General features: G+C 42.2%; 104 protein-coding genes, 1 tRNA gene and 1 riboswitch (2 of these 106 running past the window's edge). Of the genes, 54 read left to right on the top strand and 51 right to left on the bottom strand.

All coding sequences use genetic code 11. The features are described from left to right. The 3 genes in view from ACST14_RS05100 to ACST14_RS05090 are tightly spaced (at most 1 nt apart) and all read right to left on the bottom strand, a layout consistent with a single transcriptional unit that may run on beyond the window. A protein-coding gene (locus tag ACST14_RS05100; RefSeq protein WP_459461222.1) for an ABC transporter ATP-binding protein crosses the window boundary here: on the bottom strand, positions 1-374 show its beginning. It extends 1,435 nt beyond the left edge of the window; only the first 374 of its 1,809 coding nucleotides appear in the window; the start codon lies at positions 372-374; its stop codon lies beyond the left edge, outside the window. Between the two features lies 1 nt (position 375). Then, positions 376-1,380, bottom strand: a complete 1,005-nt coding sequence (locus tag ACST14_RS05095; protein ID WP_459461220.1) for a gliding motility protein GldB-related protein — start codon at positions 1,378-1,380, stop codon at positions 376-378. Further along, positions 1,380-4,004: a valine--tRNA ligase gene (locus tag ACST14_RS05090; RefSeq protein ID WP_459461218.1), complete on the bottom strand. Its 2,625-nt coding sequence runs from the start codon at positions 4,002-4,004 to the stop codon at positions 1,380-1,382. Before ACST14_RS05090 ends, ACST14_RS05095 begins: the two co-directional genes overlap by 1 nt. 103 nt (positions 4,005-4,107) lie before the next feature. On the opposite strand from ACST14_RS05090, the gene ACST14_RS05085 reads away from it, so the two are divergent. Then, positions 4,108-4,539 (top strand): sterol desaturase family protein, encoded by a 432-nt coding sequence (locus ACST14_RS05085; protein ID WP_459461216.1) that lies wholly within the window; start codon positions 4,108-4,110, stop codon positions 4,537-4,539. A 2-nt stretch (positions 4,540-4,541) separates the two neighbouring features. Here ACST14_RS05085 and ACST14_RS05080 read toward each other — a convergent pair whose 3' ends face one another. From ACST14_RS05080 to ACST14_RS05070, 3 genes are read right to left on the bottom strand one after another with little or no spacing between them, the layout of a single operon-like run. Then, positions 4,542-5,792 (bottom strand): sulfate adenylyltransferase subunit 1, encoded by a 1,251-nt coding sequence (locus ACST14_RS05080; RefSeq protein ID WP_459461214.1) that lies wholly within the window; start codon positions 5,790-5,792, stop codon positions 4,542-4,544. Between the two features lie 21 nt (positions 5,793-5,813). Beyond that, positions 5,814-6,728 carry a sulfate adenylyltransferase subunit CysD gene (cysD, locus tag ACST14_RS05075; protein WP_459461212.1) on the bottom strand — a complete coding sequence of 305 codons (915 nt, stop codon included), beginning with the start codon at positions 6,726-6,728 and terminating at the stop codon, positions 5,814-5,816. A 3-nt stretch (positions 6,729-6,731) separates the two neighbouring features. Then, entirely contained in the window at positions 6,732-7,424 is a 693-nt protein-coding gene (locus ACST14_RS05070) for a phosphoadenylyl-sulfate reductase (protein WP_459461211.1), read from the bottom strand. 137 nt (positions 7,425-7,561) lie between these two features. On the opposite strand from ACST14_RS05070, the gene ACST14_RS05065 reads away from it, so the two are divergent. From ACST14_RS05065 to ACST14_RS05050, 4 genes are all read left to right on the top strand, one after another. Further along, positions 7,562-8,236 carry an AlbA family DNA-binding domain-containing protein gene (locus ACST14_RS05065; protein ID WP_459461209.1) on the top strand — a complete coding sequence of 225 codons (675 nt, stop codon included), beginning with the start codon at positions 7,562-7,564 and terminating at the stop codon, positions 8,234-8,236. Next, complete coding sequence (locus ACST14_RS05060) at positions 8,233-9,597, top strand: hypothetical protein (RefSeq protein WP_459461207.1); 1,365 nt, start codon at positions 8,233-8,235, stop codon at positions 9,595-9,597. Before ACST14_RS05065 ends, ACST14_RS05060 begins: the two co-directional genes overlap by 4 nt. A gap of 196 nt (positions 9,598-9,793) precedes the next feature. Further along, on the top strand, positions 9,794-11,755 hold the full coding sequence (locus tag ACST14_RS05055) for a KUP/HAK/KT family potassium transporter (RefSeq protein WP_459461205.1): 1,962 nt from the start codon (positions 9,794-9,796) through the stop codon (positions 11,753-11,755). A 1-nt stretch (position 11,756) separates the two neighbouring features. After that, positions 11,757-12,152 carry an HIT family protein gene (locus ACST14_RS05050; protein ID WP_459461202.1) on the top strand — a complete coding sequence of 132 codons (396 nt, stop codon included), beginning with the start codon at positions 11,757-11,759 and terminating at the stop codon, positions 12,150-12,152. On the opposite strand, the gene ACST14_RS05045 is transcribed toward ACST14_RS05050, so the two are convergent. Further along, positions 12,144-13,169, bottom strand: coding sequence for an NAD(P)H-dependent glycerol-3-phosphate dehydrogenase (locus ACST14_RS05045; RefSeq protein WP_459461200.1), 1,026 nt, complete (start codon positions 13,167-13,169; stop codon positions 12,144-12,146). The genes ACST14_RS05050 and ACST14_RS05045 overlap by 9 nt on opposite strands. Before the next feature lie 86 nt (positions 13,170-13,255). On the opposite strand from ACST14_RS05045, the gene ACST14_RS05040 reads away from it, so the two are divergent. Continuing rightward, entirely contained in the window at positions 13,256-15,946 is a 2,691-nt protein-coding gene (locus ACST14_RS05040) for a glycoside hydrolase family 2 protein (RefSeq protein ID WP_459461198.1), read from the top strand. Here the strand turns inward: ACST14_RS05040 and ACST14_RS05035 are convergent. From ACST14_RS05035 to ettA, 3 genes are read right to left on the bottom strand one after another with little or no spacing between them, the layout of a single operon-like run. Continuing rightward, complete coding sequence (locus ACST14_RS05035) at positions 15,933-18,116, bottom strand: glycosyl hydrolase family 28 protein (protein ID WP_459461196.1); 2,184 nt, start codon at positions 18,114-18,116, stop codon at positions 15,933-15,935. The genes ACST14_RS05040 and ACST14_RS05035 overlap by 14 nt on opposite strands. 50 nt (positions 18,117-18,166) lie before the next feature. Next, positions 18,167-19,126 (bottom strand): AAA family ATPase, encoded by a 960-nt coding sequence (locus ACST14_RS05030; protein WP_459461194.1) that lies wholly within the window; start codon positions 19,124-19,126, stop codon positions 18,167-18,169. A gap of 1 nt (position 19,127) precedes the next feature. Beyond that, positions 19,128-20,792 carry an energy-dependent translational throttle protein EttA gene (ettA, locus tag ACST14_RS05025; protein ID WP_459461192.1) on the bottom strand — a complete coding sequence of 555 codons (1,665 nt, stop codon included), beginning with the start codon at positions 20,790-20,792 and terminating at the stop codon, positions 19,128-19,130. Positions 20,793-20,912: 120 nt separating this feature from the next. On the opposite strand from ettA, the gene ACST14_RS05020 reads away from it, so the two are divergent. After that, a complete protein-coding gene (locus ACST14_RS05020; protein WP_459461190.1) occupies positions 20,913-22,187 on the top strand; it encodes a DUF349 domain-containing protein in 1,275 nt (424 codons plus the stop codon). Here ACST14_RS05020 and ACST14_RS05015 read toward each other — a convergent pair. Beyond that, on the bottom strand, positions 22,173-23,543 hold the full coding sequence (locus ACST14_RS05015) for a UDP-N-acetylmuramate--L-alanine ligase (protein WP_459461188.1): 1,371 nt from the start codon (positions 23,541-23,543) through the stop codon (positions 22,173-22,175). The two genes, ACST14_RS05020 and ACST14_RS05015, sit on opposite strands and share 15 nt — an antisense overlap. Before the next feature lie 103 nt (positions 23,544-23,646). Here ACST14_RS05015 and ACST14_RS05010 point away from each other — a divergent pair, with 103 nt between their 5' ends. Then, positions 23,647-25,104, top strand: a complete 1,458-nt coding sequence (locus ACST14_RS05010; protein WP_459461186.1) for a type III PLP-dependent enzyme domain-containing protein — start codon at positions 23,647-23,649, stop codon at positions 25,102-25,104. Positions 25,105-25,202: 98 nt separating this feature from the next. On the opposite strand, the gene glpK is transcribed toward ACST14_RS05010, so the two are convergent. Both glpK and ACST14_RS05000 read right to left on the bottom strand, forming a co-directional pair. Beyond that, on the bottom strand, positions 25,203-26,693 hold the full coding sequence (gene glpK / locus ACST14_RS05005) for a glycerol kinase GlpK (protein ID WP_459461184.1): 1,491 nt from the start codon (positions 26,691-26,693) through the stop codon (positions 25,203-25,205). A 6-nt stretch (positions 26,694-26,699) separates the two neighbouring features. After that, positions 26,700-27,401, bottom strand: coding sequence for an MIP/aquaporin family protein (locus tag ACST14_RS05000; RefSeq protein WP_459461182.1), 702 nt, complete (start codon positions 27,399-27,401; stop codon positions 26,700-26,702). 87 nt (positions 27,402-27,488) lie between these two features. Here ACST14_RS05000 and ruvB point away from each other — a divergent pair, with 87 nt between their 5' ends. Together ruvB and ACST14_RS04990 are read left to right on the top strand one after the other, a co-directional pair. Beyond that, positions 27,489-28,514, top strand: a complete 1,026-nt coding sequence (gene ruvB / locus ACST14_RS04995) for a Holliday junction branch migration DNA helicase RuvB (RefSeq protein ID WP_459461180.1) — start codon at positions 27,489-27,491, stop codon at positions 28,512-28,514. Between the two features lie 8 nt (positions 28,515-28,522). Continuing rightward, positions 28,523-30,625 (top strand): prolyl oligopeptidase family serine peptidase, encoded by a 2,103-nt coding sequence (locus ACST14_RS04990; RefSeq protein WP_459461178.1) that lies wholly within the window; start codon positions 28,523-28,525, stop codon positions 30,623-30,625. A gap of 72 nt (positions 30,626-30,697) precedes the next feature. Here ACST14_RS04990 and ACST14_RS04985 read toward each other — a convergent pair whose 3' ends face one another. After that, on the bottom strand, positions 30,698-31,486 hold the full coding sequence (locus ACST14_RS04985) for a T9SS type A sorting domain-containing protein (protein ID WP_459461176.1): 789 nt from the start codon (positions 31,484-31,486) through the stop codon (positions 30,698-30,700). Positions 31,487-31,608: 122 nt separating this feature from the next. Between ACST14_RS04985 and ACST14_RS04980 the strand changes: the two genes are divergently transcribed. Further along, positions 31,609-33,294: a sensor histidine kinase gene (locus ACST14_RS04980; RefSeq protein ID WP_459461174.1), complete on the top strand. Its 1,686-nt coding sequence runs from the start codon at positions 31,609-31,611 to the stop codon at positions 33,292-33,294. Next, the gene (locus ACST14_RS04975) at positions 33,278-33,979 is read left to right on the top strand and encodes a response regulator transcription factor (RefSeq protein ID WP_459461172.1); all 702 of its coding nucleotides are present in this window, start codon (positions 33,278-33,280) and stop codon (positions 33,977-33,979) included. The genes ACST14_RS04980 and ACST14_RS04975 overlap by 17 nt, the downstream gene beginning before the upstream one ends. On the opposite strand, the gene serS is transcribed toward ACST14_RS04975, so the two are convergent. From serS to ACST14_RS04955, 4 genes are all read right to left on the bottom strand, one after another. Beyond that, positions 33,976-35,247 (bottom strand): serine--tRNA ligase, encoded by a 1,272-nt coding sequence (serS, locus tag ACST14_RS04970; protein ID WP_459461170.1) that lies wholly within the window; start codon positions 35,245-35,247, stop codon positions 33,976-33,978. The two genes, ACST14_RS04975 and serS, sit on opposite strands and share 4 nt — an antisense overlap. A gap of 9 nt (positions 35,248-35,256) precedes the next feature. Then, entirely contained in the window at positions 35,257-36,576 is a 1,320-nt protein-coding gene (locus ACST14_RS04965) for an aspartate kinase (protein ID WP_459461168.1), read from the bottom strand. A gap of 11 nt (positions 36,577-36,587) precedes the next feature. Then, the gene (ribH, locus tag ACST14_RS04960) at positions 36,588-37,064 is read right to left on the bottom strand and encodes a 6,7-dimethyl-8-ribityllumazine synthase (protein WP_459461166.1); all 477 of its coding nucleotides are present in this window, start codon (positions 37,062-37,064) and stop codon (positions 36,588-36,590) included. Positions 37,065-37,136: 72 nt separating this feature from the next. Beyond that, on the bottom strand, positions 37,137-37,814 hold the full coding sequence (locus ACST14_RS04955; RefSeq protein WP_459461164.1) for a tetratricopeptide repeat protein: 678 nt from the start codon (positions 37,812-37,814) through the stop codon (positions 37,137-37,139). Between the two features lie 134 nt (positions 37,815-37,948). Here ACST14_RS04955 and ACST14_RS04950 point away from each other — a divergent pair, with 134 nt between their 5' ends. Further along, positions 37,949-39,475 (top strand): glycerol-3-phosphate dehydrogenase/oxidase, encoded by a 1,527-nt coding sequence (locus ACST14_RS04950; protein WP_459461162.1) that lies wholly within the window; start codon positions 37,949-37,951, stop codon positions 39,473-39,475. Between the two features lie 16 nt (positions 39,476-39,491). Here the strand turns inward: ACST14_RS04950 and ACST14_RS04945 are convergent, their stop codons facing one another. Beyond that, on the bottom strand, positions 39,492-39,713 hold the full coding sequence (locus ACST14_RS04945; RefSeq protein WP_130895915.1) for a DUF2795 domain-containing protein: 222 nt from the start codon (positions 39,711-39,713) through the stop codon (positions 39,492-39,494). A 153-nt stretch (positions 39,714-39,866) separates the two neighbouring features. On the opposite strand from ACST14_RS04945, the gene ACST14_RS04940 reads away from it, so the two are divergent. Then, entirely contained in the window at positions 39,867-40,631 is a 765-nt protein-coding gene (locus ACST14_RS04940) for a copper homeostasis protein CutC (protein WP_459461160.1), read from the top strand. On the opposite strand, the gene ftsZ is transcribed toward ACST14_RS04940, so the two are convergent. Genes ftsZ through ACST14_RS04920 form a run of 4 tightly spaced genes read right to left on the bottom strand, consistent with a single transcriptional unit; the run spans position 40,617 to position 45,955 of the window. Continuing rightward, positions 40,617-41,894, bottom strand: a complete 1,278-nt coding sequence (ftsZ, locus tag ACST14_RS04935; protein ID WP_459461158.1) for a cell division protein FtsZ — start codon at positions 41,892-41,894, stop codon at positions 40,617-40,619. The genes ACST14_RS04940 and ftsZ overlap by 15 nt on opposite strands. Before the next feature lie 52 nt (positions 41,895-41,946). Then, the gene (locus ACST14_RS04930) at positions 41,947-43,428 is read right to left on the bottom strand and encodes a M20/M25/M40 family metallo-hydrolase (protein ID WP_459461156.1); all 1,482 of its coding nucleotides are present in this window, start codon (positions 43,426-43,428) and stop codon (positions 41,947-41,949) included. Between the two features lie 53 nt (positions 43,429-43,481). Continuing rightward, positions 43,482-45,008, bottom strand: a complete 1,527-nt coding sequence (locus tag ACST14_RS04925; protein ID WP_459461154.1) for a YifB family Mg chelatase-like AAA ATPase — start codon at positions 45,006-45,008, stop codon at positions 43,482-43,484. 41 nt (positions 45,009-45,049) lie between these two features. Next, a complete protein-coding gene (locus ACST14_RS04920) occupies positions 45,050-45,955 on the bottom strand; it encodes a S66 peptidase family protein (protein ID WP_459461152.1) in 906 nt (301 codons plus the stop codon). Between the two features lie 137 nt (positions 45,956-46,092). On the opposite strand from ACST14_RS04920, the gene ACST14_RS04915 reads away from it, so the two are divergent. Genes ACST14_RS04915 through ACST14_RS04905 form a run of 3 tightly spaced genes read left to right on the top strand, consistent with a single transcriptional unit; the run spans position 46,093 to position 48,651 of the window. Further along, entirely contained in the window at positions 46,093-46,752 is a 660-nt protein-coding gene (locus ACST14_RS04915; protein WP_459461150.1) for a glycosyltransferase, read from the top strand. After that, positions 46,749-47,519 (top strand): polysaccharide deacetylase family protein, encoded by a 771-nt coding sequence (locus ACST14_RS04910; protein WP_459461148.1) that lies wholly within the window; start codon positions 46,749-46,751, stop codon positions 47,517-47,519. The genes ACST14_RS04915 and ACST14_RS04910 overlap by 4 nt, the downstream gene beginning before the upstream one ends. Further along, positions 47,512-48,651: a glycosyltransferase family 87 protein gene (locus tag ACST14_RS04905; protein WP_459461146.1), complete on the top strand. Its 1,140-nt coding sequence runs from the start codon at positions 47,512-47,514 to the stop codon at positions 48,649-48,651. The genes ACST14_RS04910 and ACST14_RS04905 overlap by 8 nt, the downstream gene beginning before the upstream one ends. Here ACST14_RS04905 and ACST14_RS04900 read toward each other — a convergent pair. Then, positions 48,626-48,958, bottom strand: a complete 333-nt coding sequence (locus ACST14_RS04900; RefSeq protein ID WP_459461144.1) for a DciA family protein — start codon at positions 48,956-48,958, stop codon at positions 48,626-48,628. The genes ACST14_RS04905 and ACST14_RS04900 overlap by 26 nt on opposite strands. A gap of 348 nt (positions 48,959-49,306) precedes the next feature. On the opposite strand from ACST14_RS04900, the gene ACST14_RS04895 reads away from it, so the two are divergent. The 8 genes from ACST14_RS04895 (at position 49,307) to ACST14_RS04860 (ending at position 56,075) form a co-directional block, all read left to right on the top strand. After that, positions 49,307-50,143, top strand: coding sequence for a MotA/TolQ/ExbB proton channel family protein (locus ACST14_RS04895; RefSeq protein WP_459461142.1), 837 nt, complete (start codon positions 49,307-49,309; stop codon positions 50,141-50,143). A gap of 68 nt (positions 50,144-50,211) precedes the next feature. After that, positions 50,212-50,811 carry an ExbD/TolR family protein gene (locus ACST14_RS04890; protein WP_459461140.1) on the top strand — a complete coding sequence of 200 codons (600 nt, stop codon included), beginning with the start codon at positions 50,212-50,214 and terminating at the stop codon, positions 50,809-50,811. Between the two features lie 26 nt (positions 50,812-50,837). Further along, complete coding sequence (locus ACST14_RS04885) at positions 50,838-51,353, top strand: ExbD/TolR family protein (RefSeq protein WP_459461138.1); 516 nt, start codon at positions 50,838-50,840, stop codon at positions 51,351-51,353. A 33-nt stretch (positions 51,354-51,386) separates the two neighbouring features. Then, positions 51,387-52,205, top strand: coding sequence for an energy transducer TonB (locus ACST14_RS04880; RefSeq protein WP_459461136.1), 819 nt, complete (start codon positions 51,387-51,389; stop codon positions 52,203-52,205). Positions 52,206-52,273: 68 nt separating this feature from the next. Continuing rightward, positions 52,274-52,513 (top strand): hypothetical protein, encoded by a 240-nt coding sequence (locus ACST14_RS04875; RefSeq protein WP_459461134.1) that lies wholly within the window; start codon positions 52,274-52,276, stop codon positions 52,511-52,513. Next, entirely contained in the window at positions 52,494-53,393 is a 900-nt protein-coding gene (locus ACST14_RS04870) for a PstS family phosphate ABC transporter substrate-binding protein (RefSeq protein ID WP_459461132.1), read from the top strand. The genes ACST14_RS04875 and ACST14_RS04870 overlap by 20 nt, the downstream gene beginning before the upstream one ends. Positions 53,394-53,550: 157 nt before the next feature. After that, positions 53,551-55,239, top strand: coding sequence for a tetratricopeptide repeat protein (locus ACST14_RS04865; RefSeq protein ID WP_459461130.1), 1,689 nt, complete (start codon positions 53,551-53,553; stop codon positions 55,237-55,239). Between the two features lie 62 nt (positions 55,240-55,301). Then, a complete protein-coding gene (locus ACST14_RS04860) occupies positions 55,302-56,075 on the top strand; it encodes an SDR family NAD(P)-dependent oxidoreductase (protein ID WP_459461128.1) in 774 nt (257 codons plus the stop codon). Here ACST14_RS04860 and ACST14_RS04855 read toward each other — a convergent pair. From ACST14_RS04855 to ACST14_RS04835, 5 genes are all read right to left on the bottom strand, one after another. Beyond that, positions 56,056-58,242, bottom strand: a complete 2,187-nt coding sequence (locus ACST14_RS04855) for a T9SS type A sorting domain-containing protein (protein ID WP_459461126.1) — start codon at positions 58,240-58,242, stop codon at positions 56,056-56,058. The two genes, ACST14_RS04860 and ACST14_RS04855, sit on opposite strands and share 20 nt — an antisense overlap. Before the next feature lie 127 nt (positions 58,243-58,369). Continuing rightward, a complete protein-coding gene (locus ACST14_RS04850) occupies positions 58,370-59,254 on the bottom strand; it encodes a hydroxypyruvate isomerase family protein (RefSeq protein ID WP_459461124.1) in 885 nt (294 codons plus the stop codon). 20 nt (positions 59,255-59,274) lie between these two features. Then, on the bottom strand, positions 59,275-60,927 hold the full coding sequence (locus ACST14_RS04845) for a complex I subunit 4 family protein (protein ID WP_459461122.1): 1,653 nt from the start codon (positions 60,925-60,927) through the stop codon (positions 59,275-59,277). After that, positions 60,924-62,711, bottom strand: coding sequence for an NADH-quinone oxidoreductase subunit 5 family protein (locus ACST14_RS04840; RefSeq protein ID WP_459461120.1), 1,788 nt, complete (start codon positions 62,709-62,711; stop codon positions 60,924-60,926). Before ACST14_RS04840 ends, ACST14_RS04845 begins: the two co-directional genes overlap by 4 nt. A 34-nt stretch (positions 62,712-62,745) precedes the next feature. Further along, positions 62,746-62,991, bottom strand: coding sequence for a MoaD/ThiS family protein (locus ACST14_RS04835; RefSeq protein WP_459461118.1), 246 nt, complete (start codon positions 62,989-62,991; stop codon positions 62,746-62,748). A 37-nt stretch (positions 62,992-63,028) separates the two neighbouring features. On the opposite strand from ACST14_RS04835, the gene moaA reads away from it, so the two are divergent. Together moaA and ACST14_RS04825 are read left to right on the top strand one after the other, a co-directional pair. Continuing rightward, positions 63,029-64,021, top strand: coding sequence for a GTP 3',8-cyclase MoaA (gene moaA / locus ACST14_RS04830; protein ID WP_459461116.1), 993 nt, complete (start codon positions 63,029-63,031; stop codon positions 64,019-64,021). 15 nt (positions 64,022-64,036) lie between these two features. Further along, entirely contained in the window at positions 64,037-65,014 is a 978-nt protein-coding gene (locus ACST14_RS04825; RefSeq protein WP_459461114.1) for a bifunctional heptose 7-phosphate kinase/heptose 1-phosphate adenyltransferase, read from the top strand. 1 nt (position 65,015) lies between these two features. On the opposite strand, the gene ACST14_RS04820 is transcribed toward ACST14_RS04825, so the two are convergent. From ACST14_RS04820 to ACST14_RS04810, 3 genes are read right to left on the bottom strand one after another with little or no spacing between them, the layout of a single operon-like run. After that, on the bottom strand, positions 65,016-65,402 hold the full coding sequence (locus ACST14_RS04820) for a RidA family protein (protein ID WP_459461112.1): 387 nt from the start codon (positions 65,400-65,402) through the stop codon (positions 65,016-65,018). Further along, positions 65,392-66,186 carry a uroporphyrinogen-III C-methyltransferase gene (cobA, locus tag ACST14_RS04815; protein WP_459461110.1) on the bottom strand — a complete coding sequence of 265 codons (795 nt, stop codon included), beginning with the start codon at positions 66,184-66,186 and terminating at the stop codon, positions 65,392-65,394. The genes ACST14_RS04820 and cobA overlap by 11 nt, the downstream gene beginning before the upstream one ends. A gap of 4 nt (positions 66,187-66,190) precedes the next feature. After that, positions 66,191-68,266: a nitrite reductase gene (locus ACST14_RS04810; protein ID WP_459461108.1), complete on the bottom strand. Its 2,076-nt coding sequence runs from the start codon at positions 68,264-68,266 to the stop codon at positions 66,191-66,193. A gap of 116 nt (positions 68,267-68,382) precedes the next feature. Between ACST14_RS04810 and ACST14_RS04805 the strand changes: the two genes are divergently transcribed. The 9 genes from ACST14_RS04805 to ACST14_RS04765 all read left to right on the top strand — a co-directional run bounded on the left by ACST14_RS04805 (position 68,383) and on the right by ACST14_RS04765 (position 74,151). Continuing rightward, positions 68,383-69,852, top strand: a complete 1,470-nt coding sequence (locus tag ACST14_RS04805; RefSeq protein WP_459461106.1) for a S10 family peptidase — start codon at positions 68,383-68,385, stop codon at positions 69,850-69,852. A 24-nt stretch (positions 69,853-69,876) separates the two neighbouring features. Beyond that, a tRNA-Ser gene (locus tag ACST14_RS04800) sits at positions 69,877-69,964 on the top strand. Between the two features lie 567 nt (positions 69,965-70,531). Continuing rightward, complete coding sequence (locus ACST14_RS04795; protein WP_459461105.1) at positions 70,532-70,870, top strand: TM2 domain-containing protein; 339 nt, start codon at positions 70,532-70,534, stop codon at positions 70,868-70,870. Next, a complete protein-coding gene (locus tag ACST14_RS04790) occupies positions 70,870-71,280 on the top strand; it encodes a DUF2752 domain-containing protein (protein WP_459461103.1) in 411 nt (136 codons plus the stop codon). The genes ACST14_RS04795 and ACST14_RS04790 overlap by 1 nt, the downstream gene beginning before the upstream one ends. Continuing rightward, complete coding sequence (locus tag ACST14_RS04785; RefSeq protein ID WP_459461101.1) at positions 71,277-71,714, top strand: hypothetical protein; 438 nt, start codon at positions 71,277-71,279, stop codon at positions 71,712-71,714. Before ACST14_RS04790 ends, ACST14_RS04785 begins: the two co-directional genes overlap by 4 nt. Further along, complete coding sequence (locus ACST14_RS04780) at positions 71,711-72,508, top strand: M48 family metallopeptidase (RefSeq protein ID WP_459461099.1); 798 nt, start codon at positions 71,711-71,713, stop codon at positions 72,506-72,508. The genes ACST14_RS04785 and ACST14_RS04780 overlap by 4 nt, the downstream gene beginning before the upstream one ends. A gap of 326 nt (positions 72,509-72,834) precedes the next feature. Further along, complete coding sequence (locus ACST14_RS04775) at positions 72,835-73,161, top strand: DUF805 domain-containing protein (RefSeq protein WP_459461097.1); 327 nt, start codon at positions 72,835-72,837, stop codon at positions 73,159-73,161. A gap of 11 nt (positions 73,162-73,172) precedes the next feature. Further along, entirely contained in the window at positions 73,173-73,454 is a 282-nt protein-coding gene (locus ACST14_RS04770) for an SHOCT domain-containing protein (protein ID WP_459461095.1), read from the top strand. A 103-nt stretch (positions 73,455-73,557) separates the two neighbouring features. Beyond that, positions 73,558-74,151, top strand: coding sequence for a 3-keto-disaccharide hydrolase (locus ACST14_RS04765; protein ID WP_459461092.1), 594 nt, complete (start codon positions 73,558-73,560; stop codon positions 74,149-74,151). Between the two features lie 48 nt (positions 74,152-74,199). On the opposite strand, the gene lpdA is transcribed toward ACST14_RS04765, so the two are convergent. Beyond that, a complete protein-coding gene (lpdA, locus tag ACST14_RS04760; protein ID WP_459461090.1) occupies positions 74,200-75,594 on the bottom strand; it encodes a dihydrolipoyl dehydrogenase in 1,395 nt (464 codons plus the stop codon). A gap of 81 nt (positions 75,595-75,675) precedes the next feature. Between lpdA and prfB the strand changes: the two genes are divergently transcribed. After that, positions 75,676-76,750 (top strand): peptide chain release factor 2 gene (prfB, locus tag ACST14_RS04755; RefSeq protein ID WP_459461088.1). Its coding sequence is split into 2 segments (ribosomal slippage): positions 75,676-75,726 and positions 75,728-76,750, totalling 1,074 coding nucleotides; the frame shifts between segments, so codons are not numbered across the junction. A gap of 50 nt (positions 76,751-76,800) precedes the next feature. On the opposite strand, the gene ACST14_RS04750 is transcribed toward prfB, so the two are convergent. The 6 genes from ACST14_RS04750 to ACST14_RS04725 all read right to left on the bottom strand — a co-directional run bounded on the left by ACST14_RS04750 (position 76,801) and on the right by ACST14_RS04725 (position 79,933). Next, the gene (locus ACST14_RS04750) at positions 76,801-77,124 is read right to left on the bottom strand and encodes a hypothetical protein (RefSeq protein WP_459461086.1); all 324 of its coding nucleotides are present in this window, start codon (positions 77,122-77,124) and stop codon (positions 76,801-76,803) included. Then, complete coding sequence (locus tag ACST14_RS04745; protein ID WP_459461084.1) at positions 77,111-77,416, bottom strand: hypothetical protein; 306 nt, start codon at positions 77,414-77,416, stop codon at positions 77,111-77,113. The genes ACST14_RS04750 and ACST14_RS04745 overlap by 14 nt, the downstream gene beginning before the upstream one ends. A gap of 3 nt (positions 77,417-77,419) precedes the next feature. Continuing rightward, a complete protein-coding gene (locus tag ACST14_RS04740) occupies positions 77,420-77,803 on the bottom strand; it encodes a TraR/DksA family transcriptional regulator (protein WP_459461082.1) in 384 nt (127 codons plus the stop codon). 96 nt (positions 77,804-77,899) lie between these two features. Next, the gene (pnuC, locus tag ACST14_RS04735; RefSeq protein ID WP_459461080.1) at positions 77,900-78,457 is read right to left on the bottom strand and encodes a nicotinamide riboside transporter PnuC; all 558 of its coding nucleotides are present in this window, start codon (positions 78,455-78,457) and stop codon (positions 77,900-77,902) included. Continuing rightward, on the bottom strand, positions 78,454-79,101 hold the full coding sequence (nth, locus tag ACST14_RS04730; protein ID WP_459461078.1) for an endonuclease III: 648 nt from the start codon (positions 79,099-79,101) through the stop codon (positions 78,454-78,456). The genes pnuC and nth overlap by 4 nt, the downstream gene beginning before the upstream one ends. A 232-nt stretch (positions 79,102-79,333) precedes the next feature. After that, positions 79,334-79,933 (bottom strand): RNA polymerase sigma factor, encoded by a 600-nt coding sequence (locus tag ACST14_RS04725; RefSeq protein WP_459461076.1) that lies wholly within the window; start codon positions 79,931-79,933, stop codon positions 79,334-79,336. Between the two features lie 196 nt (positions 79,934-80,129). Between ACST14_RS04725 and ACST14_RS04720 the strand changes: the two genes are divergently transcribed. Beyond that, on the top strand, positions 80,130-80,747 hold the full coding sequence (locus tag ACST14_RS04720) for a hypothetical protein (protein ID WP_459461074.1): 618 nt from the start codon (positions 80,130-80,132) through the stop codon (positions 80,745-80,747). Between the two features lie 61 nt (positions 80,748-80,808). Here the strand turns inward: ACST14_RS04720 and ACST14_RS04715 are convergent, their stop codons facing one another. From ACST14_RS04715 to ACST14_RS04700, 4 genes are read right to left on the bottom strand one after another with little or no spacing between them, the layout of a single operon-like run. Next, entirely contained in the window at positions 80,809-81,525 is a 717-nt protein-coding gene (locus tag ACST14_RS04715; RefSeq protein WP_459461072.1) for a pyridoxine 5'-phosphate synthase, read from the bottom strand. After that, positions 81,525-82,517, bottom strand: a complete 993-nt coding sequence (locus ACST14_RS04710) for an aspartate-semialdehyde dehydrogenase (protein ID WP_459461070.1) — start codon at positions 82,515-82,517, stop codon at positions 81,525-81,527. Before ACST14_RS04710 ends, ACST14_RS04715 begins: the two co-directional genes overlap by 1 nt. Before the next feature lie 13 nt (positions 82,518-82,530). Next, positions 82,531-83,007, bottom strand: a complete 477-nt coding sequence (locus tag ACST14_RS04705) for a hypothetical protein (RefSeq protein ID WP_459461068.1) — start codon at positions 83,005-83,007, stop codon at positions 82,531-82,533. A 60-nt stretch (positions 83,008-83,067) separates the two neighbouring features. Further along, positions 83,068-83,682 (bottom strand): 5-formyltetrahydrofolate cyclo-ligase, encoded by a 615-nt coding sequence (locus tag ACST14_RS04700; protein ID WP_459461066.1) that lies wholly within the window; start codon positions 83,680-83,682, stop codon positions 83,068-83,070. A gap of 35 nt (positions 83,683-83,717) precedes the next feature. Here ACST14_RS04700 and ileS point away from each other — a divergent pair, with 35 nt between their 5' ends. The 4 genes from ileS to ACST14_RS04680 are packed head-to-tail and all read left to right on the top strand — an operon-like array spanning position 83,718 to position 90,438. Beyond that, positions 83,718-87,104 carry an isoleucine--tRNA ligase gene (ileS, locus tag ACST14_RS04695; RefSeq protein WP_459461064.1) on the top strand — a complete coding sequence of 1,129 codons (3,387 nt, stop codon included), beginning with the start codon at positions 83,718-83,720 and terminating at the stop codon, positions 87,102-87,104. Positions 87,105-87,109: 5 nt separating this feature from the next. After that, the gene (locus ACST14_RS04690; protein WP_459461062.1) at positions 87,110-88,207 is read left to right on the top strand and encodes a tetratricopeptide repeat protein; all 1,098 of its coding nucleotides are present in this window, start codon (positions 87,110-87,112) and stop codon (positions 88,205-88,207) included. Between the two features lie 28 nt (positions 88,208-88,235). Next, positions 88,236-89,042, top strand: a complete 807-nt coding sequence (locus tag ACST14_RS04685) for a DUF4292 domain-containing protein (protein ID WP_459461060.1) — start codon at positions 88,236-88,238, stop codon at positions 89,040-89,042. A gap of 4 nt (positions 89,043-89,046) precedes the next feature. Then, positions 89,047-90,438 (top strand): murein hydrolase activator EnvC family protein, encoded by a 1,392-nt coding sequence (locus tag ACST14_RS04680; protein WP_459461058.1) that lies wholly within the window; start codon positions 89,047-89,049, stop codon positions 90,436-90,438. On the opposite strand, the gene ACST14_RS04675 is transcribed toward ACST14_RS04680, so the two are convergent. After that, positions 90,435-92,759 carry a TonB-dependent receptor gene (locus tag ACST14_RS04675; protein ID WP_459461056.1) on the bottom strand — a complete coding sequence of 775 codons (2,325 nt, stop codon included), beginning with the start codon at positions 92,757-92,759 and terminating at the stop codon, positions 90,435-90,437. The genes ACST14_RS04680 and ACST14_RS04675 overlap by 4 nt on opposite strands. 197 nt (positions 92,760-92,956) lie before the next feature. Between ACST14_RS04675 and ACST14_RS04670 the strand changes: the two genes are divergently transcribed. From ACST14_RS04670 to ACST14_RS04655, 4 genes are all read left to right on the top strand, one after another. After that, positions 92,957-93,460, top strand: a complete 504-nt coding sequence (locus tag ACST14_RS04670) for an RNA polymerase sigma factor (RefSeq protein ID WP_459461054.1) — start codon at positions 92,957-92,959, stop codon at positions 93,458-93,460. A 128-nt stretch (positions 93,461-93,588) separates the two neighbouring features. Then, complete coding sequence (locus ACST14_RS04665; RefSeq protein ID WP_459461052.1) at positions 93,589-95,058, top strand: phytoene desaturase family protein; 1,470 nt, start codon at positions 93,589-93,591, stop codon at positions 95,056-95,058. Position 95,059: 1 nt separating this feature from the next. Then, positions 95,060-95,878, top strand: a complete 819-nt coding sequence (locus ACST14_RS04660; protein WP_459461050.1) for a phytoene/squalene synthase family protein — start codon at positions 95,060-95,062, stop codon at positions 95,876-95,878. Position 95,879: 1 nt separating this feature from the next. Beyond that, positions 95,880-96,593, top strand: a complete 714-nt coding sequence (locus tag ACST14_RS04655; RefSeq protein WP_459461048.1) for a sulfite exporter TauE/SafE family protein — start codon at positions 95,880-95,882, stop codon at positions 96,591-96,593. A gap of 36 nt (positions 96,594-96,629) precedes the next feature. On the opposite strand, the gene ACST14_RS04650 is transcribed toward ACST14_RS04655, so the two are convergent. Further along, positions 96,630-98,978 carry a M1 family metallopeptidase gene (locus ACST14_RS04650; RefSeq protein WP_459461046.1) on the bottom strand — a complete coding sequence of 783 codons (2,349 nt, stop codon included), beginning with the start codon at positions 98,976-98,978 and terminating at the stop codon, positions 96,630-96,632. Between the two features lie 146 nt (positions 98,979-99,124). On the opposite strand from ACST14_RS04650, the gene xylA reads away from it, so the two are divergent. Both xylA and ACST14_RS04640 read left to right on the top strand, forming a co-directional pair. Beyond that, positions 99,125-100,453: a xylose isomerase gene (xylA, locus tag ACST14_RS04645; RefSeq protein WP_459461044.1), complete on the top strand. Its 1,329-nt coding sequence runs from the start codon at positions 99,125-99,127 to the stop codon at positions 100,451-100,453. A gap of 18 nt (positions 100,454-100,471) precedes the next feature. Continuing rightward, entirely contained in the window at positions 100,472-102,973 is a 2,502-nt protein-coding gene (locus tag ACST14_RS04640; RefSeq protein ID WP_459461042.1) for a glycosyl hydrolase, read from the top strand. Positions 102,974-102,985: 12 nt separating this feature from the next. Here the strand turns inward: ACST14_RS04640 and ACST14_RS04635 are convergent, their stop codons facing one another. Further along, positions 102,986-104,788 carry a glycosyltransferase gene (locus ACST14_RS04635; RefSeq protein ID WP_459461040.1) on the bottom strand — a complete coding sequence of 601 codons (1,803 nt, stop codon included), beginning with the start codon at positions 104,786-104,788 and terminating at the stop codon, positions 102,986-102,988. A gap of 7 nt (positions 104,789-104,795) precedes the next feature. Further along, entirely contained in the window at positions 104,796-105,731 is a 936-nt protein-coding gene (locus ACST14_RS04630; RefSeq protein WP_459461038.1) for a N(4)-(beta-N-acetylglucosaminyl)-L-asparaginase, read from the bottom strand. Between the two features lie 109 nt (positions 105,732-105,840). Between ACST14_RS04630 and ACST14_RS04625 the strand changes: the two genes are divergently transcribed. The 4 genes from ACST14_RS04625 (at position 105,841) to smpB (ending at position 109,807) form a co-directional block, all read left to right on the top strand. Next, a complete protein-coding gene (locus ACST14_RS04625; RefSeq protein WP_459461036.1) occupies positions 105,841-108,276 on the top strand; it encodes a penicillin acylase family protein in 2,436 nt (811 codons plus the stop codon). 4 nt (positions 108,277-108,280) lie between these two features. Then, positions 108,281-108,625: a hypothetical protein gene (locus ACST14_RS04620; RefSeq protein ID WP_459461034.1), complete on the top strand. Its 345-nt coding sequence runs from the start codon at positions 108,281-108,283 to the stop codon at positions 108,623-108,625. 66 nt (positions 108,626-108,691) lie between these two features. After that, on the top strand, positions 108,692-109,288 hold the full coding sequence (locus tag ACST14_RS04615) for an OmpH/Skp family outer membrane protein (protein WP_459461032.1): 597 nt from the start codon (positions 108,692-108,694) through the stop codon (positions 109,286-109,288). Between the two features lie 57 nt (positions 109,289-109,345). Continuing rightward, positions 109,346-109,807, top strand: a complete 462-nt coding sequence (smpB, locus tag ACST14_RS04610; RefSeq protein ID WP_459461030.1) for an SsrA-binding protein SmpB — start codon at positions 109,346-109,348, stop codon at positions 109,805-109,807. A gap of 13 nt (positions 109,808-109,820) precedes the next feature. On the opposite strand, the gene ACST14_RS04605 is transcribed toward smpB, so the two are convergent. Genes ACST14_RS04605 through ACST14_RS04595 form a run of 3 tightly spaced genes read right to left on the bottom strand, consistent with a single transcriptional unit; the run spans position 109,821 to position 111,706 of the window. Next, the gene (locus ACST14_RS04605) at positions 109,821-110,360 is read right to left on the bottom strand and encodes a CopD family protein (RefSeq protein WP_459461028.1); all 540 of its coding nucleotides are present in this window, start codon (positions 110,358-110,360) and stop codon (positions 109,821-109,823) included. A gap of 2 nt (positions 110,361-110,362) precedes the next feature. After that, a complete protein-coding gene (locus ACST14_RS04600) occupies positions 110,363-111,136 on the bottom strand; it encodes a polyprenol monophosphomannose synthase (RefSeq protein WP_459461026.1) in 774 nt (257 codons plus the stop codon). Further along, positions 111,137-111,706, bottom strand: a complete 570-nt coding sequence (locus ACST14_RS04595; protein ID WP_459461024.1) for a DNA-3-methyladenine glycosylase I — start codon at positions 111,704-111,706, stop codon at positions 111,137-111,139. An 81-nt stretch (positions 111,707-111,787) separates the two neighbouring features. Continuing rightward, positions 111,788-111,980: riboswitch (cobalamin riboswitch) on the top strand. 75 nt (positions 111,981-112,055) lie between these two features. Between ACST14_RS04595 and ACST14_RS04590 the strand changes: the two genes are divergently transcribed. Next, positions 112,056-114,185 carry a TonB-dependent receptor plug domain-containing protein gene (locus ACST14_RS04590; RefSeq protein ID WP_459461022.1) on the top strand — a complete coding sequence of 710 codons (2,130 nt, stop codon included), beginning with the start codon at positions 112,056-112,058 and terminating at the stop codon, positions 114,183-114,185. 144 nt (positions 114,186-114,329) lie between these two features. Here the strand turns inward: ACST14_RS04590 and ACST14_RS04585 are convergent, their stop codons facing one another. Continuing rightward, positions 114,330-114,845, bottom strand: coding sequence for a DUF4833 domain-containing protein (locus ACST14_RS04585; protein WP_459461019.1), 516 nt, complete (start codon positions 114,843-114,845; stop codon positions 114,330-114,332). 184 nt (positions 114,846-115,029) lie between these two features. Between ACST14_RS04585 and ACST14_RS04580 the strand changes: the two genes are divergently transcribed. Then, positions 115,030-115,343, top strand: the 5' portion of a protein-coding gene (locus ACST14_RS04580; RefSeq protein ID WP_459461017.1) for a ribosome maturation factor RimP. 166 nt of this gene lie beyond the right edge of the window; only the first 314 of its 480 coding nucleotides appear in the window; it begins with the start codon at positions 115,030-115,032; its stop codon lies off the right edge, out of view.

Genomic DNA, 115,343 nt, shown 5'->3' with positions numbered 1-115,343 from the left:
GTAATGATTTTAGCATAAAGTGTTTGACGAACATCTCGCATCGCTTTTTCCGAAACTTGAGCGAAAGTATAGATGCGGAAAAAAGATAAAATGGACTGAACGATCAAAATAGCAAAGAAGAAAATGGTTACTTCGTTGATTTTGTAGTTAGATTTTCCTTCGATTACCTTGGTCATTTCACCGATTAAAAGGGGAAAACTTAGGGTCGTTAAATTCGAAAGCAACAAGAACATCATCCCTACGATGAAAGTCCATTTATAGGGAATAACGAATTGAAAAATTTTGAAGGCCTTGGATAAGCCTTGTTTACTCACTTTAACGGCATCTTTGGGATCTATTCCTCCGCCTATATCACCATGTTGCTTTTTTGCCATCTTATTTTTTATCTGCTTCGCCGCGGTAGCCTGAATCTAAAAAGATTCGATTTGCTTCTGGGTCAGTCAATATCTTTGCTAATGTAGTTTTAGGCTTTTGTTTCCAATAGGAATCCACAATTCTCCAGCCTAACCAACGACCGATTCCACCGGGACAAGCTGGCCCTATTTCAGATGTTTTCGGACGCTCATCTAAGTATTTTGCCTTGAGAATTTTATCGCCGCTGAATAATAATTTTTTATCGATAAAATGTTCCCAAACCTCACTTTGGAAGGCATTCGTTTCGGCTAATTCTTGTTGCGTATAGCCGAATAGTAGACTATCGGGAACAGAAGGCAGTATCGTCTTTGTGAATACGTAGCCCTTTCCATACCAAATCATATCACTTAATAAACTGACATCGTTGTCTGTTTGTTTGATAAGATAAGCGGAATATTGAAGGATAATTTGAGCCACTAATGCTTTCGGTTCTAGTTTACGCAGCTGGTATTCATATACATTGGGTGCCTTATAAAGTCCGCGAGAACCCATAAAAAAGTCAAGTCCTACAATTATGAGGGAGTCAGACACCACTAAGTTTTGTGCCGTAAATTCACCTCCACCTATTCCGCCAAAACCAGAAAAAACGGTTCTTATCTTGGGCGTTTTCACCCCTGGAAATTCTTGTTGAATCTTTGTAAAGGCCTCTTTTAGCTCTTTTTCTAGCGCATCACCACCGAAAAAAGCAGCCTCCTGGCTTTGATCATAGAATTTTCGCAGTGACGGGTTCGCATACAATCGAAATAAATCTTGCGCTAATAAAGGGCTATTTCCTGGTGTAGCACTAAAATACCCCACGCTAATTTCAGGATGTTTACTCAGTAAGGCACTCATTTCTGCATCGGATTTTACCGCTGCCATGGAGCGTTCCACCCGAACAAAATCCCATTGAATGGCCGGCGCTTCTTTTTCTGAAGAACAAGACCAAACCAGCAAACTGAAAGTAAGTGCGTAAAGAATTTTCATTATCCTAGACGAGCTAATAATTCTTGTAGGGATTGAATCTTGGTTTCCGCATCTGCTAATTTCTGTCTTTCACGTTCGACTAATTCCGCTTGGGCATTCGCTACGAATTTCTCGTTCGCTAATTTTGCTTCTACTGACTTTTTAAAACCTAACAGATAAACCAATTCTTTCTCAGATTCTGCTTTCACGACAGCCGGATCCTGCTCATTCGCTAATGGAACGAAGAATTGATCTGCTTTCACCACGAAGGTTTGGGCATCTGCGATAGCGTCTGAAACAAAAGTGATGGATTCTAAATTCGCTAGCTTCATCATAATCGCCTCCACAGGCGCATATGCCGCCGAATTATCTGCCTTTATGCACAAAGCCAAAGCCAATTTAGGTGACAATTGCTTCGAATTACGGATCTCACGAATCTTCGTCACCACTTCGAAAACGACATCGAATTGAGCGACTAAAGCAGCGTTCACGACACCAGCCCTAGGGAATTCCGCCTTGCAGATAGACTCCCCCGCTTCGCGTTCGTCGATTGTTTGCCAGATTTCCTCTGTAATAAATGGCATGTAGGGATGCATCAAGCGCATCAAAGAATCGAATAATCCGAGCGCCGCGTTAAGCGTTGCAGAGTGAATCGGACTTTGGTAGGTGGGCTTAATGATCTCGAGGTATTTGCCACAGAAATCATCCCATACTAATTCATAAATGCTTAATAAGGCATCTGAAATGCGGAATTTGCTGAAGTGATCTTGAACATCGATAATGGTTTGGTTTAACTTAGACTCAAACCAGGCGGTAGCTAAAACGTGTTCGGGTAAAGATTCACCCGTAACCACCTCTAGACCGCGTAACAAACGGAAGGCATTCCAAATCTTATTCGAGAAATTACGTCCTTGCTCACATAATTTGTCATCGAATAATAAATCATTACCTGCAGGTGCCGAGAATAATAATCCCGAACGAACCCCATCGGCACCGAAACGCTCGATTAATTCCAAAGGATCAGGCGAATTGCCTAACGATTTGGACATCTTACGACCTTGTTTATCCCGCACAATTCCCGTTAAGTATACATTTTTAAACGGCAATTCATCTCTCCACTCGTATCCCGCCATGATCATACGTGCTACCCAGAAGAATAAAATATCTGGGCCAGTCACTAAGTCATTGGTTGGATAATAATACTTAATTTCCTCATTATCTGGATTTTCAATACCATCAAAAACCGAAATGGGCCATAGCCATGACGAAAACCAGGTATCCAAAACATCCGGATCTTGTGTCAAATCATCTTCTACCAAAGCATATAACTGGTATTTATCTCGAGCGATGCGCAAGGCCTCTTTTTTGTCTTTTGCTACGATCAGTGTTCCGTCTTCAAGATAGAAAGCAGGAATTTGTTGACCCCACCACAATTGACGAGAAATACACCAATCGCGCACATTTTCCATCCAGGAACGGTAGGTATTTTTGAATTTCGCCGGATGCAATTGGATGTTGTCGTTCATCACGTTGTCTAAAGCTGGCTTTGCCATCTCCTCCATCTTCATAAACCACTGCAAAGAAAGCTTTGGCTCGATAACCGCACCCGTTCTCTCTGAAGTCCCCACAGTCGACTTGTATTCGTCCGTTTTGGTCAAATAACCTTCTTCCGTTAATTGCTTCACGATGCGTTTGCGCGCTTCGAAACGATCCACCCCTACAAATAAAATGGCTTTCTCATTCAAGGTTCCGTCATCATTCAAGATGTCGATAACCGGTAATTTATGCTTCAGACCTAATTCGTAGTCATTCAAATCGTGGGCAGGTGTCACCTTTAAGCAACCCGTTCCAAAATCCAAGGTCACATATTCGTCCGCAATAATGCTGATTTCACGATCTATTAAGGGAATACGTACTTTCTTGCCATGTAAATGAACATAGCGTTCATCCGCAGGATTCACACAGATCGCCGCATCCGCCATAATAGTTTCAGGACGTGTGGTAGCAATCGTAACCGACCCACTGCCATCCACCAGGGGATATTGGATGTGGTATAATTTAGCCTGAACATTTTTATGAATTACTTCTTCGTCTGATACAGCCGTTTTTCCTTGCGGATCCCAGTTCACCATACGCACCCCGCGGTAGATTAAACCTTTGTTATATAAACGAACAAAAGTATCGATTACGGCTTGATATAGAGAGGGTTCCATCGTGAAACGGGTACGATCCCAATCACACGAGGCGCCTATTTTTTTTAATTGATCTAGAATAATTCCGCCGTATTTGTCTTTCCACTCGAAGGCATATTTCAAGAATTCTTCTCGAGTTATATCGGCTTTAGAGATACCTTTTTCTTTCAGCATCGCCACTACTTTTGCTTCAGTTGCAATAGACGCATGATCCGTTCCGGGAACCCAACAGGCCTCTTTACCTTCCATCCGCGCTTTACGAATCAACACATCTTGAATCGTATTATTCAGCATATGGCCCATATGTAGTACCCCAGTGACGTTAGGAGGAGGAATAACAATGGTATAAGCCTCTTTTTCTGGGTTCGGTTTCGAAGCGAAAAGCTTGTTTTCTAACCAGTAGGCATACCATTTTTGCTCAATTTCCTGCGGGGCGTAATTCTTATCTATCATATGTGTATTCTAAGCCTACAAAGATAAATGATTTAGGCCAAAGGTAGGGATGGATTTTTAAAACAATTCGCCGTAATTTTGGTTCAAAGAACAAACAGTAAACATGGGAATTTTACTTTGGTTAGGAACATTTTTGGGAATGGAAGGAGTGGCTTGGTTCACGCATAAATACATTATGCATGGGATTATGTGGAATTGGCACGAATCTCACCACGTTCACCACAAGGATGTCTTGGAAAAAAATGATTTATTCTCGGTTGTTTTTGGAATTTCTTCCACACTGACTATTATCGTGGGAGCTGAAATCCCAGAATATTGGCCCTTGTTTTACATCGGATTAGGGATTGCGACGTACGGTATATTCTACTTTATTTTCCACGATATCATCGTACACCGCAGAATCAAGATTAAATACAAGGCAGGGTCGGCCTATATGAAGCGCATCATGAAAGCGCATTATGTTCACCATGAGGTGCACACAAAAAAAGGCGCAGAGGCTTTTGGCTTCCTCTACGCTCCTAAAAAATACCAATAAATTTAGTTGACGAAACCTACGCCTACCGTTGAATTAGAAAATTCGTCGATCAGGATAAAGGCGCCATTTGCTGGATTAGCGGCATATCGATCTGCGCTAATTGGCTGCGCTGTGCGCAAGGCAATCGTTCCGATTTCATTCAGTTGCAAAGTCGATACCCCTTCAGTTGCGCTTTGTGTCGCGACGTCTAGGCGGGCTGTGATTTGCGAGATTTTGGCCTTCGTCGTATGAATACCATGTTGCAATAAATAAGTTTTACCGGGGCTTAAGGCCGTATGATCTAACCAGCAAACTTGAGCAGAAAAATCTTTTAGCTGCGGCGGCTGATCTTCCGAAGCCAGCACTACCGTATTTCCACGAGAAATATCAATGTCTGTCGTCAAGGTAATCGTTACGGAATCCCCAGCGATGGCATGCGACAATTTAGTTTCAAATTTTTCAATCGTCGCTATCGTACTTTCTTGACCCGTCGGCAAGACGCGAATTACATCGCCTACTTTGAAAGTACCCGAACTGATTTTACCCGCATAGCCACGGTAGTCGTGGTAGGCTTCGCTCATCGGTCGAACAACGAATTGAACAGGGAAACGCGCCGCTGCATGCGCTAGAGTAGAGGCATATTCAAAGGCTTCTAATTCGCCTAATAGCGTATTACCGCTAAACCAAGGCATTTCGCTTGCTTTTTGCGTGATATTTTGGCCATATAAAGACGAAATAGGCAGGAAGCTAATCTCTTGACCGGCGAAAGTCGTTTGGGAAACTAATTCCGCCAAACTGTCTTTAATGGCATTAAAAGTAGACTCCTGGTATTGAACCAAGTCCATCTTATTCACACAAATAATCACTTTAGGAATGCGCAGCATCGCCGCGATTGATAAGTGTCTCGCTGTTTGTTCTACTACCCCCTGACGGGCATCCACTAAGATCAAGGAAACCTTCGCATTCGAGGCGCCTGTCACCATGTTACGCGTGTATTCCACGTGACCAGGTGTATCCGCAATAATATACTTGCGGGTAGGTGTGGAAAAATAGATGTGCGCCACGTCGATAGTGATGCCTTGCTCGCGCTCTGCAATCAATCCATCGGTTAATAAAGAGAGATCTAAAAAATCTAATCCTTTGCGTTTCGAGGCAGTTTCTAAAGCCTCAATTTTATCTTTTGTAATCGAATTAGTCTCATATAACAGGCGGCCGATCAAGGTACTTTTTCCATCATCAACGGAACCTGCGGTAGCTATGCGTAAAATATCCATGTGTTCTTGTCTGTGATTGAATTAAAAATACCCTTGTTGTTTTCTCTTTTCCATTGCGGCCTCCGAGCGTTTGTCGTCGATGCGCGCGCCTCGTTCTGAAATTTCTGCCGAAAGAATTTCTTCAATAATCACATCGATATCAGTCGCATCCGATGCCACAGCCGCGGTGCAGGTCATATCTCCCACCGTTCTGAAACGTACGGTAGCCTTGAAAGGAATCTCGTCCGCCTCTTTATTTAAATAGTCTGAATCTGCCCAAAGCATTCCATCCCGCTCAATTACTTGGCGTTGATGGGAGTAATAGATACTCGGGATTTCCATTTTTTCTTCTTTAATGTAGTTCCAAACATCCAATTCCGTCCAGTTCGAGATAGGGAACACGCGCACGTTTTCGCCCACCGCGATGCGGCCGTTTAACATATCGAATAATTCGGGTCTTTGGCGTTTCGCATCCCACTGACCAAAATCATCCCGTACAGAAAAAATCCGCTCCTTCGCTCTCGCCTTTTCCTCATCGCGTCTTGCTCCACCGATACAAGCGTCGAATTTAAATTCTTCTATCGTATCTAATAAAGTGACGGTTTGTAACACATTTCGCGAGGCATATTTCCCCGACTCCTCTGTTGCTTTCCCTTGGTTGATGGAATCCTGCACATACCGAACGATTAATTCTGCTCCCGTTTCTTTGGCTAACCAATCTCTAAATTCAATCGTCTCTGGAAAATTATGTCCGGTATCGATATGAACCAAAGGGAAAGGAATTTTACCTGGGAAAAAAGCTTTTTGGGCTAAACGAACTAAAGTGATGGAATCTTTTCCTCCAGAGAAAAGTAAAGCTGGACGCTCAAATTGCGCCGCCACTTCTCTTAAAATGTAAATAGATTCGTCCTCCAGTTGTCTCGGGAAATGACCGATTTTGTCTTGTATTGTCTGCATAACTTAGGCGTGTAAACCACATTCTTTTTGTGAATTCTCCCACCACCAACGACCAGCACGCGGATGTTCACCTTCAGCGATGGCACGGGTACAAGGTGCGCATCCAATCGAAACGAATCCTTTTTTGTGTAGGGGATTTTGGGGAATTTTATGTTCTACTAGGTATTTTTCTAAAGCTTCAAATGACCAATCAATCAGCGGATTGATCTTGAATAATTGGCGACTTTCATCCCATTCTAAAATGGGCATATCCGCTCTGTTTTCTGATTGTTCGGCTCTTAATCCGGTAATCCAGACCTTCGCTCCACTGATTGCGCGAGACAAAGGCTCCATTTTTCGAACAAAACAGCATTCTTTTCGGTTCTCCACAGAGGTATAGAATGAATTAAATCCTTTCTCCTCAACCATTTTCTCGACTGCTGGAGTGGAGGGAAAGTAGGTTTTTAGAGAAAGCGAATATTTTTTTACGGTTAAATCCATTAACTCATAGGACTCCTGGAATTGACGACCTGTATCGAGCGTAAAGATTTCAATAGGTGAGTTTGTGCTGGCGATTGCGTGGGTAATTGCCTGATCTTCTTGGCCAAATGACGTAGAAAATACCATTTTTTCGCCCGCAAAATAGTGTGCGATGAACTGGATTCGCTCCAATAAGTTTCTAGAAAGGAGTTCTTTTTCGAGGTTTTCGGGAACCATATTTGTTACTATTTTGACAAAGGTACACAATGTCTATTGAATAACTATACTAGTAAATAAAAAAGTAACACACATTTGTTTTAAAAATTCTTTAAATTGACCTGAGTTTATAAGCAATGCGAGCGGAAGACAAAATTTTGTTAGAACAATCTGCCGAAGATGAAGCAGAAATGTTTTTAGATTTACGAAATCTAAAGCATTTGGTGCGTCATGGGGAAGGCCAACGTCTGGAGTTTAAGATGAAGGTCAAGTTTCCTGAAAAAATAATTAAGGAGTTGGTTGCATTTGCTAACTCGGACGGCGGCCACCTGTTTATAGGTGTTTCGGATGATGGAAAAGTGGAGGGCTCTAAGTTTGTGGATGAAGATCAATTCTTGTTAGAAAAGGCTATTTCTTCCTATTGCTTTCCCTCATTCACCTACCATGTGTATCAGATACCTTTAGAAAATGGGCGTTCGGTATTAGTTTATCATGTTTTTGAGAGTGTAGATAAGCCACATTTTGTTCAATTAGATACGGATCCTAATCCCGTTTGTTATGTGCGTGTTAAAGATCGGACGATTCAAGCAAGTAAGGAAATGAAACAAATTCTTCGGAGAGAAAATGAAGAGGGATTGTCTTTTGCCTATGGGGATACAGAACGCTGGTTGATGGAATATTTGCGCGTAACAGAACAAATTTCCCTTTCCGAATTTGCGCTTCAATGTAATTTGCCCATTTGGTTAGCATCCCGTAAATTAGTTTTGCTCGTTTTAAGTAGGGTACTTAAAATTGAACCTGGAGAAAATCAAGATCACTATTCGTTGCGATGAAAAAATGGATATTATTTTTGGCTGTTTTGGCATTTGCCTGTTCTAAAGAGGCAAACGATCAAAGTATTACGCCTGCACCACAAATCACGATGACATCGTCATTTGATCTATTACAAGATAAACTATTGACACCGAGTTGCGCTAGTTCTGGATGTCATTTATCAAATAAGGATGCCAGTTTTCCACAGCATGGTTTAGTACTTACGAAAGGGACTTCTTATGCTAATTTAGTGGGAGTAGCCTCCGTTAATTCGGTTGCACTTAAGAATTCAGTCTTACGTGTTCGAAAATTTGCCTCTGGCGAAAGCTTATTTTATCATAAACTAAATTGGGATTTGAGTCATCACGGCCTATTGAATTATGGTGCGCCGATGCCTCTAGGGGGTAAGCCGCTCAGTAAGGGGGTTTTAACCTTTGTTCAAAAGTGGATTGACGCAGGGGCACCTTTGACAGGATCCGTTGCTGACGCAAGTTTGCTCGATGATACGACGCCGAGTTATGTAGAGGATGCGAATTTTGCTCCTTTGGCATCGCCAGTAGAGGAAGGGAAAACAGGCATCCAGCTAAAGGTAGATCGTTTTGTAATTCCGCCTAATTTTGAGCGAGAATTATTTATTCGTCGGCCACTTAATAATTCCGCGCCCATTTATGTATCGCGCATAAAGTTGAAATCCAGAGCTAACAGCCACCACATGGTTCTGTATGACTTTAGGTCTAAATCCACACTGCCTGCGCTCGATGATGTTCGCGATTTACGAAATTTAGACAACTCTCTGAATATCGCAACAGTAATTCAAATGTCAAATCATATTTTTTTAGGTGGCGGGACAGACCCTAATTCGGATTATACTTTTCCTGCAGGGATAGCATTACAGCTTCCTACAAATGCATCCATTGATTTGAATCCACATTATTTTAATAAGACTACAGGTAATTTATATGGGGAAAACTATGTGAATCTTTATACGGTACCCGCTGATCAGGTAAAGAAGGTCGTTCAAATGATCGATTTTAATGTCACCAGTTTTAATTTACCCGCGAATCAAACAACAACGATTACACGGGATTTTAAATTTGATAAGCCGGTGGCTATTGTCTCCCTGACGTCTCATTACCATGCTAGAGGTAAATTATTCCAAATTAAAATTAAAGGTGGCGCGCGTGATGGAGAAGTTATTTATGAAAATACGGACTGGGCACACCCGAAAGTAATCAATTACGATACGCCCATTCTGTTACAAGCGGGGGAGGGTTTAACATCAGTTGCGACCTATGTAAATGATACCGCTAAAAATATTGGATTTGGTTTGACCTCTGAAGATGAAATGGATATCATTTTTGGGTATTATTATGAGCGTTAATTCGCAAGCATTTAGCGTTTTCTTGAAAAGTTTTATAAAGCTATTTGATATCTAAAACATTGAACTATATTTGCGTCCGTTTCTTGGAATATTTCAAGAAAACAGATAGAAATAGTACAATTTTTAGCATTAATTGCATTTAATATTTATAAAAACAAAGCCGCTTGATAAGACTTTTACTCCCTAGAGATTAAAAATGGAACACAAACACAGAAGTAAAGCCACCGCAGCCGGTTTATTAGTGGCGATGGGGATCATTTACGGGGATATTGGAACCTCTCCCTTGTATGTAATGCAATCAGTTATTGGAGATAATCCTATTAATTCATTAACCGTTTTAGGCGCCTTATCTTGTATTTTTTGGACATTGACATTACAGACTACGTTAAAGTATGTGATTTTAATTTTACAGGCGGATAATAAGGGTGAAGGCGGGATCTTTGCCCTTTTTGCTTTAGTTAGACGTCATGCGAAATGGTTAACCTTTCCAGCGATTATCGGTGGGGCTACCTTATTAGCGGATGGAATTATTACACCTCCTATTTCAGTGTCCTCCGCGATTGAAGGATTAAAAATGTTGCATCATCCAGATGGAACCCCTTATGTAACGGATACGGTTCCTATTGTTATCGTCATCTTAACGGCACTATTTGTCTTCCAAATCTTCGGAACTAAGGTCGTAGGTAAGCTTTTTGGTCCTATAATGCTGGTATGGTTTTCTATGTTAGCCCTGACAGGTATTATATGGATAGGTCAAGATTGGACCATTTTTAGAGCCTTGTCTCCCGTGTATGCGTGGGAATTATTGACCACACATCAATCGGGAACAGCAGGATTCTGGACCTTGGGAGCTGTGTTTTTATGTACTACGGGTGCAGAAGCCTTGTATTCTGATTTGGGTCACTGTGGAAGAGAGAATATTCGGGTGAGCTGGATTTTCGTGAAGATAGCTTTGGTTTTACAATATTTCGGACAAGGGGCTTGGTTATTAGCCCATCAAGGAGATTTGTTAGGTGTTCGCAAACCGATTTTTGAATTATTGCCTCGGGAGTTTCTTTTCAGCGGTATTATGATTGCAACTGCTGCGGCAGTTATTGCTTCGCAGGCCTTAATTTCAGGTTCATTTACTTTGATTTCCGAGGCGATTCGATTGAACTTTTGGCCTCGTGTACGTTTAGTTTATCCATCAGACCAAAAAGGACAATTATACGTTCCTTCTATCAATATTTTATTGTGGATGGGATGTGTGGGCGTTGTATTATGGTTTAAAGAATCAGCGAACATGGAGGCGGCTTATGGACTTGCCATCACCATGACCATGTTAATGACCACTTCCTTGATGGCCTATTATTTACACATGCGAAAAATAGACATGTGGTGGATTGTTTTATTCCTTGTCGTTTACGTATCCATAGAAGGGTCCTTCTTAGTCGCTAACTTGCAGAAATTCTGGCATGGAGGTTATGTTTCCTTGTTTATCGCAGGCGTAATTATCTTCATCATGTGGGTTTGGCATAGAGCTACCCGCATTAAGAAGAAATTAACCGAGTATGAGAAATTATCGGATTATATCGAGCCTTTGAAAGAATTAAGTCAAGATGAAACGATTCCGAAATACGCGACGCACTTAGTCTTTATGTCGAATGCGGGTCGTGTGACAGATATTGAATCGAAGATTATTTATTCTATTTTCCAAAGACGCCCTAAGCGTGCGGACATCTATTGGTTCGTCCATGTGGATACCTTGGATGAACCATATACTATGGATTATAAGGTGACGGTTATCGAACGGGATGATATTATTAAAGTCAATTTCAAATTAGGTTTCCGCGTCGAGCAGCGCATTAACTTGTACTTCCGCAAGGTGGTAGAAGAGATGGTTTCTCGCGGGGAAGTGGATATCACCTCTCGCTATAAGTCGTTGAATGAGCAGAATGTAATCGGGGATTTCCGTTTCGTTGTTTTGGAGAAATTCTTATCATTTGATAATGAATTGCCATTATTAGACAGAATGGTCATGAAGGCTTATTTCTTCGTGAAGCAGTTTACGCACTCGGAGGATAAGTATTTTGGCTTAGATTCTGATGCGGTGAAGCTAGAGAAGGTGCCGTTGATTATTAAGCCGATTACGAAATGTAACTTGAAGCGAATAGATTAAGATGAGCACGCTATTTACCAAAATTGTCAACAAAGAAATTCCTTGTCATTTGATCAAGGAAGACGATCGCTTCTTAGCCTTCTTGGATGTAATGCCTTTAGTGGAAGGTCACGTCTTGGTAATTCCGAAAGAGGACGTAGATTACATCTTCGATTTAGAGCCAGAATTGCTAGGGGACTTAATGAAGTTTGCTCAGACGATTGCGCCGGCTATTAAGAAGGCCATTCCTTGCAAAAAGGTAGGAGTGGCGGTCATTGGCTTAGAGGTGCCACATGCTCATGTGCATTTAGTACCGATGAATCGAATGTTGGACATTAATTTCTCGCAGGAGAAGATGAAGCCGTCTGCGGAATCTTTGGCAAAAACAGCTGAATTAATTCGCTCCTACTTACTTTAAGAAGCCTTTCAATTTATTCATCTCGACCATCGGATTCGCCTTTTCGTACACGATGTTATATACCGCCTCAATAATAGGCAATTTGATGTTGTGCTGACGCGAGATGCTGTAAATACTGCGCACGGCGTAATAACCCTCAGCGATCATATTCATCTCAATCTGAGCAGATTTCACCGAATATCCACGGCCGATCATATTGCCAAAAGTTCTATTTCTAGAAAACTGCGAATACGCCGTCACCAATAAATCCCCTAAATAGCCTGAACTATTTAAATCGCGATTTTTCTCCGGATAGACCACATCTAAAAATATTTTGATCTCCTGCATGGCATTACTCACGAGTACGGCTTGGAAGTTATCCCCAAAACCCAACCCACGCGTAATACCACAGGCCATCGCCACAATATTCTTGATAACCGCACAATATTCCACTCCGTACAGATCCTGAATGGCATGTGCCTGTAAAAATCGGCCATTCAACAGATTAGCAAAAGATTGCGCTAAACCTAAATCAGGCGACGCAATCGTTAAATACGATTGCTTTTCTAATGCCACTTCTTCCGCATGGCAAGGGCCGGCGATGACACAGGTTTGGCCTAAAGGTAAATTAAAGGCACGCTCCATCCAATCTGTCACTAGGAGGTTTTCCTCAGGAATCATGCCCTTGATAGCAGAAACCACTTTTTTGCCTTCGAAATGTTTCTTATTTAGGTCTTTTAAGGTACTGGGGATGAAAGCCGCAGGAACCGCTAAAATGATATATTCGACACCAGCTAAGGCATCTACCATTTTGCTATAGGTTTTAACTCTTCGAGGATTAATGGCCACATCCGTTAAATAACTCGGATTGTGATTGTATTTGCGAATGAATTCGACGTCTGATTTACGGCGGATCCACCACTTGATTTTCACATTATTTTCAGAAAGGATTTTCACTAAAGCCGTGGCCCAACTTCCTCCTCCTAACACAGCTACCTGGGTGGGGATTTTTTTCTTTAATTCCTCTAATTGACTCATCCTGTAAAATTACGCTTATTTGATAAATATCCCGGTTTTTTTGCCAAATTTGTAGCTGCGCCAGCCTGGTGCAAAAATCTAAACCTATGAAAAAAATCTATATCATCCTGTTAGCAGGCCTGTGTTTCTATGCGCAAGCTCAAAATAAACAACCTCTTCCAGAGCACCCTCGGCCAGACCTTGAAAGGACTCAATGGTTGAATTTGAATGGCTATTGGGATTTCACCTTTGATTCATCTTTGACGGTACCCGCTCAATATGCGAAAAAAATTCTAGTTCCCTTCCCCTGGGGATCTCCATTGTCAGAAGTGAAAGATGAGGCGGATGTGGCTTGGTACCATAAGGCCATTACCATTCCGGCTACTTGGACTGGCAAACGGATATTTCTGAATATTGGTGCCTCGGATTGGGAAACTTCAATCTATTTAGATGGGGTTAAAATAGGAAGCCACCAAGGGGGTTATACCCCATTCGATGCGGAATTAGCTGGGGTGAAGCAAGGTTCTACGCATCAGCTAGCGATTCGAGTAGATGATAAACGCCGGATGTTTACTTTATATGGTAAGCAAGGGTACGGAAATGCCCGAGGGATTTGGCAGACGGTTTATCTGGAGGCTAGGGGCTCTAATTTCGTCGATCACTATGCCGTTAATCCGGATATTGATGCGAAAAAGGCACAGGTTAAGGTGTATCTAGGAGCGCCTGTCTCGAAGGAACAATCGGTTCAAGTGGCGCTTTCGAATGGCCAAACAGCCACGCTGAAGATTGCTGCTGGAAAGCAGGAGGGAAGCGTGGAAATTCCGATAAAAATGATGCATTTATGGTCTTTAGAAGATCCCTATCTATACGGATTAACAATTACCACGGGGAATGATGTGGTTAAGGGGTATTTTGGGATGCGCAAGATCTCCGTGGTGAATTTGCCAGGCTCTAAGATTCCGTATATCGGTTTGAATAATAAACCCGTCTATGTGCAGTTGGCTTTGGATCAAAGCTACCATCCGACTGGTTTTTACACCTTCCCCTCCGATCAATTTATGAAGGACGAGATCGTGCGCAGTAAACGAATTGGTTTGAATGGAATTCGGACGCACATTAAAGTGGATGTACCTCGTAAGCTTTACTGGGCAGATAAATTGGGCCTTTTGGTGATGTCAGACCTGCCTAATTCGTGGGGTGATCCGGAGGCGGAAATGCAAAAGGAATCGGAATATACCTTGCACGAGATGATCAAACGCGATTATAATCACCCGGCGATTTTCTCGTGGATCACGTTTAATGAGACGTGGGGCTTATTTACACACAAGGATAAAAAGGCTATTTATACCCCAGAAACTCAGAAATGGGTGGCATCGGTCTATCATTTGGCCAAAAAACTAGACCCCACTCGCCTCGTCGAGGACAATTCCGTTTGCTGCGGTAGAGGTCACACAGAGACCGATATCAATTCTTGGCACGCTTATCAGGCGGGCTATGAATGGGATAAAATGCTAGACGAATATTCTGCTAAGACCTACCTAGGAAGTACGTGGAATTTCGAGAAAGGCTACCAGCAGGGCACTCAGCCCATGATTAATTCCGAGTTTGGGAATGTCTGGGGCTACCAAGGAAGTACGGGGGATGTCGATTATACCTACGATTACCACAAGGCGATGAATTCCTTCCGTAATCATCCGAAGATGGCGGGCTGGCTGTATACCGAACACCACGATGTGATTAACGAGTGGAACGGGTATTATAAATTTGATCGAACAGAGAAGGAAACAGGCTTAAATGCGATCGTTCCCGGGATGTCTCTACTCGATTTGCATAGTCCATTCTATCTTTCCACAGGTCAGGAAATTACTTGGGCAGGTAAAGCCGGCCAAAAAATCAAGATTCCACTGCATCTTTCTTCGCTTACAGATAAGGCGGGATCATTAACAATGAAAATGACTTTGTCAGGAACGAATGCGGCAGGGGAGAAATTGAACCATTGGGTGAAAACGCAGGCTTTAACTTTTGCCCCTTGGGATGTGAGGGCGCTCGATTCATTGGCGATTACTTTACCTGCGGATAAATCCATTAATACGCTGGCATTTGAGTTATTGAACACAACTGGAAAAGTAGTTCACCGCAACTTTGTTCACCTCATCGTGGAAGAAGGGAACACGCAACCTACCAAAGGTCAATTAATTTCGGTACCCGTGGAGCTTTACAGTTCATCTAGCTGGCCGAAGAAACAATGGGCAGGCGTATTAGGACATAAATTAAATGGGGCAGGTGCGGGTTATTTTGAATATGAAATTCCTTTCCCCACTGCTGGCACGGAAGGTGTCAAACAAGTTCGTTTCTTAGTGGAGGCTTCTTCAAAACCGATTCTAGGCAAAGACCGCGATGACGCCGGGAAAATGGATGGCGACTACATGTTAGGTAAAGGAACCTTTGATCCAGGAGTAAACCCCAATGCCTATCCACAAACGGATCGCTATACTTCGACCGCGAAATTGAAAGTGAGCGCAAATGGTATCGTGGCTAATGAAACCATTTTAGCAGATGATCCGGCGGACCACCAAGGTGTTTTGTCTTGGCATTACCAAGCGCGCAATAACAAGTTAGATGAGGCGGGAACCTATGGCTATTTAGTCCAAGGTGTTGTCCCAGCTTCGGCTTGGCAGCAAGCAGCAAAAACAGGAAAATTGATCTTGCGATTCGAGGCCACAGAAGGCGGTTTATCGCTATATGGAGATCAATCCGGCCGTTATGTGATTGATCCGAGTATCATTATTGAGCGATAAGTTTCCAGCGTTTCACATTAATTAACTCCGGTTTCTTATCTCCGGTTTGAATAAAATTAGCGTTTGTTAATTGAATATCCGTGGCTTCGATCACGCGGTAGGTTTGTTTCGCCTCGATATCTAGATTAGAAAGAAAGATGTGGTGGATCGGCATTTCAGGTAATCCACGCACGAGTAATCCGGTTTCCGCACCTTTGGCTACGACATGGTCTACGTAGATATTCTTAAACTGTGGCGTGCCGGCATCGACGGGTTTGCTTTCGATTTTAGGTGTTTCGCTTCCGTTTCCAAAAGTAGCCACGGGATCTTTTCCTTGGTAATACATGTCGAACAAGATGGCCTCGCCGGCAATGTTCTTCATGCTGATATCTTGGATATAGACATTCTCTACTACACCACCGCGACCGCGGGCTGTTTTGAAACGCAGACCCACATCGGTTCCTAAGAACTGGCAGTTGGATACGAAAAGATCATGCACTCCACCAGACATTTCGCTACCTACTACGACGCCACCGTGGCCATGGAATACCACACAATTATCGATGGTGATGTGTGCGCTTGGTCGGCCTCTTTTACGGCCTTCCGCATCTTTACCTGATTTTAAACAGATTCCGTCATCGCCTACGTCGAAGCGGGAGTTGCGAACGGACACATATTCACATGACTCGATGTCGATACCGTCGCCGTTTTGCGCGAACCAAGCGTTTTTAACCGTGATGTTTTCTACTGTTAGGTGTTTAGAAAGTAGCGGGTGGATGTTCCAGGCTGGAGAGTTTTGGAAGGTAACTCCTTCTAATAGTATCTGCTCACATTCGCGAATTGAGATCATATTGGGGCGAAGGAATTCTTTGATTTCTTCGGCTTTGGCCTCATTGAAACCAGCAGCGATGACGCCCGGCTGATCCATCTTAGAACCTTTTAATGCGCGTTCAGTCGGATACCAGGTATCTTTTTTTTCGTCTAAAACGCCACCGGAGCGAACTAATTTATCCCACTCTCCCGGCGTTAACTTTCCTTTCTTCACCGGTCTCCACGCCTCACCAGCGCCATCGATGATACCGGCACCCGTGATTGCGATGTTACGTTCGCCTATCGCCGTGATCGGTGATTGTGCTCTAATCGCTGCAACCCCTTCCCAGTTGGTTCTGACTAATGGATATTGCGCAGCATCCGAGCTGAATTGTAAAATGGCACCCGCATCTAAATGGAAGTTGATATTGGAGCGTAAAGTGATGGCTCCTGTTAGCCAAAATCCAGCCGGCACGCGCACCACGCCACCTCCTTGCTTGGCGGCGATGTCAATGGCTTGTTGAATGGATGAGGTGTTTAACTTGCTTGCGGACGACGACGCTCCATAGGCAACAATATTAAAGGTATCCTTTTTAAATGCCGTCGTCGCAACGTTCGGTAATTCAAAAACGTATTTCTGCGAGAATGATGACTTCTTAAGGAAGCTACGCAAGTGTTCGTTCGAAGCTAAAATGCCTTCAGCGACAAAGGACGCTATTTTTATAGCGCCAAATGGAGAGAAGTGCGTATCATCCGCCACCCCTTTACTGAATTTCTTGAAGATACCCGCTGGGTAATGAAGGAACATCTTCTTAGCGCCTTCTGGTCCTTCGGCTGAAATGTATTTCTTGCTTTCCTTTTCTATGTCGATTAAAAGCACCTTTTCAGCCGCAGCCACCTCGCGAACTACAAAAGGGTAATCGGCATGTTGGTCCACGAAAACGCCAGTGGAATCGAATTTTCTACGTTGGGTTGGAGTTAATAGAATCGGGATACCTCCTTTTGAACGAGTCTCGCGTACATAGCGCACTAGGTTTTCGCGGAAATCGGTTTGCGCTGGGGCATAGCGGCTAGTGTCGGATACTTTGGCATCATTGTGGCCAAACTGAATCAACACATAATCTCCCTTTTTGATTTGATTGAAAACCTTCGCCCAACGGCCTTCGCGACGGAAGCTTTTCGTACTTCTGCCATTATAGGCGTGGTTTTGCACCTCAACTGCTTCGTTAAAAAAGGTAGCAAAAGGCATCCCCCAACCTGTCTCTGGAAAATCGGCTGACACTTTATCCGCCATCGTTGAATCCCCGATGAGGAAAACGCGCATCGGTTCAGAGGCTGTAAAACTAAATAGGAATGCGCAAAGGATAAGCAGGTATTTCATAAGATCTAATTTGCTATTAAAGCAGAAAAGAGCCCATTTTTACCCAAAAATTAGCGATTAATTGCCACGCTACTTAAGATTGACTGAATGATTTGAAGCGTGGTAATGTTGTCCGCTTCGGCAACGTAATTCAAGATAATTCGGTGATTTAACACATCTGGAGCCATTTCTTTAATGTCTTCCGGAAGTACATAATCACGTCCTTCTAAATAAGCCATCACTTTAGCGGCTAAATTCAGTTGAATGCTAGCACGCGGCGATGCCCCGAATTGAATATATCCAGCCTCTTGTGTTAAACCATATTCGGCTGGATTTCTCGTAGCAAATACGAGTTCAATGATATATTTTTCCAACGTCTCAGAAATCGTAATCTCGTTGATTTCTTTGCTAATTTTAGCAATATCCTCAGCAGTCAAAACGGTTTTAGGCTCGTAATTAAAGTTCATATTCGACTTTTGGCGCATCACGGCTAATTCTTGATCCTTGTCTAAATAGTTCAAGAAAACTTTGAGCATGAAACGATCCACTTGAGCTTCTGGAAGCGGGAAAGTTCCCTCTTGCTCCACCGGGTTTTGGGTCGCTAAAACAAGGAAAGGTTTATCTAAAGGATAAGTCGTGTCACCGATTGTTACTTGCTTTTCTGCCATCGCTTCTAAAAGCGCAGATTGCACCTTAGCTGGGGCACGGTTTATTTCATCTGCTAGAATGATTTGGGCAAAAATCGGCCCTTTCTTTACCTCAAATTCAGACTTTTTAGGATTATAAATCATCGTCCCCACTAAGTCCGCAGGTAATAAATCCGGCGTAAACTGAATGCGGTGGAAATGCAAGTCAAGAATTTTTGCTAAGGTATTTATGGTCAAAGTCTTAGCTAATCCAGGAACCCCTTCTAACAAGACGTGACCGCCAGTAAAAAGACCCACTAATAATCGGTTGATCAGGCGTTCTTGGCCTATCACCACCTTGCCCATTTCGTCAATGACTGCCTGAATTTTCTCTCTTGATGTCATATTACTGTAATTTCTTGTAACGAATACGCTTCGGAGTAGTATCTCCTAAACGTTTCTTACGTGATTCTTCGTATTCTGAATAATTACCTTCAAACCAAACCACTTGCGAATCTCCTTCAAAAGCCAAAATATGTGTCGCAATACGGTCTAGGAACCAACGGTCGTGGGAGATGACTACCGCACAACCCGCAAAATTCTCTAATCCTTCCTCTAAAGCACGCAGCGTATTAACGTCCAAATCATTCGTAGGCTCATCGAGTAAAAGTACATTCGCCCCTTCCTTCAACATCATCGCTAAATGAACGCGGTTACGTTCTCCACCCGACAATATGCCGATTTTTTTCTCTTGATCCGCCCCATTAAAGTTGAACTTACTAACATAAGCACGCGCATTGGCTTGTTTTCCACCTAGCATCACCCAATCATTGCCATCTGAAATTGTTTCGAAGACGGATTTCTCTGCTTGTAATTGATTGTGCTCTTGGTCGACATAGGCTAATTTCACGGTTTCACCCACCTCAAAAGTTCCCGAATCAGGTTGTAATTTATCCGTAATCAGATTAAATAAGGTCGTTTTACCCGCACCATTTGGCCCGATAATTCCTACGATTCCAGCCGGTGGAAGAGAGAAACTTAGGTTTTCATACAGTAATTTATCTCCAAAAGATTTCGATACCCCCTGAACTTCAATCACTTTATTTCCTAAACGAGGACCCGCTGGAATGAATAATTCTAACTTGTCTTCCTTCTGTCTATTTTCTTCAGACAGGAGTTTTTCGTAAGCACCAATACGGGCTTTAGACTTCGCTTGGCGGGCTTTTGGGGCCATGCGAACCCACTCTAATTCACGTTGCAAGGTCTTCTGACGACGAGACTCTGTCTTCTCTTCCTTTGCTAATCGATCGTGTTTTTGCTCTAACCACGACGAATAATTACCTTTCCATGGAATACCCTCGCCACGGTCTAATTCTAGAATCCAACCGGCTACGTTATCAAGGAAGTACCTATCGTGGGTTACAGCGATCACGGTCCCCTTGTATTGACGTAAATGTTGCTCTAACCAGTCCACTGATTCTGCGTCCAAGTGGTTAGTCGGCTCATCTAATAATAAGACATCGGGTTCCTGTAATAATAAGCGGCAAAGTGCCACACGACGTTTTTCACCCCCAGAAAGTGTGCTCACTAAAGCATCTGACGGAGGACAACGCAGCGCATCCATCGCCTTTTCTAAACGGGTGTCTAATTCCCAAGCGTTGAAGTGATCCAATTTCTCTTGCACTTCTCCTTGACGGGATAATAATTTATCGAAATCAGCATCTGGATCTCCAAACGCCTCATTGATCTCATCGAATTCCTTTAACAGGTTCTTGATTTCTACAACCGCCTCTTCCACGACTTCGATCACCGTTTTGTTCTGATCTAATTGTGGTTCTTGCTCTAATAATCCGACGGTATAGCCGGGAGAAAATACGACATCACCAGTATAAGATTTGTCGATTCCAGCGATAATACGCAATAAAGTGGATTTTCCAGATCCGTTTAGACCCAAGACCCCGATTTTAGCACCGTAGAAAAAGGATAAGTAAATGTTTTTTATAATGGTCTTTTGAGGAGGAATGACTTTCGACACACGCTCCATCGAAAAGATGATAGTTTCGTTACTCATGAATTTTATTTTTGTCTAACCCACAAATATCGCAATTTTTTAAATAAATTAGAGGTGAAATAAGAATTACGATTAACATTTGAGCCAAAGTACATACTTGAAGCTCTTTCTTTAAAACATATGAGCCAGCCTACATCAAACGAATTTGGATTTTGCCGCGACGGCAAAGTTTTCATCAACACCTATTTAACCTACCCTGAGCGCGAAATTGGTTTCGTGCGAGGTTCAGAGGAAGAAGCCCTAGCCTATTTTGTGAAACGATTTGACCTAGCTTTAAGCAAGGTGAAAGGATTATCTGCAGAAATTGAGGCGGCACAGAATAAGGGATCTTTTCTGACCAAAGTCTTGCAAATGAAAACCTACCTCATCGAATTCGATGGTTTAGGGGATTTCAAACCATTGCTGGTAGAATTAGAGGTACACGAGGCTTATTTAAAGGAATTAATTCAGGCAAATCAAGTTAAGAATTTAGAAATAAAGCGCGCCTTGATCCAAGATGCGAAGGAAATCAGTATTGAGGAGGATGTAGTCGAGTCGACTGATAAGCTGATGGAAGTGAAGATGAAATGGGTGAAGACGGGGCCCGTCGATAAGCAATTTCAAGATCAATTATCTGTCGAATTTCAGGAAGTGATGGATGAATTCTTCTTGAAGCGTCGTTTTTACTTTGAGGAGAAGAATCGCCAGATAGACGAGAAAATTTTAATCCTTCAAGGATACATTGATGATGTTCACCAATTGCGTAAAGCCGAAGATATTGATGATTCGGTGATTAAGGTGAAGGAGATTCAGAAGGAGTGGAAGAATGTAGTGGGATTACCTCCTAAGAAGCAATCGATGCTTTGGAAAAACTTCAAGAAGGCAAATGATATGTTCTTCGAGAAGTACAACCGGATTAAAGGAATTGATTATAAGCCACGCGTGGACCCGCGTATTTTAGAATTGACGACGATGACCGGGGATTTAGAATTACGTTTAAAAGACCAAGAGAATATCGTCGCAACAGCTGATCTCGCAAAAGCGAACTTAGTGAAGTGGAAGGAAATTTCAGTGCAGGTAAAAAATATGGACCGCTCACTAGCGGAACGATTCCGGACAATTTGCGATAAGATCTTTGAGATGAATTATTTATTGCGAGTGATCTCTTATCGCCATGCAAACTTGAATGAAAAGCCACGCATCGAGCAGTTGAAGATCATGATTAATCAAATGGATTACATGACTAAGAAGGAGCGAGGCGAATTAGAATCCTTTGTTGCGGAGTCTGAATCAGCTAAAATGATGGAGGATAAAATTACGCTAAGTAAAATCAATACCCAGAAACGTAAAATCTCGATGAAGGAGATTTTATTAACAGGGTTTAAAGAAGAATTAGATCTATTATTGAATTCGTAAACCGAGTTCGGATGCTAATCCAGGAAAATCAAGACCATCGAAGGTGCCAGACGACATCATCAACAGGTTTTGGTTTTCCTGATTTTGTTTCAGGAGGATTTGAATTAATTCCGCTTGATCTCTGACCACCACTAGGTTTGGATGTTTGAAATAAGTCTGAACCGTTTCCTCCTCTATCTTATCCATCTGTTTAATAGCACGCGCATGCTCGCTTAAATAAATGATGGCTACATCTGCTTCTGCTAAGGTTGCTTTGTATTCTGGAAGGAAAGCTGGATTCAAGCTACTGAACGTATGTAATTCTAAAGCCGCGATCAATTTACGCTTTGGGAACTGAGCCTTCAGCGCCTGAGTCGTTGCTTTTACCTTAGACGGCGCGTGTGCAAAATCCTTATAAAGTAATTGGGAATCTGATTCGCCTACCCATTCAAGGCGTTTAGCTGCACCCTTAAAAGATTGAATAGCGGTATAGAAATCACGGTCTTTTACCCCTAATTGCTGACAAATATGCATCGCACCTTGTAAGTTCTTTAGGGTATGATCTCCAAAAACCTGTAAGCCATATTCCGTCCCATCATTTCCCTTTATAAAAGTTTGGCCGTTGCGAATCACTGATTCATGCGCTTTATATCCTTCCGAACGACAATGTTCTGGGCATCCTTCCGCGATAGCTTCTAAGGTTTTATCTGTTTTATCGAAAAAGAGGTGACCTGCTTTTGGCATTTCTTTGACTAAATTTTCAAAGGCCAATGTATAGGATTCGAAGGTTGGATATACATTAATGTGATCCCAAGCGATCCCAGAAATCAAGGTTATATGTGGCTGGTATAATAGGAATTTTGCCCTTCTGTCGATGGGGGAGGCTAAGTATTCATCCCCTTCGATGATCATAATAGGGGCATCAGAAAGAGAGGCCATTAGATCAAATCCTTCGATTCGAGCTCCTACTAAATAATCAAATTTGCGGTCAAGCTTCTTCAATACATGGAGAATCATGGAGGTAATACTTGTTTTTCCATGGCTTCCGGCGATTACAATACGTTGCTTGTTTTTGCTTTGTTCGTAAATGAAGGACGGATAGGATTCGATTTTTAATCCTAATTCCTGTGCTTTTTTTAGCTCTGGATTGTCCGCACGAGCATGCATCCCTAAAACAATCGTATCTATGTCTTGGTTAATTTTATCTGGAAACCAACCAAATTCAGCAGGTAAAAGACCATTTGTTTCTAAGAGACTTTTGGAAGGTTCATATATTTCATCATCTGAGCCCGTTATTTGATGACCTTGAGCTAAAAGGGCAAGGGCTAGGTTGTGCATAGCGGCACCTCCGATGGCGATGAAATGTATTTTGGACATAATAACTTAATATGTAATTGTCTTGCAAAGTACATACTTTTATTGCAGTTTTGCACGTTTTTCAACAAACTCGAGGTGAACTCGGGTGCATTTAAATATAGAAATGAAAAATTACATCGATCTAATTGATCAAACCATCGAGTTCCCTACTCGCGAGTTCAACATCAATGAGAACAATGAATTATTATTTAATAATGTGCCTATTATGGAGATTATTAAGCAGTATGGTACTCCACTAAAGGTATCCTACTTGCCTAAGATTTCTGAACATATCGAGAATGCGAAGCTATTGTTTCGTAATGCGATTAAGAAATACAATTACAAAGGAAACTATACCTATTGTTATTGCACGAAATCGTCTCACTTCTCTTTTATTTTAGAAGAAGTATTAAAACAAAATGTCCATTTAGAGACTTCTAGCGCCTTTGATATATCCATCATTCGCGATATGTACAACCAAGGTAAAATCTCTAAAGCAACCTATATTTTGTGTAATGGGTACAAGCAACCTTTATACACACAATATATTTCTGAGCTGATTAATGATGGGTTTAATTGCATTCCCGTTTTAGATAATTTAAAGGAAATTGATTTTTACGAGAAATCGGTGACGGCTGAAAAAGTGAATCTGGCTATTCGCATTGCCACAGATGAGGAGCCTGATTTCGCGTTCTATACCTCCCGTTTAGGTCTGCGTTATTCAGACGTAAATACGCTTTATACGGAGAAAATTAAGCCTAATCCGCGTTTTAATTTGAAGATGTTACATTTCTTCATTAATACAGGAATCAAGGATTCAGCTTATTATTGGTCTGAATTAAGTCGTTTCATTTACAAATATTGTGAAATGAAGAAGATTTGTCCAGAATTGGATTCGATCGATTTAGGAGGAGGCTTACCTATCCAAACTTCATTGCAATTTAATTATGATTACCAGGCGATGGTCGACGAAATCGTGGAATCAATCTCTTGGATCTGTAATAAAAATAATGTGCCGGTTCCCAATATTTTCACGGAGTTTGGTTCGTATACGGTAGGAGAAAGTGGAGCCGTTTTGTATGAGATTATTGACCAAAAACTGCAGAATGATAAGGAGCTTTGGTATATGATTGATGGTTCATTCATTACTCAATTGCCTGATTCATGGGGGATGAATCAGAAATACATCATGTTGCCTGTGAATAACTGGGGTTTACCTTACCAAAAGGTCAACCTAGGAGGTTTAACTTGCGATTCGATGGATTTCTATAATACAGAAGCCCATAGTTCCGATTTATACTTACCTATTTTTGAAGAAGAATCAGAGCGTCAATATGTCGGTTTCTTCCACACGGGAGCCTATCAAGAATCCTTAGGAGGTTATGGTGGAATTCAACATTGTTTAATTCCTGCGCCTAAGCATGTGATCGTAGATCGTCTAGAAGATGGTACAATAACTACTCGTTTGTTCTCTGAGGAACAAACAAGCGCTCCCATGTTAACTATTTTGGGATACCAACAAACAGCGGAACCGATGGCAAAAAAGGAAACGATTAAGAAAGCGAAGTTAGCTTCGGTATAATATGAAAATAGGAATTTTAATCCTGGTTTTAGCTTGCGCGCTTGTCTCTTGTTCGAGACAAGCCGCTTGTCCAGCTTATGGAATGACTCGCGCGAATACTAACCTTCCCAGTCAAAGGTTTTAGTCACCGCTTTTTTCCATTGCTTGCGATAATGCGCCCGCTTTTCCGATTCCATCGCTGGTTTCCAGGTATGCGCAATTCCCCAATTTTTTCTAAGATCATCTAAGTTCTCCCAATAACCTACGGCTAGTCCAGCCGCGTAGGCTGCGCCTAGGGCGGTCGTTTCGATTATCTTAGGGCAAATCACCTCTTCGCCTATGATATCTGACTGGAACTGCATTAATAATTGATTTACGACCATTCCTCCGTCTACTCGAAGAGATGCAATCGGGATTCCGGCATCTTTTTCCATGGCTTCTAGCACTTCCCACGTTTGGAAAGCAGTGGCTTCCAATGCAGCACGCGCAATGTGCGATTTATTAATATAGCGCGTTAGGCCCACTAAGGCGCCACGAGCATCTTGCTTCCAATAAGGAGCGTATAAACCGGAGAAGGCGGGAACGAAATAGCAACCGCCATTGTCGTCTACTAATTTCGCCAGTTTTTCGATATCTGGGCTGTTCTTGATGATGCCTAAATTATCACGTAACCATTGAACTAGTGCTCCTGTGATGGCCACAGATCCCTCTAGGGCGTAATGCACAGGGTCGTTGCCTAATTGATAGGCGACGGTTGTTAAAAGGCCATATTGTGATGGAATCGCTTTCGTTCCCGTATTCATTAACAAGAAACAACCGGTCCCGTACGTATTCTTTCCTTGGCCAGGATCGAAGCAGGTTTGGCCTACCAAAGCCGCTTGCTGATCCCCTAAAATTCCGGCTAGTGGAACACCACCTAAAACTCCTTTTGCTTTCGCATAAACCAGGGAGCTAGATTTGATTTCTGGAAGCATCACTTTCGGAATGCTTAACACCTGAAGAATTTCATCATCCCAAGCGCAGGTCTGTAAGTCCATTAATTGAGTACGGCTTGCATTAGTCACATCGGTGATGTGAATTCCACCGTCTACGCCGCCCGTCAAATGCCAAGAAATAAAGGAATCCATCGTTCCAAAAAGGGCATCGCCTTTCTCCGCATCCGCACGTAATCCGTCAATATTATTTAATAACCAGCGAAGCTTTAATCCACTGAAATAAGTCGCTAGGGGCAAACCCGTTTTCGCTCTGAATCGATCCATTCCGCCATCTTTGGCTAATTCTGCCAGCTCCGAACCTACCCGCGTATCTTGCCAAACAATCGCGTTATAATAGGCTTTGCCCGTTTTCTTGTTCCAAACTACGGTGGTCTCCCGTTGATTCGTGATTCCCACCGCCACTAAATCCTTCGCAGACAAGTTCGCTTTGCCTAGCGCTAAACCGATCACTTCTTGGGTATTTTTCCAAATCTCATGCGAGTCATGCTCCACCCAGCCCGCTTGGGGATAGATTTGTTTGTGCTCTTTTTGGCCTACAGAAATAATCTCTCCTGCCTTATTAAAGATGATAAAACGGGAACTCGTCGTCCCCTGATCGATAGAACCTACGTACATAGTGAATTAGTTTAGGGTCAAAATAAAGGCACCCAATACCGCTCCCGCCGCAGGGCCCAATACCGGAATCCAAGCGTATTCCCAGCCCGAATCCCCTTTATTAGGAATAGGCAAAATGGCATGCATAATCCGAGGGCCTAAATCACGCGCCGGATTGATGGCATAACCAGTCGTTCCACCGAGTCCAAGACCAACGGCCCACACTAAAATACCCACCATGAAGGGTCCTAAACCCGTTTCAATAGTAGAAAAAGTGCCTAAAGCCACTACCGCCATAGCGGAAGCGAAGGCTTCTGAAATAAAATTAAAGGGAGTATTTTTAATCGCCGGATCCGTGCAGAAAGACGCGCGAATGGCTCCTTTATCCTCTGTAACATCGTAATGTGGCTTATAATGTAGCCAAACTAATAATTGCCCTAACATAGCTCCTAAAAGCTGAGCACCAATAAAGGTGGGGAATAAACTCCAATCGCCTGATTTTACACAACCTGCAATAGTGACAATCGGATTAAGGTGTGCGCCAGAGCTTCCGAAATAAGTAGAAACAAAGATGGCAATGGTTACCGCGAAAGCCCAAGCTGCCGCAATAGCTAATAATCCTGTGCCATTTCCTTTCGTGTCTTTTAATAACATATTGGCTACAACGCCATTTCCGAGGTATAATAGGGTTGCAGTTCCAGCGAGTTCGCCGATGAAAATTGATGACATAGGTTGAGGTTGTTATTTTGGTTTTCCAAAACTATAAAATCTTCTCAATAAAAAAATTATCTTTGATTTCAATTTGACAATTCGACGATGCGTGAAGATTATTTAACTGGGGATGCCGAATCGCTGAACCCGCAAGAGAAGGAGTTTGATAAGGCTTTAAGGCCATTGAGCTTTTTGGACTTTTCGGGCCAAGGAAAAATTGTAGATAACCTACAAATTTTCGTCGATGCGGCTAAAGCGCGTGAAGAAGCACTGGATCACGTCTTATTGCATGGGCCTCCAGGCTTAGGTAAAACGACTTTGTCACACATTATTGCGAACGAATTAGGCTCTACTCTGAAAATTACCTCGGGACCCGTTTTAGACAAACCATCCGATTTAGCTGGTTTGCTGACGAATTTGCAGCCCTTCGATGTGCTATTTATTGATGAAATTCACCGTTTGAATCCTATAGTGGAAGAATATTTATATTCCGCGATGGAGGATTACAAGATTGATATTATGTTGGATTCGGGTCCTAATGCACGTAGCATTCAGATTGGATTGAATCCTTTTACCTTGATTGGCGCTACGACAAGAGCGGGATTATTGACCTCTCCTTTGCGGGCTCGTTTTGGCATAAATGCGCGTCTGGAATATTATGATGCTGCTTTATTGACGAAAATCATAAAGCGCTCTGCCTCTATATTAGACATGCCCATCGATGAATCGGGGGCGTATGAAATAGCTAGACGTAGCCGAGGAACGCCACGTATTGCGAACAATTTATTGCGTCGTACCCGTGATTTTGCCCAAATGAAGGGTGACGGTACCATCGATGTGAAGATTGCCGAAATTGCTTTGAATGCCTTGGATGTAGACCAAAATGGGCTAGATGAAATGGATAATCGCATACTTTTAACCATCATTGAGAAATTCAAAGGAGGCCCGGTCGGCTTAACGACCATTGCCACTGCCTGTGGCGAGGAGGCCGAAACCATCGAAGAAGTTTATGAACCTTTTTTAATACAAGAGGGATTTTTAAAGCGTACCTCTCGGGGACGCGAGGCTACGGAAAAAGCATATCGCCATGTGGGGATTGCTCCCAGAGCCGAGACCGGATCTCTTTTTTAATTACACCTATGTCAACATCTAACAACCTAATCGCAGCGATGATGCTTATTTCTGCGTCTGCTTTGGCCCAAATGAAATACCCAGTTACGAAGAAAATCGATCATGTCGATAATTACCATGGAACGCAAGTCGCGGACCCTTATCGCTGGCTGGAAGATGATAATAGCGAGGAGACAAAGGCCTGGGTAAAGGCACAAAATGAGGTGAGCTTTGGTTATTTAAAGCAAATTCCTTTACGCGAGGAATTTAAAAATCGCATCGAGGCGCTCAGTAACTACGAAAAAATTTCAGCCCCTTCTCGTAAAGGAGAATGGTATTATTTCTACAAGAATTCCGGTTTACAGAATCAATCGGTTTTGTATCGTGTAAAAGGTCTGCAAGGAAAATCGGAACAAGTTATCGACCCAAACACCTTATCAAAAGACGGAACAACCCGACTAACGGTATTCTCTTTAAATAAAACAGGAAAATATGCCTGCGTCGGATTGAGTTTAAGCGGTAGCGATTGGCAAACCTATTATGTGCGTGATATGGAAACCGGCAAAAATCTAGCCGACGAATTGAGCTGGGTGAAAGTAAGTGGCGTGGCTTGGAAAGGGAATGGGTTTTACTATTCTCGTTATCCAGAACCAGGGAAAGGCAAGGAGTTAAGCACGAAGAATGAGAATCATCAAGTTTGGTTTCATACCGTAGGAACGTCGCAATCACAGGATCAATTGATTTATGAGGACTCGAAAAACCCGCAACGTTTCCACACGGTTAGCACATCGGATGATGAGCGATTTGCCTTTTTGACGATTTCGGATCGAGGCAAAGGTTTAGATGGAAATGCGCTGTGGATTTTAGATGCGTTGAAAAAAGAAACCAAGTTTAAGGCTATCGTTGCAGAACCGGGAAAATATGAATTTAGTGTCATTGACAACGATGGAGAGGTGTTGGTTATCGAGACAAACGAGGGTGCGCCGAACAAAAAAATTGTTCGTGTAGACCCTGTGCATCCTGAGAAGTCGAGTTGGAAAACTATTATAGCGGAAAAGCCGGAGCCTTTGCAAGGAGTGAATACGGTGGGCAATAGGTTGTTCTTGAATTATCTGAAAGATGTAACCTCGCGTGTTATTAGCTATGATTACCAAGGCAAAGAGCTCGGGGTGATAAGCTTACCGGGCTTAGGAAATGCGGGAGGTTTTGGCGGTGAAAAAGAAGATAAATTTACCTTTTACACCTATTCATCGTTTAATTTTCCACCTACTGTTTACCGCTATGACTTAGCGACGAAACAATCATCAGTCTTCCAAAAACCAAGCTTAGCTTTCGATCCAACAGATTATAGCGTGGTTCAAAAATTCTATCCATCTAAAGATGGCACCCAGGTTCCGATGTTCATCGTTTCCAAGAAGGGAATTGAATTAAACGGTAAAAACCCAACCATCTTGTATGGATATGGTGGATTTAATATTAGTTCGACACCTTCCTTTTCGGCAAGTTTAATTCCCTGGTTAGAAAAGGGTGGAATCTATGTGGTAGCGAATTTACGCGGCGGTAGCGAGTATGGAGAAAAATGGCACGAAGCGGGAATGAAGTTGAAAAAGCAAAATGTATTTGACGATTTCATCGCCGGTGCGGAATTCTTAATTCGTGAGAAATATACTTCCCCCGCCTATTTAGCGGCTTCGGGTCGTTCAAACGGCGGTTTATTAGTCGGTGCGGCGATAAACCAGCGTCCAGATTTATTCGCGGCGGCTCTTCCAGGTGTAGGCGTAATGGACATGTTACGTTTCCAAAAATTCACCATCGGCTGGAACTGGGTAGCCGATTACGGTAGCAGCGATAATGTAGACGAGTTTAAGGCACTTTATGCCTTTTCGCCCTTACACAACATTAAGGGAATGAATTACCCAGCTACCATGGTATTTACCTCCGATCATGATGACCGTGTTGTACCAGCACACTCATTTAAATATGCTGCGACCTTGCAAGAGAAGAATACGGCTTCCAAACCGATGATCATTCGAATCGATACCAACAGCGGACACGGATCATCGAATACCGCTAAACTAATTGAACTAACGGCTGATTCTTATGCCTTTGTTCTTTACAATATGGGGAAATAACCACCTTATCGAAAACAAAAAAAAGCCTGGAAAATACTTTCCAGGCTTTTTCATTCTCAAACCTTAAGCGGACTATTTAACTTCTACTCTTCTAACAGCGCCATCATTTCCTTGCGTAACACGTAAGAAATACACGCCTGCTCCAGCTTTCTTTAAGTCGATTTGACCTAAATAATCACCTTGGAAATCTTTTACGGATTCTGTTGCAATTTCTTTTCCGTTCACATCTGAAACGGCGATGGTTACATTGCCTTTTTCTACGGCTTTAAATCGAACATTTAATTTGCCATTGAAGGGTTGATTTTGTTTTCCTGAAAGACCTTGGATTGTTTTAGAACCCTTCTCTTCAGCCCATTTTTTTAGTTTTTTCAAACCTTTACCAGGTCTACCCATTGGGCCGTTAAACTTATCGTGTAGGTCTCTTAATTCTTTACCTAATCCTTCTGGTCCACCTTCTCCACGGAAGATCATCACATTAGGCTCTTGCCCGTGTGCTCCTGGCGCCATCCCTGGTCCGCCACGGCGAATAATTACACGCTTATCTGGTCCACCTTCCGCACCACCTTCGATTCTTTCGATGATGACATTGCCTGGTTGGTCTGACATACGGGAGTGACTCTTGTTCACATCCATGCGAATGATTTTTCTCTTACCACCCGAGGCATTTACGTTGATTTCTAAGGAGTCACTAAATTTTTTAACTTCCGCATCTGCCTTATCTAAGTCGGAAAATTTCTTCTCTATGATGCGTTCTTTGCCGTTCTCTATGACGACGATTTTAACGGTAGCTTCTTGTTTCTCTTGAGCAAAAGCAGCTGTGGATATACAAATGGCTAAAGCGGTGGTGAATAGGTATTTCATGATTTTTGGTTTTTGATCCGGTGCAAACTTACGAAAAGCATCGTAATCGTAAATGTTAAAGAGTGTTAATGTGATGAGCGGCTGTTATTTATCCCTTACATTTGCAGAGAATTATTTACCCTATGTCGAAACGTAAAATACGCTTATTGATTGCCTTGATGTCTTTTGCCCTCTTAGGATTAATTGGGTTTCAGGCTTATTGGTTGCGTTTTATGCTAGAGACGAAGCAGGAGAATTTTGCCAAAGACGTCCGCAATAGCCTCGAGCAGGTAGTCAGAAAATTAGAGAAGCAAGAATTGGTTGTTTTATCAGAACGACAAAAAAAATTCGAAACTATTGCCTCTGCGCCTAAACCAAAAGTTAAACCCGTTCCTGTTTATATCGAACCTGCTGTACTAGAGGAACATCCGGTTTTGGCACCCCCTCGCCAAGATGTGATTTTTGTGCGTAAATCATTCATGCTCCCTAATGGACAATTAGCGGAAGTAACAGAGGAATATACCGTAGATGAAGATCCAGAGGAGTTCAGGCAACGAATGCGTGTCGAAAAAGAGATGAATCGCATGCTGAAGAGAGAGCAGCAAAAGTTCATCAATAAAATGCGTCGTCGCCCTAATCACCTTAATCAAAATCTAGGGGATCGCAATGCACAATCTCAAGCTCAATTAGCGAAGGAAAAATCCGAGCGACAAGATTTGGAAAAAGTACTACAGAAAACGCAATTAGCAAAAGAAGTATTTTCTGACTTTTTATTCAAAGAAAGACCCATTCTGCAACGTATTCAACCGGCCTATTTAGACAGTTTGATTCGAAAAGAATTAGGCGATAAAGGGGTGAATTTGGGCTATTCTTTTGGGATTCAAAGTGCTCCTAAGGCATGGTCATATACCTCCTCCCCTGAAATTAAGCAACAAAAGGCCTTGTTTGAAGCTGCCTTATTTCCGAATGATTTACATCCGTCTAAGCACAAACTAAAGATTTATTTTCCTGATAGTGGAGCCTTTATCTGGCAAACGATGGGTTTAAGTTTAGCCGGTTCGGGCTTATTATTGCTCGTCATGATAGGCTGTTTTTACTTCGCGGTGCTGACCATTTTGAGACAAAAGAAATTAGCGATAGTGAAGAATGACTTCATTAATAATATGACGCACGAGTTTAAAACACCGATTACGTCTATATCCTTGGCAACTCAACTACTGCAAGAGGAACTGAAACCGGGAAAGAATGAGTCAATCTTGCGCTATTTGGGCATTATTAAAGACGAAAATGCCCGCTTAGGTCAGCAAGTGGAACGCGTATTACAAACCGCTCAAATGGAACGCGAAGAGATCACTTTAAGGCGGAAGAAGGTGGATGTGGCAGCACTAATTCAACAAGTAGCTGAGATTAATGGGCCATTGATTGAATCGGTGAATGGAACTTTGCAGCTCTCTTTAGGGGAGTATCCCGCTATTGTGGAAATAGATGAAGTGCACATATCCAATGTGTTGAATAATTTAATTGATAATGCGGTAAAATACAGCCCCTCTAATCCGCGCATTGAAATCGACGTGCGGACCCAAGATCAAGGGATTTTCATCCAAGTGAAAGACCAAGGGATGGGTATGCCTAAAGAGGCATTAAGCAATATTTTTGATGCATTCTATCGCGTCCCTACGGGTAATGTGCACAATGTGAAGGGCTTTGGCCTAGGCTTAAGTTATGTGAGAAAAATTGTGGAGGCCCATGGTGGGAAAGTACACGTGAAAAGTACTTTAGGAGAAGGAAGTACATTTGAAATCTATTTGCCCTATGTCAAAAACGCCTGAAATTTTAGTCGCAGAGGATGATCCTAACTTGGGATTGTTATTAACGGAATTCTTGAAAAAGAAGGGATATAAAGTGTCTTGGGCTCAAAACGGGGACGAAGCATTAGATCTTTTTGTGAAAGGCTCTTTCGATTTATGTTTATTGGATGTGATGATGCCTAAGAAGGATGGGTTTTCTTTAGCCAAAGACATTCGGGCAAATCACCAACAAGTGCCCATCATTTTCCTAACGGCGAAGTCGATGGAGGAAGATACGCTTCACGGTTTTAAGGTAGGAGCCGATGATTATTTGACCAAACCTTTTTCCATGGAGGTGCTCGTAGCAAGAATGGAAGCCATTCTTCGCAGGAGCCATTCGGATAAATCCGTTCCCAGTTTAGCTGACGTAATAGCCTTAGGGAATTATACCTACATTCCAGGAAAAATGCGCTTGAGCATCGGAGACACGGAGCTGAAGTTTACGCCTAAAGAGAACGAACTAATGAAGCTCTTGTGCGAAAATTTAGGTCGCCCTGTGAGCCGCAGCTACGCTTTAAAATTGATTTGGGGGGACGATACGTATTTCAATGCGCGCAGTATGGACGTGTATATGACGAAGTTGCGCAAGATGCTAAAAGAAGACCCTCGCGTCCAGCTTTTGAATCTGCACGGCGAGGGTTTCCGATTGAGTGTAGAAGGGCTCTAGTTAATGTGCGTAAAGCCTGTATAAGGTACTAGAGCTTCTGGAATTTTGATTCCGTCTGGACCTTGGTTATTTTCTAAAATAGACGCCACGATACGTGGTAAGGCTAAAGCGGATCCGTTCAATGTGTGACAAAGGATTGATTTTCCATCCACTTTCGTTCTCAACTTCAAGCGGTTCGCTTGGAAAGTCTCAAAATTACTTACAGAACTAACTTCTAACCAGCGGTTTTGGGCTCCAGACCAAGCTTCCATATCGTAAGTCAGCGCAGACGCAAAACCCATATCTCCACCACACAGGCGAAGCACACGGTAATGTAATCCTAATTTCTGCAACAGACCCTGAACGTGTAATGACATTTCCTCTAAAGCGGCATAAGATGATTCGGGCTTGTGAATCTGAACGATTTCTATTTTATCAAATTGATGTAAGCGATTCAAACCCCGCACGTGCGCACCCCAAGATCCTGCCTCGCGACGAAAACAGGGAGTGTGGCCCACGTTTTTGATTGGTAATTCTTTCTCATTCACGATCACATCGCGGTATAAGTTCGTAATAGGCACCTCTGCTGTAGGAATTAAGAATAAACCCTCTTCTTTCGTTACATACATTTGGCCTTCTTTATCCGGCAGTTGTCCTGTCCCGAAACCAGAGTCCTCATTAACTAAAATAGGTGGCTGAATCTCGTAATAACCCACTTTGATCGCTTCGTCTAAGAAGAAATTAATCAAGGCGCGTTGCAAGCGAGCCCCTTTCCCTTTGTAAACGGGGAAGCCTGCACCCGTAATTTTATTTCCTAAATCGAAATCGATGATGTCGTATTTCTTGATCAAATCCCAGTGAGGTTGCGCGTCAGCCGCTAATACGGGTACAGTTCCCCAGGTTAAAACGACCTCATTGTCTTCCGCTGTTTTGCCCGCTGGAACCGAGCTATGTGGAAGGTTAGGTAAGGTCACTAGAAGATCTGTTAATTCTTTTTCGGCCGCTTTTGCCGCCTCTTCCATTTCTTTAATCGAAGCTTTTAAGGCAGCTGTTTCTGCGCGCTTACCCTCGGCTAGTTCTTTTTGGCCCGATTGCATCAATGCCCCAATTTCTTTCGCTGCCGCATTTGATTTCTCTAAGGCGGACTCAGCTTGTTGTAAGAGGGTTTTGCGTTGATCGTCTTGTGCGATCAACGTAGCCACGATTTCAGCGGCATTCGCAACATGCTTCTTTTGTAAACCTGCGATCGTGGTTTCTTGATTCGCGCGAATGAATGGTATAGTTAACATAGCGTGGTTTTAGAAAAGTCCTTCGTTTAAAGCATTTAATGCATCATTTTTATGAGAGGCATCCACTAATAAAGAAATATTATGTTCTGAAGCACCATACGAAATCATTCGAATTGGGATGCTTTTGATGGCATCTAACACTTTGATAGCAATGCCTTCTTTATCGGCCCAGAAATTACCCACAATACAGATAATTACTTGGTTCATATCTGGATCTTCCAATTCGGCAAATTCACGTAATTCGCTCATAATCGCATCTAAATGCGTCGTTTGGTCGATGGTCACACTCACAGAAACCTCGGATGTGGTAATCATATCTACTGGAGTCTTGTATTTTTCAAACACCTCAAACACGCGCTTCAAGAAGCCATACGCATTCAACATACGTGTTGAATGGATATAAATTGCGGTGATATTATCTTTTGCAGCGATCGCCTTAATTTCGATATCGGTTGATTTTTCAGAGATTAAGGTGCCAAAAGCACTAGGCTCCATCGTATTTTTCAATCGAACCGGTACTCCTTTTAATTTTGCTGGCGTAATGGTACTTGGATGCAGGATTTTGGCCCCAAAATAAGCCAATTCTGCTGCCTCAGCGAAAGAAAGCTCCCGAATAGGGAAGGTGTTCTTCACGATGCGTGGATCATTATTGTGCATTCCATCGATATCCGTCCAAATCTGAATTTCCTCCGCCTGAATGGCTCCGCCGATCAAGGACGCCGTATAATCTGATCCTCCACGCTTTAAATTATCTACTTCACCTGCCGGATTGCGGCAGATAAATCCTTGTGTCACTAAAATTTGTCTATCCTTTACGGGAGCTACAACCGCAGCTAATTTTTGCTCGATAAGGGCTAAAACAGGTTCATTATCCTCATCGATTACCATAAAATCTAAGGCAGGCAATAAGGCAGAGCTAACTCCTTCTTCTTCTAAAAAAGCCTCGAAAATCTGCGTGGAAAGCAATTCGCCCAAAGCCACCATTTCCTTTTCTTGCTTTAAACCATAAGGTCTTGTGGCGATTAATCCATCGATAAAGGCAAATTCCTTTGCTATAATGGCTTGGCCTTTACCTAATCCAGCTGGCGTGTTGTATAATTCAGTCAAAAATTGATCGTAATGCGCGCGTAATTCATTCGCCTTCGCATTTGCCTCTGCCGTATTTCCATCATTCAAAGATGCTGAAATCGAAAGCAGGGTATTCGTGCTGCCTGAAAGGGCAGAAAGTACAACAATTTTCGGTTGACCATCCTCCGTAATTAGCTGACGGATTGATTTCATTCGCTCTGGTTTTCCGACGGAGGTACCTCCAAATTTCCAAACTTGCATGTCTTCTTGTATTATAGTCCTAACATTTTGATCGCAGTTATGGCTGCCTCATCACCCTTATTTCCATGTTTGCCTCCCGCGCGATTCATCGCTTGTTCTTGCGTATTAGTGGTTAAAACCCCAAAAATCACCGGTTTATCAAACTTCAAACTCACATTCGTAATCCCATCCGCCACCGCTTGGCAGATAAAATCGAAGTGCCTTGTTTCCCCCTGAATGACACAGCCTAAACAAATTACCGCATCAATGTTGGGTTTTTGAGCCATTTTCTGAGCCCCTAAACTTAATTCGAAGCTACCAGGAACTAAGACACTAAGTATATTTTCTTCTTTTACCCCATATTTCAACAGCGTATCAAAAGCACCCGTATACAAGGCATGCGTTACCTCCGTGTTCCATTCAGACACCACGATAGCAAATGTTTTGTTCGAAACATCTGGCAAATGTACTGTCGTAAAATCGCTTAAGTTTTTAAGTGCTGATGCCATGGGGATGGGGTTAAAAAAACAAGGGATAAAAGCTCAAGCTCTTATCCCTCCTTACATAATCTGTTCTATAAATTATTCAGAGATAGAGCTTTCTAAAATCGCTTTGTATTTCTTCGCTGGAATCGATTCAGCTGATTGTCCGTATTTCTCCACCAGGATGGAATACGTATCTATTGCCTCTTTTGATTGTTTATTTGCTTCATATGCGTTCGCTAATTTCAACAAATACATAGGAGTGAAGAACTTATTGGGCTTTTGTTCCGCTGCTTTCTTGTAGTAATCGATCGCATCAGATAAAGATTTCTTTTCTGAATAGGCATCCCCGATTAAAGAATAAGCACGTGCTTGAACTAATAAATCAGAGCTTGAAAAGTTTTTCAATTTCTCAATTGACTGATCGAATTTACCTTGTTTTAACAAGGTGATTCCTAAATATAAGTCAGCTAGGTTTTGGGTATTTCCACCAAACTCATCCGAAACTTTCGTTAATTCTTTCACCGCAGCTGCTGATGAATCTGATTCAAAAGCATAAACTGCTTTGAATAATTTCTTCTCGCCTTCTGCATCTTGTGTCGCAGTATACCATTGGTAACCGAAATAAGCTGCAATCACTAAGACTAATCCGCCTAAGATAGTTGCAATGCTAGATTTATTCTTGTCTACTAGTTCAGTAACTTTAGAAACTTCCTGTTGAAGAGCTTCTGGGCTCTCAATAATTTCAATCGATTCTACTTTTTCTTTCTTTGCCATAAGGTCATTAATTCGTTTGGCAGATTATTAATAGGTGCCAAAGGACTGCAAAATTATAAAATCTCTTTCATTTTTATCCACATTAATGGAATCTTTTGCATTTTATTTTTCAAATTTGAGGTAAATAAACCTATATGTCCTTTAATCGCCTAGATCAAATCCACAAACTCAATGAAACATTCGATATTTGTATTATCGGTGGTGGTGCGACAGGGGCAGGCGTAGCACTCGATGCAACCTTACGAGGATATAAAGTTTTATTGATTGAAAAAGGGGATTTCGCCAGTCAAACCTCCTCTAAGTCGACTAAATTAGTGCATGGCGGTGTTCGTTACCTCGAACAGGCCGTCCGAAATCTCGACTGGCATCAATTCAGAATGGTATATAAGGCTTTGCACGAACGCAAAACGCTGTTACAAAATGCTCCCCACCTGGCTCATCCTTTGGGATTATTAACTCCCTGTTACACCCACTGGCAACGCTGGTACTACCGGATAGGGATGTGGCTTTACGATAAAATTTCTGGTAGCACGAACTTGAAATCAAGTCGCGGTTTAAGTAAAAAAGAAATTCAAGCCGAGTTCCCTTCCATCGAATCACACCACTTGAGAGGTGGTGTTTTGTATTATGATGGACAGATGAATGACGCACGCTATGCCTTGGCTATTTTGAAGGAGGCGGAACGTTTAGGGGCTTGCATATTGAATTATGCCTGTTTACAGTCGTTTGAATTAGGCCAAAAGAGTTTAAAAATCAAGAAAGTCGTATTCAGTGATTCACTTTCACAGGAGTCCTTTACGATTCCCGTTAAGGCGGTGATAAATGCCACCGGGCCGTTTACGGACTCGGTTCGAGTGCTTGCAAATCCACGTTTGAAATCTCGAATGAAGGTGAGTCGCGGAGCTCATATCGTGTTGCCGGCTGAGTTTTGGCAAGGAGAAACTGCCCTATTAATTCCCAAAACGGATGATGGCCGGGTGATATTTGTAATTCCTTGGAGAGAATATGTGCTGGTGGGAACGACGGATGATCCGGATACCTTGTCGGAAACGCCTCACATTTTAGATGTGGAAAAAGAGTATCTCATTTCGTATTTTAATCGTTATTCATCTAAGAAAGCCACTTTAGAGGATATCAGCGCTACGTTTGTAGGCCAAAGACCTCTGCTCCAAGTGCAGCTCGATTCTGCCATGAATTCCGATACGAAATCCTTAGTTCGGGATCATGAGGTGGAAGTGGATGGACGATCGAAATTAGTTAGCATCTTGGGTGGAAAATGGACAACTTATCGCGTGATGGCATCGGATACGTTGGATGTGTTAGAAAGGGAGGTTTTACGCGTTGCGGTGAAGCCTTGTTTAACTAAGAATCATGCCCTAGTGCCAGTATCTTCAGTCGAATTGCCTGTAGATCTTGCCCCAGATATTCGTGAGCATTTAACACAATTGTATGGACCCAAAGCCGGCGAAGTCTATGCATATGGTTCAGAACGTTTATTAGCGGACGAACCATATCTAGTAGGGGAACTCAACTATGTAAAGGAGGAAGAAATGGCAGTGACTTGGGAAGATGTTTTAGCCCGCCGTTGGGGGATTTCCATGCGGGATGAAGCAATGGCAGAGCGATTAAAGGCCATAAAAAAAGAGGCTTTCGCCTCTTAATTTGTACTAATTGATTTTAATATTCGTCCTCGTTAAAGAAGAAATCATCTTTAGTCGGATAATCCGGCCAAATCTCTTCGATACTTTCGAATGGCTGACCATCGTCCTCTAATTCTTGTAGGTTTTCTACCACTTCTAATGGAGAACCCGTACGGATTGCGAAGTCAATTAATTCATCTTTAGACGCTGGCCAAGGCGCGTCTTCTAAATAGGAAGCAAGTTCTAGTGTCCAATACATAATTTATAGCTAATAATATTTTGCGTAATTCAAGAGGGGTTTTCGTTTTTCTAAACCCTTCCTAAGTGCAAAAGTAAAATAAAAATGTATTTATGAAAGATTTATTTTTTAAATTTTCATTAATTATCAAAACCTTGATTTAATCTACCTTCTATGGCTAATTCAACCCCTGTTTCTGTTGAAGTTTGTGCTTATTCTTTATTTTCCTGTTTAGCAGCAGATCGAGCAGGTGCGCAGCGAGTGGAACTTTGTGCATCCCCTTGGGAAGGAGGAACAACTCCGAGTGCGGGATTAGTAGAACAAGCCTTATTATCGACTTCTTTAGAGATTCATGCGATGGTTCGTCCGAGAGGAGGGGATTTTGTGTACGATTCCGCGGAGAAGCAAACGATGTTAGCTGAGGCTCGTTCCTTAGTGGCACAAGGAGTTCACGGAATCGTGGTAGGTGCTTTATTGCCATCGGGGGATTTAGATGTGGAATTCATGAAGGCGTTTAGAAAAATTGCCGGTGATCGGGAATTGACTTGTCATCGCGCCATTGATGTATCGCGGGATCCTTTAGGCGTGATGGAGGAATTAATTTCGATCGGATTTGATCGGATTTTAACTTCGGGAGGCAAAAATAAAGCCTTAGATGGAATTGAAAATCTAGCCGAAATGGTAGCGGCCTCTACAGGTCGTATTCAAATCATGGCAGGAAGTGGGGTAAATCCAATGAATTGCTTGGACTTTGTTCAAATCGGGGTAAGTGCTATTCACTTAAGCGCTAGAACGGTCCGAAATTCTGAAATGCAATACCGACGTCCGGGAATATCCATGGGAGGGGTAGCGGAGATTTCAGAATTTGAGGTAGCCTACTCGAGCGAAGAAATCATCCGAGCGGCTATCTCTAAAATTCAAGAATTATTCAGCGAATAAATCCGTTGTTTGCCATGCTTTCTCTGGCATGGTAGAAATATCGTATAAACCTACTTCTGTACGCTTGTAGGTAGGTATTTTGAATTCAGCATCCGACATAGAGCCGTGTTTGAACTTCTCTATCATTTGAGCAAAACGAGCTTCCTCAGAATCTACAGAAACAGACGCGCCGCTTTCTAATTCGCCATCTAATTCTACACTATCCCCAGGATTCAAGAATACAGGAGCCATTCGCTTCACCATTTTGCGCATTCCGCCATCCATTCCGCTCGAATCTTGTTCGAATCCAGCTGCAATCACAGTTAAATAAAGGTCATCCCCTAACTCTTCATCCGTAGAGAATCCAAATTTCACCATATCCGCTTGCGCATCAATTCGTTCGTTTAGGTATTCGATGATCGCATCTTTTTCCCAAATCAATAAATCCTTTTCGCTACTAGTCGAAACCGTCACGAGAATACGCTTAGCACCTTTGATTTCTTGGGAGTTCAATAAGGGGGAGTTCAAAGCCTCTACAATGGCCGCTTTCGCTCTTTCCTCACCCGTTCCTAAAGCAGAACTCATCATCGCTTGACCGGCGTTTGTTAACACCTTTTTCACGTCCATAAAGTCCGTGTTGATATCGCCTGGTTTTGCAATTACATCTACCACTGATTTAACTGCCTTTGCTAATACATCATCCGCTTTCGCAAATGCGTGTTTTACCGCTAAATCCTTGTAGTGTTCTGATATTTTATCGTTCATGATCACTAAAACTGTATCGCAATACTCCTTTAGTTCTTCAATCCCGTCTCTTGCATATTGAATTTTCTCTTTCCCTTCCCAATTGTAGGGGAATGAAACCACCGCTACGGTTAATAAATCGCGGTCTCTGGCGATCTCGGCAACAACCGGTGCAGCACCCGTTCCTGTTCCACCACCCATACCAGCCGTAATGAAAACCATTTTAGTCTCATTAGAAAGAACAGCCTTGATTTTTTCTTGACTTTCCATAGCCGCTTGCTTTCCCACTTCTGGGTCAGTCCCTGCGCCTAAACCTTGTTCTCCTAATTTAATTTTAGTTTTAACTGAACTAGATGCCAAAGCTTGAGAATCTGTATTGCAGATAATCAAATCAGCACCCTTAATCTTCAGGTTATCCATGTGCTTCACCGCATTGGATCCGCCGCCCCCGATTCCGATCACTTTGATGATAGACTTAAAGGATGTTTCTGGCACTACTTCGATTTGATGGTCAAAAAAGGATGGATTTTCGCTACTCATTGTATCAGGTCAAATGTTCTTAAATGTAAAAATAATAGAAATATGCAATAATTTAATCATTTCCCCAGCGCCATTCATTTCCTAATTCTAGTTCATGGCGTAGGTTATGTTTGATGAAGAATTCTTTAGTCGAATAGAAGTCTAATTTTTTAGCTGGAATTTGTTCCGCATTGGCTAAACCATATAGCAGCATCGTGGTATATTTCACGGTATTTTCCATCTCTTTTTTATTGACTAAACTAAAATCATCGCAATTTGCGTGGTAGCAATCTAATACATTGCGCGCCAGTTTTCCCATCGGATCTGCCGCAGGAATACCTTCCATTAAGAACGTCTGATTATCAGAATGTAGTCCAGGAGAATTCGTTAAATGATTGCCAAAATCCCCATCAATAGCCTTTATCTGATCCCCAATTGATTTCAAAATAGACATCATCTCATCGCGTCCACCCGCATTAAAACCATGGACATCATTCGTCATATCTAAATTAATCATGTAAACTACTTCATCCAACTCCCCTAATTTCTTCGCACGCTCCACATAGGCTTTCGAACCTAATAAACCTTCTTCTTCTCCCATGAAGGCGACAAATTCAATCGTACGCTTACTGCTTAAACCTAAAGCTTTAAAGGTTCTGGCTACATCGAGTACTGAAAAAGATCCAATACCATTATCGATGGCACCTGTCGCTAAATCCCACGAATCCAAATGGCCTCCAATCACGATTTTTTCTTTTCTTAATTTCGTGCTTGTCCCTTTTAATGTCGCCACCACGTTACGGGCCTTAATCGGTTTGCTCACATTATGCATTTCAATCAAACTTAACAAGCCTGGTTGATCTTTCATCCATTTTCTAATTTCTGTGCCATTTTCTAATGAAATACATACGGCAGGGATACTGATTAAATTTCCTGTTACAGAGGCAGTTCCTGTTAATAAGACTTGGCCTTTTACTGTATTAACGAAAATGACTCCCATCGCACCATGCTGAATGGCTAAAGCCGTTTTTTCGGATCGATGTAGATTTTTTGTTCCGGCTGCTGCCTCTAATAATCCAATGTTCGCTAAAACAACTTTTCCTTTGACATCTTTGCCTGTATAATCGGCATCTAAACCGTTCCCTAAATCTACAATGGTTCCTTGAATGTTAGCATCCACAGGAGTCATGGCTAAAGAAACGACAGGAACTTCCCTAAAATCATCTGATTTAGGCGGAGCGATGGACAAAGTAACCGTATCACGCGCCCATGCTTCTACTTGAAATCCTTGGAATTTAGTATCCTTAAACCCATATTCTTTCAGCAAACGAAAAGCATATTCTTCTGCCTTTTTTCCTTTCTCGCTACCCGTTAATCGATGCCCTATGGTCTTGCAAGCGTCTTCAAGTGAACTATATGCTTTTGAATGCAAATCAACTTCTACTTTAATCTTTTTGAAAACATCTTTCAAATCATCCTCTCCTTCAATAGACACGAAAGAAGATGTAAAAAGTGATAAAGAAAGCGCTAAAATTCCAAGGGTTAATTTTCTCATGTGGGATTTTTAAATAACTCTTTAAATTTAGCTTTTTTCGCGTAAAATCACAATCAGCCAGACCAATTTTCCCGATCTAAATTTCGGTAGGTAATTGCTTCCGCTAGATGTTTGCTTTGAATCTCGGATGATTGGGCTAAATCAGCAATCGTTCTAGCCATTTTTAAAATTCGATCATGGGCGCGGGCCGACAATTGCAGCCTCTCAATGGCATTTTGCAGTAAGGACGATGAAACGAGATCTAGTTTACAAACCACCTTTACTTGCTCCGAATTCATCTCTGCGTTAGTTCGGATAGTATGATGCTGATGAAATCGTTCTTTTTGTCTTTCTCTCGCCATAATCACGCGTTCTCGAATGCATGAACTTGATTCACTAGCTTGGTCATTAAACATGTCTGGGTATTTTAGGGGGAATACCTCTAAATGCATATCGATTCGATCCAGCAAGGGGCCAGAAATTCGGTGTAGGTATCTGTCCACTTGGTAAGGTTTGCAGGTGCAAGGTTTATCAGGGTGATGAAAATAACCACAAGGGCAAGGGTTCATGGCAGAAATGAGGAGAAAATTAGCGGGGAATTCCACCGTTCCGTGTGCACGAGAAATGGGTACTTTCCTTTCCTCTAGCGGTTGCCTTAATAGTTCTAAGACGTTACGTTGAAACTCAGGTAGTTCATCTAGGAATAGCACACCTTGGTGGGCAAGGGAAATTTCTCCTGGCTGCGGGTTTGTGCGGCCTCCGATTAATGCGGTGGCCGAAATACTGTGGTGAAGTGCTCGAAAGGGCCTCTCTGTTATGAGGGGATTATCAGAACTTAACCTCCCTACGATGGAATGGATTTGGGTGGTTTCGATAATTTCGCTGAGACTCATGGGAGGCATGATGGAGGGGATTCGTTGCGCCATCATCGTTTTACCCGCTCCCGGCGGCCCTATCAGGAGTAGATTATGTGCGCCAGCAACCGCGATTTCAATCGCTCGCTTGGCTTTTTCTTGACCTTTGATTTGGGAGAAATCGTCCTCATAATGCACTATTTCTGGCTGAGCGGGAGGTGCTTTTACGGCAGCTTGTGTCCGTCCGTGCAGGAAACGAATCGCATCCCGCAAATTATCCATAGCATATATGTTTAGACCTTCTATCAAGGCGGCTTCGATCGCATTTTCCCGCGGAAGCATGAGGGATTTGATGCCTTGTTTTTTAGCTTCGATAGCCATGGATAAAGCACCTTTAATAGGTCTAATTTCACCCGTTAAGGACAGTTCTCCCATGATTAAATAGTCGGAAAGGCTAGACATCTTCGTCTGTTCAGAGGCTTGAAGCAGCCCGAGTGCAATGGGGAGGTCGTAGCCTGATCCTTCTTTTCTGACGTCAGCTGGAGCCAGATTGATGACGACTTTTCTTCGGGGGAAGAAATAACCAATTTGTTTGATGGCAGATTCCACGCGTTGAATGGATTCCTTTATGGTGGAATCAGGCAAGCCCACTAAGTAACATTTAGAGCCTTGTCCTACATGGGTTTCGATGGTAATAATGGAGGCATGAATGCCCACGAGGGCACTGCCAAAAGTTTTCGCTAACATAGTGGTCGTTTAGGACACAATGTTAATCGAACGATCCCGAATTAAATATCAGTTAATTGGATACCGTCAAAATTTACCAAGAACTTGGTTTTTACCCCAAAAATCAAGGGCTGGTTATTCGGAATATGTCCAGCTGGAAAATTGAAGGCAATGGGAAATGAAGTCCCTGCAGTATGTTCTGCCACTAATTCGTAGGCCGTTTTTCCGATGGTCAAACTCGCCTCGTTACAATCGGTAAAGCCGCCAAGGATCAATCCAGCTAGGTTTTGGAAATATCCCGCTCTTTTTAATTGTACTAACATGCGGTCAACATGGTATAAACGTTCACCTACTTCTTCGATGAATAGAATCTTGCCATCTGTAGATGCGAAAGTCGAAGTACCCACTAGGTGGCATAAAAGGGATAAATTTCCACCGATGATTTCCGCGGAGGCTTCACCAAATCGGTTCAAGGGATGCGCCTCAGCGGATAAAGAAAGCGCCCCATCGAATAATAAGGAATGCAAGTTTTGCAATGCGGATTCTCCGCCTTTTTGGCAAAAATTATGCGGCATAGGCCCATGTATGCTTGCAAAACCTAAGTGATCTACTTCACATAAAAGTGCCGTAATGTCTGAAAAACCCACGATCCATTTGGGAGACGAAATAAACCCTGAAAAATCCAGCGAATCCAGCAAACGAGAAGATCCATATCCCCCACGAATAGGAAAAATGGCCTTAATCGAGGGGTCATCTAACATCTGTTGAAGATCAGCTAATCGCTCCTCATCCGTTCCACCAAGGCCAAAATGGCGAGCTAAATAATTAGGCGCTTTGCGCACACGAAGTCCCCAGCTTTCTAACACCTCTACACCCAGCTTCCAGTTTTCGGACGCAGGAAAAGAGGCAGGGGACAAAATAGCCACTTCGTCACCAGGCTGTAAATACGGGGGAATTATCCGAGTCATGCTGTAAATATCTGCTTTTTTTTAGGATCCTCAAGGGCTAAATTTCGTAATATTGTAAAAAAGCTATTCTTATCGCCCCTGCAGATTTAAATCTTGTTCATCCTATTTACAATCCGCATCCAGGATGGGCGGAAGAATTGCTCCATTATTACACCCTGTTTAAGGAGGCCATTCCTACCGAAACTTCGATAGAACTTTATTTAGTAAATGATGGGAGCAAATCAGGTATTCGCCCGGAAGACATAGCGCTTTTAGAGCGGGGAATAAACCGTTTTACCTATATTGATTCTCTTGTGAATCAGGGTAAAGGAGGCGCTTTACGAGATGCAGTTCGACAAACTACGGGTAAATGGGTCATCTATACCGATGCCGATTACCCTTATTTAATCGAGAATGCCGTGGATATGTTCCACTTATTATCCACAGATGCGGCTGATGTCGTGGTAGGGGTTCGCGATGAGCAATATTATGATCAATTGCCTTTAGGGCGTAAGATATTTTCCCTTTCCTTGAAGGTGATGAATTATTTATTTTTCCCTCAATTGAAAGTAAAGGACACACAATCGGGTTTGAAAGGGTTTAATCAAAAAGGGAAAGAGATCTTCTTACAGACGCGGATTCCCGCCTTTCTTTTTGATATGGAATTTTTAGTTTTGGCTTCCAAAAACCCAGATATTCGCATTCACTGGATTTACGTACAAGCGAGAGAAGGTATCGTTTTTTCGACAATGCGCGCGAAGACGATTATGACGGAATTGTATAATTTCACCACCATTCTATTTCGCCGCAAAGAATGAACCCAATTCTGATTACCATTGATGTAGAAGAATGCGATATTCCATTGGAATACGGAATGACGATTCCCTTGGTAGAGCAATTAGCGATATCTCGTGAGGGCTTAGCGCATTTTATGCAGATAGTGGAGGAGGCGGGTATTCCGGTGACCGTTTTTTGTACGGGGGTATATGCGGAAAACAACGTAGAATGGATAAAAGAGTTGAATCCGATGCACGAGTTAGCGTCTCATGGCTATTATCATGGTCATTTTGATGCGTCTAAAGACCTTTTAAGTTCTAAAAAGCTATTGGAAAAATTGAGCGAAAAACCCGTCACTGGCTTTCGAATGGCTCGAATGCAATATGTGGAAGAGAGTGAGATTTTACAGGCGGGTTATGCCTACCATTCTTCCTTGAATCCCACTTGGATTCCGGGACGCTATGATCACCGCGATAAACCAACCCAACCCTTTTTCGAAAAAGGATTGTGGAATGTGCCTGCATCGGTTAGCCCTTGGTTGCGGATTCCCCTATTTTGGCTCGCATTTAAAAATTTCCCCCTCTGGATATATACGTTGTTAGCGAAGCGAACATTGCGCAAGCAAGGCTTTTTGAATATCTACTTTCATCCATGGGAATTTGCAGATTTAAGTAAATATCCATTGCCAGGACACGTTAAGCGAGGGCATAATGGACCTTTGCGAGATAAATTGCGTTCTTTTTTAGGCCAAATGAAAGGGGAGGGAGATTTTACGACGATGGCCCAAATGCTGGAAAACCATGAATAAGAAATCCACTTTATTGATTATTTGGGCATTAGCAGGTTTAGTAACGGGCTGGAAACAGTTTTCGCTGAGCGCTGTTCATTCTCACATCAATAATTTTCAGATTTTCAAAGCAAGTTTCGGTCATTTCGTGCGCCGTATGCCGCTCTATTTAGAATACCCCAAAGAATATTTTGACCTCTATTTATACGGCCCCATTTTCTCTCTATTAATGGCCCCATTTTCTATGCTCAGTGATGGCCCCAGCGTGATTTTGTGGAATATATTGAATTCGGTGGTCTTATTTGTGACGCTTTGGCATCTGCCTATCCTGGAGAATAAGCGGGTGGCGATCGCCTGGATTGTGCTGAATTCATCGATTACGGCCCTTTTAAATACGCAATTTCATGCGATTTGTTTGGCCTTAATTCTCTGGTCCTACATCTGTGTAGAGAATAAAAACTATTTCTGGGCGACGCTCTGGATCGTTTTAGGCATCTATATTAAGTTGTATGGGGTAGTTGGATTAGCCTTTTTCTTCTTTGCCAAAGATCGTCTCCGTTTCGCCGCCTACTTCGTTTTCTGGATGCTGGTGATTGGTTTTATTCCTTTGGCCTTAGGCGGATTCGATTACGGAATGCAAACCTACCGAGATTGGATGGGAATTTTAGCTCATAAAAACGAGTTGAATGAAAATATCAAAAACATTCGCACGGACGTTTGCGTGATGGGGATGATTCGCCGCTGGACAGGCGATCCGAACATCTCGAATCTTTGGTTCCTAATTCCTTCTATGATCCTGAATGTCTATTTGTTCTTCCAAACTAAAAAATGGTCTGATCCCGATTTTAGATTACGCATTTTAGCTTTCGTTCTTCTATATATTATGTTAGCGAGTACAGGCACAGAATCCCCTACCTTAGTGATGGCATTTCCAGCCGTTGGAATCTGGTTTGTTTTAGGGGAAAAAACAAAAGCGCGTTGGGCGATGTTGATTTTCACCTTATTGATTTCCAGTTTTTCTCCTACGGATTTATTCCCAGCCTATATAAGGAATGAATTTATTAATCCTCTGGCTTTGATGATTCTGCCCTTATTCGGTGTATGGATCTGGTTAGCCTGGGATCTGTTTAGAGAAAAACAACCTCAGATATAATGTCCTGCTGAGCTGTTTTATTCAATAGCTCGATCATTTTTTGTTTGGCCATCAAAAGCTCTTTCTTTAATGGGGCGGAATCTAGGCCTAAAAAGAGTTTTTTATCCTTAATAAAGATTTTAGTCGTGCGTGCTGCAATGGGTTTGCCCATAATTTCTTCCCAATGAGCGACAATATAAGTTTCGTCGTATTTGTTTTGCAGCTTGTATACGCGTAATAGAGATTCGATTGCTTCTTTCAGGCTCATATTATCCTTACTTCTGGTGGAAGCTCTGGGACCTGTAGGATTGAAGGGGGAATCGATCATTATGCTATTTTTGACTTCCAAAATTAAGCCATTAATTACGTTTAATCAGGAAATTCTAAACAAAATTTAATTTTTTTTTAATTTTTTTATAATTCAATAATCCCCAAATAGTACCCTAAAAATATCTGTTATTTGAAGAAAATATCGGATTAGTACAATAGTCCCTTATCTGTGACCTGCTCATAACCCTATAATGATTATTTAAAGGATGAAAATTATATTAGAATTCTATTACTTTTGCCTTTACTGAAAAAGAAAGCGAAAGTGTAACTATGAAAACTACGATCGCCTCATTTTCTACAAGTGTTATTAAAAAAAATAATTCTTTAACCCCAAATTACCAAACTAATGAGTACACAACAACCAAAGCCAGCTGCTAAGCCAGCTGCAACCGAAAAAAAATCTGGAGGTATGTCTGCAGGTTTAATTCTAATTATTCTATTCGTAATTGCAATTGCAATCTACACATTTGTGATGGGTGATGGCTCTCACTTTGAAGGTGGAACTAACGAAGGACACCCACTTCCAGGAGACTACTTTGGTGTAGTTTACAAAGGTGGTGTTATTGTACCAGTTTTAATGACTTGTTTTTTAACAGCATTAACATTCTCCATCGAGCGTTTATTAACTATCGGTAAAGCAAAAGGAAAAGGTGATGTGAATGCATTCGTACGTTTAGTACAAGCATCTTTAGATAAAGATGATGTAGAAGCTGCTTTGAAAGCTTGTAAAGTACAAGAAGGATCTGTAGGTAATGTAACTTTAGCTGCAATCAATAAGTACAAGGCTTTAACTACGGAGAAAGCTTTAGATAAAGAGCAAAAATTAGCTGCATTGAGTAAAGAAGTGGAAGAAGCTACTTCATTAGAATTGCCAATGTTAGAGAAAAACTTAACAATCATCGCAACTTTAGCATCGGTATCAACTTTGATCGGTCTTTTAGGAACGGTAATTGGTATGATTAAGGCCTTTGCGTCATTAGGTAACTCAGGTGGATCAACTGATTCATCCGCTTTAGCAAATGGTATCTCTGAGGCTCTTATCAATACGGCATTAGGTATCGGTACATCTGCTATCTGTATCATCGCATACAACGTATTCACAGCGAAAATTGATGAGTTAACTTACAGCATCGACGAAATCGGCTTAAGTGTTAACCAAAACTACGCTACGCATCACAATTAATATTTGAACTGATTTAGGGGCTTTAGCCCTTTCATTCAATTTTATTCACCGTTCAAAAAATAATTGTTATGCCAAAAGTTAAAGCTAAACGACATAGTGTCTCACTCGACATGACAGCGATGTGTGATGTGGCTTTCCTTCTTTTGACGTTCTTCATGTTAACCGCGAAGTTCCGTCCAGAAGAGGCAGTTACGATCACTCCTCCGTCTTCTATCTCAGAGAAACCTCTGAACATAAAAGATGGTATGCTGATGGTTAGTGTTTCACCCGAAGGTGGCGTTTATTTAGCAACTGATGATCAGCAGGCGAGAGAATTTATGTTAGAGCGTATGGCTAATCGCTATGGAATCGCTGTAACGGCTGAAATGAAGAAGAATTTTATGTCTTCGGAAATTGTAGGCTATCCTCTAGGTGCAATGCGTCAGGTGTTAAATATGAAACCTTCAGAAGCGAAAGCGCTAAGCAAGGGGATTCCACTTGATTCATCTAATAACGAGCTTTCGTATTGGGTGGGTTATGCGAAATTGTCTAATCCAGAGTTGAAAGTTGCTATCAAAGGAGATAAGGAATCTAACTACAAAGTGTTTGCCGATATCATCGGGACTTTGCAGGCTCAGAATATCAATATCTTCCAACTAGTAACTGGACCGGAAAATAAACCGAAATAAGTTTTCATTTTTAATTACAAAAAGAAATGGCAGAAATAGATAGCTCCGGTGGCGGGAAGAAAGGCGGAAAGAAGCGCAGTAAGAAAATGTCGACTAAAATCGACATGACACCTATGGTGGACTTAGGCTTCCTTTTGATTACTTTCTTTATGTTAACAACGACGTTAGCAAAGCCCGTTACCATGCAATTAAACATGCCTGATAAAACGGATACGAAGGAAACATCACCTGTTAAATTATCGGAAACACTTACCGTGTGTCCAGATGCAAATAAGGTGTATTATTACCAAGGTATCCCTACTGAAGCAGGTACAGTAATGCAAGTTACTAACTATTCGGAGACAGGAATTCGCAAGGTTATCGCGGATCTGAAAGCGAAAGTGGGTAATAATTTTACTATCGTGATCAAGCCAACCAAAGGTGCAAAGTATCGCAACATGATTGACATGCTTGATGAATGTGCGATTACTAATAATAAGCGTTATGCTTTGTTAGAAATCGATCCGGATACGGAGGCATTGATTAAACGATCAGGAAAATAAGGGTATAAATTAATTTTAAATTAAACGAATATTATGTCACAAGTAATAAGCCAAGATGCTACTTTAGACGATATTATCTTCAGAAACAAGAACCGTGAATACGGTGCCTTCGATCTTAGAACGAGATATCCTAAGGTAATGAAGCGGTCCGTGTTACTAGGCTCTGCACTCTTTGTCGGTGCTCTTTTGTTAGCAGCTTTCTGGAAACAGTTAACTGCCGCTGCAGAAAATAAGACTGAGGTGACTGCTGAAGTAATGAAATTGGACAAGCCTGCTCCACCTAAAAAGGTTGAGTTGCCTCCACCGCCACCACCGCCACCACCCAAGGAAATTCCTAAGGTGACTACGACGAAATTCTTACCTCCTGAAATTAAGCATGATGAAGAGGTAACGAAGCCGGAGCCTCCACCTGAAGAGGTGAAAGGAAATACCGCATCGGAAACGGTGAAAGGTGAGACGGAATCGTATGAACCACCAGTAGATCCAGATGCGGGTAAAGCAGCACCTGTTGAGCCACCTAGACCAGCTGAAGATGAAATCTTTACAGCTGTGGAGCAGCAAGCTGAATTCCCTGGAGGATCGGGTGCTTGGGCACGTTTCTTAGGTAAAACTTTGAAATACCCATCTGCTGCTCAGCGTGCAAACGTAGGCGGTAGAGTATTCGTCTCTTTCGTTGTAAACACGGACGGTTCTGTTCAAGACGTACAAGTTTTGAAGGGAGTTGGTTTCGGTTGTGATGAGGAAGCTGTTCGCGTAATCAAGTCTATGCCAAGATGGAATCCTGGTAAACAGTCTGGACGTGCAGTTAGATCTCGTTTTACTCAACCAATTACGTTCGTTTTATCGGAGTAAGATAGAAATGCTTAATCATAGACAGACCTGCTGAATGTATTTTTAGCAGGTCTGTTTTTTTAAAGAATATGAAAAGACCAGTTGCTGTTTGGATTAATGTTACTTTTCGAATAATTGTGGCATTTGCTTATTTTTTTGTAGGCACGTATGTTGCTTTCTATTCGGAATTTGACTTAGGTATGAACTTTGGCATACCTACTGTTGTTTTATTTGGAATACTTTTTATGGCCTACGGAGGTTTTCGAATTTGGAGAGCCTATGCCTATTTTAACTCTACAGATGATGAGGATGAAGAATATCAAAAATAGTTTTTTAGTTCTTTTAGGACTTTGCCTGTTTCAATGTTCCTCAGATAAAAAGGAGGGACCTACAGATTCTGCTACGATTGGAGAAATTACGCTAGGTGTAGATGAATCTTTTGAGCCTTTGATGAAAGCAGAAAAAACAGCTTTTGAAGAGCAGTATCACTACGCTAAAATCAAGTATAAATTTAGTCCTGAAAATGAAGTCATTGCAGATATGCTAAATGACAAAATTCGAGGGGTAGTGGTGTCACGGGACTTAACGCCTTCAGAAAAAGAAATTTTTACTAGGGAAGCGATTACCTACCGCAGTTTTAATATTGCTGCTGATGGCATCGCCTTATTAGCTAATAAGGCTAATTCAGATACACTCATTACTTTAGTTGATTTAAGGGAATTGATCGTGGGAACTTCAACGAAATATACCTTATTTGTAGATAAAGCTAACTCCAGCAATTTGAAATTTTTACTAGATAAATTAAAGATTTCGAGTGCGGAGAAATTACGAGTAGTGGCCGCAGGTTCTAACCCAGAAGTGATCAATCAGGTGAAAAATAATCCTAATTCGATTGGAATTATTGGTTCGAATTGGATTAGTGATGGAGATAATCCCACTTCACTAGGTTTCATTCGTTCCATTCACGTTATGTCAGTAGCAGAAGGGAAGGGGATGCCCTATACGCAGCCTTTTGGCTATAATTTAGCGTTGAAAAAATATCCTTTGCGCAGGGAAATCAAATATATTATCAAGGAAGCACATCAAGGTTTAGGAACGGGCTTCTTAAATTACGTGTCTGGGGACTTAGGTCAATTGATTGTTTTGAAGGCAGGATTAATCCCTTTGACCCGACCTATCACGATTCGAACCTATCAAATCAGTCAATAGTCTTTTTTTATCTAGCTTAGGTTAGGGAAAATTGAAGAATAGTTTTATTTTTGTTGTTCGTATGATTTTAATTTAAGTGTATAAAATTGGACATTTCGGTGTTCGAGGCCTAGTAAAAGTATCATTAGCTATTAATTATAAAAACAAAATGAAGAAAATGAAATCGTTAATATTGGTAATTAGTTTATTGATTACCAATATGGCAATGGGACAAACTATCGCAGAAGGATTACACTTAATTGATCGCGATCAACCTAGCAGAGCAAAGCAAGTTTTTGAAGGCTTAGTAACTGCTTCTCCTACCGGTGAAAACTACTATTTTTTAGGCTACTACTTTTTATCTCGCAGAGATTGGGCTGGAGCTGAAGATGCTTTCAAAAAAGGCCTAGCAGCAGATCCTAAAAACTATTTAAATCAAGTAGGTTTAGCTACGATTAAAGTAGGTCAAAACAAGGTAAATGAGGCGAAAGTGGATTTTGACCGTATTTTACAAGAAACGAAATACAAAAATGGCGATGTCCTTCACCGCATAGCGGAGGCGTATGAGATGTTCCATAAATTAGGACGTGATACTGAATTCAATGCCAACAATAATGACCCTGCGGAAGCGATTCGTTTGATCGACTTAATGTTAGAGAAAACAAAGAAAGGTCCTAACGCGGAGCAAATGATTGTTCGCGGTGATGCATTTTTAATCAAGAATGATGGAGGTAATGCGGTTTCATCTTATGAGCAGGCCTTAATGCAAGATCCTAGAAATGTGAAAGCAAAAGTGAAGATCGGAACGGTTTTCTTACGTGGTAAAAATTACCGCGAGACGCAATCACGTTATAAAGAGGCGATCGATTTAGATTCGAATTATGCTCCTGCACACAAGCGTTATGGCGAGTATTTGATCGTAGGTGCGCAATATAAAAATGCATCACGTTATTTCAGAAAGTACTTAGAGAAAGCGGAGGCTACACCTGAGGTGACTTTAGAAACGGCTAAATTATTATTCTTATCTCAAGATTATGAAGGTGCGATGAAGTACACAGATGAGGCAGATAAGAAGGGTGTGAAAGATAATGATATCTTCCGTATGCGGGGTTATTCGCATGTCGAAATGAAAAATTACCAACAAGGTATTGATAACTTGGAAGGTATGGTTCGTTCTGGTGTGAAGCCATATTATATGGATGATTTGTATTTTGGAAAAGGGTATCAAGGTTTAGGTAAAGATTCGGTTGCTTTAAATTATTTAGAGCGTGCCGCTCCCTTAGATACGAACAATAATGTGTACAACATTATTCACGATATTCGCTACAAGCAAAAGCGTTATAATGACGCAGCAAATGCTGCATTGAAAAGTATCGATTGGAAGCAAAAGAAAAATCAAGCTGTAGGTTCTGGAGATTATTTCAAGGCTGCGATGGATTATTATTTTGTTTCTGCCTTTATTCCAAGAGCAGATACATTGAATCGCCCTTTAATTGCCATGAAATCAGATACCTTATTTGCTAAGGCGATTTCAGTAAATGACAAATGGCCTCCATTCTACATTAACCGAGCTAGAGCTAATAACTTAATTGATTATACAGGCACTAAGTGGTTAGGAGTTTCTCACTATGAGAAATTTTTAGAAACGGTGATAAAGTTAAGAGAAGAAAAATCTACGGCTTTAAAAGAAGATAAGAATCAATTATTTGAGGCTTATAAATATTTAGGAGGTTATCACTTAACAGTGACGAAGGATGACACAAAAGTGAGAGATTATTTTACCAAAGCTCAGGAAATAAAAACGGATGATAAAGATGTCAATGACTATTTAAATCCTGCTCCGGCCGCGGCAGCTCCTAAAAAGTAAGAGGAAATTAAACATCGAAAAAAGCTGCTCAACGGGCGGCTTTTTTCATTTTCATTATAGCTATGTCATACGCACTAATTACAGGAGGAAGTAAAGGGATAGGCAAAGAGATTGCCATCCAGTTAGCAGAAAGAGGATATAATCTTTTACTGGTTGCTCGTAATTCTTATGAGTTGCAAATGGTGAAAGAAGAGATTCAGAAAAAGTATTCCTTAGAGGTGGATTATTTAGTGTCGGATTTAGCGGACTCGTCAGCTATTTCGACTCTATATGAATGGGTTTTAGACAAGCAGATCGATCTTCGGATTTTGGTCAATAATGCGGGTTATGGTTTAGTGGGGGAATTTGAAAGTTATTCTTTCGAAGAAACTCAAAAAATGATGCAAGTAAACATGAACGCCTTAGTGGAAGCCTGTCACCGCTTCTACCCAATGTTAAGCGGTAAGGGGCAGGCTTATGTGTTGAATATTGCTAGTTCGACAGCTTATCAGGCGATTCCTCTAATGAGTGTTTATGCAGCTTCTAAAGTGTTTGTTTTAAATTTTTCTCGTGGCTTATTTCATGAATGGAAGGCCAAAGGAATTACGGTGACAGCCGTGAGCCCAGGTGCTACCACAACGAACTTCAATGACCGTGCTAACTTGCCAGAAAAAGCAAGTAAAGCGGCAGAGAAGATAACAATGACCCCAGAACAAGTGGCTAAAATTGCCGTAGATGGCATGTTTGCTAAGAAACAAGAGGTTATCACTGGCTTTATAAACAAACTAGGTGCCTTTTTAGCTTGGGTTGCCCCTAAAGCAATTTCCGAAAAAATCGCTAAAGGGATTTACGAATAGTTTTTTCTTGACTGATCCCATCAGAGATCAGCTTCAGTACATAGGTTCCAGCAGGGAAACGGGAAATATCCCAGTTCATCATCCTGCTGGAATTTTTTATTTCTGTTGAATCTAGCAATTTGCCTTTTAAATCAAATAAGTAGAGTATTGCTTTTTCTGTTTCATAGGCGATCTCGATAGATAAGATTCCTTTATTTGGATTGGGGTAGGCAACGAACTCATAGGTGGGAGGCTGATCCACATAAATGACATTGGAATAGCCCGAAAAACATTCGCGTGTAGGATAGCGGTATTTTGCCCTCGCATAGAATTCGCGGCCTTCGGTGATTTTTCGAAATGAAGCTGTATCGCTGGAGCGTTTTTGGTCGATGAGCCATTCGGGGATGCCCACAGCACGAACTTTCATAAAATAGGCTCCCATTTTTTCTAGAAAGGGTGCTGAGGGATTAGGCCTCTTTTCCAGAACGATTTTTTCCGAACGATAAAAACAACCATTCTCCTCCATGACGGATTGATAATCACCTGCAGGCAGAATTCCATTCATTGCTTTTTCCACTGAAAATAGGTGGCCATCTCTCTCCCATCCTACAAAACGAATCGGAGGGTCTATTACTAGACTAATCTGAGCACTATCTACATCACAAATAATTCCGGTAAAGGATTTACGAACCAGGGAGATAGGCTGCTTCAGAAGGGGTAAATTCAATAGCAATGTATCTGTTTCTCCATCATTACAGAGAAAGCTATAATTGCCTCCTGTTAATGTAAAATCAGCAATAGGGGATTCGTAGCGTTTACTCGAACTAAGTGCGGAGGTTTTCAAAGGACATCCACTAATTCTTATTCGATAAGTAGCACTCAGACAATTGGTTTCAGTGGTAGCCATTAAATGATGAATGATGGGTCCATTCCGCACATAGGAAACAATTATTGTGTCTTTTGCGCTGCAGCCGAGGGAATCGATGACGCTACGGTAGAGAAATCCACTGGAGCTAAAGGGGCCGAAAGGGCTTTTTGCCGTGGAGGTATAGGAGATTCGGTAGGGAGGACTTCCTTTGTGGATTTGCATCAGTGGCGGCGTAAGTGTTTTTTCGCCTGTCAAAGTAAGCGTAGTTATGGGAGTGATTTCCAGCTGTGGTTTAATGCGAATGGGCACAGGGGTTCGCGCGCTCTCACAATCGTTTATTTTGACAGATGCATATCGGACGAATAGGGAATCTTCAGAACCAATATTTCGAATGGCCTTCATTGATAATGCAGTTGCTGTACTGAGGCTCGATTTCGATGATTCCGTTTCATGCCAGATGTTATTCAATCCTCCACTCGCTTGTAAAGAGAAAGAAACGTCAGAGCAAAAATAAGTAGAAGAGGTGTTCAATGGCGGAGCGGGAATGGGATAGATCGCTGTTTTTACACCTGCAGACAAGGGACCTTCGCATCCCGATTTAACGCAAGAGGCTCGAAAAATGGAACTGTCGGAACTTACGTATGAAAGTCGACTGCCTTCGCCTACTTTAGTGCCGGCAGCAGTATACCAAAAAGTCAAAGAAGGAGAACAGCCGGTTGCATTCAAGGAGAAGGGAAGGTCTACGCAGGATTTGACGAGTTTGACTGCGTGGCTAGGGGCAGCTGGTAGCGAGGTGACCGTGAGGGAAACTTCGTTAGACGCCAGAACGCAGGTTCCGGCAGGTAGCCTAGCGAAACTAGCAAAGGCTTTCAGTTTAGCCCCATTAAATAAGGGTGCAGCTATAACTGAATCTACTGCAAGACCATTGACCGTCCAGAAATAGGAAGATGAAAGTGGAACGCGCGCCTTTTCGCAAACGGTTAAGCCAGCTATGACTGGAGCTTTTCGAAGAACTACTAGGACAGAATCAGAATAGTTAATGCACTTACCTAAGGTAATCTTTAATCGGTAATAGGATCCCGTCGGATGGGTGGTTCCGCCAGCGAGAAAGGAATATCGGGTCGCCCGCGCGTTCGTAATACTGGTGAATTTAGAGTCCGTGGGTCGGCGTTTTTCCCATTGGTAGGTGCCTCCTGAATTTAGGCAGAGAAGACGAATGGAATCGCCTTCGCAGGTGATTTGGGCGAGGGGTTGTATGCTAATGCTAGCACATTGTGCAAAGGTGGTGAAACTAAGGAAAAGGAAAAAGAGCGTTTTCATGCCCCGAAATAGGGGAGAAAAGCATAGGCTCGCAACTCGAATAAATTGATTACCAATTACCTGATAAATAAAAAACGCAAACCACTCACCCGGAGCAATTTGCGTTTTTATCAATGACTAGATAATTTTAGATATCGCAGATTTTTACCGCTTGCTCTAAAGATGCCATCTTGTCTTTGCGGGCTGGAACGAATTCTTGCCCAATATAACCTTTGTATCCTGTGTCGTAGATTGCTCGAACGATAGCGGCGTACTGAAGTTCTTGTGTTTCATCTATCTCGTTACGACCGGGAACACCGCCCGTGTGGTAGTGAGAGATATATTGATGATTTTTCTTGATGGTAGCGATTACGTCCCCTTCCATGATTTGCATGTGATAGATGTCGTATAGTAATTTGAATTTATTGGAACCCACCATTTCACAAAGCACAGCACCCCATTCCGTATGATCAGCTTGGTAATCTTTGTGGTTTACTTTGGAATTCAATAACTCCATCGAGATCGTGACGTCGTGGCGCTCTGCCGTCTTCATGATGCGCTGAAGTCCTTTTTTACAGTTCATTAAACCCTGCTCGTCGCTCATGCCATTGCGATTTCCGGAGAAGGTAATCAGATTTTTAACGCCTGCTTTCGCTGCACGTGGAATGAGATCTTCGTAGAAAGAAACGAGTGCATCGTGGTTAGAAACCTTGTTGAAAAAGTTCGGTAGACCCATGCCTTCCGGGTATTTTCCCCAGCCGATCGCAGCCGTCATGTCATGTTTTTTAAGAATTTCCCACTCTTCTGGACCCGTTAATTCGATCGAGCTTAAGCCGATTTTTTTAGCATTCACTACTAATTCCTCAAAAGGAATATCATTATAGCACCAGCGGCAAGCGGAGTGTTGAACTTTCCCTTTTAGGTCAAGGCCCACTTGTTTGTCGGCTTCCGTGAATCGATTGCCCATCATGCCTAGACCAGCGAAACCTGCTGAGCTTTTTAGGATGTCTCTGCGGCTGAATTTGTTTTCCATAGGTTTATATTTTAATAGGTTTATTTTAGAAATCCGGTAACGAATTTTTCACTGAGTTCAAATAATAAGCCCGGGTAAACGCCTAGCAATATACTGATTATTCCTAGACCAAAAAGACTACATAATTCTAATTTATTCAAATCGGGCAAAGACCACTCGTTGTTTTTTAGGTAGAGTTTTCCCAAATAGATTTTTTGGAATGCCCATAATAAATAACCCGCACCTAATAATAAGCCCAAGGCTCCGATTATAGCGAAAGCGGGGTGTAAAAATGGACTTGTGAACGCGCCCATCAAACTAAAGAATTCCCCGATGAATCCGGAGAACCCAGGAAGGCCTAAAGAGGCAAAAATGGCGATGCCTGAGATGAGAGTGAATCGCGGCATAAGCGTCACCAGGCCGGAATAAGAGTCAATTTCCCGATCGCCTGTGCGTGAATACAGAACGCCCACGAGTAGGAATAACAAAGCGGATAAAATACCGTGGGAGATGGTTTGGAAAATAGCCCCTTGCCATCCCTCTGCTGTAAAAGCTGCGATTCCTAGGAGCACAAATCCCATGTGGGATACGGACGAGTAGGCCACTAATTTCTTTAAGTCCTTCATCGCAAGGGCATTATAAGCACCATAGATGATAGAAAGTGCTCCTAGTCCTGCTAAAATGGGGGCTACCAGTAGGGCTTCTATTTGAAAAAAGGGAATGGTGATTCTCAACCAACCATAGGCTCCTATTTTTAGTAGAACACCAGCTAATAAAACCGAGATAGGTGTAGGTGCTTCGACGTGGGCATCGGGTAACCAGGTGTGCAAGGGAACCATCGGTAATTTGATGGCGAATCCGATGAATAAGAGCCAAAATCCCCATTCCCGCGCGCTCATTCCAGCTAGTTGCCAGCCTGAGCTAATGTGTAGGATGCTGGTTATTTGGCAATTATTATAATCCGTTAATGCCTGTATATCAAAACTGTGAACCAGCGATGAAGTCGCTAATTCCTGTGAATGAACCATCAGCTGAACGGCTTTCAAAGCATCGATATTAAAGCTTTGTTCTGGCCTAATTAGCCCATTTAATAAGGCCGTTTCGTAGGGATCCACATAGGCTAGGCCCATGCCTAACATCACCACCAGAATGAAAAGTGAACCTACTAGGGTGTAAATAAAGAACTTTAAAGACGCGTAATTGCGACGTGGTCCTCCCCAAATTCCGATTAAGAAATACATCGGTAAAAGCATAAACTCGAAGAAAACATAAAATAAGAAGAGGTCTTTAGCTAAAAAACACCCCAGTAAAGAGGCATTTAAAAGTAAGACTAAGGCATAATAGCCTCCTATTTTTTCTTTAATTTCAGTGGAGTTCCAAAGTGCTACCCAGGTAATTAATCCGGTCAAAAGAATTAATGAAATGCTTAATCCATCGATTCCGAGGGTGTATTTGGTCATAAATTGTCCCATTGATCCTAGGGAGATCGAGAACCAATTATGAGATTCATTGAATTGAAATAAGCCAGAGGATTTATCGAATGCTGAATAAATATAGCCTAGAAGCCCTAATTGAATGGTGGATAGCCCAATCGCCAGGGCTCTCGCTTGCTCTTTTAATTGCCCCATTCCAAGGACGAAAGCGCCCAATAGAGGCAATCCAATTAATAGCGATAAGAGGGGTAAATTCGTCATTTAGATAAAAGAGCGTAAAGTAAAAATAAGGCAAATGTCACAATAATCATAGTCCAGTAATTCTGGACTTTGGCTGATTGCCAGCGACTTAAAATTTTTCCAGTTCCGGCACTCAGGCTTGTACTTCCACCCACTAAAATACCGTCCACGATATGTCGATCGAACCAGGCGGCTAGGTGGGCTATAATTACTTGTATGGCGGCAATTCCATTCACGAAGCGATCGATGAATTGTGTTTCAAATACTTGCGCTGATCTGCTTTTCCAGCGAATAAGGCTGAATAAGGAAGGCCAAAAACGAGGCAAAAACTGATAATTTCCGGAAGGAATCCAATGTCGTGTGAAATAGGTGGCGGTAATTCCCAAAATCCAAGTCCCCGCCGTGATATACAACCAAAAGGAGGGAATGCGGTATATGGTTAGGAATGCGTAGCTACGCATTTCAAATGGATGTAGCGAGAACCAAATGGATAAACTAGCTATAATTAATAGCCTAATGGGGAGGTTTAAAGCTATGTTTTTCTCTGGAGAACCCTCTTTCAACGGCCCCATAAAGATCAAATAAAACTGTCGGCTAATGTAGAAACTCGTTAGCACCATACCAACTCCTAAAACGCCCAACAGTTCGAATTGTTCGTTAGCATACAAGTAGCCAGCTAGACTTTCCTTGCTATAAAATCCGCCGGTAAGGGGTAATCCCATTAATCCGGCACCGAAAATGAGGTAGGCAAAAGCCGCCACCGGAGCTTTTTTTCGCAAGCCACCCATGTCGTTTAGGCTTTGGGAATGCACGGTGTGAATGACGGCTCCGGCCGCTAAAAATAGGCCGGCTTTGAAAATACCGTGGGTCAATAGATGGAATAAAGAGGCATCAGAACCCATTCCCATCCACATTAAACCTAGTTGGGAGATGGTGGAATAGGCGAGGGTCTTTTTGATGTCGTTCTGGAACAGGGCAAAAATGGCACCTGATATAAAGGAGATGGCACCGATGACAGCCATAAATAGATGGGTTTCTGGACTCGTGATACCGAAAACGCGCACCCCCACAAAAACTCCTGCCGCCACCATGGTGGCTGCGTGGATCAAGGCAGATGCTGGAGTAGGCCCTTCCATCGCATCCGGTAACCATGACATGAAGGGGAATTGCGCCGATTTTGCGATACCTCCGGTGATAATGGCGATTCCGATGAGGGTAGGCGCGATGCCGTGCATCTCGGAAAATTGCCAAGTATTGAAATGAAGACCGAGTCCGATTAAACCGAATAAAAGGGCGATATCTCCGAAGCGGTTGATCAAGAATGCTTTTTTAGCAGCTTGAGTCGCGGCTGGTTTTTCATGCCAAAAACTAATCAGCAAATACGATCCCGCTCCCACTAATTCCCAAGCCCCATAGAAAATAAGAATAGAATCCGTTACGACTAAAAGCGTCATCGCACCCACAAATAGGTGTAAATACAGGTAGTAGCGGCCGATGGATGGGTCTTTAGCTAGATAGGATTTGGAAAACAACTGAACACAGAAGGAAACGATAGCCACTAATCCGAGTACGAACAGCGCAGAGGAATTGACCCAAAAACTTGCGTTAATCTCCTGACTACCCAGGTTAAACCAGGTGTAGGCGATTTTGAAATTGTTTCCGGTGTTAATGACGAAAAAGAGAGCTGCCGCACTAAATAAAGCAGACAGGGAAATCGATACGATGGGTTTTGGGAAAATCGCCACTAACAGAGCAGACGCCCAAGGCAGTAATAGCACTCCAAGAAACAGGAGATTTAATCCCATAGACTTTGTAAAGATTTAATAACAAATATACGGATTATCCGCCACTCACGGGTGGAATTAAGGCAATTTCCATACTTTCTGAGAGGATAAAATCCGGTTCTGGAAAGCGGTGTTCGGCGGCAAGTCGTAAGGAGGGTAGTTTTTCCAAAGCAGGATGCATCGATCGCACGATTTGTAAAAGATCCCCTACGGTGCATGCTCCCTCTTTTTCGATCGAAATCGTGGACGACTTTAACAAATCGCGGCAAATACCGAAGAGAAGTATGTGGTAGGTTGACATCGTTTTTTGTACCTTTGGAAAGAATTAAGCAAATATATTGGATAATCCTCAGCTTTTTGATAATCACGGCCGCGAATTGAGTTATTTACGACTCGCGGTGACGGATCGTTGCAATCTGCGCTGCACCTATTGTATGCCGGCAGAGGGGATTAACTATCTACCGGAACGCGAGTTATTGAGCTGGGAGGAGATGTTTCGTTTGACTCGGATTATGCACGAAATGGGGATTAAAAAGGTTCGCATTACCGGCGGAGAGCCTTTTGTTCGCAATGGATTAGTAGATTTTCTGACCGATTTAGCGGGCTTGAAAGATCTCGAAATTTGTCTTACCACGAATGGCGTATTCATCGGCGACTATATTGAGACTTTGCAAAAGCTGGGTGTTCGTCACATCAATTTGAGTTTGGATTCACTTAACCGCGATCGCTTTAAGGAGATTACGCGGCGGGATGATTTTGCCAAAGTATATGATAATTTGATTCGCTTGATTCAAGCCGGTTTCCAAGTAAAGATAAATGCTGTCGTGATGCACGGCAAAAATGAGGAGGATATTATTGAATTAACGGAGTTTGCTAGAACACACCCAGTCTCAGTGAGATTTATCGAAGAGATGCCATTTAATGGTTCGGGCTTAGTGGAGGAGAAATTATTTTGGGACCATGTGCGTATTTTAGAACGTATTCGCTCGCAATTTCCGGATTTGAAGGCGAGGCCATTTTTGTTTGGTGAAACAGCGAAAACCTACGAAATTCCTGGATTTCAAGGAAATGTGGGCATTATTGCGGCCTTCAGTAGGACATTTTGTGGGACTTGTAATCGGATTCGATTAACTGCCAAAGGTCAAGTCAAGACTTGTCTTTACGATGATGGCGTTTTTGATTTGAAGGCGTATCTTCGTGGGGGAGTAAGCGATGAGGAGATTAAAATACAATTAATGACTTTGTTTAAGGCGCGTTCTTTGGACGGATTTGAAGCAGAAAAAAATAGAAAAGGAGTCATCACTGAATCGATGACCAGCATAGGAGGATAAAATAGGAGGTTACATATGAGCGCATTATCAACCCTGATTGAGAAATTTTCCAGCCTTCGCGTTCTCGTGATAGGCGATTTAATGGTGGATGCCTATACCTGGGGAAAGGTGAATCGCATTTCGCCGGAAGCTCCTGTGCCCGTGGTCAATGTCGTAAAACGGGAATCTCGTTTAGGTGGGGCCGGAAACGTGGTCTTGAATATTTCGAGCTTAGGGGCTAAGCCTATGGTTTGCTCTGTTATAGGGGATGATGCTACGGGAGAAACCTTGCAAGGTATTCTACAAGAAGCTGGTTTATCTACAGCCGGTATTATTGTGGAGAAAGGTCGTCCTACCACGATTAAGGAACGCGTTATTGCTGGATCTCAGCAATTAATCAGAGTAGATTCAGAAACAGAGGCACCCATTTCAGCTGCTTCATCGCAAGCTCTTTTGGCGCAAGTAAAGGCTTGGTTGCCCGAAGTCGATGTGGTGCTTTTTGAGGATTATGACAAAGGGGTTTTAAGCGGCGGACTGATTCAAGAAATCATTGCATTAGCGTCTGATCAAAATATTCCCACAGTCGTCGATCCGAAGAAAAAGAACTTCTTTGCCTGTACGGGTGCGACCTTGTTCAAACCAAATTTACACGAATTACAGGAAGGCTTGGGCTTAGATGCATCAGCAACAAACCCAGAGAATATCGCGAAAACTGTCGCTGATTTTAAAGCGGCGCAATCCTTCACGGGATTATTCGTGACGATGTCAGAGCGCGGCGTTTATATGGATTTCAATACAGACCAAATTCAAATTCCAGCGCACATTCGACAAATCGCCGATGTTTCAGGCGCAGGAGATACGGTGATTTCTATCGCCGCTTGCGCACTTGCAGCAGGTGGAACGGCAAAGCAAATCGCAGAGCTCGCTAATTTAGGCGGAGGCTTAGTCTGTGAATCGCTGGGCGTAGTTCCGATCGATGTGGAGTTGCTGAAGCGGGAGGCTGGGAAGATTTAGTCTATCCCACCCAAGCTGTAAACTCAATCTCCACTTTATACTGCGGAGCGATCAAGGCTGAAATTCCATAAATCCCAGTAGTAGGTTTGATGTCGCCAAAGAAATGCGCGTGTGCTCGTGCTATGTCTAAATTCTTGGAAATATCCGTCGTGAAAATACGCGTGCGAACCACGTCTTTTAGAGATGAACCTGCTTCTTCTAAAACGACCGCAATGCGCTCGATGATGTTGTAGGTTTGAGCGTATAAATCGTCCGCCGTCACTTTTTCGCCGTCTATTAAGGCAACAGTTCCTGAAATTTCTATCAGATTTCCTGTTTTTACGGCGCGGCAGTAGCCGAAGGTATCTTCGAAAGGGGAACCGCTGGAGATGTTAATTCTATTGCTCATTTTCTTTACTAATTTTCGAAATTTGTTTCCATAATTCTGGCTTCGCGTGGCGTACGACCTCGCCTATGACGATGATGGCTGGATTGCTTAAGCCTTCTTTCGAAGCCATAGAAGCTAAATCAGCGGCGGCAGAAATACCAATTCGTTGATTTTTCATCGTTCCGTTTTGGATGATCGCGGCGGAGATGTCGCCTTTGCCCATGCTTTGGCATACATCTGAAATCTCTTTCAATTTATTCATTCCCATCAAGATCACTAAGGTAGCAGAGGATTGTAAACCTAGGGCTAGGTCAGCAGTCAATGATCCATCCGATTTCGTCCCCGTCATCACCCAAAAACTTTCGTTCACTCCCCTGATCGTCAACGGAATATCTGCTGAACCAGGAGCGGCATAAGAAGATGAAATACCGGGAACATAATCCGTCAGCAAACCGAAGCCGCGCGCGAATTCGATTTCTTCTTGACCACGTCCAAACACAAACGGATCCCCACCTTTCAAACGAACCACATGACCTAAAGCGTAGGCTTTTTCTACGATTAAGGTGTTTATCGCCTCTTGCGAATGACTTTCTCCCGCACGCTTGCCCACATAAATCTGCTCGCAGGCAGGAGCGCAGTGTTCTAATAAGGTTTTGTCGACCAAAGCATCGTATAAAACCGCTTGCGCAGACGCGATAGCCTTGATGGCCTTTAAGGTAATCAACTCCGGATCACCCGGACCAGCGCCCACCACCGTTAATTTCGGGTGGGGTTCTAATTTTCTGAAATGGCTTAAATTATTCATAGGATTAAGAACGTAAAGCTTTGGCGGATTTTAAAAAGGCGTGTGCTTGAGCCGTGTAGGTAGCAGCAAATTCTGCTGACGGTTCGTTTAGGTTAATCTGTAACACTAATTCAGAGAAGCTAGGAGCATCGATGGCAAATTCGCCCGTCGCTACAAAGTTTTCATCGAATTTGTTGATTACCGAAGTTTGGGTAGGAACCGAAATCGATTTATCTAATAAGAGTGCTTTTGCTGCTGAAATAAATACGCTGTACGCGTGGTAGATGGCATCTGCATAACGTTTGTCCTCTAAGGCAGCGGCTGTCCATTCGTATTTTTCGTCAGACTCAAAAAGAAGCGTAGCTACTAAGTCGATCACAACCCCCGCGCATTCTCCCACACCGATTTCAGTCGCGAAGTTTTCCGTAGCGCCCCAGTCGATGAAATCATCGTTTACTAAAGTGCTCAAATCTGCGATCGGCTTTAATAAATCGTAGAAATATTTCTCTCCTTGGCGATCGTAATAGCTGTGGAAATATTCGTCTGCCTGAGCGTTCTCTTCGAAATTATTCAATAGAATGCGCAATACTTTAGGACCTCTTTTAGAAGGAACCTTGATTACTTTATCAGCGATTTTCCCTTCGCCATTTCCTAACGTTGCGCCGCCTAATAAGACTTGTAAAGCCGGTAAAACGCGTTTATCTGCCGCCTTTAAGGAAGAACCGTGGAAGCCGATGGATGCCATGCTGTGTTGTCCACAAGCATTCATACAACCAGAAATTTTGATTTTCATCGCGCTGTCGTGGATCAAGGACGGGAATTCTTCCGTGATGACCGCCTCTAATTTTGAGGTGATATTCGTCGAATCCGAGATCGCTAAATTACACGTGTCCGTTCCCGGGCAGGCCGTGATGTTCGCGATGGAATTCGCTCCCGGAGCCGCTAAGCCGTGTGCGTCTAATACGGAGTATACGTAGGCCAAATTCGCAGATGGCACATATTTCAACATCAAACCTTGGTTAATCGTGATGCGAACATCGTCTCCGATATAACCTGTTAAAGCCTCGATCAACGAACGAGATGTCACACTCGATATATTACCATTTAGGATACGCACATACACCGCGTGGAATCCTTTTTGTTTTTGTTCAAAGGTATTCGTTGCTAACCAAGTCGCATAAGCTTCAGTGGTAGGGGTAGCCACAGAGGCAACTAATGTAGGTGGCGAAACTTCCCAAGCCGAAGCGGAAGGAATCCCGATAGCATGATTTTTTAAGGCTTTGGTCTCCGCCTTCACTAAATCCATAAAGGCCTCAAAACCGATTTTTTGAATCAAGAATTTCATGCGCGCCTTGTGGCGGGAATTGCGTTCGCCGTGGCGATCGAAAACACGTAAAATAGCTTCGATGAAGGGGATTACTTTGTCTTCGGCTAGGAATTCATGTGAAACGTGGGCTAGCATCGGCTGTGCGCCTAGGCCACCACCCACGACTACTTTGAACCCGCGTTCGCCGTTGACGATTTTGGGAATAAAACCCAGGTCGTGTAAATACGCTAAAGACGTATCTTCATCCGTATTTGAAAAAGAAATCTTGATCTTGCGCCCCATTTCTTGGCAGATTGGGTTGCGCAAAAAGTAGCGGAAAGCCGCGTCTGCGTGTGGGCTAACGTCAAATAATTCCTTTGGGTCAATACCTGAAGTAGGGGAGGCTGTAATGTTACGCACCGTGTTTCCACAAGCTTCGCGTAAGGTGATATCGTCCTGCTCTAATTTAGCCCAAAGTTCCGGCGTACGATCCAGCGACACATAGTGAATCTGTATATCTTGACGCGTCGTTAAATGTAAATTTCCGGTCGAATATTCGTCTGAAATGTCCGAAATACGCTTCCATTGGCGGAATTGAATCTTGCCATAGGGCAATTTAATACGGATCATCTGCACCCCTTGTTGGCGTTGTCCGTAGACACCGCGCGCGAGACGAAGACTTCTGAACTTCTCCTCGTGAATCTCGCCAGCCTTGAATTGAGCGATTTTTTTCGCTAAATCCAGGATGTCTTTTTCAACAACGGGGTTTTCTATCTCAGAACGGAAACTTTGCATAATTTATTTCTTAGGAGGTACATAAAGTCTATATAATATATAGAGTAGGTGCAAATCTACGAAATAACCTTTTATTGCCAAAGAATTTTTATATTCGTTTTCAAAATCTTTAAACTATGAAAAAATTATTGACCATTCTTTTTTGTGCACTAGCACTTAGCCTAAACGCGCAGATCGGGAAAGACCCGGCTGGCGTGCAGGTAGTTAAGACGAAACATGCCATTACGATCGCTGGAAAGGTGATTAATTACACGGCGACCACCGGATATATGCATATGAAGGCGGATACGGGTAAGGTTTTGGCCAAAATCTTCTTCACCTACTATTCCAAAGATGACGAAGACGGAGCCAAGCGCCCAGTCACGTTCACCTTCAACGGTGGCCCAGGTTCTGCCTCCTTATGGTTACACATGGGCGGCGTAGGCCCCAAGCGCGTCGTATTAAAGGACGACGGCACCGCAACCGCAGCCCCTTATTCCTACATTCCTAACGAATTCTCCTGGTTAGACAAAACGGACTTAGTCTTCATCGACCCCGTTTCTACCGGCTATTCCCGCGCCGTGGGCGAACCCGCGAGCAAATACCATGGCTACGTAGAAGATATCAAATCCGTAGGCGATTTCGTACGCAACTTCTTAGGTCGCTACGATCGCTGGGCCTCGCCTAAATTCCTAGCGGGCGAAAGCTACGGAACAACCCGTGCCGCAGGATTATCCAAATTCCTACAAGACGAGCACCGCATCTATATTAACGGAGTGATTTTGATCTCTGCTGTCTTGAATTTTGGGACAAATGATTATAACGTCGGAAACGACTTACCTCGCGCTTTATATATTCCATCGTATACCGCAGCGGCCTGGTACCACAAAAAATTAGCTCCCGCTTTACTAGCGAGACCCATCGCGGACGTATTAAAGGAATCCGAGCAATGGGCGATAGGACCTTATGCCACCGCCTTAATCAAAGGCGGCTGGATGTCAGACGCTGAGAAATCTGCCATCGCTGAAAAAATGGCTTATTATACGGGTCTTTCTAAAGAGCTTTGCCTTCAAGCCAACTTACGCGTAGAGGAGAACCGTTTCTACAAAGCCTTACGCCGTTCTGATGGTCTTTCAGTAGGTCGTTTAGACGCTCGTTTCACGGGTCGTAACCTAGATGACGCCGGCGAATACGTCGATTTCGATCCATCTTTCGCGAACATTGACGGACCATTTACCGCCACCATCAACGACTATTTATCGAGAGAATTGAAGTTCACAGAGGAGAAAGGCTACAATGTCTTCGGCGAAGTTTACCCTTGGTCGTACAAAAACGTCCAAAACAAATACCTAAACGTGGCAGAGAGTCTTCGTGATGCGATGGCCAAAAACCCGAACCTTAAAGTCTACCTCGGTTGCGGCTACTACGATTTCGCAACTCCGTACTTCACGGCGGTTTACGATATTGAGCACATGTTCTTACGCCCTGAGCAACGCTCCCGCGTAGACATTAAATACTACGAATCAGGCCACATGTACTACATCCATAAACCATCATTGATCCAATTCAAGAAGGATATTGATTCCTTTTTCGATTCGTCGAAATAAATTGATAACTTTGCCATCCCAATCAGAGGGGTGTCCGAGTGGTTTAAGGAGCACGCTTGGAAAGCGTGTGTAGGTCTCAAGCTTACCGAGGGTTCGAATCCCTTCCCCTCTACAAAGCCTCCCAGCGTTAGCTGGGAGGCTTTTTTGTTTTCAATTGCGAGCCAAGCTTGCTTGGGCGAGCAAGGGAAAATGAAAAAGCATAATCCTAAGCGGAGCGCAGGATGTTAGGCTTTGTGCTAGATGCCCTGCGGGCTGACAGCGGAACGGAGTGGAGCTGTCACTCCCGTTTTTCAAATAGCGAATACTCTAGGCTTTGTGCTAGATGCCCTGCGGGCTGACAGCGAAACGGAGTGGAGCTGTCACTCCCTGAGTTTTAACACTCCCGAAGTCAAAAACGAGATCCTTTTTTATTTGTTAAGTTTAAAGAATTTTGAGACACTTGAATAGCTGTATATTAACCGTTTAAAAAATAGTTTGTTGGAATGAATTGTTATAGTAATATTTATCGCTAATTTGATAAATATAGTTATATAAAAACTTTGAATATTTAAAATAATTACAATTAATTATCTAGTAATAAAAAATTGATTGAGGACTAACTGGTAGCTTGAAACCAGTAAAAAACAGGGCGGTATCGAAAAGCCTTATGAGTAGAATAACATAACCAATATGTAATCAAATGGATTCACAAAAAGTAGACATGTACATCATGTCAAATGCGAAATTTTTCGAAAGTCATCAAATTAACGCGATCAGAGAAAGATTATTAGCTCTTGATGATTCGAAATGGGCAATGATTTCAACTATTCAGTTGAAAGAACCTTCAACAAGTTTAATAGTTTCAATTTTAGCAGGGTCACTCGGAATTGACCGATTTATTATTGGAGATACGGGTCTTGGAATTGGAAAATTATTAACCTGTGGGGGTTTAGGGATTTGGACAATCATTGACTGGTTTATGATTCAGGCGGCAACAAGAGAAAAAAATATGCTAAAAATCCAACAATTTTTGTATTAATGATCAACAGCAGGAACAAGCTGTATTCTTTATTATTTACGGCTTGCGTAGCAGGGTATATTTGGCTTTATTATAGTTTAAACACTATAAATAATGGTTTTTTTGAGGGTTGCTTTATAAAGCAACTGACAAATATACCCTGCCCTTCTTGTGGTTCAACTCGTTCAATTATTTCAATGATGAATGGCGATTTTTTCGGAGCTCTGGAAATTAATCCTTTGGGCTATATTGTTGCCTTCATAATGTTATCGTCCCCCATTTGGATAATAGTAGACATTTTAACAAAAAGGAAAACTTTATTTATATTTTATCTAAAAATAGAGTCCTTTTTTAGAAAACCGCAAGTTGCTATACCATTACTAGTACTTATACTTTTTAATTGGATTTGGAACATAACAAAGGGACTATGATAAACGTGATAAAATTCGCCTATCAACCAGGGGAACATGAGGCAGAAAAAGCATCAAACAGTTATTTAATGTCATTGATTGCCATTATTGCAGGACTTCCTTTACCCATCATCAACCTTATCGCTACTATTATTTTCTATTTGGGAAATCGAAAAGGGACATTTTTTGTTCGCTGGCATTGCACACAAGCATTATTATCTCAGCTCTCTATATTTTTCATCAATAGTTTTGGATTTTGGTGGACTGTGTCTATTATTTTTTCAGATGAAATTATTACCAGTAAATACATTGCCTACCTAATAACTGCCTTGATTTTTAATTTAATAGAATTTATAACAACAATTTATACCGCCATCCAAATAAGAAAAGGGATTCATGTTTCCTGGTGGTTTTATGGTCATCTGACTAACCTAATTTGTAAATCTGGATCATGAAAAAGATACTAATTCAAGGGGTAATTACCATTGCACTTTTTTTTGCTACCTGGTTTTTGTTAATTCAGATAGACTGGGTTGCAATTTTTAAGATTCAGAAAGTAACTGATGAAACGGAAGAAAAAATAGGAGAACTTTTTTGGGAAATGACCCAAAGTACTGAAAACGAAAATAATAGTCCTTTAGTAAAAAATACAATGGATAGTCTGGTGACTAAAATTTGTTTGGAGAATAAAATAGAACGGAAATTAATAAAAATTCATGTACTAGATAAGGATGAGATCAATGCTTTTGCCTTGCCCAATGGACACTTAATTATTTATAGTGGATTGATTTCAAATTCAGATAATCAAGAAGAATTGTGTGGTGTCATTAGTCATGAAATTGCACACATTAGACTTAACCACGTAATCAAAAAGCTAGTGAGTGAAATAGGCCTTTCTGTATTAATTTCTATCACAACAGGTAATGGTAATTCAGAAGCAATTAAAGCAGCTTTAAAAATGCTTTCTTCCACAGCGTTTGATAGAAGTTTAGAAAAGGAGGCGGATATTAAAGCTGTGGACTACCTTATTAAAGCAAAAATAAATCCAGAACCATTTGCCAATTTCCTATTCAAACTTTCTGATAAAGAAAACGAAGAGGCAAAATATTTAACCTGGATAAGTACCCATCCAGATTCGAAAGAAAGAGCTAATTATATTATTGAATACAGTAGAAATAAGAAAGTAAAGTTCGAAGCAATCATAGCAAATAGCACTTGGAGTAAAATAAAAGAAAAGCTCAAAGAATAATTTACATCAAGTTAATTGTGCAGTTGAGTATGTTTTATGTCCATCACCCACGACGTGGACCTAAATGTCTTTCGCGGATCCTGCGAAGAATGGGAGAGGTACCTGAAGGAGCATAAGCCGTATGTGGTATCAAGTAATTTACCGTTAGATAAATAATCACCTATAGTTGTATTAATAATGATACATTTAATAAAATAAAATAATCATAAATAAAATTTGATTATTTATATTTTTTCTCATCAGTACGTGGAGCTCTGAAACCACTTAAATAAACGAGGCGGAACCGAAAAGCCAAAAGAGTAGGGAAAACTTAAACCAAAAAAACTATGAACTATTATCTTCATGTATTAAAAAACTATGCTACGTTCAGCGGGAGAGCAAGAAGAAGCGAGTATTGGTACTTCGTATTATTTAATGCAATTCTTTCATTTGGAATAGGCTTTGTCGGTGGACTAGTGGATTTTGCTTGGTTGTCTACAATTTATCAGGTTGCAATAATAATACCTTCCATTGCCGTAGGAGTTAGAAGAATGCATGATGTAGGAAAAAGTGGTTGGTTTTTATTAATCCCTATCTACAATTTAGTTTTGGCTTGCACTGATGGAGTTAAAGGCGATAATGAATATGGCGCTGACCCGAAGGCTGGTATGTAAACCTAGATCTTATGAAAACAATGTCTATAATTGGTATCGTCTGGTTCACTTTATCACTTTTTTGTTTAATTGGATTTTATGAAACTGACTTAGAGGCTTCTTCGGGTTGGGGCATGTTAGGAATGTTATATGCGATCCCTTTTGCTATAGTAGTATTGGTAAAATCTAATAGTCCAAACTCAACAAGCCACCATGTTTCTCAAGAACTTATTCAGTTAGCAGAACTAAAAGATAAAGGCATTTTGACGGAGGATGAATTTAAAATCAGAAAGTTTAACCTTTTGAATTCTTAATCTAGAAATTATTACATTTACGAAAGTTGGCTTATCTAAAATCTACTATGGTAGAAATTTAAGCCAACTTTCTTTTTGATTTCAACTTTATAAATTTGAGTCTATGAAAAATCTCATCCTCTTACTACTCCTATTCAACTTCTCCGCGAACGCCCAATGGGTCGAATTATTAAACGGACGCGACTTAAGCGGCTGGAAAACCAGCGAAAATCCGAACTCCTTTCAAATAAAAGACGGCGAACTACTTGTCGCTGGCCCCCGCGGACACCTTTTCTATGATGGACCAGTAGGTAATCATAATTTCCAAAACTTTGAAGTTAAAGCCCTCGTGAAAACATATCCTGGAGCAAACTCTGGACTTTATGTTTGTACAGCATTCTTAGAAAATAATTGGCCTTCTCAAGGCTATGAAATTCAAGTGAACAATTCGCACACGGATTGGCGTAGAACCGCCAGCCTCTACGGTATTGTGGACACAGCTGAAAAATTAGTGCAAGATGAAGAGTGGTTTGAATTGTATGTGAAAGTGGAAGGGAATCACATAACCACGAAAATCAACGGAAGAACGGTAGTCGATTTTGTAGAGCCAGCTGGTAAAACGGAAGGCAGACGAATTCAACCAGGAACCATCGCCATTCAGGCCCATGATCCGAAGAGTAGGATCGCCTATAAAAGTGTTCAGGTAAAATTGAACTAAAAAAAAGAGGAGCCTTTTGAGCTCCTCTTTTTTTATCTAAAATACAGATTACAAATCCACTGCTTCTCCATAAGCCGCTTCCGTCGCGCCTTTGAAGGCCTCGGACATCGTCGGGTGAGGATGAACTGATTTCATAATCTCGTAAGCAGTACTTTCTAATTTGCGAACCACAACCGCTTCAGCAATCAGTTCCGTTACATTGTAACCGATCATGTGCGCGCCTAATAATTCACCGTATTTGGCATCATAAATAACTTTTACAAAACCTTCGCGAGCACCCGCAGCTGTCGCTTTTCCTGACGCTACGAACGGGAATTTACCCACTTTAATATCGTAACCAGCCTCTTTTGCCTTCTTCTCCGTCATACCTACAGACGCGATTTCTGGCGTACAATACGTACAGCCTGGAATATTTGAATAATCTAAGGCCTCCGTTTTGTGACCCGCGATTTTCTCTACACAGATAATTCCCTCTGCAGTGGCTACGTGTGCCAAAGCCGGACCAGGAGTCACATCTCCAATCGCGAAATAACCTGGCATGTTCGTTTCGTACCAAGCATTCACGGGGATACGACCTTTGTCCACGATGATACCCACTTCTTCTAAACCGATGTTTTCTAAATTACAGATCACACCCGCGGCCGAAAGAACGATATCACATTGAATTTCTTGATTTCCGGTCGGAGTTTTGATGCTCACTTTGCAACCTTTTCCTTTCGTATCCACTGACTCCACGCTCGAAGACGTCAAGATGTCGATACCCATTTTCTTGTATTGCTTCGCTAATTCTTTAGAAACATCTTCATCCTCTACTGGAACGACGTTTGGAAGGAATTCCACGATCGTTACTTTCGTTCCCATCGCCGCATACACATAGGCAAATTCAACTCCGATCGCACCAGAACCAATGATTACTAAGGAATCGGGACGTTTTTCCAAACTCATCGCCATTCGGTATTCGATCACTTTTTCGCCGTCGATCGGGATATTAGGAAGTGCCCGTGCACGAGCCCCCGTGGCAATCATAATATTTTTTCCGTCGTAAACGGTTTTCTTGCCGTCCGCGTCGGTTACTTCGACTTTCTTACCAGGTTGGATTTTTCCAAAACCCATAATAACGTCGATCTTATTTTTTTTCATCAAAAACTGAACGCCTTTGCTCATGCTATCTGCCACCCCACGAGAACGTGCGATCACTGCTGAGAAGTCCGCTTCAGCACCTTTTACGGTAATTCCGTAATCAGCTGCGTGCTTAATATATTCGAAAACTTGGGCAGATTTCAAAAGGGCTTTGGTAGGAATACATCCCCAGTTCAGGCAAATGCCGCCAAGGGATTCTTTTTCCACGACTGCACATTTTAAACCTAATTGAGAAGCTCGGATAGCTGCTACATAACCTCCTGGGCCTGAGCCTACCACGATCAAATCGTATTGTTGCGCCATTTTATTACTTGATTTAAATGAATGAGGCCGCAATTTAGCACAAAATCGGGTATATTTGCACTTTATTAAGTAGAAAAACACATGACTAGAGACAGGTTCAATGACCTGAAAGCCAGAATAGAGGCTTTAAGGAGGTATCTTTGACTACGATCACAAGAAATATTTAATCTCTGAACTAGAGACGGTGACCTTGGATCCCGAGTTTTGGAATAATCCAGACAAGGCGGAAAGCACGATGCGGGATATGCGCGCGCTGAAGTTTTGGACGGATGGATTCGATAAACTGGCGAACGCACAAGGTGATTTAGAAACTATCTGGGAATTTTACGAAATGGACGAAGCGACCGAAGCGGAAGTGGATGCTGAAGGCGAAAAGCTGGAAGCAAACTTGGAGGCTTTAGAATTTCGCAAAATGATGTCTGACGAAGGCGATAATATGAGCGCTGTGTTAGAGATCAATGCCGGAGCCGGTGGCACGGAATCCCAAGACTGGGCCGCAATGCTCTTGCGCATGTACCTGATGTGGGCAGAAAAAAATGGATTTAAGGTGCGTTTAGTGGACGAAAATCCGGGGGACGTAGCAGGTATAAAATCGGTAACCATCGAAGTGGATGGTGAATTTGCCTACGGAAATTTAAAATCGGAAAATGGGGTGCATCGTTTGGTGCGTATTTCCCCTTTTGATTCGAATGCCCGTCGCCATACGTCCTTTGCTTCAGTCTACATTTGCCCTTTAGTCGATGATACGATTGAAATCGAAATTAATCCGGCAGATATCGACTGGGATACCTTCCGTTCCGGCGGAGCAGGAGGCCAAAACGTCAACAAAGTCGAAACTGCCGTTCGCTTAACTCATAGACCCTCCGGAATCATCATCGCATGCCAGCAAGAACGCTCGCAATTGATGAACAAAGAAGTGGCCTTACGATTGTTAAAATCCAAATTATACCAAATCGAAATCGATAAGCGCAACGCAGCGCGTGCCGAAGTGGAAGCAGGGAAGAAGAAAATCGAATGGGGTTCTCAGATCAGATCCTATGTATTAGACGATCGCCGGGTGAAAGATCACCGCACGAATTACCAAACATCGAATACGGATGCAGTGCTAGATGGGGAGATTAATGAGTTTATTAAGGCTTATTTGATGGAGAACTGAGGCAGTGGTCAGTGGGCAGTGATCAGTGGGCAGTCGTCAGTGGGCAGTGATCAGGGCTTGACTGTGGATTCTTCCACTACTACTGCGGCTTCGGTTTCTTGCTCTAGCGAGGCTAAATAATCGAGTAATAAATCTTTTGCATACGAAAGGGCTAATGCCAGGGCATAGGATTTAATGGCATCGCCCATAAAAGAGCCTTTCTTCTTAGATCCTGAGAATACAGAATATAGCAAATAGCCTCCTGCCAAAATTCCTCCGGCGATCAGCATCTGGTTGCCCACCTTTTTGTATTCGGTGACTGTTTCTGAGATGTCCTCTTGAATAGCAGCTGCTTGGCTTTCTAATTCGTCTCTTTTCGCTTTATTCTGACTCATTTTCGTGCGGTTTTAGGGATAAGAATAGAAATATGCTGGCCAAACCAATGATAGCAGCCACAATGAAATAACCTACGAAACGGCTCTCTAAAACCTGGTTGATCCACTCAGATCCACCCAAAAGGAGGAAAAATAGAGTAATTGCGAAACCCGCGCCTATTAAAACCAATTTGAAAACCCGAACAAGGATCTCCTCCAGTTTTTCTTGAATATCTAACTTGATGATCTCAAATTGTGTCTTGAGATATCCAGTAATCAATTCAACTAGGCGGTTATTTTCGAAAAAACCCATGCTTTATTTTTGCTTTAACTTCGCTTCAATCGAGTGTTGTGTATGCGGAACTAAACGTAAACGTTCTTTGGAAATCAATTTACCAGAATCAATGCAAACGCCATAAGTACCGTTTTTAATGCGCATTAAGGCATTTTCTAAGTTCTGGGCGAACTTCATTTGACGTACAGCTAATTGATTTAAATTCTCCTTCTCAGCTGTTTCCGCTCCATCTTCCATCACTTTCGAGTTACCGGACGTTGCATCTGTACCTGTGTCGTTTTTTCTATTTAGCGCCTCTCTTAAATACTTTAATTCGGCGTTTGTATCTTCTAATTTACTTTTGATAATTACCTCAAACTCTTTTAAATCTTCAGCTGAGTATTTTTGTTTTTCTTCAGTAGCCATAAATCATTTTAATATGTATTCCGTATAATAGAGCGCAAATATAATTAGCTCGATTGGAATAAGGTAATGAAACGGATAAAATCTCTGACAAATTTTTTAGTCCCTGTTTTTCAGGGGTTTAAGCCAGTCTTTATAGCCTTTTATGGCCAAAAGTGTGAATATAAAATAAAGCCCAGCCGTAGTCCACAAACCTTTCTGAACATACATAACCACATAGATAAGATCCGCGCCAATCCAAACTAGCCAGTTCTCGATTTTTCGTTGTGTGGCTAACCAGGTACCGTAGATACTTAAACCTGTTAGGGTAGCATCTAAAAATGGAAAGCTAACCGAGGGAAAATAATTTAGATGTAAAAATCCAGACCCAAAACCGAAAAGCAAAGCGATGGCTAATCCAGCGGAAAGTTGTGTAATAGTTGATTTCTCCGGCTTCCAATCCTGTTCAGAGCGTGACCAATTCCACCAACCATACACCGCCATTAGGATAAAAAAGCCTTGTAATTCCATGTCGGAATAAAGGCTATTCTGCCAAAATACATATCCATAAAGTCCGGAGGCAATAATATTGAGTGCCCAGGCGAGGCTATTTTTTACCATACTGAGTAATACACCTATTAAAGATGCGAGCGCCGCGAAAATCTCGATTACACTCATTCCTTTTGATTCTTTTGATAAAAAGCACAAAGATGCGTGATTTCGCATTTTGCACATTGTGGCGTTCTCGCTAAACAAATGTAACGCCCATGCAAGATCAACCAATGGTGGGCAGTGGCAATGACTTCGTCAGGTAAGTTTTTGATCAAGGCCATCTCCACTTTCAGCGGAGTGCTTGCCGTTTTAGGAACTAATCCTAATCGCCTAGAAACTCTAAAAACGTGGGTATCTACCGCCATAGCTGGTTGGTTATAAATCACAGAGGCAATAACATTTGCCGTTTTGCGACCTACTCCCGGTAAACTCTGCAAATCGTCCATGGTCTCTGGAACTTCGCCGGCGAAGAGGTCGGTGATTTTTTGGCCTAAACCTAAAAGATGTTTCGCCTTATTATTCGGATAAGAAACCGAGCGGATGTAGGAGAAAATCTCCTCCACGCTGGAATCCGCTAGGGATTTTGCATCCGGAAATCGCTCAAATAGGGCAGGGGTGACCTGATTAATGCGCTTATCCGTGCACTGCGCAGATAAAACCACGGCGACTAATAATTCGAAGGGATTCGTATACTGTAATTCTGTCTCCGCCTCAGGAAACCGAGTCGAAAAATGCTCCACAAACGCCTGAAATCGCTCCTTTTTTAACATATTTTTACTAAAATTACCCAGATTTTCTGAATAAAAAAGCCCCTAATGTGCTAGGGGCTTTTTACTCTTACGCGCATGTTCGAGAATTTTCTCGATACTCCTTTCGGAGGGCTCTGTATAAGCCGAATTCAGCCAATTTTGGACCTGTTTTAAACGAGCAAATTCTTGTTTCTCGTCTTCATTTAAAGTTTGCTGGAACCCTATTTCAGGTTCATAAAGGTTTTTAATCAGGTCATTTGGGGTAGAGCTTTTTGTCATAGGCAAGGTCTTGTTTCTCTAACATTTTTCGCAGGTTAATGAGCGCATAACGCATGCGTCCTAGTGCGGTATTAATACTTACTTGGGTTAAATCAGCGATTTCTTGGAAGCTTAATTCTTCGTAGTGACGCATCACGAGTACTTCGCGTTGCTCATCAGGAAGCTTTTTTATCAAGTCCTTGATATTAACGATCATATCTTCTTTTAATTGTTTATCCTCCGAACTTTCTTCAGAAAATTGAAAACTATTCCAAAGTGGGGAGCCATCATCCAATACAATTTTAGGATAACGCTTCTCTTTGCGGAAGTGATCGATGGCCATATTGTGGGCTATGCGCACGATCCATGGCAGGAGTTTACCTTCTTCGTTGTATTTGCCTTGGTTGATAACGTCCAAAGCTTTAATATAAGTCTCTTGTACAAGATCTTCTGCTATGTAGCGATCTTTTACAATCAGGTATATAGTTGTATAAACTTTTGATTTACTACGATTTAGAAGCGTTTCGAACGCTTTAGAATCACCTTGGATGTATGCGGAAATTAACGCTGCATCGTTAACGAGTATTTTGCTCATAAAAAAGTAAAATGGTTAACGTAGAGGTTTATCTCATGCAATAGGGTCTATTTGGGCGAATTGAATTGTTTTTCTTTCGCAAATTAGAAAATTCTTTTTAAAAACAAAATCATATTAATTTTTGAATAAAAAATTGTCACAAAATTTGGAAGCTCATATAAATTCTTAATTTTGGATTCCTAAACTAAAATAAAAAATGAAAAATTTACGTTCTATTGTGTCAGCATTGGCCCTGACTTGTTTGGCCTTTATTTCTAACGCTCAAAAAGCCGCTGACTATGTGGGCGAATATACGATGAGCGAAAACCCCTATGTGAAAGTTTTAAAGCTATCAGATAAGGACGGTAAATTAATTATGACTGCGGAAGGATTTCCTGATACAGAATTAACCGCTGGCACGAAGCCAGATGCTTTTGTTCTAGGTGGCATGGGTGGTGAAATTTCATTCACACGTGTGGCTGGTGCTGTGACTAAATTAAAAATTGAAGCACAAGGTCAAACTTTAGAAGGCGTGAAGGCGGGTGCAGCAGTAGCAGCAGGCGTGTCAGAATATGCGGCATCGTTTAAAATGGCAGATAATGAGTATGTAAAAAAGATGATCGTTAAAGCGAAAGATGGTAAACTATTAATCTCCTCTGATGCAAGCCCTGATGAAGAAGCAGTTTTAACTGCGGCATCTACACCAGATACCTTTGCAACTAGTATAAAAGATTATGAGGCTGAAATTACATTCGGCCGTGCAGCAGGGAAAGTGCAGACGATTAAAATATCAGTAGCTGGTGGCGCGGTAGTGCTTACGGGTACGGTAGAGTAATTGATCCCAAATTCAGACCAACAAACATAAAAAAGGGCTTCGTATTTACGAAGCCCTTTTTTTATTTCAATTGTCTTCGGTAGAGTTGAATGGTATTCTCTAAGCCGTAATAGAGGGCATCGCAAATGAGGGCGTGGCCGATAGAAACTTCGTCTAGCGGATTTACATTCGCTGCGAAGTACGCTAAATTCTCCAGGCTTAAATCATGGCCAGCGTTAATGCCTAGACCGATTTGCTGTGCTCTGAAAGCAGCTTTTCGGTAAGGAGCTACGGCTTGTGTCGGGTTCGTCGGGAATTCCGTTGCATAAGGTTCTGTATATAATTCGATGCGATCCGTGCCGGTGCTGGCAGCCGCTTCGACCATTTCTAGGACAGGGTCCACGAAGATGGACGTACGAATTCCAGCTTCCTTAAAGGTCGCAATCAGACGCTTTAATAATTCTTGGTGTTGAATGGTATCCCAGCCGTGGTTGGAGGTGATTTGGCCCAAAACATCCGGAACTAAAGTCACTTGATCCGGCTTTACGGCTAAAACCAATTCCACAAAGGAGGCCTCTAGCGGATTTCCTTCTATATTAAACTCAGTGCTAATTTTATCTTTTAAAACATATACATCTGCGTAGCGAATGTGACGTTCGTCTGGGCGTGGGTGAACTGTAATTCCTTGTGCACCAAAACGTTCGCAATCCAAAGCCACCTGGATCAGATCCGGGTTATTACCACCCCGCGCGTTACGCAAAGTGGCAATTTTATTGATATTGACGCTGAGTCTGGTCATTAGATCAGTTGATGAGCTGCTAAGTATTCGACTATTTGAACGGCATTCGTTGCAGCTCCCTTACGCAAGTTATCGGCAACGATCCAAAGATTTAAGGTATTCTTTTGGGATTCATCGCGACGAATACGACCTACAAAAACCTCATCTTTTCCGTGCGCGGTAATCGGCATCGGATACAAGCAATTTTTCGGATCATCTTGAACGATAATTCCCTCTTCTTTTTCTAAGATCGCACGTACCTCCGATAGATCAAAATCATTCTCGAACTCGATATTGACTGCCTCCGAGTGACCACCAATTGTAGGAATACGAACGGTCGTGGCAGTCACCTTGATCGAGTCGTCCATCATAATTTTGTTCGTCTCTAAAATCATCTTCATCTCCTCTTTCGTGTAGCCATTATCCAGGAATACGTCGATGTGAGGCAAAACGTTTAAGTCGATTTTGTGTGGATATACTTTCGCATAATCCGTTTTTCCTGCGCGCTCATCAAATAATTGATCGACCGCCGCCTTGCCCGTTCCAGTTACGGATTGGTAAGTGGAAACCACCACACGCTTGATTTTGTATTTTTTGTGCAAAGGATTTAACACGACTACCATTTGGATGGTCGAGCAATTCGGGTTGGCAATGATTTTATCTTCTGCGGTTAAAGTGCTCGCATTGATTTCTGGTACGACTAATTTTTTCGTGGGATCCATGCGCCAAGCAGACGAGTTGTCTACGACTGTGATGCCCGCTGCGGCAAATTTAGGAGCCATTTCTAGTGAGCTGCTTCCGCCTGCTGAGAAAATTGCCACGTTAGGTGTCATCGAAATCGCCGTTTCGTAACCTACCACCGTGAAGTCTTTGCCTTTAAAATTCACCTTTTTACCGATCGAACGCTCGGACGCAACCGGGATTAACTCGGTGACAGGAAAATTTCTTTCCGCTAATACTTTTAAAATTTCTCCGCCTACTAGTCCTGTAGCGCCTACAACTGCAACTTTCATTCTATTTATTTAATTATAATGGATATGTAATTCCAATTCCCACAGACCCTGTGGAACCTAATTTAATGCCCATTTGGGCTTTACTTAATTCGTTATATCGTTTTAAAGCTTTGTTAAAGTGCCTATTGCTTACGGTTCCTATGTAGACATTTGCTATGGCAATTCCTCCCACCGCTGACCAGTAAAAGCCATCCGATATGCTTCCTTTACTCAAATAGGTAGATAAAGCGAATACCGTAGACATGCCGGCTAACCAGTTAGAAAGATTACGTTGTCGTTTGAATTTCAAGAATTCGACACTGATTTCCGGGTCTTTGGCTTCCATTAATGGTATTTGTAGGGCCAAAGGATGATCAATAATCTGCCTATCATAAATAAATTTCCTACTCCAAACTCCTTGCACTTCCTCAATCGGAATGAGTTTTTTTTCTTGAGCTGAAGCGCAATAGCTGAATGCAAACAAAAAGAAAAGTAAGATCCTGATTTTCAAAATAAAGCTAGAATTTTGACTTGCAAAATTAGGGCTTAAATCGGGGAATCGAAAGAAAAATCAACGAAAATCATATACCTGAGAGGGACAAACGGCTAAATCTAGCGGAATATCGTGGCTTTCGATATCCTCGATCAATTCAACAGGTTCGAACAGGCTAATGCCTATTTTCAGGCAATCGGGTCTACATAAAGCCAAATAGCGATCGTAAAAACCCTTTCCATAGCCTACGCGATGACCTTTTTTATCGAACGCAAGTAGAGGGATTAAAATGATATCGAATTTCGTAGGCTCCACTGCGACACCACCCAGCGGTTCAGGAATGCCCCATTCGGACGGGGTAAATTCGGATGCAATAACCATTTCCATCGTAGCATCGGAAGCTGACGACACGCGAGGAAAAGCAAATAAGCCTTCAAGCTGATCTAAACTAATTTCTTTGCGGTAGGGAATGGCCTTAAAGCTGGCGATGGTTTTTTTGTCTTCAAGAAGCGGAGGCAAGAAGGAAAGAATAGTTTTTGAGCGAACAGCAATTTCGTCTTTGCTTAATTGCGCCCGTTGCGCCGCCACTATATTTCGAATCTCAGCCTTCTTCATATTCAAACCTAGGTAATTGCTTTCAGAATACAAATCATCACGTGAGATGTTCGGTATAATTTTGTATTTTTGCCTCAATTTTGCCGATTATTTTAATTTAACCCCGCACGTCTGTGAGCTTTAAGGAATACAAAAATTTAGATTACGCCGCTTTGGCAGATGAAATTCTAGATTTCTGGAACGCGAATAACATCTTTGAAAAATCCATCTCCACACGGGAAGGACAACCGACGTTTACGTTTTTCGAAGGACCTCCTTCTGCGAACGGAACACCTGGTATTCACCACGTGATGGCGCGGGCGATTAAGGATATTTTTTGTCGTTACCAAACACTTAAAGGCAAACAAGTAAAGCGAAAAGGGGGCTGGGATACACACGGTTTGCCGGTGGAATTGCAGGTAGAGAAGGAATTAGGCATTACGAAAGAAGATATTGGTAAGAGTATTTCAGTCGAAGAATACAATAAAAAATGCCGCGAGACGGTGATGAAATTCACGAATCAGTGGAATGATTTGACGGAGAAAATGGGTTATTGGGTGGATCTTGAAAACCCCTATGTAACCTACCAGGCGAATTACATTGAGAGTGTTTGGAATATATTAAAGCGTTTATACGATAAAGGTTTATTATACAAGGGATACACGATTCAGCCTTATTCGCCGGCAGCGGGAACGGGTCTATCGTCCCACGAATTGAATCAGCCAGGTTGCTACCGTGATGTGAAGGATACGTCCTTAACGGCACAGTTTAGGGCGATAAAGACTGCAAAATCGGAGTTTTTGTTCAAAGCTTCAGGCGATGCTCCAGTCTATTTATTAGCTTGGACGACGACGCCATGGACTTTGCCTTCTAATACGGCATTAACGGCAGGAAAGAATATTTCTTATGTTCTAGTTAAGACCTTTAATCCGTATACGTTTGTTCCGGTTCATGTGGTTTTGGCCAAAGACTTAGTCAAAAACTACTTCCAAGCAGCCGCCGAAAACAGCGATTTTGCAGCTTATGAAGCGGCAGAGAAAAAGCCTCAGGCAATTCCCTATGAAATCGTAGCCACTTGTAAAGGTTCAGATATAGAAGGAGTTGAATACGAGCAATTGATGCCGTATGTGCAACCTTTAGCTCCCGCTTTCCGCGTGATTTTAGGGGACTTTGTGACGACGGAAGATGGAACGGGGATGGTGCATACCGCACCGACTTTTGGAGCAGATGACTTTAGAGTAGCAGCCCAAAATGGCATTCCAGCCCTATTAATCCAAGACGAAAACGGGAAAGAGGTTCCTTTAGTGAATCGCCAAGGCCGTTTTGTGGCGCAGGTGACGGACTACGCTTTGGAACCCGTAAAAGAAGCCTATTTAAGTGATGAGGAGAAAGAAGCGGAGCGTGTGAAGCAAGGTCGCGATAAGTATTTGTCGGTGGATGAGCGTATTGCGATTCAATTAAAGACGGAAAATAAGGCCTTTAACGTACAGAAATTTGATCACTCCTATCCACATTGCTGGAGAACGGATAAGCCGGTTTTGTATTATCCATTGGACTCTTGGTTCATCAAGACAACGGCGGTAAAAGATAAATTGATTGCCTTAAATAAGACGATTCAGTGGAAGCCAGAGTCGACCGGAACGGGTCGTTTTGGTAATTGGCTGGAGAATCTAGTGGACTGGAATTTATCCCGTTCGCGCTATTGGGGAACGCCTTTGCCTATTTGGCGGACGGAAGATGGTTCAGAGGAAATTTGCATCGGTTCCTTAGAGCAATTGAAATTAGAAATCGAAAAGGCGCTGGCTTCTGGGGCTTTAACGGTCGTTCAGACGAAAGGTAATACCGCCTTTCTACAGGCTTTAGCCGCAGGAGAAGCGGATTTACACCGCCCGTTTGTGGATGAGGTTTTCTTGCTTTCTGCCACTGGTAATGTGTTAACGCGGGAATTGGATTTGATTGACGTTTGGTTTGATTCGGGTGCGATGCCGTTTGCACAATGGCATTATCCATTTGAAAATCAAGACATTTTTAAGCAGAGTTATCCGGCGGATTTCATCTCGGAAGGGGTGGATCAAACACGTGGCTGGTTCTTTACTTTGCATGCGATTTCGAGTATGCTGGAAGACTCGGTCGCGTTTAAAAACGTAGTATCGACGGGATTGGTTTTGGACAAAAACGGAAACAAAATGTCCAAACGCCTAGGCAACGCCATCGATCCATTCTCCACACTCGCCACCTACGGCGCTGATCCAACGCGCTGGTACATGATTACCAATGCGCAGCCATGGGATAATTTGAAATTTGATTTAGCTGGAATTACGGAGGTGCGCAACAAGTTCTTTGGCACACTGACGAATACCTATAATTTCTTTGCCTTGTATGCGAATCTAGATGGATTCGCTCCGGCTGGCATAAAAGAGGAGGATTTAACGGAATTAGATCGTTGGATTCTATCTAAATTAATGAATTTGATCGCGGAAGTGGAGGAGGCTTTCGAAAGCTATGAGCCCACAAAGGCAGGTCGCGCGATCCAAGATTTCGTGTGTGATCATTTATCAAATTGGTATGTTCGTTTGTCACGCCGACGCTTCTGGAATCCGGAAACGGCAAATCAGGCAATCAACGCGGATAAACAAGCAGCTTACGAGACTTTATATCACTGCTTAGAGACGGTGGCGCAATTAATGTCGCCTATCGCGCCTTTCTATGGCGAGTGGCTATTTAAGAATTTATCGGATAAAGAATCGGTTCACTTAACGCATTTTGCGCAAGTAAATCCGAGTCTGCAAAATCCAGCACTAGAAACCTCGATGGAATTAGCGCAAGGTATTTGCTCCCTGGTTCACTCGATTCGCAAGGTGCACCGCATAAAAGTGCGTCAGCCTTTAGCGCAAGTATTAGTGCCGGTGTTGCAAGAGTCGGTTAGAGACCAAATCCGTCGCGTAGAAGATCTGATTAAATCAGAGGTAAACGTGAAGGAAGTCAATTATTTAAACGATGCATCTGGCGTATTGAATAAGAAAGTGAAGCCTAATTTCAAGGCTTTAGGGCCAAAGTTTGGGAAAGATATGAAGGTGGTAGCGGAGGCGATTACGGGCATGTCTGCTTCAGATTTAGCTACCATTGAGTCTACAGGGTCTTCAAAAATTCAAGGTTTTGAAATTGCCTTAGCAGACATAGAAATCTTGACGGAAGATATGCCGGGTTATTTGACGGCAAGTGAGGGAGGTTTGACAATTGCGTTAGATAATACCTTAACGCCGGAATTAGTTCGTGAAGGGAATGCAAGAGAATTTGTGAATCGCGTTCAAAACCTGCGTAAAGATTCTGGTTTCGATGTAACGGATAAAATAAATATCCAAGTGCAGCATTCGAACGACGAATGGAAAGCTAGCTTGGATGAATTTAAAGCATATATTTCACAGGAAGTACAAGCTTTGAGTTTGGAATGGGTGGATTCGGCCTCGACCGAAATTACGTTTGAGGAGTCTAACTTGTTCGTTAATGTCACGGTAGCGTAAATCATATGATTCGGAAGCTCACTTATTTGATTATACTTTTAGGTGGGTTTTTTCCTGTGGCTGCTCAGGTTTCTGCGCAAACGGAGATGCAAACACAGGCGCAATCCGAATCACTGATGGCGGACGGGATGCGCCACTACATGAAGGAGGATTTTGGTGAGGCGATTCTGGTTTTCGAGAAGCTGGCGAAAGTGCAAACTCAGGAGCCGGCGGTCTTTTATTATTTGGCTAAAAGCTACCTCGCTGACAAACAACTCACCTCAGCCCGAGCTAATGCGGAGAAAGCCAATCTATTATCTCCCTACTCCTTCGATTATGGGCTGCTATACGGAGATTTATTGCTGGCGAACAAGGAATATAGGAAGGCTTTGGACTGCTTCGAAAAGCTCTTAGCCTACGACGATCATCGCTTTGATTCTGAACCTGATATGATTCGGGTGAAGCAATTTGTCTATTTATCTAAAGGTGACGATAGCAAAGACCTCACTCAAAAAAATAAGTATTACCTGCAAGCCGCTGATTTAGGTCCCGTTCAAGAAGAACTCTGGGTGCGTATCATTCAATTAGACTGGGAATTAAATCAGAAAGAAAAGGTAGTCGAACATGCTTTAGAAGCCCTTGATAATTATCCTCGAATGGCTCCCTGGGTTTATCCCATTTTAGGGGATGCCTACCAAGCCTTGGGGAATAATGCTGCGTCTGATGCGGCCTTTAATAAAGCCTTAGCGGCAAACCCGAAGGATGATCACGTCCTAAATAATTACAGTTATTTCTTATCCATTCGAAAGGAAAAATTAGCCTTAGCAGATTCGCTATCTGCGCGTCTAGTCCAAGACCATCCGAAAAACGGCACTTATTTAGATACCCGTGCATGGGTATTATTTGAACTAAAACGCTACGTGGAGGCTCGAGTAGCCATGGAAGCGGCCTTGAAGGATCGCGAGAATGTTTCGGCTACTTTGTGGGAACATTATGGTGATGTACTATTTCGTTTAAGGCTGGTAGATAAAGCAGTGGAGGCGTGGAAGGAAGCCCTTCGATTAGAACCGAAGCGAGAATCAGTAGATAAAAAGATTCAAATGCGTCAAATTCCCGAAAATTGAGCTATTTTTGAAATTAAAATTCTTCCTCATGCGGATTCTTTTTAGTCTTGTCTTTTTGTTTTTGCTATGTGCCTGTGCTCCTAAGGCGACAGTGACGATGACTCAAGAGGTGAAAGTAGATACGATCCGAGTTGATTCTACCCCTGTAGTCGCGGTGGTCCCTGTAGAAGAGGTGGATCAACAACCTGCTTCGGATGATTTGAATTTCACTTATTTGAAAGCTAAATCGAAGGTGGTTTGGAAAGCCGGAAATAATACGGATAATTACGTGGTGGATATCCGAATGAAGAAGGATAGCATTATTTGGGCGAACATTTCGGTCTCTATGATATCTGGTGCGGCCGTTTTATTCACAAAAGACCGAGTGCAATTTTACCATAAGATCAATAACGAATATACGAATTTGACCTACGATAGTTTGAGCACGAGTTTAGGATTTAAAGTGTCCTATGATTTGATCCAAAACATGATCGTAGGCAATCAGCCCTTTAAGAAAAATAGTACGAGACGGGTAGTCCGGGAGAATGAGAATTTTATAGTAAAACAGCAAGAGGGGCATGTGGAAGTAAATAATTGGGTAGGTCCTAACCGCAAATTGAAAAAAATATCAGTGAATGATTTGCCTACATCGAGCAAATTAACATTAGACTATGAGGATTTCGCGACCTTAAATTCGGCGATTTTTCCTTTTTCTAGTTCGATAACTTTGGACTTAAAAAATAAAGAAAATCAATTTAATCAGACATTGATAACCATTAAGTATTCTAAAGTTGAGCTATTAGACACTCCTCTAGAATTCCCATTTAAAGTGCCTGCTAAACTTTTAAAGAATTAAAATATTGAAATATTTCGTTTTTATCCTAGGTCTATTATTTACGTTTCATTCATTCGCTCAGACGGATAAGAAAGCGGCTTTAGAGCAGCAGAAAAAGGATAATTTATCTAAAATCAAAGAGCTTAATTCGATTATTTCCCGTACTTCGAAGAAGAAAAAAGCTTCCATAGGGAAGCTAAATGTCATAAAAGAGCAAATCGGAGTGCAGAAAAAGCAGATTACTGTACTGGAGCAAAATCAACAAATCTTAGCAGAAGAAGCCCAAAAATTACGCGAAGAGGGCGATGTATTAAAAGCGAAATTAGAGCGCTTGAAGAAGGAATATGCCTTGATGATTTATGAGGCTCAGAAGTCATCTACGGTTTATAATAAAATGAGTTTCTTGTTATTATCGAATGATTTAGGCGAGTTTGTCCGTCGTTTTGATTACCTCCGTCATTATTCTGCAAACCGAAAAAAGCAGGCAGATTTAATCTTTAAGACGCGTCAAGATTTAATGACTCAGGAGCAAAAAGTCGTTTACAAGAAGAAGGAGGAGAAGAAAGTATTAGTGGAAAAAGAAGGGGAGAAGAAGAAGTTAGAGGTATTAAAAACGAAGGAGGATAAGGTGGTTACGGTTTTGACCCAACAAGAAAAAAAGCTGAAGACGGAATTAGAACGCAAAAAATTAGCGGTTCGCAAATTAGATAATTTGATTGCAGGTATAGTCCAGAGAGAAATTCAGAAGAGTATTGATCGGGAACGTAAATTACGCCTAGCGCGGCAGGTGAAGAAGGTAGATGTGGTGAAACCAGCTTTGCCGGAATTGAAGAAAGGGGAAACGACGAAGATTTTAGCGGAAAAAGAAACGCCTAAAGAAGATAAGAAAACAGTCGTAGCCGAGACGAAGAAGGCAAAAGCAGAGCCGGCACCTGCTCCAGCTCCAGCCGAAGAAAAGAAGATCGAAAACAATACCTATTATATGAATGCAGATGAGGCGAAATTAGCGAGTTCGTTTGCAGCCTTGCGTGGACGCATGCCGTTCCCGGTGCCTTCCGGATTTATTTCGGATCATTTTGGAGTACATAAACATCCTTTATTGAAAGGTGTGATGATTAATAATAACGGAATTGATATTCAAACTTCGCCAGGTTCACCGGTTCATTCGGTATATGATGGGGTGGTTCAATCAGTCGTGAATATTCCGGGTATCAATATGGTGGTGGCCATTCAGCACGGTGATTATTTCACGGTTTACAGTAAACTTGCTAATGTTTCAGTGAGTGTAGGGACGCGTGTAAGAACTGGTCAAAGAATTGGTTCAGTGGCTTCAGATGACGATGGAACGGCAGAGATTAATTTTCAGGTTTGGAAAAATACGGTACGCCAAAACCCCGAGTCTTGGCTTCGTCGCTAAAAATTATACGCCACCTTGAAGCTGATGTTGCGACCTTGATCATCCGCATAATAACGGAATCGATTTAAATAGTCGCGATAGGCCGTGTTCAAAGCATTAGAAACGCGTAAGCTTAGGTCGAAAGCCCGAACACTCATTCCCCAGTTTAAATTCACTAAAAAATACCCTTCCGGGGGAGCCGAATAATCGGATCCGTCTTCCACCCTAGTTTGTCTAGCAACGGAGGTAATTCCTCCACTCACATAGTGCTTATTTTTTTTAAATGCATAGCGTAATAGGTATTCAAAACGGTCCGCTGGTATGCCCACTAGGTATTGATCGTTTTCAGTGTCAAATGCCCTAACTAGGCTCATTTTCTGTTGAATAGACAATCGCTCACTAAGCAGATAGCTTGCTTGAAAATCTATTCCTTGGAATCTAGCATTTACTTGTTGGTAACTAAAGATGGGAAATACCCCTCTGACCGTAGTCGCGTAAACGGCATTTCCATTCAGTACATCAGGTCTTAAATAGATAAAGTTGTGGATTTGGTTTGAATATAAACCTAATTCAATGTCCCATCGCTCTCGCTTGTACGTAGTGCTGAAGCTTAGGTTCATAGCAGATTCCCCCTTTAAATTAGGGTCCCCTATTTCGAATGCGCCAGCCCCGTGGTGGACCCCATTTGAGAATAATTCATTTGCTCCAGGCGCTCTAAAGGCACGAGATGCGGTAAATTGAGATTCAGTGAACAGATTCCAACGGTAGGTAAATCCGATACTTCCTGACAATCCGTTGAAAGTTTGTTGATTTCGGAGAATGTTAGGGGAAAAATTGACTTTCGGACGATGGGTTTCAATGTCTTTTACATCATATCGTAGACCTAATTCGAGTTCCCACTTTTCTGTTGCTCTGCGTTCGATGGCAAAAACCCCTGTATTCTGTAGGGAATAATTAGGTAATAAACTGGTCGTCAAAGTGGGGTTTTGAACTCTTTTGCCGGAGGTGATATTTCCTTGGCTTAGGAAGGTCATTCCAAATTGACCTTTCCACTTTTTATTTGTACTAGACTCGTCATATAGCCATTCGCCGCTGTAGGTTTCTAAATTAAATCGAAGTGTATTGATATTTTTTCCAGCTCTAAGAACATCTAATTCCCAGCGCTCATCTGATTGCATGGCTATTGTCGCTCGAAGGGTGGCATTAGTGGGTAGATGATAGAAGCCTTTTATTTTTGCCAAATCATGCCAAACATCCTGGTTAGGTCGATTCAATTCACGACTGAATTCATCTGGAGTAAATGCGGCTAATGGCCTATTTCTAGCAATTGATCGCTCTAAATCCGCTATATTTCCAATGTGAGAACCTTCATAAATTCCAATTAATGAATGGAAGCGGCTGTAGAAAAAATCTGCGCCTAAGCGATCTGATTTATAACCAATTGCCCCAGAGAAATTTTCCTCTTTAACCCCGGTATTACTCAGGTAATAGTCAGCACTCTGGATATTTCCCCCGTCTTTTAAAGTCCCTTGAATGCGCCATCCCCAGCCTTTTGAACGGGGAATACCCCCTTCTAAAAGTCCAGACAAAACCCCTTGGCGACCATTGCTGAAGTAAATGCTTTGAATAGAACCGTGTAGGGAAGCGGTATCGGGTAAGGGATTCGGCTCGAGCATCACGATGCCACCGATGGCATCACCGCCATAGCGAAGTCCACCTGGCCCCTTGATGACTTGAATGTTTTTGGATACAAATGGATCGACTTCGGGAGCGTGCTCGCTACCCCAGTTTTGGCCTTCTTGTCTGACGCCTTGATTCAAAATAATCACACGATTAGAGTGTAAGCCATGAATGACTGGCTTAGAAACGGAGCTACCGGTTTGAAGGCTTTGGACACCGGTGAGGCCTTTTAGCATCTCCCCTAATGACAAACCATCCTTCTGAGATCTTTCTTCTTCACTCAATTGAGACTTCAACTGGGAGGTAATTTCTTGTTTTCTTCCCTGCACAAAAACTTCTTGCAAATGTTCATCATGCGAACTCAAAACAAAGTCTTCTTCGTGTTCATCTGTTAAATTAATGGTCGTTTCGATGGGATCAAAACTAGCCATTTGGCAGACTAGGATATACTTTCCAGGGCAAAGATCCTTTATGAGGAACAATCCATTTGCATCGGTAATGGTCGCTTTATTCGTGCCTTTTATGAAAACATATGCACCCGGTACTTTCTCCTTATTCTCCTTAGAAGCTACAAAGCCTTTTAAAGAACAATGGCAATTCGTCTGTCCGATGGCACCGAAAGAGAGAAAAGCGAGAAGAATGAACAGGTAACTTTTGAGCATAATAGGGTATAAAGATAGGTCTAATAGCCCTTTTTATCCAATTATTCGAGAGGTAAAAGATTAACCCTTTTGCTTTGGCGATGAATGAGGCAAATGGGGCTACCAAATTTTGTTTAATTATTTTAAAAAAAAGTTAAACAATTAATTTGTTTTGTTTAATCTTTTTATAAATTTGTTGAACAAAATAGTTTATCAACATGACAGCTTTAGAGTTTACCTATCAAATAGGCACGTTTTCTAAGTTTTTGCGCCCTTTCGCTTTGCGTTTGACCAAAGATGGAGATGATGCGAACGATTTAGTTCAGGACACTTTAGTCAAAGCATTTACGAATCGCGAAAAATACCAAGACGGGACAAACCTGAAAGCTTGGTTATTTACGATCATGAAGAATACGTTTATTACACAGTACCAACGAATGGTTCGTCGTAATACGTTTATCGATACAACAGATAATTTGCATTACATTAATTCGATGGAGTCATTGCAACAAAATGATGCAATCAACTCTTTCGTCAATCAAGATATTCAATCTGCACTTGCAAAAATAGATCATGCATACCGAGTTCCATTTATGATGTATTTTGAAGGTTTTAAATACCATGAAATTGCAGAAGAATTAGACCTTCCTATCGGGACGGTAAAAAATAGGATATTTATGGCAAGACGTGATTTGAAAACACACTTACACATGTATGCCTAAGATTTTCAATAGGTTTTGATTAGTTTTTTGGTTAACAGAACAGTAAAAAGCCGGATTTTATCTGGCTTTTTCTTTTTAGTCTTTTGACCTAAAGAAAGATCGGTATATTTGTTAAATTATAGTTTAATATGAAGAAAGTAATTGTCATTGGCGCGGGTTTTTCAGGTCTTTCAGCGGCGACAGAATTAGCCTCTAAAGGCTATGAAGTTCAGATTTTAGAAAAAAATGACCATGCGGGTGGTAGAGCTCGTGTTTTTCAATCCGACGGTTTTACCTTCGATATGGGGCCATCTTGGTATTGGATGCCTGATATTTTTGAGAACTATTTTGGACGTTTTGGAAAGAAGCCATCCGATTATTATAATTTAGTTCGTTTAGATCCTTCCTATGCGGTTATTTTGTCCGAAACAGAGACCATTAATTTACCCGCGAATTATCAGGATTTAAAGACATTGTTCGAGTCCTATGAGACGGGAGCGGGGGCCTCTTTAGACGCCTTTATGGAGCAAGCGGCCTATAAGTACAAAGTGGGGATTCAAGAATTTGTTTGGAAACCATCTCGTAAAATAACGGAATTCTTAAGTTTAAAATTACTGGTCGATGCGATTCGTATAGACGTATTCTCCTCTTTCTATAAACACATTCGCAAGTTCTTTAAATCGTCCACTTTATTGAAATTAATGGAATTCCCCATTCTATTTTTAGGGGCGATTTCACAAAATACCCCCGCGATGTATTCTTTGATGAATTATGCTGAAATCAAGCTAGGCACCTGGTATCCGATGGGAGGGATGCACCATATTGTCAAAGGAATGGTGGCACTTGCTGAGGAAAAAGGGGTTAAAATTCAGTACAATGCAGAGGTTGAAGGTTTTGAAATAAAAAACGGTCAAGTTATCGGGGTTAAAACTTCGCAAGGATTAATCGAGGCCGACGCTTTTGTGGCTGGCGCAGATTACCACCATGTGGAAGAACTACTGGGCGACGGATTGCGTAATTATGATGAAGCCTATTGGGATAAACGTGTGATGGCTCCATCCTCTCTTTTATTTTACCTAGGTATCTCGAAGCGCCTACCTAATTTAAAGCACCATAACTTGTTCTTTGACCGAGATTTCACGGTTCATTCGCATGAAATTTATACCGATCCGGCTTGGCCATCAGATCCTTTGTTTTATGCCTCCGCTCCTTCAGTGACTGATCCTTCCGTAGCGCCAGAAGGTAGTGAGAATATCTTTTTATTGATTCCGGTAGCCCCAGATTTAGATGATACAGAGGAAGTTCGGGAAAAGTATTTCGAGCAATTAATGGATCGATTAGAAGCACATTGTGGAGTTTCAATTCGTGATGCTATTGTGTACAAACGTTCGTTTGCACATAATGATTTCAAATCTGACTATCACGCCTACAAGGGAAATGCGTATGGATTAGCCAATACGTTAATGCAGACAGCTATTTTAAAACCTACCTTGAAAAATAAACACCTGGATAATCTCTATTATACCGGGCAATTAACGGTTCCTGGACCCGGAGTTCCTCCTTCTTTGATTTCAGGAATTGTAGTGGCAACCGAAGTGGATAAAGAATTAAAAGGATAATATGGATTTATACTTACGAGTTTCCCTGGCATCTAGCAAGCTCTTAACGAAGGCTTATTCGACTTCTTTTTCCTTAGGTATTCGTACCTTGGATGAAAAAGTACATGACGCGATTTATGCGATTTATGGCTTTGTGCGGTTAGCAGATGAAATCGTAGATACTTTTCATGACCAAGATAAAGCGGCTTTGTTGCAGCGTTTTCGGGAGGATACGTATCGGGCAATCGAAGAGAAAATTAGTCTAAATCCCATCTTGCATTCCTTTCAGTGGGCTGTGAATAAGTTCGGGATGGAGCGCGAACTAATTGACGCTTTCTTATACTCCATGGAATTGGATTTAACGAAGCGGGATTATAACCCGGCAGAATACAAAGAATACATTTACGGTTCTGCCGAAGTGGTAGGATTGATGTGTTTGCGTGTTTTTTGTGAAGGTAATCCAGTCGAATACGATTCCTTAAAAGAAGATGCCTGCGCCTTAGGTTCCGCCTTCCAAAAAATCAATTTCCTCCGCGATATTCGTTCCGATTACGACGAACGTGGTCGAGTGTATTTCCCAGGCATTGATTTTAATACCTTTACGGATGCCGAAAAAAGAGAAATTGAAGCGGACATCCAATTGGATTTTGATGCCGGTTTGCGCGGGATTCACCGTCTGCCTCGGGTAGCGAGCAAGGGTTGTTTACTAGCCTATGAGTATTATATTCGACTTTTTGAAAAGATAAAATCCTTGCCTGCTTCCAGAATTAAGGAAGAACGCATTCGGGTAGCGGACTGGGAAAAGATGTTCATTTATTTCCAATTAGCCTTACGTAAATAGTGTGGAACTAATTCTACTACTAGCCCTAATGGCCTTCTTGTATGCCTCCGTGGGTCACGGTGGTGCAAGTGGATACCTAGCTGTGATGGCTTTGTTTTTGATCGCGCCGCCCGTGATGAAACAGACAGCTTTGTTGTTAAATCTAGGGGTTTCGTTGATGTCTTTTATTGCCTTTTATCGACAAGGCTATTTTAAATGGAATTTATTTTGGCCCTTTGCCCTTGGCTCTATTCCGGCGGCATTTATAGGTGCCCGTATTCCATTAACTGATTCGACGTACAAACAAATTTTAGGGGCGTGCTTATTATTAGCGGTGATTCGAATGGTGGTCACGTTGAAAGAGTCGGAACCGTGTAAGTTAAACTTAGGGCTTGGAGTTTTAGCTGGGTCCTTGATTGGATTATTATCCGGAATGATCGGTATAGGAGGGGGAATTATTTTGAGCCCTTTAGTGCTCTTATTTCGGTGGGCTTCTTTGAAAGAGGCGGCGGCCGTTTCCGCCTTGTTTATCTTCGTGAATTCTGTTTCCGGATTAGCCGGTTTAAAAACCTGGATTCCATTGGATCAATCCCAAATCATGTATTGGTTAGCGGCCTCATTAGTAGGCGGTTTCTTAGGTGCCCGCTGGGGTGCGGCAATTGCTTCGAATGCGAAGGTGAAATGGATCTTGGCTTTGGTGCTTCTCATTGCCTCCATTAAATTATTTTTCGTATAAAAAAAGCCCCTATTTCTAGGGGCCTTCTTCATAAAATTAATTGTTTTTCGATCCGGTTACTGCGCCGGATTTCTCTTTTGCATTCTTCGCCTCTTGCATCGGGTTAGGCCCTCCGCTATACGTACGCCCTTGCATCTTGAATAACTGAACCTTCGTAGGCTGAGCTGGTTCGCGAGGGAAGGCATTGTCTTCCGTATCGATGTCCGCAATCTCAAAGAAAGGATCTAATGTCCATTTCACTACTTTCTTAGAAGTAGGAATGATCTTCTTCGCCGTCACATCGTTCAAACGCCAAACTTCCGCAGGAAAGCGCAATACCTCTTCTGTACCATCTTCGTAATTCAAGCGAATAATGACTGGCATCGGTAAACCACCTTTGTTCTTGAAGTTCACCACGTAGAAGTTTTTACCTTCCGTAACTAATTTCTTTTCATCCTCATTCAAGGAAGACATATAGTCTTGGTATTTCTTCTTATCTGCTTCGGTAGGAGCGAAACGATCGTACGTATTATAGAAATCCGTCAAATCTGGATTCTCCTCTACTACGGTGCTTTTGATGTCTGTTTTGTTGCGAATGGATGACATGGTCTTTGCTTTCGCTTCTGCCACCGCTTTATCCCCTGCCTTTTTAATAGCGGGATCTTGTGTATCGATTCCAAACCATTCTACCGTCTCGATCGATTGATTTACCGGCTCCGTTCCATAGAACCAACCTCTCCAGAACCAATCCAAATCCACCCCTGACGCATCCTCTAAAGTACGGAATAAGTCGGCTGGATAGGGTTGCTTGAAGGCCCAACGACGTGCGTATTCTTTGAACGCATAATCGAATAATTCACGACCCATCACCGTTTCACGCAGGATATTTAGGGCCGTAGCTGGTTTAGCATACGCATTATTCCCAAAATCCATAATATTCTCCGAGTTCGCCATAATAGGCACCTGATTCTTAGAATCTAAGCGCATATAAGGAACAATCGACTGTGGCTCGCCACGACGTGCTGGGAAATTACGATCCCACTCTTGCTCTGCTAAATACTGGCAGAAAGTATTCAAGCCCTCATCCATCCAAGACCACTGACGCTCATCCGAGTTAATGATCATAGGGAAGAAATTATGTCCCACTTCGTGGATAATAACACCAATCATTCCGTTTTTCACATTCTCCGTATACGTTCCATCCGGTTCTGGACGGCCACCATTAAAGGAGATCATCGGATATTCCATTCCGCCACCTGCGGTAGAATGACAAGAAATAGCTACTGGATAGGGATAAGCAACGGTTCTCTTTGAATACGAACGTAGCGTATGCGCTACCACCATGGTGGAATATTTACCCCAAAGTGGATTTCCCTCTTTCGAATAATAGGACATAGCCCACACTTTTTTACCCTCTACATCCACCTGCATAGCATCCCAAATAAACTTACGGGAAGCCGTGAAGGCAAAGTCACGCACATTGTCTGCTTTGAATACCCATGTTTTCTTTCCGGTAGGTACACTTTTTTCTGCTTTGATGGCTTCGTCTTGTGTCACAATTTCGACCGGACGAGTCGCCGTTTTTGCTTGCTCCCAACGCTTTAATTGCGTTGCTGAAAGAACCTGATTTGGGTTTAATAATTCACCACCCGCACCTACTAAGATGTCATTAGGCGCTGTGATGGCTACTTTATAGTTTCCGAAATTCAGTGTGAATTCGCCCTGTCCTAAAAATTGCTTATGCTGCCAGCCATATACATCATTATAAACCGCTAAGCGTGGAAACCAGTGTGCGATGAAATAGTTCGCAATGTTCTCTTTACCTAAAACCTCATAGCCAGAACGGCCATAATAGGCAGTAATTAGATAATTCCAATCAATGCCAAAGCTAACCGAAGCACCCGATTTCAACGGAGTCGGAAGGTCGATGCGCATCATTGTTTGATTGATCGTGTGACGCAAAGGGTTTCCCTTGCTATCTTTTACGGCCGTGATTTTGTATCCATAATCTTTCGGATCCGTTAGTTCTTGGAAGGCACCCGCGCTGATGCCATTTCTGATTTCTCCCGTTTTGGTGGTTTTGCCTGGGGCATTTTTTTCAAATAGGTTTTGGTCTAATTGAATCCATAAATAAGGCAATTCGTCTGGGGAATTATTGTAATAAGTGATCGTTTCTGACCCAATAATCTTGCGATTAATGTCATCCAGTTCTACTTTGATGTCATAATCAGCGCGTTGCTGCCAATAATCTTTACCGGGGGATCCACTCGCGGTACGATACGAATTAGGCGTGGGCAAAGTCGATTCTAATTGCTCGAATCGGTTGTTTGCGTTAAAGGTAGTCTGTGCTTTCGCGGGTAACAAAACGATGGTTAGCGCGACAAGTTTTAGTAGATTTTTAAGCATGTTGAAAAAGGTTAATTTATGCAAAATAGGAAAATTTATTTAAATCTGTAGCTGTGCTAATCTGTGCTAAAATATATTTGTATATAATAGGTATAATATGTAGTTTTATAGCTTTAAGAAGTATAAATCATTTAGCAGTATATCTCATGAGTGTAATCATTGGTCAAAAGGAGTATTTCAAAGGCATCGATCAAATTAAATTTGAAGGTGTTGAATCAGACAATCCATTAGCGTTTCGTTATTACGACGAGAACCGCATCGTTGCTGGTAAAAGCATGAAGGAGCATCTTCGTTTTGCGATTGCTTATTGGCATTCTTTCTGCGGTGATGGTTCGGATCCTTTTGGACCTGGTACACAACATTATCCTTGGAATGTCGCTAGCGATGCTCGTCAACGTGCGGCTGATAAAGCAGATGCGGCATTTGAATTCATCACGAAGATGGGGGCACCCTATTATTGCTTCCACGATGTCGATGCGATTGATGGTCATAATGATCCGAAGGAATTTGGAGATCGGGTGAAATTTATCACGGATATTTTTGCCAAAAAACAAGCCGAAAGTGGTGTAAAACTTTTGTGGGGAACGGCAAATTTATTCTCGAACGAACGCTACATGAATGGGGCGTCTACGAATCCAAATTTTGAAGTCGTGGCTCACGCAGGTGCTCAATTAAAAGGTGCTATCGACGCTACGATTACTTTAGGAGGAGGCGGTTATGTGTTCTGGGGAGGTCGTGAAGGGTATATGAGCCTTTTGAATACGAATATGAAATTAGAGCGTGAAAACTTCGCTCGTATGTTACATACTTGTGTAGAATATGCACGCCGCAATGGTTTCAAAGGTAAATTCTTTATCGAGCCTAAGCCTTGTGAACCGACTAAACACCAGTATGACTACGATGCCGCTACGGTTATTGGGTTCTTACGCGAGTTTGATTTATTATCAGAATTTGGCCTAAACCTAGAAGTCAATCACGCAACTTTAGCTGGACATACCTTTGCACACGAATGCCAAGTGGCTTCAGATGCAGGCATGCTAGCTTCAATTGATGCGAATCGTGGGGATACGCAAAATGGCTGGGATACGGATCAATTCCCGACGGACATTTACGAATGGGCGGAGGCAATGGCCATCATCCTAAAGCAAGGTGGATTAGCAGGTGGTGGTATTAACTTTGATGCGAAGCGTCGTCGTAATTCGACAGATATGGCAGATTTATTCTATTCACACATCGGCGGAATGGATACCATCGCTCGTTCTTTATTGATCGCAGAGAAAATGTCGAAGCATGGTGAAATGGATCGATTGAAAGCGGAGCGTTATGCTACTTTTAACTCAGGTAAAGGGGCAGATTATACCGCAGGAAAATTAAAATTAGAAGATTTATACAAAATTGCGGTCGAAGTAGGGGAACCTGCGCAGATCTCCGGTAAGCAAGAATACTTAGAGAATTTGTTAGGCCGTTTTGTTTAAAAATACGTAATTCGGGGTATGAAAAGATTCTTTTTATTCCTTCTGTTATTTACCTCTAGATTGATAGCGACAGCAGGGTCATCCGATGATCCTGCTGTTTTTTCTACCGCTAAACCCTGGGCCTATTGGTGGTGGCCGGGGAGTGCGGTAACAGAAAAGGGGATAACGTATAATTTGGAGAATTTTAAAACAGCAGGTTTTGGCGGCCTACATATCGTTCCCATCTACGGGGCAAAGGGTGCTGAATCGTTATTTCAAAATTATTTAAGTCCCGGCTGGCAAGCTAAATTCTTTTATACTTTAAAAGAGGCAAAGCGTTTAGGCCTGGGCATCGACATGACCATGGGGACTGGATGGCCACAAGGTGGTCCTTCCATTACAGAAAAAGAAGCAGCTAAAAGATATCGGTTTATTGAGGGTGTTTTTACGACGGATTTAACCGGCCAAAAAGTCAAACGCGCCGCACCTGGCGGAGAAGGGCTCGTGCTCGATCATTTCGACATGAAGGCTTTTGCAAAATACAGCCATAATTTTGTGCCTCTTTTAAAGAAAGCACATTCCCCGCTCCGGGCCATTTACAATGATTCTTATGAGGCCTATGGCTCGAATTATACGCCTGATTTATTCCCCGCTTTTCAGCGATTGAATGGCTATGATCTGCGCAAGCATTTTGATGTACTTTCGAAGAAAAAAGCGGAATCAGTAGAAGAAAACCAGATTTTTGCCGATTACCACCGTACCATGTCCACCTTATTGCAGCGTAATTTTGCGTTGCCATTTGACCATTGGGTTAATTCGATGGGCTTTGCCTCGCGCAACCAAGCTCATGGTTCACCGGGGAATTTGTTAGATCTCTATGCATCGGCGGATATTCCAGAGGCGGAGTTTTTTGGTTCTAAGCCCTTCGACATTCCGGGATATCGCGTGGATCCAGACTATGATTCTACGACTTTTGGTATTCCCGATATTCGGGCGTTGAAATTAGCGAGTTCTGCAGCTAATCTGACCGGAAAGAAATTAGTTGCTGCTGAAACGGCCACTTGGTTAGGGAATCACTTTAAGGTGTCGATTGCGCAAGTAAAACCGGTTGTAGATCAGGTTTTTGTGGGAGGGGTGAATCACGTATTCTTTCATGGAGTCACCTATTCTCCACCAGAAATCGCTTGGCCGGGCTGGTTGTTTTATGCGAGCACGAACTTTAATCCCCAAAGTCATTTTTGGGAGGCAATGCCCGCGTTGAATAAATACATCGAAAATGTGCAGACGATGTTACAAGCGAATCCGACGGACAGCGATGCGCTTTTATATTTTCCGATGGAAGATATTTGGCATGATAACAATGGAACGGGAAAATTGCACACGTTGGAATTGCACGCGAATAGTCGGGAATGGCTGATAAATACGTCTTTCGGAAAATGGGCCGGATTATTGCAGAGTAAAGGTTTTTCCGTGGATTATATTTCAGATGATTTGTTGACGGATATCGTTATTCAGCCAGGCAAAACGTTTAAAACTCGCACGGGTGGTAATTACAAAGTCTTGCTAATTCCCGCGGCGCATTATATGTCGGTGGAGACATTGGAACTCTTAGCGAAATGGGTGAAACAAGGTTATCCAGTCTATTTTTTAGAGCATTTGCCGCTTCATATCAATACGTTCGGGGCTACGAAGGAGGCCAAAGAACGATGGGAAAATGCCCGCGCCGCCTTATTAATGCGCGTGCTTTCAGATCCGGCGGATCAACTTACTCGCCTAGGCGTTTCGACGGAGTCGATGGCTAGTAAAGGACTTTCTTTTATCCGCAAAAGGACGCCATCAGGAGCAGCCTATTTCATCGCTAACTTAAATTCTCAATTCTCAGAGGGAAAGATTTCCTTAAAAAAGATTTTGGGTAATTATGAGATTTGGGATCCATTGACGGACACAAAAAGCTACGGCAAAAAGGGTTCAGAACTAGGGCTTTCTTTAGCGCCTGGCCAAAGCGTGATCATTAAGCCAATTGCAAAAATTCCCACAATAAGCGCCATATCTACCATTAAAAAGACGACCGATATACTGCCACAAAATTTGCAGGTATCCATCGGAACTTCTAAAATCCCCTTGAATTCATTGACTTACTACACTGCTTTAGACTCATCAAAAGCTGATGCGCCATCTGCTCGTTATACCTTTGATCTCACTCTGGATGCTGAACAAATAGCAGATTCGAAAATCTTGCATTTGACTGATTTACGAGACATGGCGAAGGTTCGAATCAATGGGAAAGACATAGGGATGATTTGGTCACTACCTTTTCAGCTAGCCATTTCGGCAGGTATTTTGCAAGAGCAAAATCAAGTGGAGATCGAGGTGGTTTCGAATTCCGCGAATCGAATTCGCAAGATGGATCAGAAAGGGGTGGTTTGGAAGAATTTCTATGAGATCAATTTTGTGGATATTCGTTATAAGCCATTTGATGCATCAAAATGGCCAATTGAAAACGGAGGCTTACAAGGTAAAATCTATTTCACGAATCGATGAGTCTTTTTATAATTACCTTTTCTTCTTAATAATTGCTAATTCGTGCGCCGTATCGTAATAGGAACGCAGGTTCGACCAGTCGAATGTGTCTGCGATACTCTCCACCCGGTTACGTTGCGTGATGCGATCACGCTGTGTTTGCTGCACGAATTTGAACAATAGATTCGCTAATTGCTCCGCCGATTCTTGGTAGGTCTGCGTCTTGCGATTCACCACGCTTACGCCCCATTGTTCGTAATCGCGCATAATCTGCATCATATAATCGCCAAAACCAGACAAATCCGACGTCACCGTAGGCACCCCGCGCGCCATACATTCTAAAGGCGTATAGCCCCAAGGCTCGTAATAACTAGGGAAGACACCTAAGTGGCAACCCCGCACAAATTGGCCATAATCTAGTCCAAAAAGTGGATTCGTCGAAACGATAAAGTCCGGATGGTAGACCACTTTGACCTTATCCTCTGGGTTATTTAACAGATTCGTCCGGTGTAAATTCCGAATGATATCATCTTCTTGTTTTAATAAATGCGTTACGACTTTAGGTCGTGCTTTTGTTTTCCAGGTCTGCACCGTTCTACGCAAACGCATTCGCCAGTATTCATCCACAAAAGCATTTAAATCAGGCATCTGCAAATCACTTGATGAAGCGGAGGCGTTGAATAAAAGTTCCCCCACTTTTTTCTCAATCGCATAGCAGTTTTCGCGAATCTCATCTAAAACTGCCCGCGAGTGCAAAACCTCTGGATCGATTGAATGGTAGGGCTGCTTCGTCACAAAGAACATGACAACCGTTTTTTTCGATCCCGCCTCCTTCATCTTGCGATTTAAAATCGCTAACGCGTCTAAGGTGATATCGTAACCTTTGTTCGAATATTCGAAACGACCTGATGTAAATAAATAGAGTGTTTGCTCTAGGTCAAAAGGTTGGCTTTGAAAAAAATGCCCCATCACGAAATTCGAAATGCTTTCTTTATACTTCGAGTGCAGGTTCTGATGCTCGTGTAGAGCGGCAAAACGCTGAATATTTAAACCATTTGGCAGGATTAATTCGGGAATGCGGCCTAAGAAATACTGGCATTCTTTGGCCGTAATGTCGCTGACCGTGGTTAATACGTCCGCTTTTTGAGCGGCAGCTCGCTCGAAACAAGCCTGAGCCTCGATGCCATAATGTTTGGCCTCTTTAAGCCAGTCAAAATTCTCAATGACCTCATAGAAATTAGGCACATTTCCCGCTAAATAGCGGCCGAGCATGGTCGCGTGTGTGGTGAAAACCGTGGCTATCTTAACCTTGTCTTTCTTTAAATCCGGTAGACCGGTGGACGCCATCCACTCGTGGAAATGGGCTACGATATGTGATTTATTCTTATTTTCTTCTGCGACTTCTGTTAACAGAAGACGGATCATTTCGCCAAAAACAATTGTTTGATTCACTAAATCTTCTACCCCTAAGGTAGAAATCTTGTGGTTATCCCAAATCTTGCCTTTAATCGCATCCACCTCCGGCATCAATGTTTCCAGCTCGAAAAGTACGATTTTAGGCTTGCCCGTGATTAGCCAATAGCCATAATGCACGCCTAAGCCTTTCTGCCGAAGTTTCAAGATCGCCCTCTCCAAGGGTGTTTCCTCTGTCACCGGCACCGGCTCGAATTCTGCCGCCGCAGTCTGCGTAAAATAGGGTCCTAAAAGTGCATAATCGTCTCCCCATTTTTCAACCATGGAAGGCACTTTCGTTCGAATTACGGTGTAGATTCCCCCTACTTGATTACAGGTTTCCCAGGCAATCTCGAACAAATATTTTTTCTTTTCTGTCGACATAAACAACTTACATATAGGATGCGCTTTCGATTACCTGCGTTTTTCCGTTCTTAGTGATGGTATAATTGAACCCTTTTTGGATGGCATAAGCGCCGTATTCTCCTTTTTTATTAAGGGCCAAATAACCTATTTGAAATTCCTTGTATTTATAGCGTTTCACAATCCGCATCACGGCTTCTTCACAGGATTTTTGAGGTGACATGCCTTGTCTCATTAATTCGACAATTAAGAAGGATCCCAAAGTCTTCATCACAAATTCCCCTAATCCTGTCGCACAAGCACCGCCCACTTCATCATCGCAAAAAACAGCTCCACCGATAATAGGGGAGTCGCCTACACGTCCATGCATTTTGAAAGCTAAACCACTCGTCGTGCAAGCACCCGCAATTTCTCCTGACTTTCCAATACCCAATAAACCAATGGTATCGTGTCTTTCTATATTAATGACTGGTTCGTATTTCGATTCCTTTTTCCACTCTTCCCACGCCTTTTTAGAGCTTTCAGTTAATAGGTTTTCTACTTTGAAACCTTGGGATAAAGCGAATTTTAAGGCTCCTGCCCCCGAAAGCATCACGTGAGGGGTTTTTTCCATCACCGCTCGAGCTACAGAAATAGGGTGCATGATGCCCTCCAAGAAAGTCACTGATCCTGCATTGCCTAAATGATCCATGATGCAGGCATCTAAGGTGACATGGCCATCCCGATCTGGGTATCCGCCATATCCTACGGATGTATCGTTCGGATCGGCTTCTGGAATTCGAGCACCAGCCTCGACGCCATCAAGCGCCTTGCCTGTTTCCATTAATTTATTCCATCCCGCGATGGTCGCCTTTTCATTTTTCCAAGTGGCAATAATGAGGGGTTCGGATGCCGCGGTTTTTGCAGTAGCACTCAGGCCTGCGCCTATTAGGGTGGATGTTTGAAGGAAAGTGCGTCTTTTCATATAGCTTTAAAGATAATTTATTTGGGCGTGAAGGAACAATTTTGTAAAATTGTCTTTCTAAAATAGAAAAAAATCTTCGGATATTTCATTATCTACATCAAATTCATCAATGAAAATTATCAAATCTGCTTTTCCTTTGGCCATCGCCCTCTTTTTAACCTATGCGATGAACCAAAATTGGGGAACTATTCCACCTATAGGAAAAATATTTAGTCCCTTCCACGGCTTTTGGATGAATGCCGAGAGCCCTGATTCAGGTGAACCCACAGAAGAAACTTTGCAAATCGCCGGATTGCATCAACCCGTTCAGGTAGTGTACGATGAAATGGGGGTTCCTCACGTTTTCGCTCAAGATGACCATGATCTTTATTTAGCGCAGGGTTATTTGACGGCTAAAGACCGTTTATGGCAAATGGAATTCCAAACGCATTTTGCCGGTGGTCGTATCTCTGAAATCGTAGGAGAGAAAGGATTAGCTTCAGATCAATTCCAACGTAGAATGGGTTCGGTGTATGGTGCTGAGAAGTCGTTCGAAGGAATGAAAGAAGATCCAGCAGCTCAAACCGCACTTCAAGCCTATTCAGATGGAGTTAATGCCTACATTGGTTCCTTATCCGATCGCCAACTTCCTTTAGAATACAAATTATTAAACTACCGTCCGGAGCCATGGACGCCGATTAAGAGCGCCTTGTTCTTAAAGAATATGTCCTTTGTTTTAGCCTCAGGAACAGATGATTTAAAGATGACTAACGTCTTACGTAAATATGGCCGCGAGGTGGCGGAGGATTTATTTCCTAATTATCCTTTCCAAGAAAGTCCGATCATTCCAGTCGGATCTCCAGTGGACTTTAAACCAGTTCCCATTCCGGCAGCAGCTGCGGACTTCACGGGTTTAGGTAGTTCGATGACAACGCCTGAAAAGGATCCTAACATTGGATCTAATAACTGGGCAGTATCAGGCAATAAGACGGTTTCTGGCTTACCTATTTTAGCTAATGACCCGCACTTGACTTTGTCCTTACCATCGATTTGGTACCAAATGCAATTAGTGGCGCCAGGCGTTAACGTCTACGGTTCGACAATGCCCGGAACACCGAACGTCATCATTGGTTTCAATAAAAATGTCGCTTGGGGAGTAACGAACGTAGGTTCGGATGTTTTGGACTGGTACCAGGTGAAATTCAAAGATGCGTCTAAACAGGAGTATTGGCACGATGGAAAATGGAAGAAAACGACGATGCGCATCGAAAAGTTTCAAATCAAAGGCAAAAAAGAAATGGTGGATACCATCTTCTTTACGCACCACGGACCGGTCGTTTATTTATCACATGAAAAGGCGTTTCGTTCGAACATTCCGGTGGGACATGCTTTGCGCTGGATTGCCCACGAAAAATCTCAGGAGTTAACGACTTTCTATCAATTAAATCGCGCGAAAAATTACGAGGACTATAAGAAGGCTTTGTCGTTCTATTCCGCACCAGCCCAAAACTTTGTCTTTGCAAGTAATGAAGGCGATATCGCTTTATGGGTAAATGGCAAGTTTCCGTTGAAGTCGAAATTGCAAGGAAAGTATTTATTAGATGGAACGGATGCGGCGGCTGATTGGCAAGGATTCATTCCGCAAGCGCATAATCCTCACGTAAAGAATCCAGAGCGTGGCTTCGTAAGTTCGGCGAATCAATTCTCGGTGGATCCCTCTTATCCGTATTATTTAGGTTGGGAATATGCCCCATCTGAACGTGGACGTCGAATCAATGAGCGATTAGCCGTGATGGAGAAAATTACGATGGATTCTTTACGAGGTCTCCAAAACGATAATTACAACATTCGTGCCCGGGAATTATTGCCTATGCTTTTTGCGCAATTAAAATCGCCTAATGCAGCTCAATCAAAAGCTATAGCCGCTTTGAAATCATGGAATTTAGTTAATAGCCCAGAGTCAGTAGGGGCGACTATATTTGAAAACTGGGTTATAAGTTTGCAGGCCTGTCTTTGGGATGATGAATTCTCAGCGGATGAAAAGGTGCCAATGAATCACCCTTCGATGGATCGTACGATTCAATTGATGAAATCCGATCCAGCTTCTCGTTGGTGGGATGATGTGAAAACACCTGCTAAGGAATCTATGTCTGACATTGTCATGAAATCGTTGCAAGCGAATGTAGATTCTTTGGCCAAAAAACATGGTCCACAAGGACCAGAGTGGGCATGGTATAAGCACAAACAAACGGGTGTTCGACACTTGATTCCAGGAATGGATGCCTTGTCTCGTTTAAATATTCCAATGGGTGGTGGCGGAACGATTGTGAACGCAACCACGACGAAAACGGGACCGTCATGGCGCTTAATCGTCGAACTTTCGAAAGAAGGGAAACCGAAAGCCTATGGTGTTTATCCAGGCGGACAATCGGGGAACCCGGGGAGTAGTCATTACGATGATTTGATTGATACTTGGGCCAAAGGGGAGCTAAAGCCACTCTTGTATTTAGCCAGTCCAGACGAGAAATCGAATCGCTTACGTAAGAAAATCACTTTATCTAAATAAGATCATGAACAAATTTATCTATAGTTTGATATTAATAGTTGTAGGTGCCCTGGTGGGAATTTACTTGCCTTGGTATGCGATGGGGGTGGCCTTTGGTTTAATCGCCTTTGCTTTGAATATGCCATTGAAATCGAGTTTTTTAACGGGATTCATAGCAGGATTCCTGTTATGGGTGATTTCAGCAATTTGGCTTGATTTACAACATCCGAGCACGCTTCCTAGTCGAATGGCACAAGTTTTTCCTCTAAAGGGAAATGTATTCGCTTTATTTATCCTGACTGGAATGTTAGGAGGCTTGTTTAGTGGTATTTGGACTTGGGCTGGTGCCAGATTAAGACAGAAATCATAATTTTTTAGGACAAACGATACAGACCTTGTATATTTGCCGTCAATCCAATTAATAAAATTAATGCACGTGAAAAATTTACCTTATGTTTGGTTAGGCGTTTTAACCATCGCAATTGCCTTTTTATTTTACCAAAATTCATCTACTGGATCAACTGGCTTAGGTGCTTCGACAGCAGATGGAAAACGTATCGTATTTGTAAATTCAGATTCGTTATTAACGAATTACCAGTTTTACAAAGACGCACAAAAAGAGTTTGAAAATAAGGGATACCGTTTGCAGGTTGATTTAGGCCAAAAAGAGCAATCTCTTCAAGCTGAATTACAAGCGATTCAACAACGTGCATCTGCCATGACTCAGGCTGAATTACAAGCAGCTGATATGACTTTGAAGAAAAAGGGGGCTGAATTGCAACAATATTCTCAACAAAAGCAAGCAGAGTTAGGTCAAGAGCAATCGAAGAAGAACGAAGAGTTATACAATAACATTCGTGACTATATCTCGAAGACAAACAAGGCAAACAAATATGAATTTGTTTTAGGTTATTCTAAAGTGGGTGGCGGTATTTTATTTGCCGATGCTTCGGTGGACGTAACTCAAAAAATTATTGATGGCTTAAATAAAGAGTACGCTGCAACAAAAGGCGATCAAAAGGAAAATAAATAATAGCGAATAGCTAAATTTAGCCACGCAGTCTTTAGCTGTGTGGCTTTTTTTATTGTCATGGCAAAAGAGAAAATCCTAAAAACTGTTGAAATTAAGAACCGCAGGGCGTCGTTTGAATATGCATTCATCGATACCTTTACTGCGGGCTTAGTATTAATGGGTACGGAAATCAAATCAATTCGCCAAGGAAAAGCCAATCTAACAGATGGGTATTGTGTCTTTTTTCAGGACGAACTCTTTGTCCGCAATATGCACATATCTGCCTATGAGGAGGGGACTCACTATAACCACGAACCTCTACGAGATCGTAAATTACTTCTTTCAAAAAGAGAATTAGGGAAATTGCAGAAGGAACTGAAGAACGTGGGTTTGACCATCATACCTACCCGTTTATTTATTTCTGACAAAGGCTATGCGAAATTGAATATCGCTCTGGCTAAAGGAAAGAAGACCTTTGACAAACGGGATGGTATTAAAGAGAAAGATGTAAAGCGCGATATGGACAGATCTTTGTCCTAATTTATATCCTCAGTTACTTCGTGCGGATTTTCTTCACGATCGTCACAGCCGCCATAATAACAATGGCAAAAATAACAAACCCTCCCAATCCATACATCCAGTCTAGGGTATTTTTAGCCACGACTAAAAAGACCACCGCGACTAATAAGATGGTCGCAATTTCATTGAACAAGCGTAATTGAGAGCCTGAAAAAATAAAATTGCCTTTTCTAAATTGCAGAATCAGGTGCCTGCAAACGAAATGGTAAATCGTGATGCCTACCACAAAAGCTAATTTTAAGTGCAACCATCCTTGTGATCCGAAGCTGCTTAACCAGGCGACATATATTAGGCACAAACCCGTGATCCAAGTCAAGAACATGGCAGGAATCATGATGGCATTGAAAAGCAATTTTTGCATCTTTTCAAATTGCCTCGCCAAAATGCTTTTTTCTGGTTCTGCTTTTTCCTGTGCTTCTACATGATAAACCAGTAAGCGGGGCAGGTAAAACAAGCCAGCAAACCAGCTAACAACGAATATGACATGAAGGGCTTTTAGGACCGTATAGCTCATCTTTAGGCTTGGTAACGCTTGAACAAACTATTGATTTTCATTTGGATGACACCAAAAATCGCTTCCTTAAAAATATTCGCAGACATTTTACTCGTTCCTTTCGTACGGTCCGTGAAGATAATAGGGACTTCAATCAGCTTAAAGCCATATTTCCAGGTAGTGAATTTCATCTCCACTTGGAAGGCATAACCGATGAACTTTATTTGGTCTAATGGCAAAATTTCCAAGGTATTTCTTCGGTAACAAACAAATCCTGCTGTAGCATCTTGCACTTTAAGTCCTGTGATAAAGCGCACATAAAATCCGGCAAAATAGGACATCAATACACGACTCATAGGCCAATTGACTACGTTTACGCCATTGATATAACGAGATCCGATGGACATGTCGCCGTTTCCAGCATCTTCAGCCGGCAAGTTTTCCGATTTTAATTCGGACTGTGTTGCACAAGCTTTATAAAGTCGAACTAAATCATCTGGATTATGAGAAAAGTCAGCATCCATCTCAAAGATGAAATCGTAGCCTTTATTTAACGCAATGTGAAATCCTTCGATATAGGCGGTTCCTAGTCCTAATTTGCCTTTTCGCTCTAGCAAATGAACGCGGCCTTCGTTTTGTTTTTGGATTTGCTTTACTTTTTGAGCTGTCCCATCCGGAGAACCATCATCGACGATCAAGACATCGAAAATTGGATCCAAGCTCAATACCTTTTGCAGGATGGCTTCGATATTTTCAATCTCATTGAAAGTGGGGATAATGACTATCCTTTTGTTCATTTAGCTATTGTTAGGATGGCGAAAGCATTCGGTTGTGTGATCGTTTACTAATCCAGCCGCCTGCATCAAGGCATAACAAATGGTAGGCCCGACAAATCGGAAACCATTCTTCTTAAGAGACTTGCTCAATAATTCAGAAATTTCTGTACTAGCGGGTAATTCTCCGTGATGGGCAAACAGGTTTAGGATAGGCGTATGGCCCACAAACTCCCAAATATATTGGTTAAAGCTACCAAATTTTTCCTGAATTTTAATAAATGCTTGCGCATTCGTTCGAACTGCGTTTATTTTCAACCTGTTTCGGATGATTCGTTCATTTTGTACTTGGGCTTCAAGCTGCCCATCTGACCAATTCGAAAGTGCGTGGTAGTCGAATTGCGCGAAGGCTTCTCTGAAGGCTTCGCGTCGCTTCAAGATGGTGATCCACGAAAGTCCGGCTTGGAAACCTTCTAAAATGAGGAGCTCAAAAAGCGCTTCGTCGCTGTGCTCTGGAATTCCCCATTCGAGGTCGTGGTAAGTTTGGTATAATTCATCTGAACCACACCAGCGGCAGCGTATTTTTGTGTCCATTATTTCGGGTTTCTTTTTACAAAATAGGAGAATAAATTTCGATTGTTTGGCCCAACAACTTGATAAAATAGAAATTGAACTATCTTTGCATCAGCGAAAGGTTCTGCGCCGTTTCGAACGGAGTTGATTAATAGGGAATTTGGTGTAAATCCAAAGCTGTCCCCGCAACTGTAAATTTTCAAAAAGCTTTTCATTCTAGGGTCACTGGCGTTGCTGGGAAGGCCGAAAAGCAACGGAAATGAGTCAGGAGACCTGCCTTTTACTATTCTTGACCTTGTTTTACGGAGGATGATCCGAGGTCGAGCGTTCGATTACCTTTTTATTTCACAGGCCTGAAAGGGCAAAAAAAATGTTAAACATGTTAGTTTTGGCTGGGGCTTTGGCTTCAGCAGGAGTCGCTAGTAGCCGCTCCGCGGCAGTCGATAGTCGTCAGTCGCTAGTCGACAGTCGTCAGTCGACAGTGGTCAGTGGTCAGTCGCTAGTCGATAGTCCGGAGGGAATGAGTCCGGAGGTTGCATTTACCATTTACCATTCACCATTTAACAGTGGTCAGTCGTCAGTGGGCAGTGGGCAGGAGGGATCGTCCACTATTTACCATTTACCATTTACCATTCAGGAGTCATCCACCATTCAAAAGGATTCCACGCTCGCCGAGGTCACCATCTCCGCACCTAAGTACCCAGAGAAATTAGCGCGCTCGGGAAAAGTGGTTTCGGTCATTTCGGCCGAAATGATCCAGGCCAACCTGGGGAAAAGTCTCGGTGAATTACTCCAGCAGAGTGTAGGTGTCGCGGTAGTAGGCGCGCGCAGCGCGCCGGGTACGAATCAGGAAATCTATGTTCGTGGTGCGAACACGGGTCAGGTACTTTTATTAGTGGATGGATTTCCGGTGAATGACCCGTCTAACATCACGTCGGTCATGGATTGGAACCTGATTAATTTAGCTACTATTGAACGAATTGAGATCTTAAAAGGGGGTCAATCGACCTTGTATGGTTCTGATGCGATGGTGGCTGTGATTAATTTAGTGACACGAAAAAATACGAAAGGAGTCCATGTGCTGTTGCAAGGCGGAGGCTTAGGTACACATCAAGAGCAAATTTCTTGGTCGACGATGCAAGGCAATAATAGACTTCAGTTTCATGTCCAAAACTCAGCTACGGATGGCTTTTCTTCTGCTAAAGTTGCGCAAGGAAAGAGTGAAGCCGATGGATTTAAGCAGCAAAATTGGGGGGTAAAATGGGGTCGTGATTTTGGGAAAAAAGGTTATATGGATTTTTCGTATGCCACGCAATTATATCAAGGAAATTTAGATAATGGGCCTTTCGTGGATGATCGTGATTATACTTCTAAGGCCTCAAGTCATTCTTTTAGAGCGCAATACCAGGTGAAAAATTGGACGGTTCGCGCCTTTCAGGATTTGATTCACCGCGAATTTCGGAATGATTCCACCAATATCGCGGCGAATGCGTACTCGAAATACAGTCTCTCGACTTATGCCGGATTGAATCAGGGAATCGAGGTATTTGTGAAGATTCCGGTAAATGAGAATGGGACGCTTTTAGTGGGTTCTGAATATAGACGCCAAAAAACGGAGCAATATGACCTTTCCATCGGTGATTATGGACCCTATTCGTCCCCTGATTTAACGGAAAAACAAAAGTCCCAGCAGATAATAGGGACCTATGCGACTTTTCAGCAAAGCTGGGGGAAATTGGGATATGAGCTGGGATCAAGATGGAATGTACAATCGACTTTTGGGAATTACTTTACGTATAATTTAAATCCTTACTGGGCTATTTCGCAGACGGCGAAGCTATTTGGGAATTATTACACGAGTTTTAAAACCCCGTCTATCTACCAGTTAGCCTCTCCTTATGGTAATCTCGATTTGCAGCCGGAGCAAGGAAAAACATTGGAATTTGGATTTGAAAAGCAGATTAAAGCATGGAAAATGCGTGTAGTTTCTTTTCAAAATGAGGTCAATCAGGGAATCGTATTTCAATCGATGGATGTCGAACCATATGGTAAATACCAAAATGTGACAAAGCAAAAAACGCAGGGAATTGAATTTGAGGTTGGTTTTCAGTCGAAAAAATTTCAGGCTGATTTCAATTATACCTATTTAAAAGGGGAGATGATCGATCGCGATTCCACTTATTCCTCTTTGATTCGCCGTCCTGCGAATGGCTGGAACTTAAGTTTACGCGCGAATTTGTCGAAAAAATGGTCAGTTGGATTAACGACTCAATATGTGGGCCAAAGAACGGATTACTTCTACGATGAGTCCAGTTATTCTGTCAAGGCAAATCCGATGGAGGCTTATCTTATGACAGATATATCCCTAAAATACCAAATCAATCAAAAATGGACGATTTCTGCCCTGTTGAAAAATGCGCTGAATCAAGAAATTACGGAGATTACGGGGTATAGCGGACAGCCTAGGAATTTACAGATTTCCCTTTCTGGAAATCTGTAAATTTCAAATTTCAAAGACCCAATGTCAAAGTTCAAAGACCAAAGAGCAAAGTTCAGAGAAAGCCTATTTAAACTTTGCTCTTTGGTCTTTGCTCTTTGGTCTTTGCTCTTTGCTCTTTGAACTTTGCGCTTTGCTCCGCAAAGCTTATGGCTTGAATTTTTCATACACATCCTTCCCCGTCACCGGATCTTTGCCAAAAAGCTCAATGAAGTTTACTGTTGTCAGGAATTTGGTTTCATCTACTTTGACATAGACTCTTTTCAAAATCTGCATTTTGCCATTGATTAAAAAAAGTGCGATCGGGTTTCCGGACGCATCTTGCTTTACGATGAATTTGCGTTTTCTATAGGCCAGAAAATGTCCCTCATAAGCATTCAGAATACCTTGAATGGCGGAGGTATATAATCCATAGGCTAATGTCCGTTGCACCATAGTTAACTCCTCAATGGGTGGCTTTTCATTGAATTTATACCAATAGGTTCTTACTGGGTCCTTCGGATTGAGTCTGCCCCCTTTCAAATTAGCATCATACACGGCCACATTGATGTTCGTACTTCGTTGTATGAAAAAGAGCCGAATAGGAGAATCAGGAGGAACAGGGAATCGGTCACCTCCTAGGCAATAGATTGAAATCAAAAGAAGGAGGGACGCTAATTTCATTTCAGGTAATTTTGACTCGCAATTAACGAAAAAAAACGCAATCTGATTTAGCTCAGTCATTCTATAATGCGCCCTAATCTTGTTTTTTTTAAATTTATGCGTATCTTTGTGGAGAATTTAAGGAAAAGAAGAGGGGTTTTGATCCCTCTTTTTGTTTTAATAGCCCTAAAGGACCCTAATTAAAATGGATTTATCGAGTAAACTGAAAGATTGGACAGTAGAATACATAGGCGAAGGCCCTTTGTTATTAGTCGATTTTTCATTTACACCGGGAGCTAAAAGAACCTTAATTACGATCCTAGTGGATACCCTAGAGGGGGTAACCATTGATCAATGTGCCTTAATGAGTCGCAAATTAGCTCATTTCATTGAGGAGAATGTATTGATAGAGGAGGCGTATAATTTAGAAGTGTCTTCGCCAGGTTTAGACTTTCCTTTAAGTCAGGGCTGGCAATTTCAGAAGAATACAGGCCGGAAGGTCAAGATTTGGATGAAAAA

This window comes from Aquirufa sp. A-Brett2-15D, from assembly GCF_054558735.1.
The sequence above is the reverse complement of the archived record's forward strand: the minus strand, read 5'-3'. Positions and strand labels throughout refer to the sequence as shown.

What these genes read in the sequence shown, in the direction of transcription:
- ACST14_RS04710 (WP_459461070.1), bottom strand. Translation starts at nt 82,517, where the DNA reads ATGAAAGTTGCAGTTGTAGGCGCTACAGGACTAGTAGGCGGAGAAATT.
- ACST14_RS04725 (WP_459461076.1), bottom strand. Translation starts at nt 79,933, where the DNA reads ATGAGCAAAATACTCGTTAACGATGCAGCGTTAATTTCCGCATACATC.
- serS (WP_459461170.1), bottom strand. Translation starts at nt 35,247, where the DNA reads ATGTTAACTATACCATTCATTCGCGCGAATCAAGAAACCACGATCGCA.
- ACST14_RS04860 (WP_459461128.1), top strand. Translation starts at nt 55,302, where the DNA reads ATGTCATACGCACTAATTACAGGAGGAAGTAAAGGGATAGGCAAAGAG.
- ribH (WP_459461166.1), bottom strand. Translation starts at nt 37,064, where the DNA reads ATGGCATCAGCACTTAAAAACTTAAGCGATTTTACGACAGTACATTTG.
- nth (WP_459461078.1), bottom strand. Translation starts at nt 79,101, where the DNA reads ATGTTAAAAAAGGAGCGATTTCAGGCGTTTGTGGAGCATTTTTCGACT.
- ACST14_RS05085 (WP_459461216.1), top strand. Translation starts at nt 4,108, where the DNA reads ATGGGAATTTTACTTTGGTTAGGAACATTTTTGGGAATGGAAGGAGTG.
- ACST14_RS04980 (WP_459461174.1), top strand. Translation starts at nt 31,609, where the DNA reads ATGTCGAAACGTAAAATACGCTTATTGATTGCCTTGATGTCTTTTGCC.
- ACST14_RS04950 (WP_459461162.1), top strand. Translation starts at nt 37,949, where the DNA reads ATGTCCTTTAATCGCCTAGATCAAATCCACAAACTCAATGAAACATTC.
- ACST14_RS04835 (WP_459461118.1), bottom strand. Translation starts at nt 62,991, where the DNA reads ATGTCAACCTACCACATACTTCTCTTCGGTATTTGCCGCGATTTGTTA.
- ACST14_RS04605 (WP_459461028.1), bottom strand. Translation starts at nt 110,360, where the DNA reads ATGAGCTATACGGTCCTAAAAGCCCTTCATGTCATATTCGTTGTTAGC.
- ACST14_RS04895 (WP_459461142.1), top strand. Translation starts at nt 49,307, where the DNA reads ATGAGTACACAACAACCAAAGCCAGCTGCTAAGCCAGCTGCAACCGAA.
- ACST14_RS04715 (WP_459461072.1), bottom strand. Translation starts at nt 81,525, where the DNA reads ATGACCAGACTCAGCGTCAATATCAATAAAATTGCCACTTTGCGTAAC.
- ACST14_RS04940 (WP_459461160.1), top strand. Translation starts at nt 39,867, where the DNA reads ATGGCTAATTCAACCCCTGTTTCTGTTGAAGTTTGTGCTTATTCTTTA.
- ACST14_RS04720 (WP_459461074.1), top strand. Translation starts at nt 80,130, where the DNA reads ATGAAAAATTTACGTTCTATTGTGTCAGCATTGGCCCTGACTTGTTTG.
- ACST14_RS04965 (WP_459461168.1), bottom strand. Translation starts at nt 36,576, where the DNA reads ATGCAAGTTTGGAAATTTGGAGGTACCTCCGTCGGAAAACCAGAGCGA.
- ACST14_RS05040 (WP_459461198.1), top strand. Translation starts at nt 13,256, where the DNA reads ATGAAAAAAATCTATATCATCCTGTTAGCAGGCCTGTGTTTCTATGCG.
- ACST14_RS04930 (WP_459461156.1), bottom strand. Translation starts at nt 43,428, where the DNA reads ATGAGAAAATTAACCCTTGGAATTTTAGCGCTTTCTTTATCACTTTTT.
- ACST14_RS05095 (WP_459461220.1), bottom strand. Translation starts at nt 1,380, where the DNA reads ATGAAAATTCTTTACGCACTTACTTTCAGTTTGCTGGTTTGGTCTTGT.
- ACST14_RS04620 (WP_459461034.1), top strand. Translation starts at nt 108,281, where the DNA reads ATGAACAAATTTATCTATAGTTTGATATTAATAGTTGTAGGTGCCCTG.
- ruvB (WP_459461180.1), top strand. Translation starts at nt 27,489, where the DNA reads ATGCGTGAAGATTATTTAACTGGGGATGCCGAATCGCTGAACCCGCAA.
- ACST14_RS05035 (WP_459461196.1), bottom strand. Translation starts at nt 18,116, where the DNA reads ATGAAATACCTGCTTATCCTTTGCGCATTCCTATTTAGTTTTACAGCC.
- ACST14_RS04900 (WP_459461144.1), bottom strand. Translation starts at nt 48,958, where the DNA reads ATGATCGATTCCCCCTTCAATCCTACAGGTCCCAGAGCTTCCACCAGA.
- ACST14_RS04745 (WP_459461084.1), bottom strand. Translation starts at nt 77,416, where the DNA reads ATGGGTTTTTTCGAAAATAACCGCCTAGTTGAATTGATTACTGGATAT.
- xylA (WP_459461044.1), top strand. Translation starts at nt 99,125, where the DNA reads ATGAGTGTAATCATTGGTCAAAAGGAGTATTTCAAAGGCATCGATCAA.
- ACST14_RS04625 (WP_459461036.1), top strand. Translation starts at nt 105,841, where the DNA reads ATGAAAATTATCAAATCTGCTTTTCCTTTGGCCATCGCCCTCTTTTTA.
- ACST14_RS05090 (WP_459461218.1), bottom strand. Translation starts at nt 4,004, where the DNA reads ATGATAGATAAGAATTACGCCCCGCAGGAAATTGAGCAAAAATGGTAT.
- ACST14_RS04890 (WP_459461140.1), top strand. Translation starts at nt 50,212, where the DNA reads ATGCCAAAAGTTAAAGCTAAACGACATAGTGTCTCACTCGACATGACA.
- ACST14_RS04840 (WP_459461120.1), bottom strand. Translation starts at nt 62,711, where the DNA reads ATGGGATTAAATCTCCTGTTTCTTGGAGTGCTATTACTGCCTTGGGCG.
- ACST14_RS04660 (WP_459461050.1), top strand. Translation starts at nt 95,060, where the DNA reads ATGGATTTATACTTACGAGTTTCCCTGGCATCTAGCAAGCTCTTAACG.
- ACST14_RS04920 (WP_459461152.1), bottom strand. Translation starts at nt 45,955, where the DNA reads ATGACTCGGATAATTCCCCCGTATTTACAGCCTGGTGACGAAGTGGCT.
- ACST14_RS05070 (WP_459461211.1), bottom strand. Translation starts at nt 7,424, where the DNA reads ATGGTTCCCGAAAACCTCGAAAAAGAACTCCTTTCTAGAAACTTATTG.
- ACST14_RS04585 (WP_459461019.1), bottom strand. Translation starts at nt 114,845, where the DNA reads ATGAAATTAGCGTCCCTCCTTCTTTTGATTTCAATCTATTGCCTAGGA.
- ACST14_RS04675 (WP_459461056.1), bottom strand. Translation starts at nt 92,759, where the DNA reads ATGCTCAAAAGTTACCTGTTCATTCTTCTCGCTTTTCTCTCTTTCGGT.
- ftsZ (WP_459461158.1), bottom strand. Translation starts at nt 41,894, where the DNA reads ATGAGTAGCGAAAATCCATCCTTTTTTGACCATCAAATCGAAGTAGTG.
- ACST14_RS04635 (WP_459461040.1), bottom strand. Translation starts at nt 104,788, where the DNA reads ATGTCGACAGAAAAGAAAAAATATTTGTTCGAGATTGCCTGGGAAACC.
- ACST14_RS04845 (WP_459461122.1), bottom strand. Translation starts at nt 60,927, where the DNA reads ATGACGAATTTACCCCTCTTATCGCTATTAATTGGATTGCCTCTATTG.
- ACST14_RS04870 (WP_459461132.1), top strand. Translation starts at nt 52,494, where the DNA reads ATGAAGAATATCAAAAATAGTTTTTTAGTTCTTTTAGGACTTTGCCTG.
- ACST14_RS04630 (WP_459461038.1), bottom strand. Translation starts at nt 105,731, where the DNA reads ATGAAAAGACGCACTTTCCTTCAAACATCCACCCTAATAGGCGCAGGC.
- ACST14_RS04820 (WP_459461112.1), bottom strand. Translation starts at nt 65,402, where the DNA reads ATGAGCAATAGAATTAACATCTCCAGCGGTTCCCCTTTCGAAGATACC.
- ACST14_RS04880 (WP_459461136.1), top strand. Translation starts at nt 51,387, where the DNA reads ATGTCACAAGTAATAAGCCAAGATGCTACTTTAGACGATATTATCTTC.
- glpK (WP_459461184.1), bottom strand. Translation starts at nt 26,693, where the DNA reads ATGTACGTAGGTTCTATCGATCAGGGGACGACGAGTTCCCGTTTTATC.
- ACST14_RS04945 (WP_130895915.1), bottom strand. Translation starts at nt 39,713, where the DNA reads ATGTATTGGACACTAGAACTTGCTTCCTATTTAGAAGACGCGCCTTGG.
- ACST14_RS04805 (WP_459461106.1), top strand. Translation starts at nt 68,383, where the DNA reads ATGAAAAAATTATTGACCATTCTTTTTTGTGCACTAGCACTTAGCCTA.
- ACST14_RS04690 (WP_459461062.1), top strand. Translation starts at nt 87,110, where the DNA reads ATGATTCGGAAGCTCACTTATTTGATTATACTTTTAGGTGGGTTTTTT.
- ACST14_RS04595 (WP_459461024.1), bottom strand. Translation starts at nt 111,706, where the DNA reads ATGGACACAAAAATACGCTGCCGCTGGTGTGGTTCAGATGAATTATAC.
- lpdA (WP_459461090.1), bottom strand. Translation starts at nt 75,594, where the DNA reads ATGGCGCAACAATACGATTTGATCGTGGTAGGCTCAGGCCCAGGAGGT.
- cobA (WP_459461110.1), bottom strand. Translation starts at nt 66,186, where the DNA reads ATGAATAATTTAAGCCATTTCAGAAAATTAGAACCCCACCCGAAATTA.
- ACST14_RS04865 (WP_459461130.1), top strand. Translation starts at nt 53,551, where the DNA reads ATGAAATCGTTAATATTGGTAATTAGTTTATTGATTACCAATATGGCA.
- smpB (WP_459461030.1), top strand. Translation starts at nt 109,346, where the DNA reads ATGGCAAAAGAGAAAATCCTAAAAACTGTTGAAATTAAGAACCGCAGG.
- ACST14_RS05000 (WP_459461182.1), bottom strand. Translation starts at nt 27,401, where the DNA reads ATGTCATCAATTTTCATCGGCGAACTCGCTGGAACTGCAACCCTATTA.
- ACST14_RS04910 (WP_459461148.1), top strand. Translation starts at nt 46,749, where the DNA reads ATGAACCCAATTCTGATTACCATTGATGTAGAAGAATGCGATATTCCA.
- ACST14_RS04685 (WP_459461060.1), top strand. Translation starts at nt 88,236, where the DNA reads ATGCGGATTCTTTTTAGTCTTGTCTTTTTGTTTTTGCTATGTGCCTGT.
- ACST14_RS04600 (WP_459461026.1), bottom strand. Translation starts at nt 111,136, where the DNA reads ATGAACAAAAGGATAGTCATTATCCCCACTTTCAATGAGATTGAAAAT.
- ACST14_RS04955 (WP_459461164.1), bottom strand. Translation starts at nt 37,814, where the DNA reads ATGGCAAAGAAAGAAAAAGTAGAATCGATTGAAATTATTGAGAGCCCA.
- ACST14_RS05080 (WP_459461214.1), bottom strand. Translation starts at nt 5,792, where the DNA reads ATGGATATTTTACGCATAGCTACCGCAGGTTCCGTTGATGATGGAAAA.
- ACST14_RS05055 (WP_459461205.1), top strand. Translation starts at nt 9,794, where the DNA reads ATGGAACACAAACACAGAAGTAAAGCCACCGCAGCCGGTTTATTAGTG.
- ACST14_RS04990 (WP_459461178.1), top strand. Translation starts at nt 28,523, where the DNA reads ATGTCAACATCTAACAACCTAATCGCAGCGATGATGCTTATTTCTGCG.
- ACST14_RS04775 (WP_459461097.1), top strand. Translation starts at nt 72,835, where the DNA reads ATGAACTATTATCTTCATGTATTAAAAAACTATGCTACGTTCAGCGGG.
- ACST14_RS04925 (WP_459461154.1), bottom strand. Translation starts at nt 45,008, where the DNA reads ATGTTAGCGAAAACTTTTGGCAGTGCCCTCGTGGGCATTCATGCCTCC.
- ACST14_RS04640 (WP_459461042.1), top strand. Translation starts at nt 100,472, where the DNA reads ATGAAAAGATTCTTTTTATTCCTTCTGTTATTTACCTCTAGATTGATA.
- ACST14_RS04650 (WP_459461046.1), bottom strand. Translation starts at nt 98,978, where the DNA reads ATGCTTAAAAATCTACTAAAACTTGTCGCGCTAACCATCGTTTTGTTA.
- ACST14_RS04975 (WP_459461172.1), top strand. Translation starts at nt 33,278, where the DNA reads ATGTCAAAAACGCCTGAAATTTTAGTCGCAGAGGATGATCCTAACTTG.
- ACST14_RS04885 (WP_459461138.1), top strand. Translation starts at nt 50,838, where the DNA reads ATGGCAGAAATAGATAGCTCCGGTGGCGGGAAGAAAGGCGGAAAGAAG.
- ettA (WP_459461192.1), bottom strand. Translation starts at nt 20,792, where the DNA reads ATGAGTAACGAAACTATCATCTTTTCGATGGAGCGTGTGTCGAAAGTC.
- ACST14_RS05060 (WP_459461207.1), top strand. Translation starts at nt 8,233, where the DNA reads ATGAAAAAATGGATATTATTTTTGGCTGTTTTGGCATTTGCCTGTTCT.
- ACST14_RS04670 (WP_459461054.1), top strand. Translation starts at nt 92,957, where the DNA reads ATGACAGCTTTAGAGTTTACCTATCAAATAGGCACGTTTTCTAAGTTT.
- ACST14_RS04985 (WP_459461176.1), bottom strand. Translation starts at nt 31,486, where the DNA reads ATGAAATACCTATTCACCACCGCTTTAGCCATTTGTATATCCACAGCT.
- ACST14_RS04590 (WP_459461022.1), top strand. Translation starts at nt 112,056, where the DNA reads ATGTTAAACATGTTAGTTTTGGCTGGGGCTTTGGCTTCAGCAGGAGTC.
- ACST14_RS04795 (WP_459461105.1), top strand. Translation starts at nt 70,532, where the DNA reads ATGGATTCACAAAAAGTAGACATGTACATCATGTCAAATGCGAAATTT.
- ACST14_RS05045 (WP_459461200.1), bottom strand. Translation starts at nt 13,169, where the DNA reads ATGAGTCAATTAGAGGAATTAAAGAAAAAAATCCCCACCCAGGTAGCT.
- ACST14_RS04785 (WP_459461101.1), top strand. Translation starts at nt 71,277, where the DNA reads ATGATAAACGTGATAAAATTCGCCTATCAACCAGGGGAACATGAGGCA.
- ACST14_RS05020 (WP_459461190.1), top strand. Translation starts at nt 20,913, where the DNA reads ATGAGCCAGCCTACATCAAACGAATTTGGATTTTGCCGCGACGGCAAA.
- ACST14_RS05015 (WP_459461188.1), bottom strand. Translation starts at nt 23,543, where the DNA reads ATGTCCAAAATACATTTCATCGCCATCGGAGGTGCCGCTATGCACAAC.
- ACST14_RS05050 (WP_459461202.1), top strand. Translation starts at nt 11,757, where the DNA reads ATGAGCACGCTATTTACCAAAATTGTCAACAAAGAAATTCCTTGTCAT.
- pnuC (WP_459461080.1), bottom strand. Translation starts at nt 78,457, where the DNA reads ATGAGTGTAATCGAGATTTTCGCGGCGCTCGCATCTTTAATAGGTGTA.
- ACST14_RS04790 (WP_459461103.1), top strand. Translation starts at nt 70,870, where the DNA reads ATGATCAACAGCAGGAACAAGCTGTATTCTTTATTATTTACGGCTTGC.
- ACST14_RS04665 (WP_459461052.1), top strand. Translation starts at nt 93,589, where the DNA reads ATGAAGAAAGTAATTGTCATTGGCGCGGGTTTTTCAGGTCTTTCAGCG.
- ACST14_RS05030 (WP_459461194.1), bottom strand. Translation starts at nt 19,126, where the DNA reads ATGACATCAAGAGAGAAAATTCAGGCAGTCATTGACGAAATGGGCAAG.
- ACST14_RS04850 (WP_459461124.1), bottom strand. Translation starts at nt 59,254, where the DNA reads ATGGAAAACAAATTCAGCCGCAGAGACATCCTAAAAAGCTCAGCAGGT.
- ACST14_RS04780 (WP_459461099.1), top strand. Translation starts at nt 71,711, where the DNA reads ATGAAAAAGATACTAATTCAAGGGGTAATTACCATTGCACTTTTTTTT.
- ACST14_RS04765 (WP_459461092.1), top strand. Translation starts at nt 73,558, where the DNA reads ATGAAAAATCTCATCCTCTTACTACTCCTATTCAACTTCTCCGCGAAC.
- ACST14_RS04750 (WP_459461086.1), bottom strand. Translation starts at nt 77,124, where the DNA reads ATGAGTCAGAATAAAGCGAAAAGAGACGAATTAGAAAGCCAAGCAGCT.
- ACST14_RS04810 (WP_459461108.1), bottom strand. Translation starts at nt 68,266, where the DNA reads ATGCAAAGTTTCCGTTCTGAGATAGAAAACCCCGTTGTTGAAAAAGAC.
- ACST14_RS04855 (WP_459461126.1), bottom strand. Translation starts at nt 58,242, where the DNA reads ATGAAAACGCTCTTTTTCCTTTTCCTTAGTTTCACCACCTTTGCACAA.
- ACST14_RS04905 (WP_459461146.1), top strand. Translation starts at nt 47,512, where the DNA reads ATGAATAAGAAATCCACTTTATTGATTATTTGGGCATTAGCAGGTTTA.
- ACST14_RS04875 (WP_459461134.1), top strand. Translation starts at nt 52,274, where the DNA reads ATGAAAAGACCAGTTGCTGTTTGGATTAATGTTACTTTTCGAATAATT.
- ACST14_RS05010 (WP_459461186.1), top strand. Translation starts at nt 23,647, where the DNA reads ATGAAAAATTACATCGATCTAATTGATCAAACCATCGAGTTCCCTACT.
- ACST14_RS04825 (WP_459461114.1), top strand. Translation starts at nt 64,037, where the DNA reads ATGAGCGCATTATCAACCCTGATTGAGAAATTTTCCAGCCTTCGCGTT.
- ACST14_RS04770 (WP_459461095.1), top strand. Translation starts at nt 73,173, where the DNA reads ATGAAAACAATGTCTATAATTGGTATCGTCTGGTTCACTTTATCACTT.
- cysD (WP_459461212.1), bottom strand. Translation starts at nt 6,728, where the DNA reads ATGCAGACAATACAAGACAAAATCGGTCATTTCCCGAGACAACTGGAG.
- ACST14_RS04740 (WP_459461082.1), bottom strand. Translation starts at nt 77,803, where the DNA reads ATGGCTACTGAAGAAAAACAAAAATACTCAGCTGAAGATTTAAAAGAG.